This is a genomic window from Chondromyces crocatus (assembly GCF_001189295.1).
Taxonomy (GTDB): Bacteria; Myxococcota_A; Polyangia; order Polyangiales; family Polyangiaceae; genus Chondromyces; species Chondromyces crocatus.
The window spans coordinates 57672-173014 of the sequence record NZ_CP012159.1; the positions used below are offsets into that span (position 1 = coordinate 57672).

Here is a 115343-nt window from a genome sequence, read left to right on the forward strand (position 1 = left end):
GAGTTCGCCGATGACGCCGAGCTTGCCCTCGAAGGGGCCCCGAAGCACGCGGACATTCGCGCCTTTGTCGAGCGGGCCGCCGGTCGAGCCGCCGCTCGCCGCACTCGTCTGCGGCTGAGGGCGTGTCTCCTGCGGCTCCTTCGGTCTGTCCGGTTGCAGCGGTGCGCGTTCCGGGCGCGGCCCTGCGGGAGGGGTCGCCTTGCCCCCCTGGGGGGAGCTGGCTCCCTGGCGCGAAGCGGGGCGGTTGAGCTGAGGGCCGTCCTGGGGACGACGCGCAGGCTGCGGTCGCGGCGCGCCCGGTTTGTCGGCCGAGGCGGAAGGACGCGGTCCGATCGAGCGGAACAGGTTCTCCAGCGTGGGGCGTCGCGCAGGGAGCGACTCGTCGAGACGCGTCTTGGCTTGCTCCATCGAGCGCTCGCGGGCAGCCGTCTGCTCGGCACGCCAGCGCTCGTTCTCGGCCTCGAGCTCGGCGTGGGCGCGGGCGCGCTCCTGCTCGACGCCCTCGATCCGGCGGTCGAGGGCGAGGTGGTCGTTCTCGCGCGACCAGGCGATCAGGCGGTAGATCGGCGCGAGCGCGGTGAGGGCGTCTTCCAGCTGGCCGTCGAGGATGTCGGTGTGCTCGACCGCCGCCTCACGAGGCACGGTCCAGCCGAGCCAGAGCGGCTCTTGGCCGTCCGTCGCGCGCCGCAAGAGGGGCACGAGCGCCTCTTCGGTGAGGGCGCTGCAGGCCACGCGCTCGTCCCTGGCGCTGCCTGCGCCGACACGAAACTGATCCGGCAGCGCGCGCAGAGCGGTCGCCAGATCGGCGGGCAGGGTCGAGTCCGCCTCGTCGAGGCGCGCGCGGAGGTTCTCCAGGTCGACCTTGGCCTCGGGGTGCACGGAGAGGCCGATCTCGATGTCGTGGGCCGTGATGCGCAGCGCGAGAAAGACGTGCTGCCGTACAGCGCCGAACTCGTCGAACTCCGCGGCGATGGTTCTCCCTCGGGAGAGGAGCCGGTCCAGATCTTCTCTGGCCTTCTCGTCACGCCAGAAGAAGACCCACTGGCCGTCGACGCGGTAGCGGTTCCGGATCGAGGGGTGCTCGTCGGAGCCCTGGACGTCGACGGAGAAGCCCTGCTCGGCGAGCCGCGCCACGACACCACGCGCCCAGGTGAGGGCGCGCTGTTTGATGTCCATGCGAGGACGTGAGTAGGCCTTCGAGGTGGCTTTCGTCGGCGAGTAGGCGTCGAAGTCGCCGTCAGTGAGTCGCAGATTGGAAGAGCTCATGGCAGGGGCCCGCGTGACAGGGACGCGCGGCGCCAAGGTCTCCCACGGTTGGCCGAAGCATGGAAGCGCCCCGAATCGCCGGGGTGCCCCCTTGTCCCGTGAGGCTGTGGAGCCCCGTCACACCGACCGCGGGAAGGGCGCGGATGGTAGCTCGTGCCCTCGCGAAATCAAAGCCCGGTGGCTGCCTGTCCGACTCTTGACCCCCGGAGTGAGCATGTCACCGTAGCCGCCGTTCGATGTCCGGCTTCGCTGATCGTCAGCAGCGAGCATCCCACGGGGCGACGTGATGGAGGCCCCGTTCCCCTTGTCCACACGCCGAGAAGTCATGGCAGAGCACGAAGCGGCAGAGCACGAAGCGGCAGAGCACGTAGACGCGCCCGATCCGACGGCGCCTCTGGCACGCGAAGAGCAGGCAGCGCAGACAGAGCACGCAGGAGAAGCGATCGCGAGCGATCATGAGCCGCCGAGAGCCAGCCTGGGGGAAGGAGAGGTCGGCGAGGTCGAGGAAAACGAGGAAGAAGAGAACCGGGGCAATGTGCGCCGCTCTCCCGGCAAGGCAGATCAAGGGTTGCCCGACGGCGCCGAGCCCCACCAGTTCCGTGCGCCACGCACCACGGGGAATCCCAACGAGTACCGGAGCCCGATGGTGGCGGAGCGCTCCTCCGAGTCGGACGAGTACAGGAGCCCGATGGCGGTGGGACGGGGGGGTGCCCCTGACGGACGCCGGGGCCCGACGAGCAATTCCGCTGGCCATCGGGGCCCGATGGCGACGGGTCGAGGCGGTGCTCGGGGCGGTGCTCGCGGTGAGTACAGGAGCCCCATGGGCACCGGCCGCGGTGCGGGTCGAGGTGAATACCGGAGCCCGATGGTCGCAGGGCGACGCGGCGGGAGCGAGTACCGGAGCCCGATGATGACGGGCCGCTCGGGTGGAGACGCGGAGTACAGGAGCCCCATGGTGGGAGGTGAGCCTGCCCCGACGCCGCAAGTGCAACGCGGCGGGCGCGGTGGGCCTCCGGATCAAGGAGGGGCGCCGCGCGGACCGCAGCCCGTCAAGGGGAAGGGAAAGCGCGGCGGCGGTCAGGGCGCGGCGCGAGAGCGGGCGATGTTCCCGATCACCTGCGCGGGCTGTCAGAAGGCGGCAGAGGTGCCGTTCAAGCCGACGGAGGGACGCGAGGTGCTCTGTCAGGAGTGCTTCCGGGCACGCAAGCAGGAAGGTCAGGGGAGCTGACGGGCGCGCGAACTCGAGACCTGGGCCGATGACCTGAGGCGCGGCAGGCCTCGAAGGCCCAGGGTCAGAGGACGATCTCGCAGGCGAGGTCCGAGGTGAAGCCGATCTCGCCCGCCGTGATCGTGACCCGCACGCCACCGCCAGCGGCCTTGCGCGTCGTCTCCTCGACCATCCCCACGAGCCACAGCCTGAGGGCGAGCGAGGCGGGATCGAAATCACCAATGTGCAAAGACACCCTGCCCGTGGGTCCCGTGGCCACACGCCAGGAGCCGAAGGTGAAGAGGCGGGACCAGGTGTTGATGCCTCGCCGGATGATTCCCGTCACGTCGTTGGAGGGACGTGAGATGAGGGGGCGGACCAGGCTGTGGAGCTCGCCCATCACCGCGGTCCTGCCGAGATCGCGCCATCGCTCGAGGTCGCGCAGGACGAGCGAGGTCGCGAGCTCCATGTACACGTCGAGGGCTTCGAGGTCGTAGGGGACCATCGCGTTGATGGAGTCCTGCCGGAAGTCCTCGGCGTACTGACCCGGCATCTGGGTGACCACCTCGTCGCGGGCGCCCTTGCCGTACTCCTCGACGATGGACCGATCGACGCTGCGCAGCACCGGGCCGCGGACCTGATACTGGTTGCGGAACCTCGCCGGGAACGGCCGCACCGGCGTGGTGTTCGGGCGGCGCGTCGCGGCCTTGATGCGTGGGCTGATGTCGGCGCTGCGCATGGTCGGCTCTGCGACGCGAAGCCCGAGGTCGGCGCTGCGCATGGTGGGGAGCGGATCGACGCGCGGGATCTGTACCGCCGCCGCTTCGTTGCGCGCACGCAAGGCGTCCGAGAGGGAGGCCCCCGGGGCGGCACGCACGGGCTCGGGGGCGCGCGGTGGCACGGAGTCGCTCTGGCGGGGGCTGGTGGAGAGCACGGCCGCCGGTGGCACCCGCACCATCTGCGGGATGTCCAGGGGGAAGCCATGCCGCAGGCGATCACGGGAAGAGGAGAGCCGGTCCGGCTCGGGCGCGTTGACGGCGCCCGGGCTCGCGTTCGTGCCCTGGCTCAGCGCCATGCGCCGCTGAACGTTGATGATGCGCCCGAGCGCAGCGGCGCGTCGGCCCGCCTCCGGAATGGCACGCTCCAGCTCACGGACGACGTCGGAGGCGAGCTGGAAGCGCTTCCCTGGTTCCTTGTTGAGGAGCTTGTGGATGATTGCTTCGAGCTTGGCGTCGACGGTCACGCCCGCCGCCGCCAGCCTGGGGACCTCCGCGTTCACCACGCGGTAGGCGGTGGCCACGGCTGTCGGGGCACGGAAAGGACGGTTGCCCGTGAGCACCTCGTACATGAGGACGCCGAGCGAGAAGAGATCGCTGCGCCCGTCGATGGGCTGGTCGCCCATGGCCTGCTCGGGCGACAGGTAGTCCGGTGTCCCGAAGACGACGCCCGTGCGCGTGAGCGAGGGGCCCTCGGCGTCGAGCATCTTGGCGATGCCGAAGTCGAGCAGGCGCACCACGGCTTGATTTCGACCAGGGTCGAAGGCGATGAAGATGTTCTCGGGCTTGAGATCGCGGTGCACGATCCCGGCGCGGTGGGCCGCGTCGAGCGCTTCGAGCACCGGGATGGCCACACCGACGGCGGCGTCGACCTCGAGCCGCCCGAAGCGCGCGAGCGCCATGCCGAGCGACTCGCCGTCGAGGTGCTCCATGACGATGTAAGGCCCCTGGTCACCCACGCCCGCATCGATCACATCGACGATGTTCGGGTGGCGGATCCGGTTGACCGCCTGGGCCTCCTGAAAGAAGCGGGTCGAGAGCTCGCGGTTGTCGGCGAGTTCGGGGTGCAGGAACTTGATGGCGACGCTCCGACCTGCGAGCACATGCTCGGCGCGGAAGACGTCGCCCATGCCGCCACCGCCGATGCGCTCCGCCAGGCGATACTTGCCGTCCACGAGCAGACCGGGGGTCGGGGGTCGGTACGCCATCTGCTAACAGCGGGGACGAGAGCCGCATTCATGGTCCCGGGTACCCGTGCCAATGTAAAGTCCCGCCATCACCAGGGTCCTCGGTCCACCGCGGGAGAGGTTACCTCTCCGGAGAGCCGGCCACGAGGAAAGACGGCGGTGGCGCGCAGAAGCCGCTACCGCCCGGCGCGCATCGCGCTGGGGAAGAGGGCTCAACGGCACCGTCCGTGGGCAGGATCACGGTCCAGAAGGCTGTGGGGTGGCTCCGAACGCTGATCACCGTGGGCCAGCGCTCAGGCGGCGCGGAGGGCGACCAGCTGGAGGGCGATCTCCACGAACCCTCGCCCCATGGGAGAAGATGCAACGAACCGGGGGGGGACCGACATCCGCCCCAGATGCTCTCTCACGTTCGCGACCCCGAAGGTCGTCGTGAACGCTGCGAACGCCACGCCATCGTTTCCGCTGTCACCGACGAAGGCGTACCGCCGCAGGGCGCCGGTGGGGTCTTCCGCGAAGTGGCGAGAGAGAAGGCGGAGCACGCCCGTCGCTTTGTCCTCGACCTCGCGCGTGAGGTGGAGGTGGACGCTCGACACGAGGGTCCGGACGCCCTGCTCGTGCGCGATGGCACGCATGCGCTCCACGTCGGCTGACGGGACCTGGCGGTGTTCGCCGATGTCCAAGGTGACGTCCGTCACGCGGGCGCCATTGTCGTCGGCGAGGGCTGTTGCGGGAAAATCACGCACGAGGGCCTCCGCAAGGTCGAGCAGGGCAGCTCGCCGATCGCGTCGCGCGGCTGGATCGAGCGGATCGGCCATGCCGATCCGGGTGCCGGTGCCCTTCGTCGAAGTCGACGAAGAAGGAGAAGGAGCGGTCCGAGGAGGGGGTGGGAGCGGCTCCGGGATCAGCGCCAGGGCCCCGTTCTCGACCACGGTGGCGTCGAGGGGCCACTGACGCTGGATGACCTGTCCCCAGCCTGCAGGTCTGCCCGTGCACGCGATGAGCCGGAGCCCGGACGCACGGAGTCGGAAGAGTGCGCTGTAGGTGGCCTCCGCCAGGGCGCCGTGATCGAGGACCGTGTCATCCAGGTCGAAGACGATGCCGGCGAGGGCTCGCGCCGTCTCGACCGGGATGTCGGCGAGAGGTCTCACAAGGTCTCGATCCGCGCGATGAGGCTCTTCAGGTAGAGGCCCTCGGGGAAGGCGGCTGGGACGGGGTGATCGGCTCCCTGGTAGTGGCGATCGAACACGGTGGCCTGCATGCGGGCGTCCCGAGCGCCCAGGGCGAGCGCGCGGGTCAGATCGTCGAGGCCGACGGCCCCCGAGCAGGAGCACATGATGAGCACGCCCCCAGGCCGGGTGGCGCGGCAGGCGGCCGCCGCAAGCGCTCGGTACGCGGGGAGGGCGCCCTCCTTCATGGCGCGGGTGGCCGCCAGCTTCGGCGGATCGCAGATGACGAGGTCGAAGGGCTCCTTGGAAGCGCGCGCCACAGCCTTGCGCGCGTCGTCGCGCGTGAACGAGATGCGCTCGAACAGGCCGTTTTCTCGCGCGCACTCGGCAGCGATCTCCAGGGCGACCGCGCTCTCGTCGATGGCGACGACCTCGCGCGCCCCGCCCCGCGCCGCCGCCATCGCGAAGGTCCCGACGAAGGAGTAGAGGTCGAGGACGCGGGCGCCATGGGCCAGCTGCTCGACACGCGCCCGGAGGGGGCGCTGGTCGAGATAGAATCCGGTCTTCTGACCGAGGGAGAAGGGGATGGTGTACCGAAGGCCGCGCTCGGTGAAGCGGAGCCGATCCACGGTCGGGTCGCCACGCACCACGCCGCTCCCGGGGGTGAAGCCTTCCATCCGCGCCGCCGCGGACGGGGTGCGATCGAGGATCGCCTTGGGAGCGAGGGTGGCCTGAAGCGCGTCGAAGATGACGCCCTCCCGCCGTTTGGCGCCGATGGTGCCGAGCTGCACCGCTGCCACATCCCCGAAGATGTCCACGATGACGCCCGGCAGATGATCTCCTTCGGCGTGAACCAGGCGATATGCGTCGGTCTCATGGCCCTGAGCTCGGCTCGGGAGGCCCAGATCACGTCGATGAGCGACCGCCTGCTCGATGCGGCGTCGGAAGAGTGCAGCATCCACGGGCGCGTCCGACCGGGTGTACAGGCGGACCGGAATGGCCGAGCCCGGGGTGTAGAGCCCGCGCCCCAGCACATTTCCCTGGGGGTCCACGACGGTTACCTCGTCGCCCGCAATCGCGCCTCCTTCGATGCGAGCGATGGCTTGCGCGAAAATCCAGGGGTGGCCTGACCAGACGGGTCGCACATGGCCGGGTTTCAGGGTGACGGTGGGCATGATGGTCTCTCGTTCGTTCCGCGCTCCGGGAGCTGCGGGGTGGTCTTCGGAGGGGGTCCAAGGGGGTCGCCCGACAGGAGCACGTGATTCAGTCCCCTCTGAAGTCCACTGTCGGGGGTTCTCCGGACAGTCCGGGGCCGCTCCATGTCGCCTGCCCCATCGTGACTTTGGCAGCAGACCTAGTACTCTTGGGTTCGCTCTGCGTGTGAACCTTCCGCCACAGCGCCCCGTGGCGCGCGATGCACGCCCTCGGACAAGACAGCCAGAGACTCACGATTCCGGCTCCGAGGCGCGTGGCATCACGGTTGCTAGCCATTCGGCACCGAACAGGAGTCGCCCGATGCGCCGATGCTTGATCCATGCACTTCCCGCGGTGGCGCTGCTCACCTCCGTGCCCGCGCTCGCACAGGACCAGGACTGCCCTCAAGGGGCGTGGTTCTGCGAACAGGTCCCCGAGGAGGATCTTCCGGAGGCCGACGCTGTGCCCCCGGAAGAGGAGCCGGAAGCAGCTCCACCCCCCCAGCGGCGTGAACACCACGAGCGGCGCGAGCGGCGGGGGCCCAGGCCGCGAGCGGCACGACCCGCCGCACCTCCCCCCGTGGTCGTCTACCAACCTCCGAGCGATGGCCAAACGCCCCAGGTGGTCATTGTCACCCCGGGTGGACAGCCGCCTCCTCAGGTGGTGGTGCGCACGGTGCCAGGGGTCCCCCCCGCACCTCCACCCCCTCCCCCGCGTCGGAAGTGGCGCTCGGAGTGGGGTTTCAACTTGCGCCTTCAAGGGGCGAGCTTCGGCAGCACCCGGGGAGCCGCGGAAGATGCAGCGATGGGTGGCGCCGGCCTCAGCTTGCGGTACCGACCCGTCCCGGCGTTCGCGATCGACCTCGGCGTCGATGTGCTCGGCGGCATCGACTACCACGGCTTCAAGCGTGCCGAGATCCCCATCTCGCTGAGCGGCATGGTGTTCGTGAACCCGCGCAGCCGGGTACAGTTTTACTTCATGGGCGGGATGCACGCTTCGTACGCCCAGGTGGAACGAACCGCCATCATCACGTCGGACACGCCCGGCGTCCCCTCGACGGTCTCCACGTTCACGCAGGAGTACGATTACTTCGGTGGCCATGGAGGCATCGGCCTCGAGTTCCGTGTCTCCCGGCACGTCGCCTTGAACATCGATGGGCTCGGGTTCATCCGCAGCCGCACCGACGATCAAGCGGCCTCCAACCCGGAATTTTACGATCCTGCGACGGGTCGCACCACGAACACCTCCGGCGGTGGTCTCTTCCGCGGTGGTATCTCGTTCTACTGGTAGAGCCGGGCGTCGGGTCAGGCGCCCTCATTCCGGGCCCTGACCTTCGAACGCAGCGAAGGTCTCTCGTCTGCTCGTCATGACGGAACGCCGTCCGCAAGCGCACCGACGCGCTTCTCGCCTGGCGAGCTGAGAGACCTGGAGCGCGTCTGTCACGGGAGACTCCGGAGCCGACGCGGTGTGTTCCTTCCAGCCGTCACACCCACGAACCATCCGCCCAGGCCTCCGAACCTTCGGGTACCTGGCGGACGGCGCGTTGATCACGGAGCGTCGAAGGGGGCGCTCCGTCAGCCTCGATTACTCTTTGAGGGCCTTCACGGGCGTGACGCGAACCTTGCGGCTCGCCGGCTTGCCCTTGATGGTCATCGGCTGCTTGGTGAAGGGGTTCACGCCCTCCCGATCCTGCGTCGCAGGGACTTCCTTTGCCTTGAACTTGGCGATCCCCGGAACGGTGATCTCACCAGGCCCCTCGGCGCCTAGCTGCTTCTTTACCAGCTCAGCGAGGGCATCGATGACACCGCTCACGGACTTCTTGTCGAGGCCGGTGGACTCGGCGAGAGTGACGATCAGCTGCGCCTTGGTCAACTTGTTCCCGGGCATGTCTTCTCCTGGTTGGAGGGGCGGTTTGGGGGAAGCGGGCCGCGCTCGGTTCATGCTCGCGCCGGCCCAGAGCTTGAAAGGGCGGACCGTTTAACAAGCAGGGTTTCTCATCGCAAGGGAAACCGCCCCGCCTTCCATCAGCGACCCCAGCGAAATCGTGCCTATCCGCCGCGTCGTCCGCGACGCACTGTGAGAGGCCCGGCTCGGGTCGCCTTTCGGCGCTGAGCGGCAGCAACCTCCAGCTCGACGGTAAGGGCAGTCATCTCGCGCTCTTGCTCGTCGGTCTGGTGGTCGTAGCCGAGGAGGTGGAGGAGGCCGTGCCCAAGGAGCATGGTCATCTCGTCGAGCAGCGGTCGTCGCCGCTGCCCCGCCTGCCGGCGTGCGGTGTCCACGGACACGATGACGTCGCCGAGAAGCCGGCGACCTCCCGTGGCCGCGCTGACTTTCTCGTCGAGCGGGAACGCCAGGACGTCGGTCGGCTTGTCCTTGTGGCGGTAATCTCTGTTCAGCGTGTGAATGGTGGCATCATCCACGAGCGCGATCGACAGCTCCACTCCCTGCAGCGCGAGATGAGAGATCATCTTCTCCGCACGACGACGCAGGGTGGCCGCGGAAGGCCCCTCGAACGGACCTCCTTGCGTCGTCACGCTGACCACAGACGGAGTCGGGCGTCTGGCCACGATCCTAGGAGCGCGCGGAGCCGGTGGGGATCTTCTTCGCGTCAGCCAGGAACTGCTCGAGCCCACTCTCCGTCAGAGGGTGCTTGAGCAGCTGCTTGATGACCTTGAGCGGCAGCGTCGACACATGAGCCCCGAGCATCGCCGCCTGAACGAAGTGCAAGGGGTGCCGGATGCTCGCGGCCAGCACCTGCGTCTCGAAGCCGTAGGTCCGATAGATCTGTACGATCTGGCCGACCAGCTCGATGCCGTCCCCCGAGATGTCGTCGACCCGCCCCACGAACGGCGAGATGTACGACGCTCCTGCCTTCGCCGCGAGCAGGGCTTGGGAGGGGGAGAAGCAGAGGGTCACGTTGGTACGGATCCCCTCGTTCGTGAAGACGCGCACGGCCTTGAGGCCTTCTTCGATGAGGGGGACCTTGACCACCACGTTCTTGTGAATCGCAGCGAGTTCGCGCCCCTCTCGGAGGATCTCGTCGGCCTTCACCCCGATCACCTCCGCCGAGATCGGTCCGTCGACGACCTCAGCGATCTCCGTGATCGCATCGCGGGTCGACTTGCCCGCTTTCGCGAGCAGCGAGGGGTTGGTGGTGACGCCATCGATGAGGCCCATCGACTGCGCTTCCTTGATCTCCGCCAGGTCTCCCGAATCGATGAAAATCTTCATGTTCGCCTCTCGCTGCGTTACGCCGTCGCCTCGTCCTCTGCGCCGTGGCAGCGAGAGAACGGCTTTCCACTGCCGCAGGGGCAGTCCATCTCTGCCGTCACGGCAGGCAGCTCAGGCTCGGGAGGCGGTTGCTGCTGCGCACCGATGGGCATGTGCTCTTCGTGCTTCGCCACGGCGCCCCGCATCTCCTCCTCGTGCCACGCCGCCTCTTCGGCTTCGATGCGGCGCTCCTCTTCCTCGGCTCGCCGTACGCTCACCGCAAAGAGCTTGGTGATGACGTTCGAGGACACACGGGCCACCATGTTGACGAAGAGGTTGTAGCCCTCCTTCTTGTACTCCTGCTTCGGATCCTTCTGTCCGTAGCCCCGGAGGCCGATCCCGTCACGCAGGTGGTCCATGTCGGTGAGGTGATCGACCCACGACTTGTCGAGCTCCTCCAGGTACAGGTGGCGGAAGATCCGGAGCGATAGCTCCACCCCGATCTCCTTCTCGCGCTTCTCGTAGAGCTGCTCCGCGCGCTCGTAGAGGGTCCGCGCCAGCGCCTCGGGGTCGCCGGTGTCTGCGATCTCGTCCGGCAGCTCGACGCCGAAATGCTCACGGAATCCCTGAAAGATCCCACCCCAGTCCCAATCCTCCGGCGGCTTGCGTGGCGGACAGGAGTCCTCCACCATCGCACCAAGGATCCGATCGATGAGATCGAGCAACCGCTCCCGCTGCTCGGTGAGCGACAAGGGGACGCGCTCCGCGCACTCGTCGTAGATGCCGAGCACGTCGTCCTCGCGATCCTCGATGTCGAGCTTCACGCCCCAGCGGGTGTACAGCTCGCGCTGGAGGTTCTCGAGCTCGACGAAGCGCTCCACCTTCGCGAAGTCCTCGCGCGTGATCTCGCGACGATTTCCCTCCTTGTCCACCGGCATGACGGGATCGTTGGCGAACATCCCGAGGAGGTAACCGACGTCGGGACGGATCAGCTCGACGACGGACGCCATCGACTTGATCTTCCGCTTCTCGCCCGTCGGCTTGCCTTCCTCGTCGACGATCTCGGGCTCGTAGCGCCCCTGGAGCAGCGACTGACGCATCTCGTAGATGGTCTTGCGCTGCGCATTCATGACGTTGTCGTACTCGAGGAGATTTTTGCGGATGTCGAAGTTCCGCTCCTCGACCTTCTTCTGCGCGTTCTCGACGCTCTTCGTCACCCAGGGATGCTCGATGGGCTCGTCATCCGGCATCCCCATGCGCTCCATCAGGTTCTTCACCCGGTCGCCGGCGAAGATGCGCATGAGGTCGTCCTCGAGCGAGAGGTAGAAGCGGGACATGCCGGGGTCGCCCTGACGTCCAGCGCGACCGCGAAGCTGGTTGTCGATGCGGCGAGACTCGTGCCGCTCGGTCCCCAGGATGAAGAGGCCTCCGATCTCACGGACCTCGTCGCCCTCCTTCTTGCACGACGCGGTGAGCTCCTCGATCAGCTTCTCGAACTCCTCGGGCTCGGCCTCGGGCAGGCGGTTCTGCTCCTTGAACTTGAGCTTGGCGAGCATCTCCGGGTTGCCACCGAGCACGATGTCCGTGCCGCGACCAGCCATGTTGGTCGAGACGGTGATCGCCCCTTTCCGCCCCGCCTGGGCGACCACGTAAGCCTCATTTTCGTGGTGCTTGGCGTTCAGCACGTGGTGCTTCACGCCCTTCTTGGTGAGGATTCGGCTGATGGCGCCGCTCTTCTCGACGCTGGTCGTCCCCACCAGGATGGGCTGCCCCGCCTCGTGCCGCTCCAGGATCTCCTTGATGACCGCGGTGAATTTCTCGCGCTCGGTCTTGTAGACCACGTCCTCGTGATCGACCCGGAGGATGGGTTTGTTGGTGGGGATGATCGTGACGTCGAGTTTGTACGTGCTGTGGAACTCGGAGGCCTCCGTATCGGCCGTACCCGTCATACCGGACAGCTTCTTGTAGATCCTGAAGAGGTTCTGGAAGGTGATCGTCGCCAGCGTCCGGCTCTCCTCCTGGATGCGGACGTTCTCCTTCGCTTCCACGGCTTGATGCAGGCCGTCCGACCATCGACGCCCGGCCAGCACGCGGCCGGTGAACTCGTCGATGATCATCACCTTTCCTTCCCGCACCATGTACTGGACGTCGCGCTTGTACAGGGTGTGGGCGCGCAGGCACTGGTTCAGGATGTGCAAGGTCTCGAGGTTCACGGGGTCGTAGAGGTTCGACCCCTTCAGCACGCTCATCGCCGTCAACAGCCGCTCGGCCGTCTCCACGCCTTCGTCGGTCAAGGTGACCGAGTGGGCCTTCTCATCGAGGTTGAAGTGCTCCTCGTTTCGAAGCTGGGGGAGAATCTCGTTGATCAGCTTGTACTTGTCGCTGGAGCGCTCCCCCTGCCCGCTGATGATCAGCGGGGTCCGCGCCTCGTCGATGAGGATCGAGTCCACCTCGTCCACGATGGCGTAATGAAGAGGCCTCTGCGCATACTCGAGCGCTGAGAACTTCATGTTGTCGCGCAGGTAGTCGAAGCCGAACTCGTTGTTCTGACCGTAGGTGATGTCGGCCTGGTAGGCGCTGCGCTTCTCCGCCTCGCCCTGCTGGTTGACCACCACGCCCACTTCCAGGCCGAGGAAGTTGTAGATCTTGCCCATCCACTCCGCGTCGCGGCGTGCCAGGTAGTCGTTCACCGTGACGATGTGGACGCCCTTGCCCTCCAGCGCGTTGAGGTAGGCCGGCAAGGTCGCGACGAGGGTCTTGCCCTCTCCCGTCCGCATCTCGGCGATGGACCCGCTGTGGAGCACCATGCCGCCGATGAGCTGCACGTCGTAGTGGCGCATCTTCAGCACGCGCCTCGACGCCTCACGACATACCGCGAAAGCAGGGATCAGGAGGTCGTCGAGCGCGGCCCCATTGCCCAGCTTCTCCTTGAACTCCGCCGTCTTCGCGCGCAGTCGATCATCCGAGAGCTGCTTCAGCTCGGATTCCAGCCGGTTGACGGCCTCGACCTTCGGTCGCATCCGGCGGATGGTCCGCTCGTGAGAGGTGCCGAAGATGCGCTTCATCGCCCAGGTCAACATGTCCGTCGTGCCTTGCGCCCATCGCGGGGACCGCGGGGCTCTTTGGATAGAGAGGGGTCTAGGGAGAGCGCGAAGCTACCCGCGGACAGAGCATCGGGCAATGGCCCGCCCTGCTTCGCCCTGAAACCAGCAAGGCCGCCAGGGTGTTCCTCCGCCAGGGAGCGTCCGTCGAGATGAGGGGTGCACGAGGGGGGAGTTGAACCCCCATGCCTTGCGGCGCCGGAACCTAAACCCGGTGCGTATGCCAGTTCCGCCACTCGTGCGCGCGGGACGCTTGTGGCATCCCCGCACGACGCCAGCAAGAGAAAGTCGCTCGTGACGTCTGTCTCGAGCGCGACCGCCAGGTCCGGTCCCTCTGGAGCATTCTGCCCTCATTCACCTCGTGCCATCGCCGAGATTCGCCGGCGCCGGGCTCGCCCTGGGCACGTCGCGCCCTGCATCCCCTGCCCACCCCGTCATCGAACGCCAAACCACAGCGCGCGAGCCATTGCGATCCTGCCAACAGCCATGACTGGCTTCCCTTCGCTTCCTGCGCACGATCAGCGCACCAGCAGGTGGCCGCCGCGCTCAGCAGGGCCTCGAGAGGGCGGCATGCTCGTTGCCGAATGCTGCTGCACAGACGGGGGGACGCGCGGACGAGCCGCGCAGAACTCCGGAGCCCCAGCATCGCGGGGCGAGAACCCGAGAGCCCAGGCTGGGGAGGGACGGCACCGAACGCCGAGGCGGAAACCACCGCAAGCCCCTCCGAGGAGCACCGATCATGACGACCCAGACGCCCACCATCCTTCTCGTCGATCAGGATGAGATCCTTCGCAAGACCATGGAACTCATGCTCTCCAACCGAGGAGCAGGCGTGAGCGGCGCAGCGACGCTCGACGAAGCAATCGCCCTCACCCACCACGTCTCCTACGACATCATTCTGATCGACAGGTCCGCCACCATGCCGGAAGCCCCTGAACTCCTGGAGCGCCTCCGCCAAAGCGGCCTCGCGTCAGCGCGGGTGGTGCTCTGTACTGACGCTCCCTTCGACGCTGAAGAGGCAGGCGAGCAGCTGGAGGTGCTGGTCAAGCCCTACCCGTTCGATCGTCTCATCGAGATCGTTTTTGGTCGCCCCACACGTCGAGGCGAGGCTCGTCTGGCTGGACACGCCGTGCTCCATGGGCCGCGGCGCCCTTCCAGGGCGTCCAGCGCTGGCACCACACGGCTCCGACTCACCGGCTCCGCTCCCTCGCGACACGACCGCCGCGTCGCCCTGCCGCCCTGTCCGCGTGCATCGACCCGCAACGCCGGACGGCAGACCACCGCTCGGGTTCTCAGGTCACCGACCCCGACCCCGGTCGGGCGCGGGCGTCGGCGCCCTGGGTGAGGAACTGCCAACCTCTCGAGGCAACGCGGTCCCGATCACCCGCGTCTCGGCGCTCAGGCGCCCAGAGAAGCAATGCCACGCTTCCAGAACAGCACCAGCGCTCCCGTCACCCTGGAGCGAGTGCTGACGGGAGCGAGCGGCGCCATCTCCGAGACCAGGGACTGGCGCCGCCGACAGCGGGTGACACTTCGGCTCGGCCTGCCCAACGCCCTCCTCACTCGGCCCGCCGTTCGGCTCACCTCGCCCTGAACGTCCCGACCCGCCCCCTCTGGGCGCTGCCCCAGATGGGCAGGTGCCTATTTTTTACTTACGACGGACCAAGGAGCACCGCGGCCGTCATCCAGGTCACCCCGGGCCTGGATCATTGGTTTTCGCCCGCTCCATTCCTCTTCGTCCGGCATCTAGTGACTTGCAGGCCGACATGGACTCCCAGGTCGAGTCCATGAGGCGGCCGAGTTTCCAGGATGCCAGCGAACAAGCAAACAAGTTCCGTTCCAGGACTTTTCAGTAATCTCTTTCACAGAATTGATCGGTTTGAACCGTATCTGGCCCCGTTTTGTGCCCTGGCACGAAGCAAGACTCGGGCCGGATACGAGTTCAGTGCTACGTTGGGGAGTGGAAGTGATGAAGCAACCGATGGCACGAACTTCGCTCATAGCCTCGCCCCCTAGGCCCAGACGGGTCGGGCTGCGCTGCGCGAACTGAAGGGGAGGAGCTCGTCATGGGCATGGAGATGAAGCTCCAGTTCAAGCTGTCCCAGCAGCTGGTGATGACACCACAGCTGGTGCAAGCGATTCGGCTGCTGCAGCTCTCGCGGCTTGAGCTGGTGGATGAGATAAGGAAAGAACTCGACGGCAACCCGGTCCTGGCCGATGACGGCACCGATCCGAAGCCGAAAGAAAAGGCCGCCGTCACCGATTCTGCGACCACGGTGTCCGAGTTCACGCCGGATGCCCGCCTCGATGTCGATGGAGAGCGCTTCGAGCGCTCCGACACCGCCCTTCGAGATGCCGAGCGTCGCGCCAAGGAGACGGACTGGGAGCAGTTCCTCGAGAACAGACAGCTTCAGCAGGCGCTCCCGTCGTTCCGGGGAGGCTTCGAAGAGATGCCTCCCATCGAGCAGAACCTCACCAAAGCGAGCTCACTCCAAGACCACTTGATGTGGCAGCTCCAGCTCAGCGACTTCGTCGACAACGAGCGCCTGTTCGCGTTGCTGGTGATCGGCAACCTGGACGAACGAGGCTACCTCGATCTCAAGGGTGGCGAAGTAGCCGATGGAACCAAGTCGCCCGATCTGACGATCTCGGACCTGGCCCGCGAGGCCGGACTCAACCCTGAGGACGCCGAGGAGGTCCTCGCCATGATCCAGCGCTTCGACCCCATCGGGGTTGCCGCGCGCGATCTCGCGGAGTGCCTGCGGGTGCAGGCTGAGGTGCTCGGCTTCGACGATGTCGAGATGGCCATCATCAAGGACCACCTCCACAACGTGGAGCGACGAAACTTCGGCGCGATCGCCAAGGCGCTGAAGATCGCTCTGGAGGAGGTCTACGAGTCCGTCCAGGAGATCCAGAAGCTCGAGAGCGTACCTGCTCGGAACTTCGCCGAGATCGACGAGAAGACGATCGCCATCACCCCGGACGTCTACGTCATCAAGGATGGTGACCAGTTCGTGGTCACCGACAACGACAAGGGGCTCCAGCGGCTCTACATCAACGAGGGCCTTGCGCAGAAGATGCTGAAGGACCCCAAAGCCAAGGAGTTCATCAGCGAGAAGCTTCGCAGCGCTCAGTGGTTGATCCGCGCCATCGAGCAGCGACGGCGCACGATCATCAAGGTCACCGAGTGCATCGTGGAGAAGCAGCGAGAGTTCCTCGAGCGAGGCGTCGCCTACCTGAAGCCGATGATCCTCCGGGATGTCGCCGAGTCGGTGGGGATGCACGAGTCGACGATCTCGCGTGTGACCTCGAACAAGTACGTGCACACACCGCAGGGACTGTTCGAGCTGAAGTACTTCTTCAATTCATCCATCCACCGCGTGGCCGACGAGGACATCGCTTCGGAAAGCGTGAAGCAGGCGATCAAGAAGATCATTGCTTCCGAGGACAAGAGCAATCCCCACAGCGATCAGGCCATCGTCAAAATCCTCGAGGATCAGGACGGCATCAAGATCGCGCGACGCACGGTCGCCAAGTACCGCGAGATGCTCGGCATCCTCAGCTCCTCGAAGCGCAAGAAGATGTTCTGAGCCCGCTTTCGAGCGCCTGCATGGAAAGCTCTACGTTCACCTCCACGGCGCTCTTCGAGCGCTTTTTTGCTCCCCTCTACCCCCAGGATGCGCTCGCGGATCTCGGGCTAGCCCGCGCCACCGACGCAAACCCCGCCGGGAATCCCTCGATCTTGAAGCAGCTCGAGGAGGCGGCCACGATCTTTGCCAAGCTCGCCCCGGCGGCGCTGGGGCTACCGGAGCTCGCGCTCGACTTCTCCGATGATTCGGTTCATCGACTCGCCGCAGCGCTGAGTCGCGAGCGCCGTGACCAGTGGCTCGCGCCACCTGCACCCGACCAGCCCCCGCTCCTCGTCACCTTGGTCATCCACGGTGCTCTCTACGTCGGCGCGTGCATCGTGAAGAACCACGGGGGTCAGTGGCAGGTGCGACGACCCCTCTGGGAGTCGCAGGTCCGTCTGGACTCTTCTGCCGGGTCGGCCGATCTTGCCATCTTCCACTGGTGGCTGAAGGCCCTCTCGGACGAAGAGGTCGACAAAGGCAGGCTGGCCGACCGTTACCGCACCCACGTGGAGGTCCCCACCTTCGATCCGGAGCGGCTCCCCGTCATCGCCTCAGCCGACCGCCGGCTACCCAGGCTGGCCAAGGTCCGCTACGACCTGCTCTACAAGCATCTTCGAGCGCACCTCCCTGAGCTCCGGAGTGTGGGAGACGACTTCCCCTCCCCCGAACGCTTCGATGAGATGGGCTTCCGGTGGCTCGACTTTCTGCTGCTCGGAGGCGGACGAATGCTCCTCCTGCACGGTCCTGGCGCGCAGGGCGTTCACCTGTTCTGGATGGACCTGGGCGGGTTCGTCCAGTCTGCGTTCTACCAGGCGGATGCCTTTCCAGAGCACGTCGTTCAGGTCGAAGACGATCGCCTGCAAGTCATCGTGTCCATCTCTGGCCAGCCCCGGATGCACGAGATGCTCTGGTGGGGGACCTAGCCTCGCTGGAAGCGCTGGCGCCCGCCACAGCCCCGACGCTAGGCTCCGCGCGTGCTCGCGCCTGACGTCCGACTCGAGGGGTACACCGCGACCGACTGGCTCCGCGTTCTCTCCCTCTTCCAGCCGAAGCACGCCGTCGACGAGACGGGCTCGTTCAAGCGCTTGCCGGGCGGGGTCGTGGCGATCCACACCGCGGGGCGCCTGCGGAAGCTCGTGCACACCCAGGTCGGCAGGCTGCAGATCGAGACGGCCGCCCTCTCCTCGCAGACGGCGTCCGAGCTCGAGCAGGCTCCAGGGACGTCGCTCGTCTCGGCAGAGCTGCTGGCCGAAAAGCACCACGCCCGCTGGGCCCTCTCCCTCGAGAGCGGCACCCTCGAGACCATCATGGAGCAGTTCGGATCGCAGGTGCGGCGGGGAGACGATCTCTCCACACAGACCCTGCTCCTCGCCCAGCTGTTCCACAGACAGTACCAGGACAACCGGATCGACCTCTGGCCGCGCCTGCGGGGTGTGCCCCTGCCGACGGCCGGCATGGTGCGAGGAACGATCGACTCCGTGTGCCCGATCGGCAAGACCATGTTGATCGGCCTCTTCGAGAAGGGAGAGCTGTGGACCTGCATCGCCCTCCGGAGAGGCTCGCGTGGCTTCAACCTCATCCTCGGTCCCGATGAGGTTCGGGAGGACATGGGGCTGCTCTCAGGGGACTGGCGTCGTGATTACCGGCACCTCGGCCGCGCCATCGAGCACCGAGCAGGCCCGCTCTCCTTCGGTTGCTTCGCCGAAGCATCCACCTTCAAGAGCCTCGAAGTCGATCCCAGCCCTGGCGCCTGGGCGCGCGCCGTCGCCGTACGAGAAGTCATCCTCTCTCCGGTCACTCCTGCCCTCGGCATCCCCCTGGGGATCGATGCGGGGCGTGCTGCGCTCGCCGCCTTGAGGAACGTGGTGGAGCGGGTCGATCCGGCCGGCGTGGTCACCAGCAGCTGGGAGCGAAGCTGGGTTCATCAGCACGCTCCTCAGATGTCCGACACGATGCGCTCCGTACTGGAATGGACGCGTCGTGAGGACCTGACTGCGGTTCTCGGCTTCCACCCCCTCGAACTGCTGCGTCGGCTGCTCAGCCGCGAACGATGAGCCGGTCAGGGCTCATTGCGGCAATGAGACCCTCGACCTGACCCGCAGCGGAGGTCGCCTCTCCAGCAGCTCGGCGGCAGCTGCCCGCACCTGGCGCGGGACGTCGGACGCAGCCGCAACCTGCATCAATTCTGGCCGGATCAGCAGCCGCACCAGCGGCACCGCGATCTCGGCCGGGGAGCCCGGGTTCTGCACCACGGTCATCCTGACACGCGGCCGTTGAGACCACCTGGGGTGCCGGGCAATCTCGCAGATCGCCTCGATGTACGCCGGGCGGCGCGCCGCCATCCGGATCACATCGTCCTCGGTGAGCCGGGGATTGCCCAGCAGGTTCCTCACCACGAGCGGATGTGGATCACGCAACAGTGAGTCCAGCGCAGCGCGGCTGGGTCGACGCGCGAGGGCCCGTCGCTCACCCAGCGTCAGCACCCGACCCGTCGCCGACGTCGCGAGCAACCGCTCATCGCTCGTGTTTCGCTCACGAGCATCCTGACCGCGGCGCGGGCGCCGCAAGAGCCGACCCAGGGGGAGCAAGGCCGCCGTCGCCGCGACCTCCCTCAACGACTCGACACGCTCGCCAATCCCGGGGTCGCTGAGCGTCGGCATGATGGCGCCCAGAATCTCTCGCGCGACAGCATCGGCTTGCTCCGCTGCGCCGCAGATCTCGTCGAGTGCAGCGGCCAGCTCCACCAGCGGGGCATCGAGAACATCGCGTCTCAGCACGGCCACCCGGAGCTCCACCTCCTTGACTGCGGAGGCAGCCGTACGCCAACGCCGGACCAGATTTCTCGAAACGCTCCCCATGCTTCAACGATAACGCAAGCGTACAGGTGCATGGCGTGGATCGGCGTGGACGAGCTGGCTCGAGGGAGTATTCTGCCCTCCCACAGCGGAACCTTGTCCGCGAATAGACGCAGAGCGCGTCTGCCATCGTCACCCTGCGGTAGGTGCCCACGCCACACCGCCGATGCCAACGGAAGGCGCAATGACCGAAAAGATAACCTTCACGTCGAAGACAGGTGAGCTCCTGACGGGCGAGCTCGTTCTACCGCAGGGGGCAGACAAGGCGCCTGCCGTGGTGCTGATCCAGGAGTGGTGGGGCGTGAACGATCACATCCGCTCATTGCTCGAGCGGCTCGCTGCAGCAGGGTTCATCGCCCTCGCGCCCGACCTCTACCATGGTCAGGTCACGCGCGACGCAGAGGAAGCTGGCCGGCTCATGACGGCGCTCGACAAGCCCCGTGCGCTCGGCGAGATCGCAGCCGCTGTCCAGCATGTCACCACACTCCCGCGCAGCAACGGCCGCGTCGGCGTCATGGGTTTCTGCATGGGAGGTGCGTTCGCGTTTGCAGCCGCGGCAACCGTCCCCGAGCTCGGCGCCGTCGTTCCATTTTACGGCATCCCCACGCCCGCCCCCGACTACACCACGGTGCGCGCTCCCGTCCTCGCTCATTTCGCGGCACGCGATGAATGGGCCAAGGCCTCCGATGCCGACCAGCTGAAGAGACAGCTCGAGTCCCTCGGCAAGTCCATGGAGCTTCATGTCTACGATGCCAATCACGCGTTCATGAACGATACTCGCCCCGAGGTGTACCACCCTGAAGCGGCAAAGCTTGCGTGGGACCGCAGCCTGGAGTTCCTCCGCACGCACCTCGGATGAATGGCGCTTCGCCGCACACGCTCGGACCGCTGCGCGCTCCGGGCTCCCCTTCCAGCATCGCTGGGTCCTGGTTCGTCCTGCAAACGAAGGCGAAAACACTGCCCCGGACAGAGCGCGAGGCCTGTCGACTGACGAAGACTGGCGGGCAGCGGAATGATGGATTTATGCTCTCTCAGCAGCGGCTGCCATGAAGATCAAGGGCTCAGCCCTCATCCATACCCGTAACTTTTTGAACAAGAGCTGGGGCTCCGAGCTGACCACTGCCTTGATGGCCAAGCTCCCTCCGGCCTCGCGCGAGATCTTCGGTTCGGATCGGCTCACCAGTTACGGCTGGTACCCCGTCTCGGTGTGGAACGCCGTGGTCGACGAAGCCGCACGCTGGCCCGGTAAGAGCGGGCCATCCATCGTGCGAGACATCGCTCAGTACGTGTCCCAGCAAGACCTCACGCTCGCCCACAAAGTCCTGCTCAAGCTCGGCACCCCGGCACTCGTCATGCGCCAGGGCAGCGTCTTCTGGAGCACGTACTTCAACGGCGGCGATCTGATCGCCCACCAGATCAGCGACCGACGCTTCAGGATGATCCTGCACCTGGGCACGGACTCGTCCAACGACCCCGGTCGCCTCACCTGCCGGGAAGCCGTCACCGGCTGGCAGGAGAACGCCATCCGGCTGTCGGGAGGCTACGGGGGCCAGAGCATCCACGTGAAATGCAGGTTCGAGCGTCACCCAGTCTGCGAGTACGACGTGAGCTGGTCCCGCTGAGCGCCCGACAGCGCTCAGCGCATCCCTCTCACGGCTTCTGAGCGATCGCGAACAGGTTGACCCCTGCATCCTCAGTGCGCACCGTGAGACGCGCACCCTGGAATTTCGAGCGCGAGAACATCGTGTGCATGTCCTCCGCCGTCCGGTGGATGAGCTCCCACTCCACGACGTGATCCATGAACGCCTTGTTCGGGTTCGAGGCCTCGAAGTTCCCGATGACGGCCATGCCACCTGGCAACAGGCGATCGTAGATCCAGTCGATCATCTTGATCACCAGCTCGTCTCGCAAATAGTCCGTCAGCCCGATGCTGTAGATCAGGTGCTGAGGTTGCAGCATGGTGTTCCCACGACCGTGAGCCAGCCGCACCACGTTGTCCTGCGTGAAGCTGAAGTGCTCCTTGACTCCGAGCACATCAGCGATCCCGGCGGCATAGGTCAGCGCCTGGTTGTCGATGTCGATGCACGTCGCCTTCAGGTCCGGTAGTGGTGGACCTGAGAACAGATCGAACAGTTCCCTGGCTGGCCCGCTCGCGAGGCTCGTCACCGACATGGTGCCCCCAGCATTGGCGCGCAGCGCGTCCTGGATCACCGCGCTCAAGACGCCGCGTCGGTTCTTCACCGCGCGGCAAGCCGCAATGTCCAGCGCCCAGCGATCGATGTAACGGCCGAGTCGGCCATCACCAGCCGGCTCGTCGTTGTAGATCATCTCGATGGTGAAGAAGTCCCCGGCATACCCACGCGGCTTCATGTAGGCCCGCTCGAGGAGACGGCTCAGCATGAAGAACGAGAACGTCTCCCGGAAGACGTAGGCACCGAGCCCCTTCTCCAGGTGCCGATCGGACACGATCTGATCGCGCAGGCGGTTCATCATCATGGAGCAGGCGCTGCTCACCTTCGCCTGGATCTCGGGCTCACCCGCTTTGCCAGCCTTCACGAGCCGGTCGGCGCCCATCATCTCGGTCTTGAACTCTTCGACCGCCTCCACGAGCTTCGGGGGAAGATCGGTCGTCCCCACCTGGCCGGTCCGGACACCATGGAACCGCCTGACCTGCGGGACGTCTTCCACGAGCAATGGCGGCAGCATCGCCGTGTTCTCACGCAGCCGCTTGGCGAGCATCACCGCGAGCGACTGGTAGAACCGCGCTGCCAGGCCTGGCACCGAGCCCAGCAAGGAGTGGACGTAGGTCCCCTCGATGACGTCGACCTCCGTCTCCTCTCTGGCCACCACCGAGGCACTCGCGGCCGCGCTCTCCAGAAAAGACACTTCGCCGAACACCGCGCCGGGCCCGAGCTGTCGGATGCCCACGCCCCGCCCGAGGTGAGCCACCTCGACGCCGGCGATCCCGCTCTTGATGACGAAGACCGCCTGACGACGGGATCCCTCTTCGAGAATCAGCTCGCCGGGCTTGTAGCGGACACGAACTGCGCGCTCGAGGAGCAGCCGCTCGTCATCCTGCGTCAGAAACTCGAACCCTACGCTCATCGTATCTCCGACAACCAGTCCCGTGTCCGCGGGAGCCTGAGCCGGAGGCCCTGCGCACCGGACGGTTGCTTTCTGGTTCGCATTCCGTCGGTCGAGGGCCTCGGCTCGTACGAGAGGACGAACTGCTAGGGCACGTTGGGCGCGCCAGGGGTGATGGTAGTCGAGAACGCCCAATCCGAGGCGGCATTGTTGGTGTCCACGCCATCCGGAATCCGGCATAGCGACCCGGCCACCGTGTTGCTGTCGGCAACGGATGTCGGAAGCGGTGTCCCCTCGACCAGGCTGACCGTGCCCACGTTGGGGATGTTCACGGAGGTGATGGATCCCTCGTAGGAGAGCGCATCCACGAGCGTCCCCGTGATGGTGTTGACCAGCGCGATGCCATCGGGCGCACCATTCTGGATCCTGTCGGACTGGCTACCCGTGAAGTTGATCTTCAGCGCTGTCGCCGGCACCTGCACGGCCGTGCTTCCAACCACCAGGTACTGACCCGCCGCGAGCGTTCCCGCGGACGCGAGGCTGATCGTGCCGTAGACCGAGTTGTTCGACCCGTTCACGAGCACCACGGCATACCCCGCGAGATCCACGGGCGCACCGGTCCCGTTGTAGATCTCCACGAACTCGGCACCGTCTGCGCCCACCTGGTCGTAGTCCACCTCGTTGATGACGAGGCCACCCATCGGCGCCACCACCTCGAGCGTCGACGTCAAGGTGACGGCGCCCAGCGTCGCGCTCACCGTCACCATGCTCTCCACGTCGGCGTCGACATAGTCGAAGCTCGCGCTGACCTGACCCGCTCCCACGGTCACCGTGCCAGGGACGGTCCCCGCCCCGGGCGGCGTCACGGCCAGCGTCACGACCGTACCCCCCGCCGGAGCCGGCAGATCCAGGGTGACGGTCAGCGCGATGGAACCACCTGGCGCCACCGTCCCCGAGGGCGGGGTGAGCGACGCCAGCGTCGGAAGCTCCGCAGGCCCGAGGACCCTGACGTCAGCCGTGAGCGACACCGCATCGAGCGACGCCATCAACGTCACCGATGGCGCTGCCGTCACACCATCCACCAGCACCACAGCGCTCGTCGCGCCAGCCGGCACCACGACGCCACCGCCCACCACATTGATCGCAGGATCGGCGGACACCACCGAGACGGGCGTATCCACCAGCGCCGCGTGGGACAGCGTCACCGTGAGGGGCGTCGGGGTGGTCGGCACACCCGTCTCGCCCTCGTACACATAGGAGAGGGGAGGCCCGAAGCTGGACAGCGTGGGGGGACCGAGCACGATGTCGCTCGCTCCCCGCACCTCGAGCTTGAAGGTGTTGTTGCGGTAGTTGAGGACCCCGCGCACGGCCGTGAACGTCGTCCCCACCTGCGGGAACGGGCTCACCAGGTACATCAGGTCGTTCACCCTCAGGTTCCCGTTGAGGATGAACTCGTTGTACATCAGGTCCAGGCCGATCACCGACACGTCGTGCACCTCGACGAGCACCCCTTCGAGTGGCCGAGCTGTCGCACTCGCCACCAAGCTCGCCGTCGACGCGACCACCGGAGGCGGCAGCGCTTCGTTCTGAGACTGTTCGACGACCGCCACCGGGGAGGTGAGCTGAATCTGCCCGTAATAGTCGGACACCAGCGCGCTGGTCAGCGAGACCCGGTCTCCGACGGCGATCCCCGTCGACGACCCGAACACGTAGACACCCGAGTTCGCCGAGCCCTGGTAGCCCGCATCCCCCGGCTTGACCTGGAGGAAGTACCCCCCGGTGTGGCGCCCGGTGACCAGCGCATTGCTGACCGAGACCGTCGATCCCACCGTGACCGTGCCACTCTTGATGGCGTAGATCGTCGCGGGGCAGCCCGCCGACCCGGGGTTGTAGTCGTTCGGGCACGGATCGCAGACGTCGCCCTTGCCGTCGTTGTCTGCATCCTCCTGACCGGGATTCGCGACCGTCGGACAGTTGTCGATCGCGTTCGGGATGCCGTCACCGTCGGTGTCGTTGGGATCGGGCACGTTGCAGAGCGTCGTCCCGGCATCCATCGGGCAGACGTCGCAGGCATCGCCCAGTCCATCGTTGTCCTGATCGGCCTGCCTCCCGCCGTCCAGTGGCCGGACCGGGTTGAAGACCGACGGGCAGTTGTCCTCCGCGTTCGGCACCCCGTCCCCGTCGAGATCGTCGGCCGAGGGCTCTCCGGAGTAGAGGCTCGATCCCTGCACCGAAGCATTCGTCGCGGAGCGCTTCGGGGCACAGAGGGGCTCACGCTCGGGCTCCCCGCAGAAGAACGCGGGATAGATCGACGCGCCTGCGCTCGTCGCGAGCTGCTCCAGCGACATCCCGATGTCACCGCTCAAGCAGAGCTGCTTGTCAGACCCGCAGACATCCATGTTGTCGCAGGAGCCGGTCGCCGGGATGGCCGCAATCACGGCCGCATCGCCGTAGAGCGCCTTCCCACCACGCAGCACGAGCGTCACGTCCTGAGGGTCGGCGTCGATGATGGCACGGTGGTTCACGCGGACACGACCGTCGAAGATCGCGATGTCGCCCACCTTGCCTGGTGCGAGCACGCCGATGACGTCGTCCGTACCCGTGACCGCGGCGGCGGCGGAGGTCGTCATCCGCCACAGATCCTCGTCCGTGAAGAAGTTCCCGTAGTAGTTTTTGTTCAGGTTGTCGGCGCAGCGCAGCTCGCGCAGCACGTTCATCGAACCCGTCGCCACCCAGTCCGTGCCCAGCGCGATCTGCACCCCGAGTCGCGCTGCGGCCGTCACCACCGCCGTGTCGCCGTAGAGCGTGATGTTCGAGCGTGGCGACCAGATGAGCGACGTCCCGTTCGCCGCCATCGCGGCATAGTCGGCGGCGACCAGACCCACGCCATGAATGAAGGCGCTCTGGGGCTGGACGATGTTGTTCGGATCGGTGTTCAGGCAGATGAACTCGTTGCGGGCCGACGTCTCGATCCCCTCGGCCACGTGCGGCAGGTACGCAGACTCCCCGGCGATGTCCGCCTGGGTGACCATGCCCGGGTAGTTACAGCCCGAGGTCCGCTCGATGCCGTTCGAGTCACCGAGCGGGAACGTCTCGTACTCGACCTGCGCGTGGTTCAGCCCTTCCTGAGCCGCCCGATCCAGATTGCGCAGTAGACCCGTCGCGCTACCCGAGCCGACGAGCGAGGTCGCCCCACCCAGCAAGTGCCTCAGCTCACCCCAGCGGATCTGGTTGGCGCTCGCGTTCCCTGGCGTGTTGATCCGCGTGTGCCCACCATTCCCACGGCGCCAGTCGTGCCGGTGCTCGTAGCGCTCGTCGGTCGGCGTATAGGGCCAGTTCTGCGTGTAGGTGATGTGATCGTGCGTGTTGATCAGCCCCGGTGAGATCACGCCGCTCGGGCAGGTGATCCGGGTCGCCCCCGCCGGCTCTTCGCAGTCGCACCCGACGCAGGTGATCAACCCCTGCGCATCGACGACCACCGAACCGCCGACGTAGACCACCCCAGGCGTCAGCACCCGCCCCTGGATCAACCGCTGCGCGTCTCCTGCGCCGACCTCGCACACCGCCCCATCCGGCAGCGGCACGAGATCCTCGCAGACCACCTCGGTCACCGCCGACTTCGTGCAGTCCGGCTCGCAACCATCGCCCGGCTCATCGTTCCCGTCGTCGCACTGCTCCCCCGGGTCGAGCACGCCATCGCCGCACGTTCCTTCGTCCCGACAGGACGCCGAACATCCATCCCCTGGCTCGGTGTTCCCGTCGTCGCACTGCTCGCCAGGCTCCAGCGTCCCGTTCCCACAGACCGCCGTCTCCTCCTCGACCTGGCAGGTCGGAGAGCACCCATCGCCGCTGTCACGGTTGCCGTCGTCGCATGCCTCTCCCGGATCGACGACGCCATCACCGCAGCGCGTGTTCTCGAGCTGGCACGTCGCGGAACACCCGTCCCCGGAGTTGGTGTTCCTGTCGTCGCACTGCTCGCCTGGATCGACCCGCCCATCACCACAGGTGCCGCTCGGACTGCAACTGCAGCCGCTGAACAGCACCATGCCGAGCACCGCGACACAGAGCCCGAGAAAGCCGAGCGGAGATGAGGATGAAGGAGCCGCTGAGCGCGCGACGTGGCTCCGAGAGGGGCGAGGACGCATGCCTCCACTCTAGGCGAACTCCCTGATCCCGGGATCGCCGAATTCGCGCGTACGGCCGTTCCAGCCGCAATGTCGTCAGGGAGTCGTCGTGCTGTCACGCAGGCGCGGGGTGCGTCGCCACCTTCGCGCACCGAAGGCGATCCCCAGCACGAAGGGAACCGACACTGCCCACCAGCGGCGCTCGCCCGCACCTGCCGCAGTGCATCCACAGCTGTCTTGCCCGCCTCCACCTCGGGGATCCGCCTGAGCGCCTCCCGTGGTGGAGAGCCCGCCGCCTGCAGGCCCGCTCCCCCCGACGCTCACGCTCGTCCCCCCGCCTTCTCCCGCGTCTGCCGTGCAATCCTGCGCGGCAGCCTGCATGGCTCCCAGCGCTTCCTTCGCCGCACCATTCGGATCGACCAGTCCGTAATACAGGTCGGCAGCCGGGACATCGCGGAACATGGCCCAGCTCACGCCAGCGACATCGTTTCGTGATGCCAGCAGGCCGTAGGTCACCGAGAGGTTCTCGGCCTGGAGAGATTCACCCAGCAGCAAAGACGACCACCCCACCTCGGTGATCATGAAGCGAGAAGCATCGCCTCGCTCTCCCGCCAGATTCCGCAACGAGTCGAGGTAGGCATTCGCCACTGCACCGTCCGTCGGGAGGTTCTCGTTGACGTAGAGCTGCACCCCGAGCCGATCCCAAGGATAGCGACGGCCCGTGCTGGCTTCGAGGTCGTCCCAGAGCGGCTGCGCATACAGCTCGTCGAGGTAATCCTCACCCGAGAAAAAAGGGCCGCCCTCGTCCGTCAGCAGTCCGCCCGAAACGAGCGAGACCGCGCCCGCGTCCACGAGGACACGAACCCGGCGGTAGACTTCGGACATCATCGTACCGAAGACCCGCGGCAGAAGGTAAGTACAGCCCGCAGCTTGAGGCTGGGACGCGTAGCCGGGGTTCGTGTAGCAGTTCGGTGCCAGCCAGACTTCCCAGCGCGACACGCGCGTCGCGAAGCGCTCCACCAGCGAGGCCGACGTCGACGCGAACGCCTCGACGAAGGCGTTGTTCCCGTCACCGTCACCGTCATCGTTCCACGCCGCCTGGGAGGAAGGCACCACCCCGGTACCGAGCACGGCGACCGGCTCGAGCCCTGCGGACCGAGCTGCATCGAAGACGGCTGCATACGCGGCGAGCCTTTCTTCGCTCCACTCGTCTCCCCCGCCGAGCTGCATGTCGATCCGGACGGACCCGACCCCGGAGGAGGCCACCGCCGCGGCCACCGACTCGTTGAAGGACGCAGGCGCGGCGACACCGTAGAACGAGCACGGGACACCGGGCGCCGCGAGCGACGGCACCGCGCCACACAGCAGCGCGAGGAGGCTCGCCATCCCCACGGCGCGACGCGAACGCCGCTCATCCTGCCCGAATCCCCTTCGTCCCCTGCCGGCGCCTCTCATGCGTCGACGTTACCTCACGATCCCGAAGGGGGCGAATCCCGGGCCACGTTCCAGACCTCGTCGTGCTCGGGACGCCGCAACCCGAGCTGTGGTAGGAGCGCAGAGGTGTCCGCTCAGCGCGAACCGGCCTCGGACGCCGGCGTCATGAAGACCGAGGCGCCCGCTCACACCTTCGGCGCTTGGCTCCGTGGCGCGCCGCTTCCAGCGCGCTTGCACCTGGTGCTGGGCCTCGTCCTGCCCGTGCTCGCCCTTCTCGTGAACATGGTGCGCCTCGCGCCATTCACGATCGACGACGCGTACATCTCGTATCGCTACGCGCGCAACCTCGCCGGCGGCCTGGGGCTGGTCTACAACGCCGGCGAGCACATCGAGGGCTACACCAACTTCCTCTGGACCGTGCTGCTCGCAGCCGGCATCCCGCTCGGCCTCGACCCCGACCTCGTGGCCAAGGTCCTCGGTGGCGCTGCGGCTTGCGGGAGCCTGGGGGCCGCCTACCTGCTCGAGCAGCGCCTTCTCCCTGCACGCAGCACGCCGTGTTTGTCTCCCTGGCTCCTCGCCAGCTCCATCGCCACGGCCGGCTACGCCGTCTTCGGCCTGGAGACGTCCCTGTTCGTGTTCCTCGTCCTCGCCGGCACCGAGCAGATGTTTCGCGAGGAGGATCGGCTCGAGCGCCGCACCGAGGCTTCAGCCGGCGCGGCCACCGCGCCCCGCGCCTCCTGGTCCACCCTCGGCGTCTTCCCCTTCTCCGGCTTGCTCTTCGGGCTCGCCGGGCTCACGCGGCCCGAAGCGCCGATGTTCCTGGGGATTCCCATGCTGTTCCTCGGCCTGCGGTTCTTCGGGCTCAGGAACCTCGTGCGCGGCCTCCTGTTCATCGCCCCCGTGGGCCTGCACATGCTGTGGCGCCACGCCTACTATGGCACCTGGCTCCCCAACACCCTCAGCGCCAAGACGGGCGACCTCACGGCCCAGCTCCATGGTGGCGCCCGGTATCTCTCCGCCTACGCGCAGCACGCCTGGCCTGCGCTGCTGCTCTCCCTCTACGGCTTCTGCCTCGCCCTCACCCTCAGGCACCGCCGCGCGCTCTGCCTCGGCACCGTCGCACTCGCCGTGCTCGCCTATGTGCTCCTCGTGGGTGGCGACTGGATGCCGGCCCATCGGTTCGTCGCGCCGTTCGAACCCTACGCCTTCGCACTCGCCGGCATGGGTGGACGTGCGTTGCTCGACACCGCCCTCGCCTGGGGCGCCTCGTCCACCCCCACGCGCGGAGTCTCAGCGAAGCGGGGAGCCACCTGGTTCCCGAGGGCCGCACTCATCGCGATGACGTGCGCCCTCCTCGCGACGGGAACCCACCGCAGCATCATGCTCGGCCGCGCTCACCGTCGCATCCTCCTCGATGACAAAGTCTTCTGGGACAGCGCCGCGGGAGGCGTCGCCACCTGGTTCGAAAAGCATGGGCAGCCAGGCGCAATCGGCATCGGCGACATCGGCTACATCGGCTATGTCACCGACTACCCCATCCTCGACCTCCTGGGGCTCGTGGATCCGGTGATCTCCCGCCTTCCTGGCGGCTACACCCAGAAGACGGGGGCGGGCTACGTACAGCACGTCTTCGAGCAGATGCCCCGTTACTTCGTCTTCGTGGGCAGCAAAGACGGCTGCGATCGTCTCCCCTTTCCGGCCCAGGAAAAGCTGCGGCGAGACCGTCGCTTCCAGCGCGCCTACCAGGTCGCGGGGCGTATCCGACACAGCAAGAATGGCTACTGGTGCATCTTCGAGCAGCACGCCGAGCGGAGCCCGGACACCATGCCGCCCTCCACGCCTGCACCGACGCCGGCCCTCCCCGACGACGACGCCCTCCTCCCCTGACAGGGACGCCCGCTCCACGGAGATGGAGAGCGCTTCACGCGCTCGCCACTTCACGCTCGTCGCTCAGCTGTGCCACACCTTGCGGAAGGCGTCGGCGAAGCGGGTGGCGGTGCCCTGATCGACGGGATCGCCCGCGCGACCACTCGCCCGGAGGCACGACCCCACGATCACCCCGTGCGCGCCGCACAGCGACGAAAGCGAGTCCACCGTCACGCCGCTCGCGATCAGCACCGGCACATGCACGGCTGCGCGCACGGCCTCCAGCTGCGCTCGATCCGCCGCACGCCCGGTCCCGGAGCCAGTCACCAGGAGCGCGTCGGCGAGCCCCCGTCCAGCCGTCTCCTCGGCCTCCTCTGCGATCGGACGCGGGGTGAGGGGCGCAGAGTGCTTCACGTCCACGTCGCAGAGCAGGCGCACGGCCGACGCCCCCAGCTCACGCCGCAGCCGCAGCGTCTCGTGAGCGCGCCCTTGCACCAGACCCTGATCGGTGATCCGCGCCCCCACGTGGACGTTCACCCGGATCATGCTCGCGCCAGCCGCCACCGCGATCGCCAGCGCCGCTTCCGCGTCGTTGCGGAGCACGTTCACCCCCAGCGAGACGGCTGGCGCCGCCCCCCGCGCCGCGAGCGCGGCCGCCGTCATCGCCGCCACCGTGATCGCCGGGACGCGCTCCGGATGGAACGGCGCGTCCCCGAAGTTCTCCAGGATCACCCCCTCGAAACCCGCGGCCGCAAGCGCCCGCGCGTCGGCCGCCGTCTGCTCGAGAATCGGCCCCAGCTCGCCTGCAAACCGAGGGCTGCCAGGCAGCGGGGGGAGATGGATGACGCCGATGAGGGAAGGGAGCGAGTCGCGCATGAAGGTGTCCGTGAGGAGCGCAGCCTAGCCCGTCACCTGGACCAGGTGTACCCCTGCTGCTTCACTCAGCGGTCCCTCCCCCGGCGCCGACTTCTGCTAGCCTCGCGGCCCCATGCCCTGGCTCTGGTACGTCGGCCCCATCCTGGTGGTCGCCATCTATCTGATCACGCTTCTTCCAGGCCGCTTCGAGCGTCGGAGGGAGCGCGAACTCACCCGCTGGCGCGAACTCATGCGCCCCACCACCCCGGGCGAGGTCGATGGTCCCATCCCTCGACAGCACATCCCGGCCGAGTTCGTACGCCCCCTCGAAGAGCTCGGAGGCGGCATCCAGCTCGCTCGCTTCGAACTCCACGAGAAGCTCGCCTACGTCGCCGTCATGGGCCCCGACCTGCACAACAGCAGCGAGTACCAGGCCGTGATCACCCGGCTGGCCGAGCCTGCGCCCAGCATGCGCGTGGCGCCGCTCGCCATCATCGACGGGCACCGCGTCGCGAACATCGGCATCAAGCTCAAGAAGGATCCTGGCTTCAACGAGCTGTTCCAGATCGACGGCAAGGAAACCAAACGCATCACCAGGTGGCTGAACCGACGTGTACGCGACGCCCTCCGCGAACTCCCTTACGCCTGGCTCGTGACCACCGATCGGACGATGGCGCTCGCCATCCACGGACCGGTCGACGCCGATCGTCTCTACGCCCTGCTCACGGCCGCTGACGCCATCTTCGCCGAGCATGGTGACGAAGACGGCCCCTCTCTCTTTTACGACGAAGAGGACGAAGCTGGCGACGAGCGCGAAGACGCGCCGGACGACGACGAGGACGGCACGAAAAGCGCGAAGCCCCCGACCAAGAGCACCTCGAAGGAAGCCCCCCGCTCCGCAGGCCGCGCGGGGTGAGGTCCCTCTCGGTGCGGTGCAACGAGGCCGCGCCGCTGTCGCTCCCCGAACGGTGCACCGACGGCTGCGCCTCGCGGCACGAGCGCTGACCGGAACGAAGCCTCGGCGCCCGGTCGAGGCGCGCCCGAGGCCTTCCCACCTGCGCGCAGACAAAAAAAAGCACGCTGCAAGCCTCGGGGGGGGATCGAGGGCTTTGCAGCGTGCGAGTAAACGCGCCTCACGGGCCTCGGGGGGGGGATCAAGGTCTCCGCGGCGGCGCTGGCCGAACAGATTGCAGCCCTTGTGCCAGCCTTTTTTGAAGAGCTTTCAGGTACTTACCGGGCCAGTCCGCAAGTCCGAGTTCACATCTGAACGACACGTCGGAAGACCTGCAACCCTCCCCCCTGGAGGCGGCTCACTCCACCAGACCCACCACCCGTTGCTGCCTCGAAAGCTCGGCAGCCTCCTTCAGGGACTCGAAGATCTCCCTGGACGCAGGCAATCCACGCAGCACCAGCTCCGGATCGCTCGTGTCTTTCGTGAACACCCGGATCTCGGCCACGCCCAGGATCCGCTCCATCAGCGACTGCCGCAGATCCAGGTCCTGAACCCGCCAGAGCTGGAGCGTCTCCACACGACGTGACAGGAGCCCCGCCTCGTAGTCGATGGTCCGCTCGGTGATCTTGTAGCGAATGCTCTTCCGCTTCCAGTGAAGCACGGCGAGCCAGATCAACCCCACGACCACCAGCGACAGGATGGAGGCTGCGACGTAGGACCAGAACCAGGCTTTCCAGCTCGGCGTCCCCTCGTACACCACGCGTGGCGCGCCCGGTGTGGCCAGCGCACTCGACCCCCCCACCACCGCCAGGGCGTTTGCCGTCGGCAAGGGCTGGGAGCCATCCAGCATGCTCCCGCAGAAGCGGCACTTGATCGCTGCGTCCTGGATCGACTCGGCACAGAAAGGACACGGCTTCACGCGCGGAAGCCTAGCACCGGCAGGACGACGGCACCTCAGCCGACCCGGCCATCGCCCGCCCTGCTCGCTGTGGCGAGCAGCACGCGGAGCCGTGGCATCATCGCCGCGATCTCCTCCAGCGACACGGCTCCGACCGAAAGCCTGAACCACCCCGTGTCCTCCGTCGACCCGAAGGCCTGGAAGGGCACCACCGCCAGCCCTGCCCCTTCCAGCAAGAGCTGCCGGATCTCCTCGTTGCTCCGCGGCCTCCGCTCGCCCACCGTCGCCCCCACGAGGTCGAACCGAACGGACAGATAGATGGCGCCTTGAGGCGCGATCGCATCGACGGGCGCGCCGTCTCGCTTCATCGCCATGAACCCGTCGAACAGCGCATCGAGCCGCTCCCGCACGCGCGCCTTCATCGGCACCTGAAACGCACGAACCGCGTCAGGGCGACCCAGGAGCGCCGCCGTGGCCATCTGCTCCGCCTTGGGTGCCCACGCCCCGACGTGCCCGAGGATGTCGGCCATGCGCCGCCGCAACGCGGGCGGCATGAACCCCCAGCCGACCCGCATCCCCGTCGCGCACAGCGACTTGGAGATCGCGTCGAGCAAGATCGTGTACGGAGCGACCTCGGGCACGAGCGAGACCGGCGTCGCATGCGCGGCATCACCGAACGTGAGCGACCAGTACACCTGGTCGAAGATCAGAAAGACGGGGCGCGCCCCGACCTGCGCTCGGCGCCGGTTCTCCTCGACGATCAGCGCCGCGATGCGGCCCAGCTCCCCTGGATCGATGACCGTACCCGTGGGATTGAGCGGCGAGTTCAGGAGCACCGTCCTCGCCGTCGCCAGATGAGGCTGGAGCGACGCTGCCGTCGGAAAGAAGTTGGTGCTCGCTTGCACGGGGAGCGGCAGCGGCGTTGCCCCGGCCAGGTAGGCGTAGTGGTTGTTGTTCCAGGACGGCACCGGATAGACGGCCACATCGCCCGGGTCGAGCAGCGCCCTGTACGTCGCGTAGAGCAGCGGCCGCGCTCCACCCGCCACGAGCACGGCATCGAGCGGATAACGAAGCCCCAGCTCCTGCTCGTAATGGCGAACCAGCGCCTCGCGCAGCGGCAGCACGCCATCCGAGGGGGGATAGTTCGTGTGCCCGTCGGCGAGCGCGCGCTTCGTCCCCTCCAGAAGCTCGGTGGGGATCGGGAAGTGGGCTGGATCGAAATCACCGACCGTCAGGTTGCACACCTCCACCCCACGGGCCTTCAGCGCGCGGATCTCCGCCGCGATGCGCAGGATCTCCGAGCCAATCACGCCCCGCGCGAGCCCCGAGAGGCCCACGTCGGTGGCGTCGAGCGTTCCGAACTCCGGCGTCACGACCCTGGTGCTCATGCTGCCCGATCTATGGACCAGCGCGCTGCCACGAGCCCGTCGAAAGACCATGCCAGGTTCACGGGTCCCGCTCCTCCGAGTCCACGGAAGGATTCCCTCGACACCAGATCACTTCCCGGGGTGGCGGGGGCGGTACATCCGCGCGCTCATCACAGAAGTGATGGCACTCGAAGTGGATCTCGACACGGCGAAACGGCTGCGCGCGACAGGCCTGCCGCGCCATCCACTGCCTCAAGGAGGCGCGGCGCGCCATCGCGCCCATGTAGCCGTGCCATCGCAGGTTGCGATGGCGCCGCACGCCGCCGCCCTGCGGAGCACCTTCCAGAAGGAGCGGCGTCACCTCTCCGCTCGCGTGGAGACCGTCCACCCGGAACCAGCCGCTCGGCTCCCGGAGGTCCACGTACATCGACCACTCCTGCGCCAGCACAGCCCATGCCAGCGGCGTGGCGACGGACGCCGGAGGCCGCGCCGCTGGCCACACGCTGCTCACGTTGGACCCGAGCGACAGCGCCGCGAGCGCAGCGCCGAGCCCCTCTCGCCATCGCACCGGCGGAGACACCTCGACGCCCGGTGACGGCAGCGACACTCGCAGCCGATCCCAGCCCCACGACGGAACGAGCGCGAGCAGCGCCACGATCGAGACGAAAGGAAAGATGCCGACCTGGAGACACAGCGCGATGCCCACGTGCAGGGCGAGCAGGGCGAGGACGACGCCGGTGCGTGCCCTCGCTGCCCCGGCCGGCAACGCCAGAAGCGCCAGCGGAGCCCCGATCTCCAGCGCCAGCACCCCCCAGGTCACCCCCGCAAGGAGCAACTCGTGGCCCAGCCAGGACGCCACCCAGGGCGACACCGAGACATCCTGGAGCGCGAGCCCGACGGCGTGACCGCCCCGCCACGCCGGGCTCTCCCGCAGCTTGATGAGCCCCGCGAACAGGTGCACCGCGCACACCTGGGCCACGATCGCTGCGGTCCCAACCGACACGAGGAGCGGGGCGCGCACACCGCGCACATGGACCTGCGATGCACCTCGTCCATCAAGTGGCGCGAACGCGCACCAGAGCAGCAGCAGCGCCAGCAGCTGGTCTCCTCCCGAGAGCAGCGCCGGGTTCCGGTGCTGGATCGAGACCGCGAAGATCCACGAGAGGAGCGCCGACACCCGCGGAAACACGCCCCACGCGAGCGCCAGGGCGGCCAGGGCGGCGAGGACGAACAGCACCACGACGACGCCCACCGAGCCTGCGACGAGGTGGAGCGACATCGGCGGCAGCGTGGCGTCCGGCTCGATCAGCGCCGCGCGCGGGAGCAACCCCTGATCGGTGTAAAAGCTCGCCAGATCCGCGGCCCGGCTCATCAGATCGGCGAGCACGAGCCCCCCGAGCCCCACCCGCAGCGCCCTCAGCGCGCGCGGGTCGAGCGCGAAGCGCGCACACAGCGCCTCGCGGAGCCTCGCCCCCTCAGCCACGACGACGGCTCACATCGCGCTGACGATCACGGGTGTCGATGGACCGTTTCCGCCGCCGGGCCGCATGGCACCCCAGCCCTCCGGCAAGGCCGGGTCCGTCCATCCGAACAGCCAGTGACCATCGAGGGCCGAGACGTTCACGCACTCGGCGCTCTTCGGGTTGCCGAAGTCCTCGTGCCAGTAGGCCACATGCAAAGCGAGCGGCGCCTTGAGGTACTGGATGGCCGGCACGTCGGTGAACCAGAGGACCTTCGGCTCCCCGTACTTCTCGTTCGACATGGTCGCCGCCCGCTCCTTCCACTCCACGGGGAAGAAGCCGGTCGCCGTCGTCGCGTAGCGCGTGTGGTCGTGCCCCGGGACGGGCACGCCCCCTTTGCCAGGCGAGAACAGCGTCGCGTACACCGGCCGGTTTCCCTCGTAGGCCGTGAGCGTGCCGGGCAGGATCTTCACCTCGATCCACTTGCTCCCTGGGCTCACCCCGCGGGGCAGCTCCGGGCGCGTGCGGCTCACCGTCACGTCGGCCTCGTCCACCAGCACCCCGGGCTCGTCGCGCAGCTCGAAGAACGCGCGCTTCCCGATCGTCACCCGCGGCTCGAGGATCGCCACCGGCGACTTTGCCGAGACCCCCCCCGCCTCGCGCACCACGCCCTCCTCGGACCTCCGGTACTTCGGCTTCGGGTCGTGGGTGCGGTTCCAGGCAAGCGGCAGCTCCAGTCCCTGCCCCAGCGTCACCCCCTTGAACTGCGAGCGCTTCACGGCCCGCACCCGGTCCGCTGGCACGACCATCAGATCCGGCGTCAGCAGCCACACCCGCCCCAGCGCCTCGAAGGCTTCCGCGTAGGCCAGCATCGAGCCGTTCGGGATCACCCGCCATACCAGCGTCTTCGGGTTGCGGAGCCCGCTGCCCACCTTGCGCCGGTGCCCATCGAACACGTCCTCGGGCGCCGGGTGGGACGCCGCGATGGGCGCGGTGGTGAGCAGCTCCTCGTGCCCCCGCGACCACTCTGCGAGCTGGACGAACGACCCGGGAGGACCGAAGCGCTGCTCTGCCTTCTCCTGCTCCTCCAAGGTGGGGAGCCTGCTGTACATCGGCGCGCCATTCGAGAAAGCATACTGGTAGGGCCACACCGCGTCGGGATCCGGGGCCCTCCGGCTCAGCGCCACATACGTCGGATCCTGAAGGTCCAGGGTGGTCCTGTAATCCAGGCACGCATACCCCCTCGGCGCCACACGGTAGAACCCGCGCGGACAGCCTGCCCCTTGCACGGGCTGATCGGACAGCAGCGGGACGCTCGTCCCCAGGCGGATGTAGCCGAGCGCCAGGCCCTCCCGCGCTGGCTTCCGGTAGATGTAAGCGAAGTGATCGATCGCGGCCAAGCGCGGTCGTCCATCGTCCGCGACCGCCTTCTCCGAAAGTGGGGCTTCTGGCGAGACCTGCAGCGCCACCTCGGCAGCGCTCGTCCCATCGGAGTTCGCCGGCGCCACGGGGGTCGACCCTTGCGGGAGCACCTGGGCCTCCCGCGCGGCCTCCATGCCGGTGGCGCCTGGCCCCGGAGAGACCGGGCCCGCGCCAGCGGAGCGATCTGGAGAAGCCCCTGCGCAGCCCACGAAGGCGACGATCATCACGGCACTCGAGGCTGAGCGCCGGCGAGCAAACGCTCGGAGGCCGCGACCACGACCAGCAGGCATCTGCGCCGCGTAACGCGGACCCTGCACGCCGGCCAAGAAAGCGACGGCGCCAGCAGAGCAGGACCGGGCGGGCACGGTTCGCCCGCAGTGTCCGGCATCGAGGTTGCCTTGCGGATCGGCTCGTGCGCCTCCGTGTCACACCAAGGCAGCAGGAGGTCGTCCAGGGAACCCTGTCTCGGAGAGGCGTGAGGAGAGTGACATGAGCTGGGATTCTGTCGTCATCGGCTCTGGACCGGAGGGACTGACCGCGGGCGCCGCCCTCGCACGCGCCGGCCATCGCGTCCTCGTCCTCGAAGAGCGCGATGTCCCCTGGTGCACGGCGAGAGCCTTCACCATGAACGACCGAAGCGCAGACCCGGCAGCCCACATCGTCGGCGATCTGCACGAGGGCGGAGGCCTCCGGCGCATCTTCGAGGGCCTCGGGGTCGGCCCCGAGCTGAGCTTCTGTGAGCTCAACCCCGACGGCTTCGATCGCCTCCTCATCGGCGAGGAGCGCTTCGACCACCCCAGGGGGCTCACCCGCTGGCAGGAGCGCCTCGCCGCACGCTTCCCGGGCGAGCGCGCCGGCCTCACCCGCTACTTCGAACTTCTCGGCCGCATCCACGAGGAGCGTGAACGCTGCGCCTCGCTGCGCGGGCCCGAGCTGCTCAAGGCGCCGTGGATGGCCCCGACCCTGCTCCGCTGGGGCCTCCTCCCCCTCGGCGCGCTCCTCGAGCGCTGCGTCCGCGATCCCTTGCTCCGCGCCGCCCTCAGCGCGCGGGCCCCTGCGGGCGCGCCGCTCGCGCTCCACGCCGCGATGGCGGCCCACCACGCGCAGGGCAGGTATTACCCACGTGGCGGCGCTGCCCGCATCGCGCAGGCCCTCATCCGCATCATCCGCCGGCGTGGCGGAGAGGTGCGCGCGCAGACCCGCGTCACGCGCCTCCTCCTCGACAGGAACCGCGCGGTGGGTGTCGAGACCAACCTCGGAGAGCGCATTCATGCGCGACGCGTGGTCTGTGACGCCGCGCTGGTGCGCCAGCTCGGTCGCACCCCACCCGCCGCCCCCGCTCGAGACCCCGCGCCCCGTCGGCATGCCCTGCGCCCGGTGCGCGTCACGTGCACGGTCGATCTCGACCTGCGCTCGATGGGCTTCGATTCCGGCAATGTCTGGTGGTACCGCGACCGGGACGCTGCCCTCTCCGGCGGGACGACGCACGACCTCGATCGCGCCGACATCCAGCACCTTTTCGTCTCGGTCACGACCCTGAAGGATCCAGCCCACCGACGTGACGGGCTCCACGCCGTGGAGCTGGTCACCCGCCTCCCGGCGACGCTCGTGACCCGCTGGGGCCACGACCTCGGCGCGCGCATGCTCGCCACGGCCGAGCGGCTCCTCCCTGGCGTTCACCGAGCGGCCCGCCTGCCGCAGGTGGAGATCGGCGCCCCTCTCTCCCTTCCAGACGCGCGCGTCACCGTCCGCTCGGCGCTCCAGAGCGCCACCGAAGCCCTCCTCGAAGGCGTCCCCTTCCCGGGACCCCCGCCTGTCGAACGCCTCTCCACGTACCGCACGGGCGCCTTCAGTCATGGCCTCGCAGGTGCGATCCGGGCTGGCCTCGTGGCAGCGCAGCGCGCGCTCGGCCTCGAACGACCCGAGGATTGCCTCGGCGCCCCCACGGGCACTTTGCGTGTGTATCCAGCCGACCGCCCGGAAGAGTGGCTCCCGAGCACGGACGAAACCCGCGACCCGACGCCTCCTCGGCGGCTCCGTCAGGCGGCGTGACCTCGGGCCCCCTCGCTCTGGCCACGGTCCCTGCGAGGTCCCGTGGCCAGCGCGCCGCTCGAAGCGCCCGACGTCCCCTCACTCGTAGACGTCGAGCACCTCCGCGTCGCGGTGCGCATGCACCACGCGCGTGATGGCCGCGAGCGCCTTCCGCCCCATCCGCTCGTAGGCGTCGGTCAGGAGCTGCAGCGTCGCCGAGCGGGTCGCGTCGTCGCCGAGGAACAAGAGCTCCCTCCCCAGCACCAGCGCGAATGCCGACTTCCCGGAGACCAGCCCCCGCCGCGCCTCGCTGATGTACGCCTCCGTCTTGCCTGCCTGCAGCGCCGCCCAGCGCGACTCACACTCCTTCGGGTGCGTCGCCCCGTCCCCTGCCGTGCGCGGCAACAGTGGCCCCAGGCCCCCGTTGATGTCTGGCCGCTTCACGAACGACGGCAGCTTGTCTTCCGCGACCGCGGCCTCCTCGTGCGGCAGGAACCAGTCGATGGCCTCCGTCAGCGGCAGGTATTTCCGCGCGCGATCGAGGAACTCGGCAGGACCGATCTCCCACCCCGCCCGCAGCCCCTCCTGCACATCGAGGCGAAGCGCGGGCAGCAGCGTCTGGAACTCCCCCCCGATCACCTCGCCCGACCCGAACGCGTACGTCCTGGCGATGGTCGTGGGCAGAGAAGAGGGCTCGTCGAACCAGAGCCCGTAATGGAGTCCGTCGATGTTCCCGATCATCAAGGTCACGAACTCGGCCGGATCGCGCCGATAACGATCCTGCAACCGCTCGTCGAGCCCGGACCGGATGGGTCGCGCCAGCCCCCCTTCCTCGAACCATCGCAGCACGAGCCCCGGCCGGCGCCCGAGCCGCACGAGGCCCTTCTGCTCGTGCTCGTCGCATGCCTGGAAGAACGCCGCCGCGACCGCCACGTGACGAGGGAGTGAGAGCCCGAAGCTCTCCTTCAGGTGCGCCTCCACCACATAGAAGCGCTCCCGAGCCCGATCCAGGACCTGCTGCCGCCACGCCGAGGCCCGCGGCAAGTCGGCCTTCGGCAACGCGAGCTGCGCGACCGCGATCGCCTCCTCGATGGACCTGGCGTTTTCGAGCGCCGTCAGCGTCTCCGCCACCGGCCGCGCGGGCCGGTTCGAGCGCCACGCGAGCGGCCCTTCGAAGTCCTGCCGACCTCCCCGGGCGCTGGGTGCCACCTTCTGGGCGGGCGCCTTTGCCGGAGCAGCCTTCCTGGCGGCCGGCGCGCGGACCGGTGTCGCTCGAACCGGGGTCGTCGGAGCCTTCTCCGGCGCCCGCTCGACGGACGGCTTGGCCCCCGCCCGACTGCGCGTCGCCCGGCTCGCCACGGGGCTGGTCGCCACCGGGCTGCTCGCCGCGACCCGGCTGCTCGCCGCGCGACGGCTGGTCGCCGCTCCCCGCTGGCTCGGCGTTTCCTTGCGACTCCCGGCTTTGCGGCCGCTCGAGGTCTCGGTGACCGCCGGCGCCACGCTTTCGCCCTGGGCCTGGACGTTGGCCTTCGATCCTCGACGGCTCGGCGCCGCCTTGCCGCTCACCGGGCCAGGAGCGCTCACGTTCGGTCGGGCTCGTACGGTCTCCTTCGCAGCAGCGGCCCCTTTGCGGCCTGCCCCTGCTTTCTCGGCCGGAGTCCCCTTGCCCTTCGGAGCGACCGCGTCGTTCGGGCCAGTCGCGCCCGTTTTGCCCTTCGGTGCCGTCTTACCCGTCGGCGCAGCCTTGCTCGCCGATGCGGCCTTGCTGCTCGAAGGCGTCCGGGCATTCTGTGTTGTTTTGCCTGCCCCCGCAGCTTTACCTGCCGGTGCGGCTTTACCTGCCGGTGCGGCTTTGCCTGCCGGTGCGGCTTTGCCTGCCGGTGCGGCTTTACCTGCCGGTGCGGCTTTGCCTGCCGGTGCGGCTTTGCTGCTCGGAGGCGTCTGGGCATTCGGCGTTGCTTTGCCTGCCCCCTCGGTCTTGCCTTCCGCCCTCGCCTTGCCAGCCGAAGCGGCCTTGCCTGCCGCCGCGGCCTTCACCGGCGCGGCTTTGCTTGCCGGAGCTGTCTTGTCCGCCGAAGCTGCCTTGCTTGCCGGTGTTGCTTTCCTTGCCGGCGCTACTTTCGTCGCGGGCACCGCCTTGCCAGCCGAAGCGCCCTTACCTGCCGGCGCTGCTTTACCTGCCGCCGCTGCTTTACCTGCCGGCGTTGCTTTACCTGCCGCCGCTGCTTTACCTGCTGCCGCTGCTTTACCTGCCGGCGTTGCTTTACCTGCCGGCGTTGCTTTACCTGCCGGCGTTGCTTTACTTGCCGGCGCGGCCTTCGTTGCAGGTACCGCCTTGCTTGCGGGCGATGCCTTGCCTACCGGAGTCGCCTTGCCCGCCGACGCCACCTTTACCGCCACTTTACCTGCCGCAGCGGCCTTGCCTGCCGGAGCCGCCTTGCCTGCCGGCGTGGCTTTGCTTGCCGGAGCCGCCTTGCCTGCCGGCGTGGCTTTGCTTGCCGGAGCCGCCTTGCCTGCCGGCGTGGCTTTGCTTGCCGGAGTCGCCTTGCCTGCCGGCGTGGCTTTGCTTGCCGGAGTCGCCTTACCTGCTGACGCGGCTTTGCCTGCCGGCGCCGCTTTACCTGCTGACGCGGCTTTGTCTGTCGCAGCCGCCCCGCTCACAGGTGCTGCTTTACCTGCCGCTGCTTTACCTGCCGGCGCCGCTTTACCTACCGCAGCGCTACCTCCCGGCGCCGCCTTCCCTGCCGGCGCGACTTTATCTGCCGCCTTGCCTGCGGGCGCCGCCTTGCCCGACGCTTTGCTGGCCGACGCGGCCTTGCGGCTCGACGCGGCTTTATCGTTCGACGCCGCCGACTTGCTCGGAGCGGATCTGGCAGCGGCGGCCGCCTTACGGCTCGACGCCCCCGCATTGCTCCCAGCAGCCTCGCCCCCCGGTGCTTCTTTGCTGTTCACGATCACCTTGCCATTCACCACTGCTTTGCCGCTCACGCCAGACCCCTGGCCCGACGCTGCCTTACCTTTTGCTGCACGGCCCCCCTTCTCGGATGGCGCCACCGCTCGCGAGGGTGCGGCTCGTTTGCGCCCAGCCGCACTCTCCGCAGCCGGTGCGTGAGGAGCGGCTCCGTGGCCTGCGGCCTTGCTCGCGGAACCGCCGCGGGTCTTTGCCTCGGCCCCCGACGCCTTGGCTGCGGGTGACCTGCTCGCCTTCCCGCCTCGAGGCCCCCCTGCCTCGGGGCTGGCGGCCTTCTTCGACACAGGATTCGTGCTGGCGGGCGGTTTCGTCTCGGTCTTGACGGCTGCCTGGCTCCTGCCGCCCGCGCCCGTCGCTCTGGTCTTTTTGTTCGTCGTGCTCACAGGCGTCTCCGTGCCTGCATCCTTCGCGGTTGACCTCATGCCTGCGTCCTTCGCGGTTGCCTTCGTTCCTGTCTTCATCCCCACCGCCTTGTCGACCATCCGATACCCCTCACGGCCGCGAGCGTACCTACTACACGCACCTGACTCTTCCCATGCACCGCTCGCGCTTCACTCGCTCGCTCACGCACCCAGAGGGCTGACTTCTCCCTGGATGACGTGATGCCGCGAGGTATCCGCCTGGGTCGATCCCTGTGCAGCGCGCCCACGATAGCCCGTTCCGAGGGACCTTTCGAGGATGCTGCGACGATCGATAGCAGAGATATTCGAGGTTGCGACCATGTCGCACCACGCCGCGTCATCGCTTGTGAATCTCGCCACGGTGCCTCGACCCGCCTCGGCGCCGAACCAGCTCGCGATCGACCGCGCCTCGCCCCCGCTCGCCCTCGATCGACACGGCGTTTTGAAACGGGCCGCGCCGAGCAGCCAGGATCGAACGCCCCAACGTCGCGGCGGGGCTGCGAAAAGTATCCGACAAGGTAATGATGTGCCCCCGAGGACCGACCCCAGCGCCCGGCGCCCGGGCCGCGCCGACCGCCCTCTGGAGGCGCCATCCCGGCCCGATGCCCACCGTTGCCCCCCCGCTCTGCCTCGCCTCGGGCCGCCGTCCGCACGCATTCCGATCCACCGTTCCTCCCTCGCAGGATCCTCGTCGAAGCAACGAACGCCATTGCGACAGCGCCTTCGCCCCTGGTGGCATCGACGCCCCGCAGCGCCTGCGCTCCCTCACCGTGATCCCACGGGACGGTGCCGCAGCCACCCACACTGCAGTGCAACACTCCTGCCCGGTGCGGCCGCTCCCACTTCTCATCGGGAAGGCCCGGCCCTACATCGCACGAATGCGAACTCTCCCCTTTGGCTGGACTGGAAGGCCCGTCGCGATCATCGGCCAGGGCACCTGGCAGATGGAAAAAGACGATCGCGCCGCGACCATCCGCTCCATCCAGCGCGGGCTCGACCTCGGCATGACCCACATCGACACCGCGGAAATGTACGGCTCCGGTGCCGCCGAGCGCCTGGTCGGAGAGGCCATTGCCGGCAGGCGTGACGAAGTCTTCCTCGCCTCCAAGGTGCTCCCGCACAACGCGTCGCTCCAGGGCACCCTCCGGGCCTGCGAGCAGAGTCTCAAGCGACTCGGCACCGATCGGCTCGACCTCTACCTGCTCCACTGGCCGGGGGCGATCCCGCTCGAGGAGACCCTCGACGCCTTCGAGCGCCTCGTTCAGGACGGCAAGATCCGCTACTGGGGCCTCAGCAACTTCGACGTCGACGACCTCGAGCGCGCGCTGCGCATTGCCGGGGAAGAGCGCATCGCGTGCAATCAGGTGCTTTATCACCTCGAGGAGCGGGCCATCGAGCACGCCCTGCTCCCCTGGTGCAGCGCCCACCAGATCCCGGTCGTCGCCTACAGCCCCTTCGGCTCCGGCGGGTTCCCGAGCCCCGACAGCCGCGCCGGCAAGCAGCTCGGCACCATCGCTGCGGCCCACGGCGCCACCCCACGCCAGGTCGCACTGGCGTTCCTCGGCCGCCACCCCGATGTATTCACCATCCCCAAAGCCAGCCAGCCAGCGCACGTCGAGGACAACGCGCGCGCGGCCGCGGTGATGCTCTCGGACGACGACATCCGGCACCTCGAGGTCGCCTTCCCTCTGGGCATGCGCCCCGCATCACTCCCCATGATCTGAAGGCTCCGACGCGCCACGGCCTTCCCGCTCGAGCGCCTCCCGCTCGATTGAGCCACGCAGAGGCTTCGGGTACACCGACACCATGGACCGACGCTGGGGGGTGGGAGGGGTGGCCGCGCTCGCCCTGGGAATCGCGGTGCTGCTCGGCAAACCATGGCAGACCGCCTCGGCGCCGCCGCAGCCTGGCGCCTCCTCCTCCGGCGACCCCCGCCCGGCGCCCTCGGGAGGCGGCTCGCCCGCGCGCTCGGCGCCCCATGCGGTCCAGGGCAGCAGCCGCGCGACGAGCCCCCCCTCCTCCGCAGGCCCCGAGCTCGTCGTCACCGCCTCCTGGGGCGCAGCCCTCGGTCAGCTCGGACGTGAGCGACCCGACGAGGGCAACCCCGAGGCGCCCATGAGCCTCGCTGCCGACGGCAAGGGGCGGCTCCTCGTCCTCGACCAGATCAACCACCGCCTCGTGCGCTACGGCGTCGACGGCAAGCCCGAGACATCTCTCCCGATCGACCTCCGCACGGCCCAGGACGTCACCGTGGCCCCCGACGGCTCGGTCGCCGTGCTCGAGCGCATTCACGAGAAGGCCGTGGTCCTCTTCGACGAGGCGGGCAAGCCGCGCGGCGCGCTGCCCCTCCTCGGTGAGGGCATCGACGAGGCGGGCCACGTCACCGGCGTCTTCGTCGATGGCGACGACGTGTACGCCGAGCGCGAACACGGCCCCCTCGTGAAGCTCGGCGACACCCGGGGAACGCCCGCGAGCCCCCGGACCGAGATCCCCGGGCGCCCGAGCCGTGACGGCGCCCTGTACCTCAATGCCGGCATCATCCAGGCCGACGCGGGCAGGGCGTACGTCGCTGCCATCGATCGCGCCCGCATGGCAAATCGCTTCACACGCGAGCTGCGCTTCGACGCCGTGCTCGGCTCCATCCGGCTCCTCGACAGCGATCGCGCCGGCGTCATCTACTTCGCGGTGCAAACCCGCCCTTCCGGAAGCGGGGACGAGACGCTGCTCCTCACCTGCCTCGACCCCGCGAATGGACAGACCCTCGGCGGCGCGGTGATGCCCGTCAACACCTTGCCCGAAGAGACGTTCCGCGACCTCGCCGTGCTCGACGAGGGCGGCGTGCTCCACGCCCTCCGGACCGAGGCCGGCACGAGCTACCAGCGGTACGACTGTCCGTGAGCAGTCACCAACCCGTGCGCCGGATCGCCTTGTACGACGAGTCCGCGGTACGGGACCCGTACACGCAGCCGGCCGCGCAGCCCTTGCACTCGTACGTGTACATGGTGCCCCAGGCATCGCCGGAGCTGTAGATGAAGATGTGGCCAGCGCCGCCGCTCCGGTAGACCATCGCGTCGCCCCGCTTCACCGCGCCGCGCGTGATGTCGCCCCACTGGCTGTTGCTCCCGTGGAAATCCGCCGTGCTGTACGGGTGCGAATCGGTGGCGAGGTTCGTGTTCGAGCTGGGCACCGTCCACACCTTCGCCACGAAGCCGGAGCAATCTCCTCCGTAGCTGCCGACGTACGTGCAGCTCGGGCACGAGCCGGAGCATTGCCCCTTGTTCGACGCGTTCGGCCCCTCGGGGAGGAACCTGCCGTGTCCCCACCAGTACCCGAAGCCCATCGCCGACTGCGCCTTGCTCATGCCGGCCTCGATCACCGGGCTCGAGGGGACCGTGACGAGATCGTAGTAGGCCCCGGAGGTCCAGCCCACGAGACCGTCGTGGTTCACCTGGTAGAACCCGTTCGAGGGCGCGCCCTGCACGACCGTCACCGTCGCCCCCGTGGGCACCACGCGCAGCACCGACGCGCTGGTCGTGGCCCCCGAGCGCAGGTTCACGTTCGTCGTCGACCGGAGCGTCGACCCCACGACCAAGGTGCCGCTGACGGCGTGGCTGCTGCTCTCGACCGGCTCGTCGGCGCCACGCAGCGCCTCGGAGTCGGGGAACTCGTCCGACGCGACGCAGGCGACCATCGAGGCGAAGGCCCCGAACACGGCGACGCTTGCAACGCGGACGACGACGGCACGGATCGAACTCGCAACCATGAGCGGGCCTCCAGGGCGGCAGACGCGGTCACCAGCGGCAACCAGGCGAGCCGGAAGCAGGCACCACGCCATGCAACAGAGACCGCTGGGGCGGTCAGCGACGCCTCCTGGTCACAAAAAAACGCCCGCTACGGCGACGGAGACGCACCTCGGGCTCGACGTGATGGAGGGATGGACCACCCATGGATCCCGCACTTCCCACGGGAAAACACGTGCGGCGCAGACACCGACGCGCGGCTCAGGCTTCGGCGGGCACGCCCTCGGGTGAGCTTTGCAAGAGCGGCGTCGACTTGCCCATCCGCCCGAACGCCATGTCGATGTCGCGGCGGATGTTGTCGCGCAGCTCCGGGAGATCGGCCATCGACATGCCCTTCACGTCGACCGGCGGCAGGACCTCGATCCGCACCTGGCACTTGGTGCTGAAGATCCAGCTGCTCTTCGGAATCGCGTGGCGGGACCCGGCGACGGCGATGGGCAGGATGGGAAAGCCCGTCTCCAGCGCCAGCCGGAACGCCCCGTCCTTGAACGGCTTCAGCTCGCCGTCGCTGCTCCGCGTCCCCTCCGGGAAGATCATCACGGACATGCCTCGCTCGAGGTACGAGCGGCACTGCGCCATCGCCGACTGCGCGCTCTCGCGCTCACCACGCCGCAGCGGGATGTCGCCTGCCATGCGCATCATCCACCCGAGCCCCGGCACCTTGAAGTTCGCCTCCTTGGAGAGCCACTTCATCTCCCAGGGCAAGAAGCTCAATGCCGGGATGTCGGCGATCGACTGGTGGTTGGCGACCACGATGTAGGGCCCGCTCTTCGGCGGCCTGCGGTAGCCGTGGATCCGCACGCTCCACATCGGGTTGAAGTGGACCAGCGTCGTCCCGCAGATCCGGAAGAACCGGCCCACGATCCGCCGCTCGCGATCGAACGGCACGGTGAGCACGTACACCAGGAAGACCAGCACCGTCGAGAGCACCACGAGGACGATGATCTCGGTCCAGTTCCACAGCGAGATGAGCCGGGCTTTCATGGGGAGACCATCACCTAACCGAGGCAGCCAGCGCAGGCCAAGGAGTGTTTCCATGACACGTCGCGCCGCCGCGGCGCGTTGCTGCGAGATCCAGCGCGTAATCCGCGAAGTCGTACGGCGTGCTGACGGACTTATGACAGGTCCCTGGCCTGCTGCGGAGCCGCTCACGACCCGATCAGGAGGTGCAGTGCGCGTGCGTTGCTCGGCTCCGCGCGAGGGTGGCGCACCCGTTCTGCACCGCAGCGTGCGCGGCGGGAGGCCTCGATGTCGGGCACTTCAGCGCGTCGACGCAACGCCGAACGCGTTTCGAATCGTCCCAGCGCGGCGCTGAACGCGCTTCAGCTCAACGGCGCCGGACGCGCTTCAGCTCAACGGCGCTGAACGCGCTTCAGCTCAACGGCGCTGAACGCGCTTCAGCTCGTCGCGGCGCTGCCCCAGCCAGGTCCGGGCCTCGGCTTCGGTCATGAAGAACCGGATCGGGCTCTCGTCACGGCGGCTGCTCAGCAAGCTCATCGCGTTCGCCATCAGCGTGGACTGAGAGCGGCTGTTCCGGCTGCCTCCGTAGAAGGCGATGCCACGGATGGGCACGGCGCGGAAACCATCGACCGCGGTACGCCTCGCCTCGGAGGTGAGCGTCCCGATACGGCTGATGTCGCACAGCAAGAGCGCCCAGGATCGAGCCGCGGCGATACGGCGCGCTTCGGCGGCGATTCGAGCCGTGTCGGCGGCGTCGAGATCGCCGATCAAGGCCGTCACCAGGATGTCCGGAGCCTCGAACTTCAGGGTGGCGTTGAGCCCCCCCTGCCGCTGAGACCCGCTGGAAGGGTTTGTCCTGCTCATGGGCACGGCCGGGGTCGGAGTATCCCGGGCCGCGCCTGGGGTGTCAACCCAGGAGTCCTTCATCGCGTCCGCCGACCCGACCAGGGCGCGATGCATCCGGGTGCGAGCGTGCGCTCCCTGCACCGCTTTCCACAGGTTCCGCCGAGCCGAAAAAAGCGTCTAAGCTCTTCATCGTGAACGAGCGCAGCCTCCGTCACCGGCTCTCCACGAACATCGTCGAAGCCTTGCGGGCGCGAGGTCACATCGCCGTCGTCCGCGGCGGCACGGCCGCGCTGGCGCGCGAGCTCGAGGACCGCCTGGTCGACGACCTCGACGCCTTGACCGCCAAGCTCGACCCATTCCAGGGCGCAGAGATCGAGGCCACCACCTGGGTCGACGACACCGCCGTGGACGAGCACGTCAGCGCCCTCCTGGCCTCGCTCGCGCGCACGATCTTTTCGTCCGAGCACGTGGAAGACACGTTCGCGGAAGAGCCCCTGCTCGAAAGCGAGATCCTGCGCTCGCTCCGCGAAGCCCTCCACGGCACCGGCGCCGGCCACGAGCCCGATCGACGTGACGAGGGACCAGCGCGCCTACGGCTCGACAACCTCGGCTATCTCGCCGCCATGGTCGCCACGCGCGCCCCTCTCCCTGCACTGCGCGCAGCGCTCGAGCGCGCCGCCCAGAGCGTCGGCTGCAAGCTGAACGCCTACGAGCCCGACGCCCACGAAGCAACGTTCTCGCTCTCCGAGTCCACCTTCTCGATCACCGTCGCCGATCCCGAGTCACGACTCGACCTCGAACAAGCGGTCGCCGACGAGCTGGCCGACCTGGTGAGCGCCGATGTGGTCTCCCTGCCCACGCTGAAGCGTGAAATCCAGCTCTCCCCAGCCCTCCCCGCTGCGCGGCTCGCCGCACTTCGACCGAGAATCGACGCCGCCGCCGCCCGCATCCTCCGCCAGGGCGGCTGCAGCGCCACATGGAGCCTCGAAGACGACCAGCGCCTCCTGGTCGCGATCACACCGCTCTCCGACAAGGACGCCTCCGACGTGGGCCAGCGCGCCGCGCTCTTCGCTGCGGAGATCCAGGCGATGCTGCACGAAGACACATCCGTCTTGCGCAACGCCACCGACCTGCCCGAGGCGCAGGAACTCACGCCGGAAGCGCAGCACGACGCATTCGGCCCGCGCGCCGCCCATCGCCCTTCCTCCGCTGCCCCCGCAGCCGCCGCGCCGACAAAGAAGACCACGACGAAGCCGGCCTCCAAGAAGTCGGCCTCCAAGAAGCCGGCCTCCAAGAAGCCGGCCTCCAAGACGCCGACCTCCAAGAAGTCGGCCTCCAAGGCGCCGACCTCCAAGAAGTCAGCCCCCAAGAAGTCAGCCCCCAAGAAGTCAGCCCCCAAGAAGTCAGCCTCCAAGAAGTCAGCCTCCAAGAAGTCAGCCTCCAAGAAGTCACCTCCCAGGAAGACCGCCGCCCGCAAGTCGACTCACGGGAAAGGCCCTTCCACCAAGGCCGCCACCCGAAAGACCACCACGGCGAAGAAGCCCACCTCGAAGAAACCCGCCTCGGCCCGCCCGACCCGCAGCAAGGCCACCCGCTAGGCGCGCCCGGTGTCCCGAGCGTCGAGCAGACGCACGCGATCGCCGACCCGGATCACCCCGCGCCGACGGTGCACGAGGTTCTGCCCGAACATCACCTCGCCATCGTGCTTGCGGTACGTGGCGAGCGTGGCCAGCGGCTCTCTGCCGGTCACCCCGCGCGCCGGATCCACCGTCACCATCACACACCGCGCACACGGCTTCGTCACCTCGAACAGCACCCCGCCGATCTCCAGCTCGCGCCAGCGATCCTCGGCATACGGCGCGCATCCCTCCACCACCAGGTTGGGCCGGAAGCGGTCCATCGACACCGGCGTCGCGCCTCCCTGCGCCAGCCGCGCGTTCAGATCCTCCAGCGACGCCCGTGACGCGAGGAGAAACGGAAACCCATCCGCGAAGCTCACCTGGTCTCCCGGTGCCGAGTGGTCCGGATCCACGGCGCGGAACGACGCATCCGGCATGTAGACCAGCGCACAGGAGACCCCCAGATGACGCTGTAGCCATGCGTCGGCCTCGGGGCTCACCGCGATCGCATCGCAGTCGTCCGCCCAGACCTGCACCCGACGCGGCACCCCCTCGCGCGGTCGGAGCGACACCTCCACCCCCCCGACCCCTGGTGCCGAAAGAACCAGCCCCTCTCCCCGGATCGTCACCTCGATCAGCGCCATGCGGGGCTGCTCTCGCTGAGACATCAGCCGCCCGCGCTCGTCCACCACCATGAAGCGCCGATCGTCGACGAAGCCGCGATCCCCGACCTCCGCCTCCGCCACTGCAAGGCCCCTCCCCGATTTCAACGGATAGATGTGAAGGCCGCTGATCCGCACCTCATCCATTCGAGGAAGCCTACCACCCCACCCCACCCATCGCAGCGCGCCCTCCCTGACCCCGCTCACCTCACCCGCATCACGACGTCGCTCGCCCCCGGGGACCCCGCTCCGGCTCACCGCGTCACGTGAGCCCCCGCGCCTCGGCGCCCACCTGGACCGCAGGGCACGACGCCGCCCTCGCTCGCCCAGGGCGCGCCTCGACGCGCCGACCGACGCGAGGCCAATCGACCAGGGTAACCGCCCATTCAACCCATACGCAATCGTTATCGCTTCGACGTCGCGTCACGTCTGGACGACCCATTTCTGGGGTGTCCCCGCCATCCCGTGATGACCCCCCGTCGAATGCTCGAAAAAAACGGCGTGAAACCGCGCCGGAAACGCCGGACAGACCCGGCGTTTCGTCGTCACCGTCACGTGCCCTCGGGCGGCTCGACCATTGGCATCGCTTTGGCAAAGCCGAGCCTCATCGTCACGGCAGCGCTCGCTTCGCCAGACCGACGACGCGAGACGGACTGCCCCGACCCCCACGGATCACCGCAATGCCGAACAGAACCCCGCCGCCCCGTGAGGGCCGGAATGACTCCGCCCTCCCGACGACCAGGGCACAGCCACCCACGCTGGCGCGTAGCCCGCCGAACGGACGGCGGCAAAACCGTTCAGCGTACCCCGATCGAAGGGAGCCGAGCAATCGAGATCGAGAATCGATGCGGACAATCGTCGCAGGGCCTATTGCCCATTACCATTCACGAAACTCCCGAGCTTTCTCGTTGACAGAGGAGAGACCACAAGCGATGTTCCCCTCGCACCATTACCCATCGCATACGCTCCAGCGCGAATGGGATGCATGCCCCCAATGATGGGTTGCCGGATGCCCTGGCTGCCCGAAGCGGAGAGGCTGGGGCTTCAATTTACTTTTTGAGAGGACGGACCATTATGAACAGGACGACCAAGATCATCTGCGCGCTGCTCTCCACCCTCACCATTCCGGCGTGTGCCGCCGGTGATCTGTCGACCGAGAATTTCAATGGTGAGGATGGCGTCGTCCTCTCCCATGGCCCGCTGGCCCAGGCCGAGCAGGCACTTTCCACGTGCGTGGACGTGCAGCGCGGGCTCTTCGGCACGGTCCAGGATGCCTACATCGCCGAACTTGCGCCGACCTACAACACCGGCAGCTACTACGTTCTCTACACCGGCCTCTCCAGCGGCGAGGACAAGCGGTCCGTCCTCCAGTTCGATCTCGGCTTCATCCCTGCCGACTCGGTCATCGACTCGGCCACGCTGAACATCTCGCAGATCTACAAGGCCTCGAACAGCACGGTGGACGTCCACCGGATCACCGCCGCGTGGTCCGAGAACACGGTGACCTGGAACAACATCAGCAGCTCCTTCGATCCGGCGCTCGCCGGCACGATCAACGCGACGAGCGGCAGCGGCGTTCGCTCCGTCGATCTGACCGCGCTCGCGCAGGGCTGGGTGGATGGTGACTATGGCAACCACGGCGTCCTCCTCAAGGAGCCCCTCACGAACAAGACCGAGTTCCGGAGCAGCGAGAACACCACCCTCGCCAACCGCCCCAGCCTGCGGGTGTGTTACACGGCGCCCACCTGCTCCGACGGCATCCAGAACCAGGGCGAGACCGGCGTCGACTGCGGCGGCCCCTGCTCCCCCTGCGCCAGCGCGGGTGTCTCCATCACCGCGCCCGGCGAGGCCTACGGCCACCACGGGGCCTGCTCGGGCTTCAACGGCTGCGGCGACGCCGCCACCTGCGCGCTCTGGGCCTGCAACATCAACGGCTACTCGAACCTGGTCTCCTACGGCGCCCAGGGTCCCTGCACCGGGTTCAACAACTGCCACCTGTTCAACTCGCAGGGCAGCGTCCAGTACAACTGGGGCAACTGGTGCGCGGTCTCCGGCGTGAGCGAGATCGTCTGCTCGAACTGACGCGCCGACCCACGGACCGCGCGCGCTCCAGGGTTCGCGCGGCCGCCCGCGCGCACGCCTGACGCCCCCGCCTCTTCCTCCCCCCTGTCGCCCCACGCGGCATCGACAGCGCGCCACGCAGCATCGACAGCGGCCCGACCGGCGCCCTCCCACGGTCGGGCCCTGCTCTGCTAACGTCCGACACCGCTGTGCGGAGCCTCTCCTCCACCGCCTGCCTCGCTTCCCTGCTCGCCCTCGTCGCCCTGGGCTGCGCAGCCTCGCCCGATCCGCCAGTCTGCGCCGGCGCGGGGACGTGCACGCCAGGCTACTGCATGGCGGGGCGATGCCGCCCGACCACCGCGCCCCTGGCGCCGCCGGACACCCAGCGGCTGATGCTCCAGCCCGAAGAGATCGCGGTGGTGAGCGCCCGAGGGCTCGTCCGCCCCGAACCACCGCTCGACCTCTCCCCGCGTCCGTCCACCCCAGCGGCCAGCGGCTCCTCGCACCAGCGCGGATCGACCGGCGCCCGCCCCGCGGGCAGCGGCGCAACGGAGGGTGCCTCGACGGGCAAGGACGCCACAGACCTCCCCTCGACGCGGATCGCCGGTGCCGACGGCGACCCGACCGCCACCAGCGCGACCGCCACCAGCGCGACCGCCACCAGCACGACCGCCACCGGCGCGACCGCCACCGGCGCGACCGCCACCGGCGCGCTCGGCGCCACGGCCACCCGCGTCGACCCGAACCGCAACGCGCCCACCGGCGCCACCCGCCTGCCCGAGGCCATTGCCCTGGGCGCAGCCTCGACGGGCCGCACCGTGCTGCTCTTCCGGTTCGCGGCAACCTGGCCCGACAACGCCGACATCACCTCGGCGTTCCTGCTCCTCGACCCGGTCGAAGGCGCGCCCCCCGCAGCACAGGACATCCCGCTCGAGGTGGCGCGCATCCTCGACCCCTGGAGCGCCGACACCGTGAGCTGGGGCCGCCAGCCGCGCCTGTCCATTCCGGGCCTCGCCGCCGTGGCGCGCCGCCTCCCCCTCTCCCCCGTTCGCATCGACGTCACCGACCTCGTGCGCGCCTGGGCAGCGCGCGCACGCGACGACCACGGCATCGCCCTGCTCGCCTCGGGCGACGACCCCGTGGGCGTCGCCTGCTCCCTGGGCATCACGGACGGGCTCGGACCGAGGCTCGAGGTGTACCTCCGGTGAGCGACGACGGTGAGCGCAACAGCGACCCGGACCGAGCAACCTCGCTGCCCATCCCGCTGGTTCAAAAGACCTCCCCGCCGGCCGCGGATCCAGCGGCCCCCGCGCCCAGCGTGATCATTCCCAGCGCGCCCAGCCTGCCCACGCCCAGCGCACCTGCACCCAGCGCGCCCATCTCCAGTGACGTCGCGCCCAGCGATCCCCAGCGCATCACCGCGCTGCCCATCCCGCTCACCCGCCCCGCGCAGACCGTCCGCCCTCCCGCGACGCCACCGACGGCGGGACCGACCGACGCCATCGCGCAGGCAGAAGAGAGCGCGACCGCCGCGACCGCCGCAACCGCCGCGACCGCCACCGAGCCGCTCCTCCGCATCCGCGATCTCACCCTCGCCTTCACCGAGCAGGGCGTGCGCCGTGGCGTCCTCGACCGCGTCGGCTTCGACGTCCCCCGCAGCGCCACCGTCGCGCTCGTGGGCGCGTCGGGCAGCGGCAAGAGCCTCACCGCGCTGAGCATCCTCGGCCTCCTGCCTCGCCTCGCCACCCTCGAACGCGGCACCGTGCAGCTCGGCGACCAGGACCTCCGCGCCCTCTCCGAACGCGAACTCTGCAAAGTGCGCGGCGGCAAGATCGGCATGGTCTTCCAGGAGCCAGCCACCTCCCTCAACCCCGTCTACACCGTGGGCACGCAGATCGGCGAAGCCATCCAGCTCCACGCCCCCGTCTCGCGCGGCGCCGCGCGGCGGCAGGCCATCGACTGGCTGCGCCGGGTCGGCTTCTCCGAGCCCGAGCGTCAGGTCGACAGCTACCCGCACGAGCTCTCCGGCGGCATGCGCCAGCGGGTCATGATCGCCATCGCCCTGGCGCCGGGTCCCTCCCTGCTCATCGCCGACGAGCCCACCAGCGCACTGGACATGGCCACCCAGGCGCAGATCCTCACCCTGCTCGGCGCGCTCCGCGCCGATCTCGGGCTGAGCCTCTTGCTCATCGCCCACGACCTCGCCCTCGTCGCCACCCTCGCCGACGACCTCGTGGTCCTGTACGCCGGCCGCGTCGTCGAGCGCGGCCCCGCGGCCCGCGTGCTCCACGCGCCCGCGCACCCCTACACCCAGGCCTTGCTCCGCAGCGTCCCCCCCATCGGCCGCAGCGCCTACCGCGTCCGCGGCGAGCGCCGCCCCCCGCTCCCCACCCTCGGCGGCGCCCTGCCCGATCCCCGCACCGTGCTCACGGGCTGCAACTTCCAGGACCGCTGCCCCCAGGTCTTCGACCGCTGCCGCAGCGAGCCCCCTGCCCTCTCACCGACCCGCCACAGCGCGCACCGCGCCCACGAGGCCCACGAAGCCCGCTGCTTCCTCGTCGAAGGCGCCCGCGCCGAAGAAAGCGCCCGCGTCCAGGAGGCCCCGTGAGCCCTTCGCCTCCCGGTTCCTCGCCGCCGACCAACGCGCCGGCGCCGTCCGACGCGCCGCCGCCCGACGCGCCCCTGCCCAGCGACGTGCCGCCGCCCGACGCCTCGGCCCAGGACGAGCCCGTGATGTCGGTCCGGCGCGCTCGCCCCCAGCGCCCCCTCGTCCACGCGGAGAAGCTCTCCAAGCTCTACCCGATCTACCGCGGCTTGCTCGGACGGCCCGTCTTCCTGCACGCCGTCGACCGCGTCACCTTCTACATCCGCAAGGGCGAGACCCTCGGCCTCGTCGGCGAGTCGGGCTGCGGCAAGAGCACCCTCGGACGCACCGTCCTCCGCCTCGTCGAGCCCACCATGGGCCGCGTCCTGTTCGACGGCCGCGACCTCTCCACCATGTCCGAGGGCGAGCTGCGCCTCACCCGGCGCCGCATGCAGCTCGTCTTCCAGGACCCGTACGGCTCCCTCAACCCGCGCATGACCGTTGGCGAGATCGTCGGCGAGGGCCTCACCATCCACCGCCTGGCCAAGACCCGACGCGAGGTCGACGCGCAGGTCGCCCAGGCCCTCCAGGACGTCGGCCTCCGCCCCGACCTCGCCGACCGCTTCCCCCACGAACTGTCCGGCGGCATGCGCCAGCGCGTCGGCATCGCCCGCGCCCTCGTCGTGAAGCCCGACTTCGTGGTCTGCGACGAGCCGGTCAGCGCCCTGGACCTCTCGGTGCAGGCCCAGATCCTGAACCTGCTCGAAGAGCGGCAGGACACCCTGGGCACGAGCTACCTGTTCATCACCCACGACCTGCGCGTCGCGCAGTACGTCAGCCACCGCCTCGCCGTGATGTACCTCGGCCGCATCGTCGAGATGGGCCCCACCCAGGACGTGGCAGAGCGGCGCCACCACCCCTACACCCGCGCGCTCTTCCAGGCCATGCCCGCCCTGGACCCGAGCGGGGCGGCCCGCCGGAGGCCCTTGCCGCTCTCCGGAGAGCCCCCGAACGCGATCCAGCCTCCCACGGGCTGCGTCTTCCGCCTACGCTGCCCCAGCGCAGAGCCCGGAAAGTGCGACGTCGAGACGCCGCCCCTCGAGGAGATCGTACCCGGCAGCCACCATCGCGTGGCATGCTGGCATCCCAACATCGATGGATCGTCGGTATGAACCGCTTGCATAGCGTCCACTGGGGCATGATCGGGGCGGGCAGCGTCACCGAGATCAAGAGCGGCCCTGCGTTCCAGAAGGCCGAGGGCAGCTTGCTCACGGCCGTCATGCGCAGGACCCAGGGAGCCGCGCAGGAGTGGGCCCGTCGCCACGACGTGCCGCGCTACCACGAGACGGCCGAGGACCTGATCTTCGACCCTCACGTCGACGCCATCTACATCGCGACCCCGCCGGGCACGCACCTCGACATCGCACTGATGGCCTGCGAGGCGCGCAAGCCCGTCTACGTCGAGAAGCCGATGGCCCGCAACTACGAGGAGTGCAAGCGCATGAACGAGGCCTTCGAGGCCATCGACGTGCCCCTCTTCGTCGCCTACTACCGGCGCAAGCTCCCGCGCTTCGTCACCGCCAAGGAGCAGATCGACGGCGGCCGCCTCGGCCTGATCACCGGCGTCAGCTACCGCTACACGCACCCCCGCTGGGACGGCACCCCGGCCGAGCGCCCCTGGCGCCTGCGCCCGGAGTACTCCGGCGGCGGCCTCTTCCTCGACCTCGGCTGCCACACGCTCGACCTCCTGGAGTTCTTGCTCGGCCCGCTGCGCAACGTCTCCGGCATGGCCACGAACGTCGTCACGCCGTGCGCGGTGGAGGACAACATCGCGCTGCACTTCCGCACCGAGCAGGGCGCGCTCGGCATCGCGCACTGGAACTTCGGCGGCCACGCGAAGGAAGACGTCATCGAGATCACCGGCACCGACGCGCGCCTGCGCATGTCGACGTTCGGCGACGAGCCGCTGGAGTTCATCACGAAGAGCGGCATCGAGACGATGAACCGCCCGAACCCACTCCACGTCCAGCAGCCGCTCATCCAGTCGATCGTCGACCACCTCCGCGGCCAGGGCGAGTGCCCCAGCACCGGCTACTCCGCCGCGCGCACCTCACGGGTGATGGACGTCGTGCTCGACGCCTACTACGGCGGCCGCGCCGACGACTTCTGGCTCCGCCCCGAGACCTGGCCCGGCGCCCCGCGCCGCTGAGCCATCTCGCCCCGCGCCGCGACGTCTTCGTGCCGGAGCCTGCGCACCGCGGCGCCTCCACGCGGTGTCCGTCCGTCTCGCCTCTTCGTCCTTCGTCCCGTCGCGCGATCGTCGCCCCATCGCGCGATCGACGCCCTCTGCGCCAGGTGGCTGCTATACCGTCGCTCGGACGCCGCAGCATCGCTGCGCCACACCCATCCACGAGGGCACCATGTTCGTCGTCACCAACCGCATCCCGGTCGCCGAGGGCCACGAGGCCGATTTCGAGGACCGCTTCCGCAAGCGCGCGCACCTCATCGACCAGTCCCCTGGCTTCATCCGCAACGAGGTCCACCGCCCGAAGCCGATGAAGCTCGATCACAGTACCGGCACCTGGGCGCCCGACACCGAGACGCAGGGCTACTACGAGGTGAAGACCTGGTGGCGCTCGTTCGAGGACTTCGTCGCCTGGACCAAGAGCCCCGCCTTCGCCGAGGCCCACAAGAACCGCGCCCCGAAGGAGATGTTCGCCGGCCCGAACAAGCTCGAGATCCACGAGGTCTTCCTCAGCACCGACGAGAAGACCGGCCCCGCCGACAAAGGCTGATGCCAGCGCGAGCGACCTCTCGGCGCACCCGATGAAGGGCGCGGGGAGGCGAGCCACCTCCCTCCTCCCTTCTCCCCGAAGCGCACCAAGAATCCGTCCCGACGAGCGTCCTTCAAGGCGCGCCGCGCTCATGGACGAGTCCGCTACCCCGTCACGAAGCCAGCCGCCCGGAGTGGAAGCTTCGCGCAGTCCCGTGATGTTCCCTACGTGCTGCCTGCATCGTCGCAGCGTCCCCAGGAGAATTTCGAGCGTCCAAGGCGGGAAGAAAGGCTCCGAGGAGGGTCGCGTCGATCTGGCCAGGGGAGAGCAATTGCGCGTTTTCTCGATGGAATCGCGTGACCGCAGGGTGTTTGACCGGTCAAAGGGGGTGCTGCACGTGTGACCTGAGGGTGTTTGACCGGTCAAAGGGGGTGCTGCACGTGTGACCTGAGGGTGTTTGACCGGTCAAAGAGGGTCCTGCACGTGTGACCGCAGGGTGTTCGACCGGTCGAAGAGGGTCCTGCACGTGTGACCTGAGGGTGTTCGACCGGTCGAAGAGGGTCCTGCACGTGTGACCGCAGGGTGTCTGACCAGTCGAAGGGGGTCCGGCACGCGCGGCAGGTCGGGGGACGACCTTTCGGCGCGGGTGGGATACGCTCGGCGCGCCCAGGGCTGCCGCTGGAGGGGGGCCAGGTTACGTGCAGCGGGAGGGAAGGAGCCCCTCGGTCCACGAGGGACGGAGGGCGGTGGGTGGAAGCGCCATGACCGCGCTCAGGAGGGCGTGGTGGCGAACAGGTCCGCCGCAGCGCCGACGACCATCGCCCGACGAATCCACCCCTCCAGCTCGGCCACGTCGACGCTGGCGAGCACGCGCTCCTGGACGCTGACGGGAATGGCCAGCCCTCGCGCCTCCAGCACGGCGAGCACGCTCTGCGCTTTACCCTGCAGGACCCCTTCCCGCAGGCCTTCGTCCCGCCCTTCCCGCAGGCCTTCGTCTCGCCCTTGCGCCGTGTAGTTGCGCGCGAATTCGCTCTGGTATTCGTGTCCGCTCTTCATCATTTCCTCCAGACTCCGCTTCGCGGCCTCATTCACCGAGGAGAGCACCAGGTCCACATAAAGCCGCTGTTGCTCCGGAGCGAGACCGGCTGCCGCGGCCAGCGCTGCAATGCCAATGGCCAGCCCGTCCGAGCCTCGACCATGCGCCATCGCGGAGAGGACTGCAACCTCTGGCCTCGCTTTGGCTTCTGCGGAATCCGTGATCAATGGCATGGATTTCGGGCCGAGCACGTAAGGCTCCAGCACCCAGCGGGGTGGCCCGAGGTCGATGGGCGCGGCGCTCCATCGCGCAATGGCCAGGTCGGTCGTCACCACCAGCAGGCAGGTGCGGCACCGATAGCGAGAGCGCACCGCGATCGCGTAGGAAGGCCAGGCGTATTCCTTGTCGGAATCTCGACCGAGCTGTGCCTCGACGACGATGGCGAGGACCGGGCAGTCTTCCAGCAGCAACACCACCAGGTCGGCGTGGCGCTCGACGGGGATGACCTCGGTCAGCTCGGCGGATGCGATGCGCGCCTCGGTGAAGGCCGGCACGGGAGCGCCGAGGGTGTCGCGCAGCATCTCGGCGGCCAGCGCCGGCCGGCTCCGGAAGAGATGGAGCAAGGCTTCGTGGGTCAATGACGGCATGCAATCCCTCCTGAGGGCAGGGAGAGACCCGCCTGCCTCTCGTCGCGGGCGAGCCGCAGCGAGGAGTTCAGCGAGGTCGGGCTGGGATTCCTGCGCCTCGGAGATTCATTACGGAGAGGGAAGGAGGGTTGGCGTGAATGCGGAGCACAATGGATGACGCGCGAATGCCAATCAGCACGCAATTGCCAGATGGGATTCATTGCGATGTGCCAATCGTCGAGCAGGGGCTGTCCAGGGACGCGCCGTCCGTGGCAGGCTTCCGGCCCCGGCCTGCAGGGTCGGCGAAGGGTTTCGCCATGCTCGACGACCACGCCTCGGCCCCACCGCGCCCCGTCCCCCCGCGCTCCACCGCGGGACGTGAGCTCACCCTCGCGGCACGCGAGCGCTCGGCGGCACCGGCACCGAGCAGGAAGGACGCCGTGCCGAGGGCAGCCTGGGCGCTCCTCGCCTTCGCGGGCGGCGTGAGCGGCTGTGGCACCACCTCGGGGACCTCGACGGTCACCACGACGCCCGTGCCCCACGTCGAGATCACCACGCCCGACCCGGCGACGCAGGCGGTGAAGGGGCGGGACGAGGAAGTCGAGGGTCCCCTGCCGCTGCTCGACGCGACCACCGAGCGGCGCGGGCGCCGGACGGTCACGCCGCTGGCACGCCCCTCCCGGAGCACACCGAAGGCGCGGACGGTCACACTCCGGTCGTCGCTCAAGCTGCCACTCAAGACGCGATGGACGGCGCGCGTCGGCAAGACCACCTTCCGCACCACGATGGCGCTCGTCGAGGACGCGGTGGTCATCGGCACCCACGGCGACACGCTCGACGGCACGTTCGAGACCACCGACGGGGTGTACGTGCTCGACGCGAAGACCGGCCGTCAGCGCAAGCTCCTCTTCACACCAGGGCGCGGGGATCACGATGTCGGAGGCATCGCGGTGGACGGCAACCGGCTCTTCTTCACCACCGACAACGGTCAGGTGATCGCCACGACGCTCGAGGGGAAATCGCTGTGGCAAGCGCATCTCCGCGGCAAGGTCCGGCCGGCGCCGGCGCTCGCGCACCTCAACGGGGACAAGCAGCTCGATGTCGTCGTGGGGGACGAGGAGGGGCAGCTCTCTGCGCTCAACGGGGCAACGGGCGAGCCGCTCTGGAGGGCACAGACGGGCAAGAACGAGTACGGGGCGCGCGGGTTCGTGGGCGCGGCGGCGATCGTGGACGTGGACGGTGACGGGCGGGACGACGTCATCGCCGGGGCGCGGGACGGGGTGCTGACGGCGTACCGCGGGCGGGACGGGGAGGTACTCTGGCAGACGGTGAGCGCGTCGGGGATGCACGCGTCGCCGCAGATCGTCGACATCGACGGCGATGGCGCGCCCGAGGTGCTCGCGGCCTGGTCCTATGGCGTCGTCGCGCTGCTCGACGTGCGCACGGGGCACCAGCGCTGGGCCGAGGTGCTGGAGCAGGACGGCGGGGGCATCGAGGGGCTGTTCGCGAGCCCGGTGCCGCTTCCGGCTGCCGAGGGGCCCGGGGTGCTGATCGCGCCCACGGCCTGGTGGGGCGACGACGACGGGATCCTCGGGGTGGGGTCGGTCGCGCCGGAGTTCCGCGCGGCGGAGCGGCGGGTGAGCGGGAGCCCGGTGGTCATCGATCTGGATGGCGACGGGGAGCTGGAGGCCATCGTGGGCACGGAGGCGGGCAAGGTGGTGGCGCTGCACGCGGACGGGGGGCGTGCCGAGCTGGCCAGCTTGCCCGGGGGCGTCGAGGCGTCGCCGATGCTCGCAGACGTGGACGGCGACGGGACGTACGAGGTGCTCGTGGCCGCGAACGACGGGGTGCTCCGCTGCTTCGAGACGGGCGCGACGGCGAAGCCCGTGATCGCTCGCTTCCGGGGCGAGAGCCCCCACAACCGCGGCGATCTCGGCGCGGTGCCGCTCCGCTGGGCGCGCTCTTCCACTTTCCAGCCTCGTTAGCGAGGTCTGACGCGCTATCTTCCGCTCCGGTGCCCTCCGCGCCGCGCAGCGTCATGCCGAAGCCCCATCTCACCCACCTCGAGCAGCTCGAAGCCGAGAGCATCCACATCCTCCGCGAGGTCGTCGCCGAGTTCGAGAACCCGGTGATGCTCTACTCCATCGGCAAGGACTCGGCCGTCATGCTCCGGCTCGCCCAGAAGGCGTTCTACCCGGGCAAGCTGCCGTTCCCGCTCCTGCACGTCGACACGACGTGGAAGTTCCGGGAGATGATCACCTTCCGCGACGCGATGTGCCGCGAGCACGGCTTCGAGCTGCTCGTGCACACGAACCACGAGCCGGAGGCCGAAGGGATGAACCCCTTCGACCACGGGAGCCAGAAGTACACGACGGTGATGAAGACCCACGCGCTCCTGCAAGCGCTGAAGAAGTGGGGCTTCGACGCGGCGTTCGGGGGCGCGCGCCGCGACGAGGAGAAGAGCCGCGCGAAGGAGCGGGTGTACTCGTTCCGCGATCGGCAGAGCCAGTGGGACCCGAAGAACCAGCGGCCCGAGCTCTGGAACCTCTACAACGGCAAGATCAACCGCGGCGAGAGCATCCGGGTCTTCCCGCTCTCGAACTGGACCGAGCTCGACGTGTGGCAGTACATCCACCTGGAGAACATCCCGATCGTGCCGCTCTACTTCGCGGCGCCGAGGCCGGTGGTGGAGCGCGACGGGGCGCTGATCATGGTGGACGACGCGCGCATGCGGCTCCACCCCGGTGAGCAGCCGGAAGAGAAGCTCGTGCGGTTCCGGACCCTGGGGTGCTACCCGCTCACCGGCGCCATCGAATCGACGGCGACGACCTTGCCGGAGATCATCCGCGAGATGCTGCTCACCAAGCACTCGGAGCGGCAGGGGCGCATGATCGATCACGACGAGAAGGGGTCGATGGAGACGAAGAAGCGCGAGGGGTACTTCTGATGGGCGAGCGGGACCTCATCGCGAGCGACATCGACGCCTACCTCGCACGGCACCAGCGCAAGGAGATCCTGCGCTTTCTGACGGCGGGGAGCGTGGACGACGGCAAGAGCACGCTCATCGGGCGGCTCCTGCACGACGCGAACATGGTCTACGAAGACCAGCTCGACGCACTCCGCCGCGACTCGGCGAAGAAGAGCGCTGCCGGCGGCGAGATCGACTACAGCCTGCTCGTCGATGGGCTGCTCTCGGAGCGAGAGCAAGGGATCACCATCGACGTCGCGTACCGGTACTTCACCACCGAGAAGCGCAAGTTCATCATCGCCGACACCCCCGGCCACGAGCAGTACACCCGCAACATGGCGACGGGCGCGTCCACGGCCGACCTCGCGGTGATCCTGGTGGACGCGCGCTACGGGGTGCTGCCGCAGACGCGGCGCCACAGCTTCATCGCCTCGCTGCTCGGCATCCAGCAGATCGTGGTCGCGGTGAACAAGATGGACCTCATGAGCTACGACGAGGCCGTCTTCGCGACCATCCGCGAGGTGTACGAGGCGCTCGCCAGCAAGCTCGAGTTCAAGGGGATCCACTACCTGCCGCTGTCGGCGCTGAAGGGGGACAACGTGGTCACCCGGAGCGAGGCGATGCCCTGGTACGAGGGGCCGCCGCTGCTCGACTACCTGGAGACGGTGCCGATCGGCGATGCGCGCGGGGAGCAGCCGCTGCGCTTCCCGGTGCAGCACGTGCTCCGGCCCGACCTCGACTTCCGGGGCTTCAGCGGGACGATCGCGTCGGGCACGGTGCGGCGCGGGGACCGGGTGGTGGCGCTGCCGTCGCGGAAGAGCAGCACGGTGGAGCGCATCGTGACGTTCGACGGCGACCTCCCGGAGGCGTCCGCGCCGCGGGCGGTGACCTTGACGCTCGCCGACGAGATCGACGTGAGCCGGGGCGACACGCTGGTCCACGAGGAGGCGCTGCCGCACGTGGCGCGCTCGGTCGAGGCGATGGTGGTGTGGATGAACGAGCGGCCGCTCGCGCTGCGCGGGGCCTACCTGCTCAAGCACGGGACGCGCACGGTGCCGGCGGAGGTGCGCGAGATCCACGAGCGGGTGGACGTGAACTCGCTCGACCGGGCCCCCGCCAACCACCTCGGCCTGAACGACATCGGGCGGGTGACGCTGAGCGCGAGCCGGCCGCTTCTGTTCGATGCGTACCGCGATCAGCGCGCGACCGGCGCGTTCATCCTGATCGATCGGCTCAGCAACGCGACGGTGGGCGCCGGGATGATCCTCGGGCCCGGCGCGGACGAGCCGCCCGCCCCGGGCGAGCCAGGGCACGCGCAAGGGCGGGTGACGGCCGCCGAGCGCGCGGCGCGTCTCGGGCAGTCGCCGGCGGCGGTCTTCTTCACGGGCGGGAGCGCCGAGCGCCGGAGCGAGCTGGCCATCGCGCTGGAGCGGCGGCTGTGGGACGACGGGTACACGGCGCACGTGGTGGAGCCGCGTTCCGTCGCGGCCGTGAAGCTGTCACTGAGCCTCGGGCTGATCAGCCTCGTCCTGACCGATGGCGCCGTGGAGCTGTCGGGCGCCCACGCCTCGCTGGGGGATGCGCAGATCCTCGAGGTCCGCTGCGACGAGGGGGATCCGATGGCCTCGGTCGAGGCCGTGCTGCACGCCCTCCGGGTCCGCGACGTGATCCGCTGACCGGGGGCTCCGCGGTCCGCGGAGGGGCCGCCGCGCCGCCGGCCCGACGGGATCCGCCGACCCTGGCGACGGATCCCGCGGCGGGAAGAGGCCGCGCGGCATCACAGGAGGGGCGACCATGGACACTCCGCCCCGAGACGTGCCCGAGACGCCGACCGCCGAGCAGCTCGTCGAGCGCTGGTCCGAGCTGGAGGAGCCCGAGGCGCGCGCCGCGGCGTTCCACGAGCTTCCGCGCGAGGAGAGCGACGAGTTCTTCCTGATGCTGCCGGCACACGAGCAGGCCGCGCTCTTGCTGGCCTTGCCTTCGGGGGAGCGGCGGCTGTGGATGCGGCTGCTCGCGCCCGACGACGCGGCCGACGTGCTGCAAGAGGTCGAGGACGAGGGGGCCCGGGCCGAGCTGCTGGGGCTTCTTGGGGTGGCGGCGCGCTACGAGGTGCGGGCGCTGCTCGCGTACGAGGAGGACGCGGCCGGTGGGCTGATGAGCCCGATGTTCGCGCGGGTGCGGCCCGACTCGACGGCCGAGGAGGCGGTGCGCTACCTGCGGCGTCAGGCCGAGACGGACCTGGAGACGGTGAGCTACGGGTACGTGCTCGACTCGGAGCAGCGGCTGCTCGGGGTGATCTCGCTGCGGCAGCTCATCGCGACGCGCGGCACCCAGAAGGTGCACGAGCTGATGAGCACCGATCTGGTGACGGTGCGCGAGGAGATGGACCAGGAGGAGGTGGCGCGGGTGTTCTCGCAGCACCACCTGATGGCCATCCCGGTCGTCGATGCCGAGGGGCGGATGAAGGGCATCATCACCGCCGACGACATCGTCGACGTGGTGGAAGAGGAGGCGACGGAGGACATCCAGAAGCTCGGCGGCATGGAGGCGCTCGACGCGCCCTACCTGCGGACGCCGCTGCTCCAGATGGTGCGCAAGCGCGCGGGCTGGCTCGCGGCGCTGTTCCTCGGCGAGATGCTGACGGCGACGGCGATGGCACGCTACGAGGACGAGATCGCGCGCGCGGTGGTGCTGGCGCTGTTCGTGCCGCTGATCATCTCGAGCGGCGGCAACTCGGGGTCGCAGGCGACGACGCTGGTGATCCGGGCGATGGCGCTCGGGGAGGTGCGGCCCGTCGATGCGTGGCGGGTGCTGCGGCGCGAGCTGACGTCGGGCTTCTTGCTCGGGCTGGTGCTGGGCACGATCGGGTTCGCGCGGATCAGCGTGTGGCAGGCGCTGTTCCACACGTACGGCGAGCACTGGCTGCGGGTGGCGGCCACGGTGTCGATCAGCCTGGTGGGGGTGGTGATCTTCGGGACGCTGGCAGGGTCGCTGCTGCCGTTCTTGCTCCGCGCGCTGAAGTTCGATCCGGCGAGCGCGTCGGCGCCGTTCGTGGCGACGCTGGTGGATGTGTCGGGGCTGGTCATCTACTTCACCGTCGCGGATCTGGTGCTGCGCGGCACGATGCTGTAGCGGGCGAGGTGGCGCAGGGCACGCGGCGGGGGGCCCGAAGTCGTGGCGAGGCGCCACGAGGCGCAGGAAAATCACGCGGTCAGCGGGCGGAGCAGGCAAGCGCCACGACCGAGCCGAGCCAGCGCGTCGTGGGGGGGATCACGGTGTGGATCTCTGGATCCGACGGTCGGAACGCGAATCGCATGGAAATCAAGCACTCACAGCGCTGGAGAGGCGGGGTTTCCTGCTTGCGACCGGCCCTTGCGGCGGGTAACTACCGCGCCCCGTGCCGCCGGACCGCACTGCCATCGGGCCTCTTCGCGGAGAGCTGGCCCTGCACCTGGGAGGGTCCCTCGCGCACACCGCGTCCGCGCTGACGACGGTGCCGGTCGCGCCCGCGCCCGCGCCGACGCGAGGGCGGGGACAAGCGCCCCCTGCGCCGCCTGCGGAGGATCCGGCAGAGCACCTGGCGCGGTTGATGGACCTGCACGGGAGCGTGGCGCTGGCCCGGGAGCTGGAGAACCAGGCGGCCACGCCGCCGGCGTTGCCCCTGCGCGGGCAGCGGAACGGGCTGGGGGCCGCGTCGGCGATGCGCGCGGTGGTGGAGGACCGACTGCTGGAGCTGGCGGGCACCGTGCAGAAGACGTTCGAGGAGCCGTTCCACCGGCGCAACCGGGTGCCGGGTCCGCGGGAGATGTTCGCGCTGCTGGAGCAGACGGGGATGCTGGGACCGTCGCGGCGGATCTCGGCCGGGGCGGTGACGGCGATCTGGGAGCCGTTCGGCGAGCTGGTGGGGCGGATGTTCACGCGGATCCGCTTCGAGGTGCAGTCGCTGCGGCAGGAGATCGCGCCCGGGCTGCGGGCGTTCGGGCCCGAGTCGGCGCGGCTGGAGCAGCTCGACACGATGATCGGCCGCGCGACCGAGAAGGGTCGGGAGCGGGTGCTGGGCGAGCTGGCGCCCGCGCTGGGGCGCTGCTTCGGGCAGAGCTTGCACGTGGCGGTGGGGGCGCTGCCGGACGAGGTGAAGCCGCCGGAGCTGCAAGGCTGGTTCGGCGATCGGGGCTGGGTGAGGGGGGAGATGGAACGGATGCGGCGGGTGGTGGAGGCGGTGTTCACGCACCAGACCCGGCGGCTCGTGGCGCTGGTCGACGCGGCCGGCATGCCCCTCGCGCCGTACGCTGGATGAGGGAGCGGCTGGGATGACGCGGATCGGAGTGCTCGTCGCCGGCGCCGTGGGGCTCGCCATCGTGGCGCGGGCCGCGGCGGTCTACCAGGGGTCGGACCCGCTCGCGCACGGGCTGGTGCTGCTCATCGCGCTGGGGCTCGGCCTCGGGGTGGTGGAGCTGTTCGTGCGGGCGACGCGCGCGGCACGGCTGCGGGTGGAGCTTGCGAAACTGCCATCGCCCGCGACGCGCGAGGCGATCGAGAAAAGCAGCCCGGGGCTGCGAGGGCTCCTGGAGGCGCGGATCGCCGGGAGCGCGACGGGCGGGGCGGGCGGGGCGGCGGTCCCCTTCACGTCGTACCTGGTCGGGCTGCTGGTGATGATCGGCCTGCTGGGGACCTTCCTCGGGCTGTTCGAGACGCTGCGCGGGGCGCGGGAGGCGCTCGGCGGCAGCGGCGATGTGGAGGCGCTGCGCACGGGGCTGGCGGCGCCGATGCAGGGTCTGTCGCGGGCCTTCGGGACGTCGGCGGCAGGCGTGTCGGCGTCGGCGATGCTGGGGCTCGGTGGGGTGCTGGTGCGGCGGGCCGAGGGGCAGTTCGCAGCGGCGTTCCAGCGCTGGGCGGTGGTGGCGCTCGCGCCGCTCTCGATGGCCGGGCGGCAGCTGGCGGCGCTGGAGGCGCTGGCCGCACAGGGGCTCGCGCAGACCGCGGCGGCCGAGGCGCTCGGGACGCGGCTCGCGGCGCTGGAGGCGCGGCTCGACGCCGGGCAGCGCGAGGCGGCGGAGGCGACGAAGCAGAGCGCCGAGGTGTGGCGCGAGGCGGCGTCACAGATCCGCGCCGAGATTGCAGGCGGGGTGGGGCGCGCGGCCGAGGCGGTGGCGTCGGTGGCGGAGCCGGTGGTGACGCAAGCGATGGACCGGGCGGGCACGATCGCGGGGGACGCGGTCGCGCGGATCACGCGGCGGCTCGACGAGGACGCGGACGCGCGGCGCGCGGCCGAGGCGCGGCGGGTCGAGGACGCGGAGGCCGCAGAGGCGCGGCGGGTGGCGAAGGCGGAAGCGGCGGAGGTGGCGCGGCTCGCCGCAGTCGAGGCCGCCGAGGTGAAGCGGCGCGAGGAGGCCGCGGCGGTCGAGGGGCGGCTGCAAGCGTCCCTCGCGGCGGCCGAGGAGCGGCGGCGCGTCGAGGCGGCGGAGGCCGAGGAGAAGCGTCGGGCGGACATCGCGGCGGCGGACGAGCGGCGGCTCCACGCGCTGCGGGAGGCGGAGGCGAAGCGCCTCGATGTGCTGCAAGGCGCGCAGGAGCAGCAGCTCACGGCGCTCCGCGAGAGCGCAGCCCAGCAAGCCGAGGCCGAGGCACAGCGGCTCGCGTCGCTGCAGGCGTCGCAAGAGAAGCAGCTCGCAGCACTGCAGGCGCTGGAAGCGCGGCAAGCGGAGGCCGAAGCGCAGCGGCTCGGGACCTTGAAGGCACTCGAAGCGCAGCAGCACGCGGCGATCGAAGAGCTGAAGGCCCGGCTCGCGGAGGCCGAGGCACAGCGGCTCGAGGCGCTGCAAGGGTTGCAGGCGCAGCACCTCGCCGCGCTCCGTGAGGCCGAGGCGCGCCAGGCGGACGCAGAGACGAAGCGGCTCGATGCGCTGCAGGGCTTGCAGGCGCAGCATCTCGCCGCGCTCCGTGAGGCCGAGGCGCGCCAGGTGGATGCGGAGACGCTGCGCTTGTCGGTGCTGGAAGAGACCGAGGGGCGACGGGTGGCCGCGCTCCAGCAGGCGGATGCGCAGCATCTCGCGGCGTTGCAAGTGACCGAGGAGCAACGGCTCGCGGCGCTGCGTGCGGTGGAGACGCGGCAGGCCGAGGCGGAGGAGCGGCGGCTGAGCATGCTCCGCGAGGAACACGAGCGGCTGGTCGCTGCGCTGAAGAGCGCCGAGGCGTGGCAAGCGGAGGTCGAGGCGCAGCGGCGCGCGGCGCTGCAGGAGAGCCAGGCGCAGCATCTCGCGGCGCTGCAAGCGACCGAGGCGCAGCGGCTCGCAGCGCTGCGTGAGGCCGAGGCGCGGCAGAGCGCGTCGGAGGCGCAGCGGCTCGCCGCGCTGGGCGAGGCCCACGAGAAGCTGCTCTCGGCGCTGCAGCGCGCCGAGGCGTGGCAGACGGAGGCGGAGGCGCGCAGGTTCGCAGCACTGCGCGAGAGCCAGGAGCAGCACCTCGCCGCCCTGCGCGAGGTGGAGCAGCAGCACCTCGCGGTGGTGCAGCGCGCCGAGGCCCGTCAGACGGAGGCCGAGGAGCAGCGGCTGCAAGCGTTGCGCGCCATCTACGAGCAGCATCTCGCCGCGCTGCGTGAGGTGGAGCAGCAACACGTGGCGGCGCTGCAGGGTGCCGAGGCGCGGCTGAGCGAGGCCGAGGAGCAGCGGTTCACGGTGCTGCGGGAGAGCCAGGAGCAGCACCTCGCCGCCCTGCGCGAGGTGGAGCTGGAGCGGCTCGCGGTGCTGCAAGGCCAGGCCGCCGACGCGCAACGCGCCCTCGCGACAGCGACGGAGGGGGCGGAGGCGCACGCAGGGCGGGTGCTGGAGGCGGCGCACGATCACCTGGAGCGGCTGGCGCAGGCGGAGGCGACGCGCGCCGAGCGGCTGGAGGCAGCCCTCGCGGCACACCTGACGGCAGTGGGCTCGTCGCTCTCCGGACCGCTGGGCGAGGTGGCGCGGGTCGCTGGCGAGGCAGCCGAAGGCGCGGCACGGGTGGTCGCCGAGGCGGCCGCGCGCGAGGCGACACGACAGGCGGCAGCGGACGCGCGCGAAGCGACGCGGGCGAGCGCGGAGGCCGAGCGGGACACGCGGCTGGACGCACTGATCGCGCGGCTGGATCAGGCATCACGCGACGTGGCGGAGAACGCACGCGCGCAGGCGGCCGAGGTGGCGGCGCTGGCGGAGGCGGCGGCGGAGCGGAGCGCGGCGTTCGATGCGCAGGCCGAGGCACGGCTGGCAGCCCTCGCCGAAGGGGCGCAGGCAGCGCTCGCGGCGCAGGCGGCGAGGATCGCCGGGTTCGAGGAGCGGCTGGAGCGCGATCGGACGGCGCAGGCCGGCGTGCTCGCGGAGCGGCTGGCCACGCACGCGCGGGAGCTGGGCGAGGGGCTGCGTGGGACGGGCGCGCTCGTCCACGAGGCGGCCGATCTGCTGCGCGCCGGTGGAGCCGAGATGGCGGCGGTGTCGGAGATGTTCACGTCGGCCGTGGACCGCTACCGCGAGGCCAGCGATCGGTGGCTGGACAGCCTGGGCGCGGTCGAGGAAGCGCTGGAGCACAAGGGGCGCGGAGAGACGGCGGACCTGCTGGGCACGTACCTGGATCAGACGCGCGAGGTGTTCGACCACTCGCTGCGCTTCCAGCGCGAGCTGTTCTCGGAGCTGCGGGCGCTGCGGGGAAGGTCGAGCTGACGGGTCATGATCGATCCCGCCGCCGAGGAGGAGACGCCGGAGCTCGCCGCGATCTGGCCGGTGTTCGGCGACCTGATGGCCTGCCTGTTCGGGCTGTTCGTGCTGTTCTTCGTGTGGGCGGTGGCGTTCCAGGTGGACCTGGCCGGGGATCTGGAGGCGGAGCGGGCCGCACGCGCGGAGGAGCGCGCGCGGCTGGAGACGCTGGAGCAAGCGCTGGCCGGTCCGCTGGCCGAGGGACGGATCACGCTGAGCGGCGGAAGGATCGGGCTGCGCGGGAGCATCCTGTTCGGGGTGGGGTCGGCCGATCTCTTGCCCGAGGGCAAGGCGCTGCTCGGGTCGATCGCGCCGGCGCTCCAGGCATACCTCGCGAACCACGACGAGCTGATCATGGTCAGTGGGTTCACCGATGATCAGGCGGTGGCGGCGTCGGCCCGGAGCTTTCAGGACAACTGGGAGCTGTCCGTGCAGCGTGCGCTCACGGTGACGAGGACGCTGGCGGCGGCAGGGGTGCCGGCGGACGGCTTGTTCGCCGCGGGGTTCGGCGAGACGCACCCGGTGGCGCCGAACGACACGGCAGAGAACCGCGCGAAGAACCGACGGGTGGAGATCACGCCCATCCCGCGACGACAGGCGGCGGGCGATGGCACGGAGACACTGCCGTCCCTCGGCGCAGAGACGCTGGGCGGGGCCGACGGGACGCTGAGCGGAGCCGGCGGGACGCCGCGCCAGGGGGCGACGGAGGGCGTCGTCGAGACGAACGGCGCACCGGGGAAGACGAACGACACGCAGCGCGGGTCCGGCGGCGCCTCGAAGAAGACGCCGGCCGGAGGGGTGGGCGAAGGAGACGCGCGTTGATGGATCCCGGCGAGGCGCGGCCGGCGCTGGAGCATCGGCTCGCGCAGCTCGGCGCCGACGGGGCGCGCGGCATGGATCCGCCAGGGTTTCGCTTCGCGGAGGCGCTGCTGGAGCGCGCGCAGGCGCTCGGCGGGGGGGCGGCGGCACGGCTCCTGTCGCGGGCGTCAGCGCGACTGGATCAGCTCGAGGCGGCGCTGGTCCGCAAGCGGGGCGATGCCGCGGCGGCGCTGAAAGCGCTCGACGATGCCGGGGTGGAGGCGCCGGCCGAGGTGCAGGCGGCGCTCGAACGCGGGGATCTCGCGGAGGTGACGCGCGCCGCTCATCGACGGCTGCGCCCCCGGGTGAACTTGACCCCTCGGGAAACACCGAAGCGTCCCTGGCTGGCGCGCTTGCGGGACGAAGCGGCCGTCTCCTTCAAAGAGTCGCTCGGCAGCGCGCGGGCGACGCTGGCGGTGGCGCGCGCGGCCGACCGGGTGCCACCGAACGCGGGCCCCTACAACCCCCACGCCATCGCCGCCCGGACCCTGCTCACCGCCGAGGGGCTGTCACCGGCATATGTGCGCGCCCTGATGGACGAGCTGGAGGATCTCGCCGCGCTCGAAGCAGCGTTTGCTCCGGCGAAAATCCGCTCCGATCGAAAGGGTCAGGAAACCGGGCGGCCGCGTCGGCGAACGCGTAAATAAAGAACATGTCTCGCTCGACAGGCGCTCTTCTCATCGCCGTCCTCGGCTCGCTGATGTTCACCACGGGTTGCTCTTCGGGACCTCGCTCCCTGCGGCGCACGCCGCCCAAGGTCGAGCTGAGGCCCTGCGGCAACGAGAAGGTGGAGCACGGCGAGGGGTACGACGCCAAGGCACGCGACTGCATCTGGAAGGCGTACGTGGATCGTGAGCTGGCCGAGTTCAAGACCACGCACTTCACCATCGAAGGAGATCCCATCTCGTACAAGATCCAGATCAATCCGAACGTGACCGTCACCGTCGACAACCAGGATCGCTACGGCCAGAAGGGAGTCTCCAACCACACGTGTCAGGCCATGGAGCGCATCCGTCAGGAGAAGCAGCCCGAACGCTTCGGCTTTGCCCTGAGCGGCTGCACGGGCGGGGGCATGGCGCGTCTGGCCGTCCCGTGACGTTCGAGCGCGGCGTGGTTCATGACGCACCGAAAGCCACCATGTCGTCCTCTGGGTTTCGTAGACGCGAGGCCTGCCAGGGCCTACTCTTCGGGGATGCTGCCCTCAGCTGGGCCGCCCGAGGAATTCACCCGCTCCCTGTCGGTCCCAGATCCATGCCCGCTGGCGTGGCATCGGGCCAAAGGGAGTCCATGAGACCCCCTGGATCATTGCCCGCCAGAGGATCCCACCATGCTTGAAGCCGCCACAGAAGCCGTCGACCTGCAGCTCTACCTGGAGGCCGCCGGATGCACCCATGTGGGCATGATCCGCGACACGAACCAGGACAGCTTCGCCCTCGTGGAGTCGCTGGGTCTGTTCCTCCTCGCCGACGGCATGGGGGGTCGCGCCGCGGGGGAGATCGCCTCGCGCATGGCGGTCGATACGGTGCGCGGCTTCTTCGACGATCCCGATGCCACCTGGCCCATCGCGCTCGGGCCGCCCAGCACGCGCACGGGGACCGCGCGCTACGTGGACCAGGCGCTGCCCTTGCTCGTGGCGGGCATCCAGCTCGCGAACGGGCGGATCTTCGCCGCAGCGCGTCGCGATCGGGACAAGCGCGGCATGGGCACCACGTTCGTCGCCGCGCTCGCGCGCGATGGCTTCGTGGCGCTCGCGCACGTGGGCGACAGCCGGGTGTACCGCTACCGCAACGGCGAGCTCGATCTGCTCACGCGTGACCACTCCCTCTTGAACGAGTGCATCCGGCTCGGCCACATCCTGCCCGAGGACGCGGCGTCGTTCCCGCTGCAGCACGTGATCACCCGAGCGCTCGGTACCGAGGAGCTGGTGGAGGTCGAGACGCGCATCGAGGAGGTGCAGTGCGACGACGTGCTGCTCCTCTGCTCCGACGGGCTGTCCGGTCCCGTCTCCTCCGAGGAGATGGCGGAGATCATCAGCTCTCAGGGCGACCTGCAGATGGCGGCGCGGCGGCTGGTGCAGCGCGCCAACGAGCGCGGGGGGCCGGACAACGTGACGTGCATCCTCGTGCGCTGGAGCGACGCGATCACCACCGCCAACCGAGGTCGGCAGACGACCACGCCGACGACGCCCGCCCCCGCTCCCTGAAACGCCAGCCGCGCCGCGCGGACGGGGCAACAAATCCCCCGACCCCGCAATGGCTGTGGAGCTGAACACAAGTTCCGTATTCTGCCTGCCAGGCCGACGGGGTTCGTGCTAAGCGCGACGGCCGTCATGCAGGCCGCTCACTCCACCCCCCGGCTCCACGAGGCCGCCCGCGAGCCCGATTTCATCGAGGTCATCGGCTCGCGGGAGCACAACCTCCACATCGACAAGCTCGAGGTGCCGAAGCGGCAGCTCGTCGTCTTCACCGGCGTGAGCGGCTCGGGCAAATCGAGCCTGGCCTTCGACACGCTCTACGCGGAGGGGCAGCGCCGCTACGTGGAGACGCTCAGCTCCTACGCGCGGCAGTTCCTCGGGCAGCTCCAGCGCCCCGACGTCGAGCACCTGCGCGGGCTGTCACCGACCATCGCCATCGAGCAGAAGAGCGCGTCGAACAACCCGCGGTCGACGGTCGGAACGATCACCGAGATCTACGACTACCTGCGCGTGCTCTACGCGCGTGCGGGCGAGCAGCACTGCCACCAGTGCGGCAAGCCCGTGCAAGCCCAGACCGCCGAGCAGATCGCCGCCGAGATCCTGGCGCTGCCTGCGGGCGCGCGCGCGACGCTGATCGCGCCGCTGGTCAAGCACCGCAAGGGGGAGTTCCGGGAGCTGTTCGACGACCTGCGGGCGCGCGGGTTTCTGCGCATCGAGGTGGACGGGAAGGCGATCCGCCTGGACGAGGTGGCCGAGGGGAGCTTGAAGCTCGAGAAGCATCAGAAACACACCATCGCGGTGATCATCGATCGCGTTCCGGTGTCGGCCGACAACCGGCAGCGGCTCGTCGAGGGGGTGGAGCTCGGGCTGCGCGAGAGCAAGGGCGAGCTCGAGGTGTCGGTGGAGTCGGCTGGCAAAGGTGCGAAGAAGCAGGCCGAGGCGGCGCTGACGTTCAGCGTGAACCGCGCCTGCTGCGGGCAGAGCTTCCCGGAGCTGAGCCCGCAGAGCTTCTCGTTCAACAGCCCGCTCGGGATGTGCAACGCCTGCAACGGGCTGGGGACGCGGCTGGAGGTGGACCCCGCGCTGGTGATCCCCGACGCGTCGCTGTCGATCCGCGACGGGGCGATCGCGCCGTGGGCGTCGGCGATGGCGCGCGGCGAGGGCTGGACGTTCCGCATCGCGGAGTCGGTGGCGAAGGCGTGCAAGGTGAACCTGGACACGCCCTGGAAGAAGCTGGGCGCGAAGAAGCAGCAGGTGGTGCTGTTCGGGATGGCGGGGCAGAAGATCGCCGTCGCGTGGGGGAAGGAGGGCTCCGAGAGCCACGGGACGTTCGGGATGACCTGGGAGGGGGTGATCCCGGGGCTGATGCGGCGCTTCCGCGACTCGACGTCGGACACGGCGCGCGAGCAGTACCGGCGGTTCATGCGAGAGATCGCCTGCGATGCGTGCGGGGGGCGACGGCTGCGGCCGGAGACGCTCTCGGTGCGGCTCGCCGGGCGGAGCATCGCCGACGTGACGACGATGACGGTGCGGGAGGCGGCGGCCCACTTCGATGCGCTGACGCTGACGGGCGCGCGGGGACAGATCACGGAAGGGGTGCGGCGGGAGATCACGAGCCGGCTCGGGTTCCTGCTGAACGTGGGGCTCGAGTACCTGACGCTGAACCGCGGCGGGCCGACGCTGAGCGGCGGCGAGGCGCAGCGCATCCGGCTCGCGAGCCAGCTCGGGAGCGAGCTGAGCGGGGTGATGTACGTGCTCGACGAGCCGAGCATCGGGTTGCACCAGCGCGACAATGGGCGGCTCATCGCGACGCTCAGGAGGCTGCGCGATCTGGGCAATACCGTGCTCGTGGTGGAGCACGATGAGGAGACGGTGCTCGCGGCCGATCACGTGATCGATTTCGGGCCGGGCGCCGGGCATCTCGGGGGGAAGGTGATCGCAGCGGGAACGCCGGAGGAGATCGCGCGGCACCCGGAGAGCTTGACGGGGGCGTACCTGTCGGGGCGCATCCGGATCGAGACGCCGAAGGCGCGACGCACGCCCAAGGGGTGGATCTCGGTGCTGGGGGCGACGGAGCACAACCTGAAGAACATCGACGTGCGGCTCCCGCTCGGGGTGCTGACGGCGGTGACCGGGGTGAGCGGCGCGGGGAAGAGTTCGCTGGTGAACGGGATTCTGCTGCCGGCGCTGGGACGGTTGCTGCACGGGTCGCTGGAGCCGGTGGGCGCGCACCGGGCGATCGAGGGGCTGGACGTGCTCGACAAGGTGATCGCGATCGATCAGAAGCCGATCGGACGTACGCCGCGCTCGAACCCGGGGACGTACACGAAGGCGTTCGACATGATCCGCGAGCTGTTCGCGCAGCTGCCGGACGCGCGCGCGCGCGGCTGGGAGTCGGGGCGGTTCAGCTTCAACGTGAAGGGGGGTCGCTGCGAGGCGTGCCACGGCGACGGGGTGGTGAAGGTGGAGATGCACTTCCTCGCGGACGTGTACGTGACGTGCGAGGTGTGCAAGGGGAAGCGGTACAACGAGCAGACGCTGTCGGTGCGCTACAAGGGCAAGAGCATCGCCGACGTGCTCGACACGAGCATCGACGAGTGCCTGAAGCTGTTCGAGGCGGTGCCGGAGCTGAAGCGGATCCTGACGACGCTGGTCGACGTGGGTCTCGGCTACGTGAAGATCGGGCAGAGCGCGCCGACGATGAGCGGCGGCGAGGCGCAGCGGGTGAAGCTGTCCCGGGAGCTGAGCAAGCGGCAGACGGGGCGGACGCTCTACGTGCTCGACGAGCCGACGACGGGGCTGCACTTCGAGGACATCCGCAAGCTGCTCGGGGTGCTGCAGCGGTTGGTGGACGCGGGGAACTCGGTGGTGGTCATCGAGCACAACCTCGACGTGATCCGGTGCGCGGACTGGCTCGTGGACATCGGGCCGGAAGGCGGCGAAGGGGGCGGGCGCGTGGTCGCCGAGGGGACGCCGGAGCAGGTGGCGCGGGTGGAGGCGTCCTACACGGGTCAGTTCCTGGCGAAGCTGCTGCGGTAGGCAGTCGTGGGGGACCACGCGGGGACGGATCCGCGGGTTCCTGGACCTTCGACGCGCGGTTGCGTCATTCTGAACCGCGAGCATGAAGTCGCACGCCGCTCGTCGTCTCTCCACCCCGCTTGGCTCTCTCTGGTTCAGCTCGTTTTCGGAGCGCATGAGGCAAAGGCTCGCACCGTGGTCCTTCGTGGGCGCGGCGGTGGTCGCACTCACGGGCTGCGTGGCCGGCGAGGTCGAGGGGGGAGGTGGAGAGGTCGAGTCCCTCGGCGAGGACGCGGCGGCCCAGGTGGTCTGCGCCGCCGGTCCGACCGTGGAGGGGATCGATGTGTCGTACTGGCAGCAGCACGTCGACTGGCAGGCGGTCGCCGACGCGGGGATCCAGTTCGCGATCGCCCGGGTGAGCCACGGCACCCGCGACACGTTCTTCGACGCGAACTGGGCAGGGATCAAGGCGGCGGGGCTCGTGCGGGGGGCGTACCAGTACTACCTGGCCGACCATGATCCGCTGGAGCAAGCCGAGCTGATGATCGAGGCGATCGGAACGCTGCAGGACGGGGACTTGCCGCCCGTGATCGACATCGAGTCGCACGAGGGGCAGGACCGAGAGACGATCCTCGCGGGGCTGCGGCTGTGGCTCGATCGGGTGGAAGGGGCGCTGGGTCGGAAGCCGATCATCTACACGGGGAAGTACTTCTGGCAGGACTTCGTGGCGAGCGACGAGTTCGTCGACCATCCGCTGTGGATCCCGAACTACAGCAACGACTGCCCGAACCTGCCGAACGGCACCTGGAGCGACTGGACCTTCTTCCAGTACTCGTCGACGGGCTCGGTGCCCGGGATCAGCGGGAACGTGGACCGGAACCACTTCAACGGTTCGCTCGAGATGCTGCATGCGTTCGCGCAGAACCGGCCTGCGCTCGCGGCGGAGTTCGTGAGCCAGTCGTTCCCGTACGCGAGCCAGGGAGCGCTGAAGCTGCGCGCCGGTGAGGTGGTGGAAGCGTCGATCGAGCTGAGGAACGTGGGGTCGCGGGCGTGGGACACCGGGACGTACCTTGCAGCGACGGAGCCTCGTGGTCGCGAGAGCGTGTTCACCGGGCCGGAGTGGCCTTCCGCCAGCCGCTTCGCTGCGGTGGAGGGCAAGGTGATGCCAGGGGAGAGCTACCGCTTCACCTTCGCGCTGCACGCGCCCTCGATGCCAGGCGTGTACGACGAATTCTTCGGGCTGGTGCAGGTCGACGGTGCGGGAGAGCGGTGGTTCAGCGATGCCGGACAGGGGGGGCCGCCGGATGATCAGCTGGAGGGGATCTTCGAGGTGCTGCCGGCGCTACCAGGAGATCCGGTGGAGCCCGGAGAGCCTGTGACGCCCGAGGAGAGGCCTCGCGACGACGGCGAGTACCTGGGGACGAGCGGGTTGTGCGCCGCACGTCCGGGGACATCGCCAGGGACGGCGGGGGCGTGGCTGCTCGTGGCGATGGGGACGCTCGTGGCGGGAAGACGCCGACGGCGCTGAGGAGCCGCTTTCGGCGCGCAGAGGCGGGCGCGGTCACAGCAGATCGAGGAGGGCGTCGGACAGGTCGTCGCACAGGTCTGCGAGCCGGTCGTCCTGGGCCGCCAGGGAGGCGTGCAAGGCGTCGGCCGCACTCCGTACGCGAGCGCGCGCGTCCTCGTCGTCCGCGCTCTCCGCGCTCAGGGCGCGCCAGGCCCGCGACAGCATGGCCCAGGCGAGCGCGGGGTCGATCTGCGCGCCGCTCGGTATGCGGGCGGAAGGGGACGAGGTGGTCGCAGGGTCGCTCGCCCCGCTGCGAAAGGCCTCGACGGCGGCGCGGGAAGCCTGTCGGCGCTGCTCCGTCATGCGGTAGGGGCTCTCGGTGATCTGCACGTCCGCGCTCTTGCCCGAGGGAAGGTGCTGCGCTCGGACGTGCAGCACGCCCGAGAGGTCGAGACGGAAGGTGACCTCGACGGGGGCGTTCGCCGGGCCTGGCGGGAGGGGATCGACGCGCACCCTCCCGAGGCGCGTGTTGCCCGAGACGCGGGGGTGCTCGCCTTGCACGATGGGGAGGTCCGCGGCGGTCTGGTCCTCCATCATCGTGTAGACGGTCTTCGAGCGCTCCACGGGCACGACCGTGTCGCGCGGGATGACGGCCTCGGCCATCAGGTCATCGTTTCCGCGGTCCATGGCGATGAGGGCGATGTCGTCGATCACGCCCACGGCGAGGGTGTGGGGGGTGATGTCGATGAGGACCTCGTCGACGTCGGCGCCGCCGATGCGGCCAGCCAGCAAGGAGGCGCCGAGGGCGACCGCGCGATCGGCGTCGAGGCTGGTCTGCACGGGCCTGCCCAGGTGCTCGGCCACCATGTGCCGGACGAGAGGCATCTTGCTCATCCCGCCCACGAGGAGCACGCGGCTCGCGTCGGCGGCGCTGACGCCGGCGTCGCGCAGGGCCGCGTCGACACAGGCGAGGGTGCGTGCCACGAGAGGTCGCGCCACCTCTTCGAGATCGCGCCGCATGAGCAGGAGGTCGAGGTGGAGGGCCCTGGCACCCTCACCGGCGAGGAAGGGATCGAAGAGCCGGACCTCGGTGCGATCCGAGAGGGCAATCTTGGCGCGCTCGACGGCCTCGGTCAGGCGCGTCATCGCCCTGGGGTCGCGCTCGACCTCGGCGCGGTGCTTGCCGAGCTGAGCGAGCACGCGCTCGCTGAAGGCGCGATCGATGTCATCACCGCCGAGGTGGGTGTCGCCCCGGCTGGAGCGCACTTCGAGGAGCCCCGCTTCCCGTTCGAGGACCGAGACGTCGAACGTGCCACCGCCGAGGTCGTACACGACGACCAGCTCTTCGGCGCCGGTGGTGTAGGTCAGCGCTGCCGCCGTGGGCTCGTTGAGGAGGCGCTCCACGACGAGGCCGGCAAGCTCTCCGGCGTCGCGGGTGGCCTGGCGCTGGGCGTCGTTGAAGTAGGCGGGCACGGTGATGACGGCCCGCCTCGGTCGATGACCGAGCGCAGCGGTGGCGCGATCGAGCAGCGCACTCAGGAGCAGCGCGGACACCTCCGGCGGCGAGAGCATGCGGGTGCCGACGCGCAGGCGGACGTCACTGCCCATGCGGCGCTTCACCGAGACGACCGTCCCCGCCGGGTCCATCAGGCGTCGGTTTCTCGCGGCCCGCCCGACGAGGAGAGCACCGTGGGCATCGACACCGACGGCGGAAGGCAACAACTCGACGCCAGAAACGTCCGGGAAGATGCGCAAGCTGCCCTCGACCGCCGCGCCGATCAGGGAGTTCGTCGTTCCGAGATCGATCCCGACCGGTAGGTCCGTTGCCCTCATGATCCATTCCCTCCAGCGCAGGGACTCTCGGGAGACGGACCACTGCTGGCGATCACCTCGGCTTCGCGGACGACCGCCCCGCCGAGCGCGTAGCCGACGCGCACCACCTCGACGACGCGCCCCGCAGGGAAGCCAGGGCGAGGAGGGCTCACGCCGACGACGCGGTGGCGCTCTGCGTCGACGGCTTCACCGAGGGGCCTCTCGACGTTCACGCCCAGCTCGGTGAGCGACGCGTTGAGCTGCTGGTCCAGCACGCGCAACCCTTCGACGAGCGCCGCGAGCTCGGAGGCACCTTCCTCGGGTGCGCCGAGGAGGCGCTGCCACCACCTGCGGGAGATCCGTTGTCGTACAGCGCCCTCGCTGGCGTGCTGCACGACGCGCTCCATGGCGTCGGCAATCGGGATGAGCGCGCGGAGCCAGTGACCGCCGATCTCCCGCATGGCCCCCTCCCGGAGGGTGGGCGCTCCCTCCTCATCGCGATCGCGGGACGCCGCGGGGGCCGCTTCCTGTGCCAGGCCGCGCACGGCCATCAGGCACGACTCGGCGGCAGCTTGAGCGGCGACGGCGGCTCGCCCTTGCCGCCGCACCTCTTTGAGCAGGTCGTCGAGCCGGGACGAGAGTGATTCCAGGGTAGCCGGCGCCTGCGCGGGCAGATCGCTCACTGGCTCTTCTCCTTGACGTTCCGCGGTTCCAGCTTCGGCACTGGCGCGTCCAGCGCTGGCGCGTCCAGCGCTGGCGCGTCCAGTGCCGGAACATCGGATGCTGGGGCGTCCATTCCGTCGTCGTCTCCGAGGAGCTGTGCGAGGTCGTCTGCGTCGAGGCGGGCGGCAATGACCCGCAACAGCGCCATTGCTGTCGTGCCAGGTGGCGCAGGGGGAGGTGCATCCGGAGGTGGAGGCGGTGGGACCAGCGGCTCCGGGTGCAGCAACAGCTCCCGCACTTTCGGCTCCGGGTGGAGCAGAAGCTCGTACGCCTCGCGGATCACCCGGAAGCGATCGGGGTCTCGGTCGGGCGGGTGTGCAGTCACCGCGCGTCGGTACGCCCGCTTGAGCGTGCTGGCGTCGTCAGGGATTCCTTCCAGACCGAGGGTCTCGCGCGCCGCTGCCAGTGAAGACGACAAACTCATCGCGCCTTCCTCCTCTGCCCCGCTTTCTTCGGTTTTCCAGATGCCCTTGCCGGCCGCGGGTCGCTCGAGGAAGGCTCCGACAGCGGGTCGTGGCGTCCCCTCCCGGCGAGGGTCGACAGATCCACCCCCGTCAGATCGCACAGCGTCGTCAGCAGATCCTGTACGAGCTCGTGACGTCGCTCTTCATCCAGGCCCTGAACCGCTTCCGCAGGCACGCCCAGCGCATCGAGCATCTCTTCGTCCACGTCTCCCCCGTGCGGTCCCTCCGGCAGAAGCGCATTCCGGAGACCTGGAGAAAAGAAGGCTTCGAGCGCGTCGTCGAATCGTCGTGCTCTCGCGAGTTCGTCGGCCACGGCGGCGAGGTTCGCGCTCCCGGTCACCTCGGCCGCCTCCCGCGCGATGGCAAGCGCAGCCTCTTCGTCTTCCGTCAGCGCGAGCTTCAGATGCCACGCATCGATGGATGCCGGATCGTTCGCGATCAGCGCGTCGACGCGCGCAAGCGCGGCCCGGGGATCGCGGAAGGCCAGCAGTTCGATGGCGGTCATCTCGACGGTCTCGTCGGCTGCCCCCAGCGCGCGCGCCTGCGTGAACGCGCGTTCCGCGGCCACGACGTCGTCGGCCCTGAGCCACGACCTTGCAGCGAGGAGGGCCAGCTGTGCCGCGAAGACGCGGCCGTCGGGTTCACCTTGGAGCAGGTCGACGAGTCGCTCGGCCGTGGCCGCGGCCACGGACGCCGAGCGATGCTGGACCGGCGACGAGGGTTCCGCATCTCGCTCCACGGCCAGCGCGGCCATCAGCCGGCCTCGCAGCGCTTCGACGCGATCTCCGCCCGAGGCGAGGGCTCGCTCGAACCATGGCTCTGCAAACCCTGGCTCGCTTCGAAGCAAGCCGAAGCCTCGAAACAGCGCTACCGTTCCGCGCACGTCCTCCGGGAACAGGGCGGGATCTACGGTCCGCAGCGCGTCGGCAGCCGCCGCGTTCGTGGAGGCCGTCGTCAGTTTCCGCTGAAGACCCGGTGCCTCGAGGGTGCGCAACTCTTCCACGCTGAGGGCGGGCAGGCTGCGACGCACGGCGGAGACAACGGCCTCGTCGCCCCACGCGGAGACCTCGGCCAGGAAGGCGGCGCGGACGGCATCGATGCGCAGAACGGCGGAGCGCAGGAGACGCTTCACGCCGTCGACGACGTGCTCTGCTTCGGAGAGCGCCACGGCCGCTTGCAATTCACCGTGGAGCCTGCTCCGGCGTGCTGTGGCCAGTGCATTGAGCGGATGCAGCGCTGCCCGCGCTGCCTCGGTCTGACCTCGAGCGAGATAGGCCACCCCGCGCGCTGCACTCGACAGCGTCCGCAGGAGCGGGCTCGCGGTCGGGCCAACCTCGGGAGGGACAACCCCGCGCGTGGCCTGCAAGAGGGGTTCGAGCACCCCCCGGAGGTGGTCATCCAGCAGCGCCAGCGACGTCACCCGCTCGTCATCCCCCAGCGCGAAGGCGGCCAGCGCCTCTTCCATGCGCAACGCCCGTGTGGCGCGCGCTCCGGCAGCAGCAAGCTCCAGCGCCAGCGTGAGCTTTCCCGAGAGGCGAAGGCGACGCGCCGTGACGGCAACCGCCGCGCGCCACGCGTGAATCGAGGCAGCATCCCCAGGAGGCTGTCTGCCCATTCGAAGGAGCAGCTGCCCAGCCGACTCCGCGCTCCGCGGGAGCGTGATCACCCGAGGGCGCTCATCCGCCGCCCTTCGGGCGGTCGTATCCGCTCCTCGGCGGTGTTTACCGCGCGGTCCAGCCATAGCGATGATCTCCGTAATGGAGGCAGCGCGTTCACGGCAAGTGGTGAAACCGAGCGGTGCGACGAATCCCGTCAGCGCCTCACCATGAACATCGACATGAACATCGAGCGGTAAATTCGACGATGTCCACGCAATGGGCGTGATGCATCGATTCGAATCGCGATGATTGCGGTCGAATCGTAGTGATTGAGGCAATCTCTCCCTTTGCATGGTTTTCCAGGAAGGAATGCATCGATTCTGGCAATGTCCGTACGACCGCCCGTGTCACCCAGGGATGAACCCCGGAAGGTTCCTCGAGGTTCACTGCCAGCGGGGGCCGCCACCAGCGAGGGTCGCTAGGCGCGAGACGCGCCGCAGACCGCGCTGACCGAGCGGCGGTCGCAAAAGCGGAGCGCAGAACGATGGGAAAGAGGGTGTCGTTCGGAGCGCTGCTTCAGCGAGGTCGCCCCTTCGACGACGACGACTGCTGCCGCGAGGGCACGGGTTCAGGGAGGTTCTCGTCGGGTCGAGCGCGTGGAGGGGGCCTCCTCTTGCGCGCCGCCGCCACCCTCTCGCTCTCGAGCAGCGCCTCGAGGGACTCACGCACCTCGTCCCGCACGTGCTCGCCGAGTCTCGCTTCGGCGTAGGTGAGCAGCTTGCCCGCAAAGGCGGCCATCACGCAGCTCGCGTGCCGATCGTCCTTGGCCGGGTTGCCATGCCGCTCTCGGTAGGCCACGTAATCCCGCGCAATGGCGCCGAGCGCCCCTGGCTCCTTGGCTGCCTGGCGGATGTGGAGCCTGGCGCCCTCTGCGTTCACCACGGGCCGGAGCATCGGCGCGACGGCGAGTGCCGTGTCGGCGTGGCCGATGAGCATCAACAAGCGGGCCATGTACCGGCGGGACAGCTCGAACAGCTTGGGCGCCAGGTCTTCTTCGTGCAGCACCACCGCGTCGATCGAGATCAGGCGCTCGCTGCCGAGCTGGTGGACGAAGGCGTTGAGCACCAACGATCGGGTGGGCCCTTCGTGCTCGTGGGGCTTCGCGTCGGCCGTGCGCACCGCCCTGGCCGACGGTGAGGGAGACTTCTCCCCTCGCGTCCCCTTCTCGACCAGCGCCGCGACGCGGGCGGACGGGCGCGCCGGCTTGTTCCGCGTTCGCTCGAAGTGCTTGCGCGCGTGCTCTTCCCGAAGCTCCACGGACGCCGGGTCGCTGGCGGCGAGCAGGTCGGCCACACGGGCGGCCGGCTTGGGGTTCGGAGGGGTCTTGGGACGCGACATCCGAGCAGGTTTCCGGAAATGGACCTGGCCGGGTGTCTACCAGATGGACGCGCAGATGTGGAAGAACTGTGGGCTGGGTCCCAGGGGACTCCATGCCTCACGGCGCTCGATCTCGACTCAGCTCACGGACTCGAGGACGAGCGAGATGCCCTGGCCACCGCCGATGCACATGGTGACGAGGCCGTAGCGCTGCTTCGTTCGACGGAGGGCGTAGGCACAGCTCAGCGTGAGGATCGCGCCGGTCGCGCCGAGCGGGTGGCCGAGCGCGATCGCGCCGCCATTCGGGTTCACCTTCTCCGGGTCGATGCCGAACTCGGCGAAGTCCCGCATGCACGCCAGGGCCTGAGGGGCGAACGCTTCGTTGATCTCGACGAGGTCGATGTCACTGCCACGGATCCCGGCACGCTCCAGGGCGATGCGGGTGGAGGGCACCGGCCCCCAGCCCATGATCTGGGGATCGCACGCAGCGACGCCCATGCCGATGACCCGCGCGAGCGCTCTCGCGCCGTGCTTGCTCGCGTCTTCCTCTCGAGCGAGCACCATGGCGGCCGCGCCGTCGACCACGGCGCTCGCGTTGCCGGCGGTGATGATCCCGCCGTCGGGCTCGAAGGCGGCCGGCAGGCGGGCCATCTTCGCGAGGTCGGGCTCCTCGAGGATGTGCGTGTCGTGTTTCACGTCGACGGGTCGGCTCGTCCCTTCGGGGGTCACCTGCACCGGGGCGATCTCTTCGTCGAAGTGTCCCGCGTCGCGCGCGCGCTTCGCATTGAGGTGCGAGCGGTGAGCGAAGGCGTCGGCTTCGGCGCGCGTGATGCGGTAGCGGCGCCCGAGTTCCTCGGCGGTGTTGGCCATCGCCATCCGCGCACCGGGGTCATAGAGGCTCATGAGGAGCATGTCCTGCAGGTGCACGCCGGGGGGCAGGCTGCGTCCCTCGATGGGGCCGTACTTCTGCACGGCGGCGCCCACCTTCTGCCCGCGGAAGCCGTAGAGGGTGAAGGGGTACTGCATGCTCTCGGCGCCACCGACGACGGTGAAGGGGCGCGCTTCATCGAAGCGCAGGCCAGCGAGCATGATCTCCGCGCCCACCGCGAGCGCCTCGGCGCCGCTGCCGCAGATGCGCGCCACCGTCAGCGCGGGAACGTCATTGGCGAGGCCGCCACGCCACCGCATGCCCTGCGCACCATAGATGGAGTCGCGGTGGCTGTGCTGTGCCATGCCCATGACGACGTGGCCGATGAGGGCGCGGTCCACGCGGGTGTGCTCGAGGGTGGCGCTGATCGCGTGGCCGCCGAGCTGGGTGGTGCTCAGGTTCGAGAACAGGCCAGGGGCCTTGTTGTCGATGAGGATGTCGGCGCGCGGGGTGCGGCGACCGCCGTCCAGAATCAGGATGCTTGCGTGCTTGGCCATGGGTCCTCCGCTCACTCGTGCAGGAAGGCCGCCGGCACGCGGGGCCCGTTCTGGATGAAGTTCTTCATGCCGATGTCGAGATCCACGGTCCGCTTGCAACGGCCGAACCCTTCGGCTTCGATGGCCAGTCCTTCGGACAGAGGCAGGACGAGGCCGCGGCGAACGACGTCGACGAGGATGGCGTCGATGGCGCGCGAGCGATGGCCGAGCTCGACCCGAGGAAGGTCGGCAGGCACGGCAATGGGGGCGGGATCGACGGGAGCGAGGCGGAGCTCGCCCGTGAGGTGCTGCCGGAGGAGTGCCTTGGCAGCGCCCACCGGGTCGCTCGCGGGTGCCACGGTGGCCCAGCCGGTGGCGTGAGCCTCGGCCGCGCCAATCGAGCGTCCGGTGCGGAGGAGATCCAGCGCACGGTCCAGGCCGATCAAGCGAGGAAGGCGCTGGGTTCCGCCATAACCCGGGATGATGCCGAGGTTCACTTCAGGCTGGCCCAGGACGAGCGCCGTGCCGACGACGCGCGCGTGACACGCCATGCTCAGCTCGGCGCCTCCGCCGAGTACGGGCCCGTCGACCGCCGCCACGACCGGCTTCTTCGACGAGGCGAGCACGTCGAGCACGGCGTGGCCACGACGGCAGATGGTCTCGCAGTCGGCAGGCGTCTTCAGGGAGGCGAGTTCGTGGATGTCGGCGCCAGCAAGAGCGCCGTCGAAGCTCGTGAGCACGATGCCACGCACGCTGGCGTCGTCTCCGAGCTCTCTCACGATGGCCGCGATCTCGTCGAGGGTCTCGCGGTTGAGGGCGTTGCGGGCCTCGGGTCGGCGCACGACGACCTGGGCGAGGTCACCGTCGCGGTCGACCAGCACGTGACGTCGGAAGGAAGGCAAGGCTTCCCGAGAGATGCTCCGGGGGACGTGGAAGCCGGGGTGCTTTGCGGCGTGGGCTTCGCACAGGGCGCGCACCCGCGCAGCGCCGTACTCTTCTGCGATGTCCAGCAAGCCTCTCCGGAAGCCGAGCGACATGCGCGTGAGCCAGTTCAAGTCCGACGCTTCACAGATGCCCTGATCCACGACGAAGTAGGTCCTGGCAAAAAGGACGGCGAGGATGCGGTCGAGAACTGCCGTGCGGAGGGTGTCGTCATGGCGCGGGTCGCCGGGAGCCTTCCGATCGTGCCACGCGGCGTTGCCTCGCTCGCGCAGGATCGCGGGGGGCTCGAACCAGGGGCCGCCCGTCGACGCATCACGCATCAGCTCCTGGCAATGGACCGTGAGGAGGTTGCCACGGGTCAGGTCCATCACGTTGAGGGGACCACCTCCGCCGATGGCGTCATTGACGATTGCGTCCACCTGCGCTGGCGTCGCAAGGCCCTCGGCGACGATGCGAGCCGCCTCCGAGACGTAGTTGCAGAAGATGTCGTCGGCGGCGAAGCAGGGAGCATCCGCGGTCACGATCGGTACTTTGCCCAGGTGCTTCAGCGTGGCGACCATCCGATCACCCAGCTCCACGTGCCCGGAGAGCACCACCTCGACGGGCAAGGCGCGCCAGGCCGGGTAGAAGGGATGGTTGACGAAGCAGCGCTCCGGGTGCCTCGCGCCTTCCGCGATCTGCGCCCGCGGGATCCCGGACGTCGCGAAGCCGATCAGGCACGCGGGACCCACGACTGCCTCGAGCTTGCTCAGGATGACGCGCTTCGTCGCGAGATCTTCGGTCGCGGCTTCGAGCACATAGTCACACGCCGCAAGGTCTTCGAGCCTCAGGGTGGGGACGAGGGCCTCCTCGACGGCGCGCGCGGCGGCCTCGCTGATCTTGCCCCGCGCGAGTCCCTTCGCGACGTAGCCGCGGATGCGTGCGACCCCAGCGTCGAGCGCGTCCTGCCGGATATCATGCAGGTAGACCTTTCCGCCTTCCCTCGCGAGCGCCGACACGAAGCCATACGCCAGGTCGGGTCCGATGGACCCGGATCCGATCACTCCGACGATCATCTCCCATCTCCCTGGCCTTGCGCTGCGCTGCGCTGCGCGGTGCGTGCGGCCGAGGCCCGATTACCATCTGAGCGCAGGCGAGCCAAGGAACGCAGACCGCAACGCGGTACATGCAAAGGCGAGCGGCGCGACGAGACCAGGGCTGCCTGACAGGTTCCGACGGAGCAAGGCTGCGCAGGATCCTGCGCGCTGCGCATCTCGATGCGCACTCCGAGACCGTGCGTGGACCTTGCCCACGCGCGGTGGGTTGGTCTAGGGAGGAGGGCATCGTCATGGGCGCGGACCAAGCCGCGCCAGGGAATCCGATGATGGAAGGCACCGAGCTCCTTGCAGCATCACGGCGCTTCGCCTCCGAGAGCCGCGCGCGCAGCACCTGGTACGTTCTCTCAACCTTCGCCCTGCTGACGGGCGCGTGCCTGATCGCCGCGACCGCACCGTGGTGGCCCGTACGCGTCGTCGCGAGCGTGACGCAAGGGCTGCTCATCGTGCGCGCGTTCATCCTCGCGCACGACTTTCAGCACGGGGCGATCCTGAGGCGGTCTCGCTGGGGCAAGGCGCTGTTCACGGTCTTCGGCCTGCTCGTGCTCACACCCGCCCGAGCCTGGCGCCAGACGCACAACTATCACCACGCCAATACCGCCAAGATCGTTGGAGCCCAGATCGGGTCCTACCCGGTGATGACGGTCGAGATGTGGCGCCGCGCCTCGAAGGGACGTCGCTTCGCCTACGCGGCGGTGCGCCACCCGCTGAACATCCTCTTCGGGTATCTGACGATCTTCCTGTTCGGGATGTGTCTGTCCTCGTTCGTGCGCAAGCCGAAGGAGAACTACGACTCGCTCCTCGCGCTGGTGCTCCATGTCGGGCTGGTGGTCGGGTTGAGTTGGTTCTTCGGGTTCGACGTCGCGCTGCTCGCGCTGGTGCTCCCCCTGTTCGTCGCATGCGCGCTGGGAGGCTACCTCTTCTATGCGCAGCACAACTTCCCGGACATCCACATCCAGCCGCGCCAGACCTGGAACTTCCAGCGGGCGGCGGTCGAGTCCTCCAGCTACATGCGGTGCGGCCCGGTGATGTCGTTCTTCACGGGCGACATCGGCCTGCACCACGTGCATCACCTGAACGCAGCCATCCCCTTCTATCGACTCCGTGAGGCGATGGCCGCCATCCCGGCGCTGCAGGTGCCTCCGGCGACCAGCCTGCACCCGCGCGACATTGCGGCCTGCCTGCGTCTCAAGCTCTGGGATCCGGTCGCCGAGCAGATGGTGCCGTTTCCCGCAGAGGCCACCCCGTCAGGTTGACGCGCCCCGACGGCGAAGGGACAACGTTCTCCTCCACGTGAAGTGAGATCTCGTGATCTCCACCTGGGAGGGGAACGACGATGGCCCGTTCGGTGCTGCTGGTCGACGATGACAACTCGAGCCGCGTGGTGCTCTCGCTGTTGCTCGAGGAGGAGGGGTTCGAGGTGGAGCCAGCATCTTCCTTCGCGGAGGCGAAGAAGCGGCTTTCACGCGGACACGCTTACGATCTCGTCTTACTCGACCAGCAGCTCGGAGATGGTCGTGGCTCCGACCTGGTCCCCCTCGTGAGACAGCAATCCCCCAACGCACGTGTGGTCCTGGTGAGTGGCAACGTGACACATGTCGCCGGCGTCGAATCCTTCGATGGAGTGATCGCCAAGGCATCCGGATTTCCCGACATGCTCGCACAGATTGTACGTCTACTCGGCTGATGAACGGTGCGTTCGATGGCAGCAAGCCCTGGCGTCGCTTGACCTGACCTGCGCGCAACCATAGCCTTGCTCGCCATGTCGAGTCCGGGTTCCACCCCAGGCGGTGCGAGGGGCTCGCGTCCAGATACCTCGAGCGGTCCAGCTTCGGTGCGCCGCTGTCGAGTGCTCGTGGTGGGTAGCGATCTGCGCTTCCTCGAGACCATCAGCACCTCGCTTGCCGAGGAGATGGACGTGGTCACCTGCACGTCCACCGAGCAAGCGCTGAAGCTTCTGCCATCCGCACGCTTTCAGCTGATGTGCGTGCACCTCGACGCGCCCGGCGTGAACGGCGTGGAGTTGCTCGATCGCGCGACGCAGCTCCATCAGACGATGAGCGGTCTGCTCATCACCAGCAACAGCGAGTACAGCCGCGCACACGGGCAGAACCGCTACCACGTGCTCGTCGAGCCCTTCGAGCCACTCCGTCTGCGGTCACTGGCGCTGCGTCTCGCGCAGATCACCGAGATGAAGCGCTCGGTGCAGTCGTTGACGGACTCGGTGATGGCGCCCGAATCGTCACGGCTCCCCCCTCCCTCGTCACGGCGGCTCGACACGCCACCCCCGAGCGAGACCACGCGCCCCTCGCAGCGATTAGCAGCGCGAATCACTGGGGATTCATCACCCACGAGCAGCGCTGTCGAGCGCAAGCCAGATCCACCGAACCCCAGCTCCTCCCGAGAGGAGCGACGCTGACCGAGAGAGCGACGCGGACCGAAAGAGTGACGCGGACCGAGCGCTCAGCCCTCTTCGAGTGGGTTACCGAGATCGTCGAGCAGCCCCGTTCCTCCTTCGATCGGGATCGCACGCGCGAGCGCGACGCGCTCGAGCACCACCGCCAGCGCCATCAGGTCGCCCACTTCCGGTAGCCAGGCGCGGCTCCCGTCCCAGAGGTCGAGCCGGATCCCCTTGCTCTTGCCCTCTTTCAAGGCGGCCTGCCGCGCCTCCGGGGAGGGGACGGCCACCCGGTCGATCTGCGACCACGCCAGCCGTCGCACCCGCGGGAACCCGAAGCCGAAGAGCTCACGCAGCTCGAGGCCATCGGGGTGGACGATGACCCCGCGCATCTGCTCCCTCAGCACAGCGGCAAAGGCGCTGGTGCAGAGGATGATGGCGCACACGCTCGAAGGGATCATCCGCTGTCGGTCTCCCTCGACGACGTACCTGAACAACCAGGAGCCCGAGGTGGCCATGTGCTGACCGTAGAGGATGACGCCGGTGAGAAGCAGCGCGAAGCCCAGGTAGGCGAGCGAGGGGTAACGCTCCTTCAAGGGGGGCCCGAAGCTGATGCGGCGCTCGGGCCGATACGTCATGTCGAAGCCGGGAGGTCGAGATGGACGCGCCATGTCCTGAGTCTACACGGCTCGTGCCTTCACCTTGGGAAGGTGAGCGCACCCCATCGGCCGACGATCGAGCGATCCCAGGTGAATTCGCTGGTGATTACTGGCACTTGGAGGCCATCAGCGGGTTCGCTCGGAAGTGCTCGAGGCACCAGGGAGAGAGGGTGTCGGTGTAATCGGCGCAGGGGATGGTGTCCGGGGGAGCACCGGTCCTGTCCTTCGCCAGGCCGGCCTTGCACTCTTCGCAGCACTTCGTGCGCATCTCCTCGGGATCGCTCGGCGCCGTCGCCGAGGGGTCCGCGGCGCCCGCGTGCTCGTCGGGCGCCATGTCGACACCGCTTTCGGCTTGCACATCCGGGACTTCCGCCTGCTTGGGGGGAGGAGAACATGCTCCGATGGCGAGCAGGGAGGCCGCAGTGAGCGCGAGAGCGAGAGCCTTGGGGGTCATGGGTGGATGGGTTATCGCTGACGGGTCAGGAAAGCAAAGCTGATGAATTCGCCGCCGACCGCTCCCACCTCCGAAGCATCGAGGCTCCCCGCGCGCCTCCACCCTGCGTCGCTCGCCGTTTCACCTGCACCACGGCCTGGTTTCACGGCCGGGCTCCGCGCGCTCTTGCACGGCTTCGGGTTCATCCTGGGCAACCCCGCGGTCTGGCCCCTCGCGCTGGTCCCGATGGTCGTCGTTCTGGTCAGCGCCAGCCTCCTCGGCTGGACCGCCATCTCCTTCGTCCCCGAGCAGGTGCGCACGCTCCTGGGCGCTCACGCGGAGGGCATCCTCGCGAAGGTGGTCGAGGTGATCGCCACGGGCGTCGCGCTCCTCGTCGCCGTACTTCTCGGGCTCGCCCTCGCGCAGCCGCTCTCTGGGCCTGCGCTCGAACGCATCGTGCGCCGCGTCGAGCAGCAGATGGGGGCCCCCGTGTGGCCTGCAACCAGCGTGCTCGAGGATGTCCTTCGCTCGCTCCAGTCGATGCTGGTGCCCTACATGGTGGGGCTGCCCATTCTCGTGGCCCTGTTCCTGCTCAACCTGGTCTTTCCTCCGGCCGTCGTCGTCACGTTCCCGCTGAAGTTGATTCTCACCGCGTTCATGGTCGCCTGGGACCTCGGCGACTACCCGCAGTCGATCCGGGGCGTCTCCATCTCCCAGCGCCTGACGTTCATGGCCCGCCATCCCGCGGCGATGCTGGGTTTCGGTGCTGGCCTCGTCCTCCTCGGTCTCGTTCCCTGCCTGCTCTTGCTGGTGTTGCCGGCCGGGGTCGCTGGCGCAGCTCGATTGACGGTGCAGCTGGAGCGCTGGGAGGCATCACGGAGCGAAGGACCGAAGCTGCCGGGGTAATAACCGTTGCCGTCCGACCACGGCACGGACAAGACAGGGCCATGCACGACCGCTTCCTGCGCGCCTGCCGGCGCGAGCCCACCGACGTCACGCCGGTCTGGTTCATGCGCCAGGCAGGCCGCTACATGGCCGAGTACAGGGCGCTCCGACAGAAGCACACGCTCCTCGACATCTGCAGGACGCCGGAACTCGCGCTCGAGGTGACGCTCCAGCCGCTTCGCCTCGGCATGGACGCGGCGATCCTCTTTGCGGACATCCTGCTGCCGCTCGAGCCGATGGGGGCACCGTTCGAGTTCGCCAAGGGAGAGGGGCCGGTGATTCACGAGCCCGTACGCGATCGGGCCGCCATCGAGCGACTGCGCGTCTTCGAACCCGAGGAGGGACTTGGCCACGTCCTGGAGGCCGTGCGGCTGATCCGCCGGGAGCTGGACGGGAAGACCCCGCTCATCGGCTTCGCCGGCGCACCCTTCACCATCGCCAGCTATCTCATCGAGGGGGGCAAATCGAGCGATTACCGTCTCACCAAGCAGCTGATGTGGAGCGATCCCGCGTCGTGGTCGCTGCTCATGAGCAAGATCTCCGAGGTGGTGCGCCTCTTCCTCCACGCCCAGGTGAAGGCAGGCGCCCAGGCGGTCCAGCTCTTCGACTCCTGGGTCGGCTCGCTCTCGATCCAGGACTACCGCGAGCACGTCGCGCCGCACGTGCAGTACATCCTGCGCGATCTCGAGACGACCGGCGTCCCCGTGATCCATTTCGGCACCAACACGGCGAGCCTTCTCGAAGAGCAGCGCGCCGCGGGAGGGACCGTGATCGGAGTCGACTGGCGCACGCCGCTCGGCAAGGCATGGGAGCGCATCGGTCACGACCGCGCCGTGCAAGGGAATCTCGACCCGCTCTTGCTCTGCGCGCCGAGGGAGGTCGCCGAGCAGCGCGCGCGTGCCGTGCTCGCCGAAGCCGCGGGTCGACCTGGCCACATCTTCAACCTCGGCCACGGGATCATCCCGGAGACGCCGGTCGACAACGTGAAGGCGATCATCGATCTCGTTCATTCACTGCCCGTCGCCGAGCTCCGGGCGGCAGCCGCAGGGTCGGCCCCGTGAGCGGACGCCGCGTCGTCATCCTCGGCGGCGGCATCACCGGGTTGACGGTCGCTCACCGCCTCCTCGCCAGCGCGCGGGGGAACGCTTCACCCGTCGAGGTCACCTTGCTCGAAGCAAGGTCGACCCTGGGTGGGAACATCCGCACCGAGCGCGCAGGGGGCTTCGTCCTCGACGGGGGACCCGATGCCTGGGTGCTCACCAAGCCGCACGCTTCGGAACTCTGCCGTGAACTCGGGCTCGGCGACCGGCTCGTGGAAACGGTGGTGCGCAACCGGCGCGTGTACATCCAGCGACAAGGCAAGCTGTTCGTCATGCCGGAGGGGCTGGTCCTCACCGTCCCCACGCAGGTGCTCCCCTTCGCGCGGACACCGCTGCTCTCCTGGTCGGCCAAGGCGAGGATGGGACTCGACCTGGTGTTGCCTCGTCGAGACGACGAGGAGGATGAGTCGATCGCAGGGTTCATCAGGAGGCGGCTGGGACGAGGAGCGCTGGAGCAACTCGCCGAGCCGCTGCTCGGAGGCATCTATGCAGGGGACGTCGAGTCGCTCAGCATCCGCTCGACGTTTCCTCAGCTCGTCGAGATGGAGCGGAAGCACGGGAGCATGATCCGCGGTGCCCTTGCGCAACGGCGCGCGCGGAAGGCCAGCGCCCCCGGTCAGAAGCAAGGGCCACCAAGCGCCTTTCACTCCTTGCTCGGTGGCGTCGGTGAACTCGTCGACACGCTCGCCAGGAAGGTGGAGCGCGCCGGGGGCCAGATTCGTCATGGTGCTCGCGTCGACGCGATCCTCCCCGGCCCGGAGCGCTCCGTCCCAGCCAGCTCTGACGAGCCTCGGGCTCCGCGCTACCTCGTCCGCATTGCCGGTCAGGCGGAGCTGCTGCCCGCCGACGAGGTGGTGATCGCGCTCCCCGCCCACGCGGCGGCCGATGCGCTCAGCAGCCTGGATCTGGACATCGCAGCGGCGCTTCGCCTCGTCCCTTACGAATCCACAGCCACTGTGCTCCTTGGCTATCGCCGTGTCGATGTCCCTCATCCCCTGGACGCGGTGGGCGCCATCTTCCCTCGTCCCGAAGGACGTCGCGCACTGGCCCTCACCTTCGCCTCCAGCAAGTGGCCAGGTAGAGCGCCCGCCGATGCTGCGCTCCTGCGGGTCTTCTTCGGTGGCCACCGCGACCCGCGGATCCTCGCCCAGCCCGACGAGGCGTTGATCGCGCTGGCCTGCGAGGAGCTGCGAGCGCTGGTGGGTGTCACCGCGCGCCCGCTGCTCTCTCGTCTGTTCCGGTTCGATCGCGCCAGCGCGCAACCCGTGGTGGGTCATGCGGCGCGGCTCGCGGCCCTCCGACACCAGGCCGAACGCCATCCGGGTCTGCATTTTGCCGGCGCCGCATTCGATGGAATCGGAATCCCGGACTGCGTCCGTCAAGGCACCGAGGTGGCTCGCGCCATCCTGTCCGCTCGGCTCCCCAGATAGCTTCCTGCGAGGATGTCGCCTCGTCTCGAGGACGAACCGCCCAGCGTGCGCCCGTGGGGTGGTGGCGACCTGGCGAGGCCGATGCATGCCCGACCATTGCGAGACCGCCAGCGCGCTTCTCCACGAGTGCGCTTCTCCGGGGTGGCGGTGATGTCGTGTGCTGACATCCCGTCCCCAGGAACGAGGGTGCACTCGAGCGGAAACGTCAGTAAATGTCGGAGAAGGTGCTCCTGGCCTGCCACCGCTGGTCCTCCGTTCTAGGCCGAGGGACGGAGCTGACAGGACGAGAAAGCACCTTGTCGCGGACGGCCATAGAAGGCAACGTATGGCCTTGTCGGTATGGGGAGGCGGAGGAAGCACCGAACACAGTAACTGTGGAGGAGGGCTCCTTGACGTGGGTCAGGGCGTATCGGTACGCTGGGGCATTAGGCGATTTGGTTCATTTCGAGCCCTTCCGGTTCCGGCTTCTCGGATCTCGTCCTGGCCGGTCACATGAAACGAGCCTCGAAATGAGGAAGAATCGATCGCATCAGGGTTCAGGCTCGGGCTGAGAGCGCGTGAGCGACTTCGACGAAAAGACTCGTGTTACGCAGGTGGTCCAGCCCCCACCCCCAGGCGGCGGCAAGACGCAATCGACGGATTGTCTCGTCGTCATCTACACCAAGGAACCGACGCTGCTGGGGAAGCGGTTCGTGCTGGAGCACAACCCCACGCGTGTCGGCCGAGGGGCGGACAACCAGATCGTGCTCGATGGCGACTCGGTCTCCAGGAGGCACGCTCATTTCGAGCATCGTCCGAACCAGCAGGCCTGGCTCATCGTCGACGACGGGAGCACCAACGGGACCTACTGCAACGACGAGCAGATCTCCCGAGAGGTCGTCCTCAAGAATGGTGACCGGGTGAAGATCGGCCCCACGATCTTCAAGTTCCTCTCCGGTGCCGACGTGGAGGCCCAGTATCACGAGGAGATCTACCGGATGACCATCATCGATGGTCTCACGCAGATCTACAACAAGCGCTACCTCCTGGAAGCGCTGGAGCGCGAGATCATCCGAGGCCGCCGCCACACGCGCGAGCTCGCCGCGCTGCTGTTCGACATCGATCACTTCAAGCGGATCAACGATGTGCATGGGCACCTTGCCGGTGACTTCGTATTGAAGGAAGTCGCTCGGGTAGTGCAGTCGCGCATCCGTCGTGATGAGGTCTTCGCGCGGTACGGTGGGGAAGAGTTCGCCATCATTCTTCCTGAGACCACACAGGAAGGGGCCGTCGCCCTGGCCGAGACGCTGCGACAGAAGGTCGCCGAGCATCTGTTCGTGTTCCAGGCCGACAGCATCCGGGTGACGATCAGCATCGGGGTCGCCACGCTCCAGGAGACCGACCGTGGCGCCAGCGATCTCATCAAGCGCTCGGACGAGAAGCTCTATCAGGCGAAGAACAGCGGACGGAACCGGGTCTGCTCTTAGCGTCGTCGCCCAGGAGAACCATGTCGCTCAGCGAGACCTCGCTGTCCTCTGCGAGGGCTGAGGGAGATCAGCTCCCCAGCATCGTCGCACCACCGCCCGGTCCACGGTCACGAGCTGCTGCCCTTCGGCTGGAGCAGGTGGAGTGTCCAGCGTTCGGGCGGCGCCGCGATGTTCGCGCCAGCGTGACGGGTGCGGACATGCTGCCCATCGTGCTCGACGCGGGACGCGGCTCCAACGTCGTGGATGCCGACGGCAATCGTTACGTCGATCTCTGTGCTGGGTTCGGCGCGCTGCTGCTGGGGCACAGCGCAGAGCCCGTACGGCAAGCCGTCGAGCAGCAGCTCGGTCAACTGACGCTCGCGCTCGGCGACGTCTATTCGGCCGCCACGAAGGTCGCGCTTCTGGAGCGGCTCGCCACGCTGCACCCGGGTCATGCCCCGCGGGTGCTGCTCGGGCAGAGCGGCAGCGATGGTGTGACCGCAGCCATCAAGACGGCTGCGCTGGCGACCAACCGCCCTGGGCTCGTCGCCTTCGAGGGTGCCTACCACGGTCTCGGCTACGCTCCCCTCCCCGCCTGTGGTCTGCGGCAGAGCTACCGTGCACCGTTCCGCGCGCAGCTCAATCCGTCTGTCTCCTTCGCGCCTTATCCCTGCGATGAGGCGAGTGCCGAGCGCAGTCTGGAGGCACTCGAGGCGGCTCTCCGAGGAGGTGAGGTCGGTGCCGTGCTCCTCGAGCCGGTGCTCGGCCGAGGTGGTTGCATCGTTCCACCCGACTCCTTTCTACGCTCGGTAGGTGAGGTCACGCGTCGACACGGTGCGCTGCTCATCGCCGATGAGATCTGGACGGGTCTCGGTCGCGCCGGCGCAATGACTCGGACTGGGGCCGTGGGGGCAGAGGCGGATCTCCTGTGCTTCGGGAAGGGCCTCGGAGGAGGGCTCCCCATCTCCGCATGCGTCGCTCCCGAGGCGATCATGGCCGCCTGGGCGGCCGAGTCCGAGGTGATCCATACATCCACTCATTCCGGGGCTCCGCTGGCCTGCGCCGCGGCCCTGGCGACGCTCGACGAGCTGCAGGCGAAGCAGCTCCCTCAACGAGCCGATGCGGTTGGCTCCTGGTGGATGGACCAGCTGCGCGCCTCGCTGGCTGGCTGCACCGGCGTGGTGGACGTGCGTGGGGTCGGGCTGATGATCGGCATCGAGCTGGAGAGCGGCGCGTTCGGCCTGAAGGTCATGCGGGAGATGCTCTCCCATGGCTACGTGGTGCTCACGGGCGGCCGGCAGGGTGAAGTCCTCACCCTGACGCCAGCGCTCACCACACCGGAGCCTCTGCTCGCTGCAGCCACGGCAACGCTCGAGCACATCCTCCGAGGGTAGGCACACCACATCGCGCCAGCGATGCATCCTCATCCCACCCAGAGGAGCCGTCAGCACGAGCATCCTCCTTCGACGACGAGCAAGGAACCACGACCGCTCGTTGCTCGCGGGCCCGCCCGAACGTGACTCCGAGCATGTTGCTCGGCGTGCTATCAAGCGCCCGTGGCCTGGTTGGACGAGAGCAACGCGCTGCACGCCCGGGTGCAAGCCTTCATTGCTGCGACATCGCGCGGCGAAGCCTCTGATCTTTTCGACCCCCTGGCGGTGGACCTCGCTCACTACCAGGCGACCCACTGTCCGCCTGTGCGCCGCCTCTTCGAGGCGCGTGGAATCGCGGCCGGCTCCCTCAGGTGTGCGGCGGACATCCCCGCCGTTCCGACCGACGCGTTTCGTTTCGCGCGAGTCGCTGTGCACCCAGCCGAGGTCGATACATGCGTCTTCCGCACGAGCGGAACTTCCCTCGGTGCGCATGCGCGGGGCGAGCATCCACTCCGCACGACCGCCACGTACGAACTCGCCGCCCTCACCTGGGGAGCGCGGCTGCTCTGGCCTGACCGCGAGTCGATGCGGGTCTTGATCCTTGCACCAACGCTCGAGGATGCCCCCGATTCGTCGCTCGGTTTCATGCTCGACCGCTTCGCCACGCATCTCGGGGGTCGCGCAAGCTGGCACGTACATCAGCGAGGCGCGCAGGCCGAGCTCGACGTCGCTGGTGTCACACGTGCGTGCGCCGATGCCTGGACGGAAGGAGAGCCGGTGCTGGTGCTCGGTACGGCCTTCGCGTACGTCCATCTCCTCGACGCGCTCTCGCGTCAGGGAGCCCCGCTCCCCGAGGGCAGCCGCGTGATGCAAACGGGAGGCTTCAAGGGGCGAACCCGTGAGGTCTCCGCCACCACCCTGCGCAACCAGATCGCGGAGATCTTCGGCCTCTCGGAGGCGTATGTGATCGGGGAATACGGGATGACCGAGCTGTCCAGTCAGCTCTACGAAGGCACGGTGGCGGCCGCACTTCGCGGCGAGCAGGTCCCGGCCGGCAGCTATCTTCCTCCCCCATGGGTGCGCGTCGTCGCCGTCGATCCCGTTACCCTCGCGCCCGTACCGATGGGAGACGTGGGGCTCGCTCGCATCGTCGACTTGGCAAACATCGACTCGGCGGTAGCGATCCAGACAGCAGATCAGGTCCGCGTGACCCACGAGGGCGTCGAGCTGCTGGGCCGCGCCCCGGGCGCCGTGCCCCGCGGCTGCTCCCTGGCGCTGGATGAGATGCTGGGGAGCAACCGTTGAGCGACACGGAATCCAGCCGCAGGGCCCGGGTGAAACGGGTGGTCGCAGCTGGGCGCCGGATCGCAAGCCCGCTGGACCGTCTGGGCCAGGAGGCGCGACAGCGACTGCCCCTGATCTCCGGGCTCTCGTCGGCCGGGATCGAGCTGGCGCTGACGGAGCATCTGGAGACGTCGGTGAGCGAAGACGACCTGCGCGCCTTGCTCGCCAGCACGTCGAGTGCTTCTCGATGCCAGCTGGTGCTGTCGGCCAATGTCTGCACCGCGGCGCTGAGAGCCATCGCTGTAGCGACCGCGACGTCACCGGACGTGCTCGCGCGCCCCTCGCGCCGAGATCCGGTGGTCGCAGAGCTGATCGTGCGCGCGCTCCAGGACGACCCGGAGTTCCGAGGCACCGTGAAACTGGTAGAGAGCGCTGATTTGCCCGGGCGATCCGGCGATGAGCTGCACATCTACGGGGCCGACGCCACGATCGCGCAGCTCCGATCGCAGGTGGGACCAGGAGTCGTCGTGCGTGGCCATGGAACGGGGATGGGGGTCGTCGTGGTCGGCGCCTCCGAAGATCGCGTCGGCGCGGCCCGAGCCATCGCGACCGACGTGGTGCCCTTCGATCAGCGAGGCTGCCTCTCTCCACGGGTCGTCCTGGTCGAGGGCGCGGTCGAAGAGGCCAGAGAACTCGCGGTGGCCCTCCACGAAGCGCTGGTGTGCGCTGGACGAAGCGTCCCGCGGGGCGCCCTCGATGACGCGGTGCGCGCCGAGCTTGCACGGCATCGAGCCATCCTCCAGACCCTCGGCTCATGGTGGGAGGGCGCGGAGCACGCCGTCGGTCTGGATCCGAGCCCACGGGCGCTGCTCTTGCCACCAGCTGCACGCATCGTGCACGTCGTCCCGGTGACACGAGACATCCTCGATCCGCTGCTCGACCCCTGGTGTAACGTCATCACCGCCCTCGGCGAGCAGGGCCGAAGCCAGCTCGTCGAGGCTGTTCGACGGCGGCTGCCGCATGCCCGGCGTTCCGCGCTGGGCCGCATGCAGCGACCTCCTCTGGATGGGCCGGTCGATCTGCGTCCGCGCTGATCCAGGCGTCGCTGCGCGCCCTCGCCGACCTATGCTAGCCATGGAGCGATGGCCTCGCGAGCAGACTCCAGCCCGCCCCCGCGCCCTCTGGACGAAATGACCTCTCGCCAGAGTGAACCTCGTGCCGTGGCAGCCGCCCACCAGGCGACCAGTTCCGACCGAGAACCGAGGCAGCCCCTGCCGGCTGGAGAGCAGGAACATGGGCCCGAACGTCTCGACCAGGTCCTCGACTTCGTGAGCTTCGTCGCGAAGCCGATGCCTCTCTCGCTCCTCCTCGATGAGGCACCGCGGCGCATCGCCGCCATCCTCGGCGCCGAGGTGGCTTCGCTCTACCTGCTCGAGGGCGACAAAGATCAGCTCGTGATGCGAGGAAACGTCGGCTTTCCGCGGCAAGCACGAGGGACGGTTCGACTCGGCATCGGACAGGGCATCACCTGGACTGCCGTCGAGCGGATGCGACCGATCTCCGTGGTTCACGCCGCCGAGCACGAGCGCTACCGCGAATTCCCTGAACTCGATGAAGAGCGGTTTCCGGTATTCCTCGCCGCACCGATCATCGGCAATGGTCGCCCCCTCGGTGCAATCGTCGTCCAGCGAGCGGGCAGCACCGCCTTCGAACGACGTGACATCGAGCTGCTCCTGGCATTGACCGCTCCGATCGCCGTCGCGATCCGTCACGCCCACTTGCTCGACGAGCTGCGGGACCGACGTCAACGCAGCGGTGGAGGTACCCGCAAGGTGACGCTCCCAGGCGTCCCAGTCGTCGCGGGGAGAGCGCTGGGAGCGATCGCCGCACTCCGTCGCCCTGCGACCTCGACGCTCGGGACACGTCACGAGCACAGCGACAAAAAGCTTCTGCGATCTGCGTTCGAGATGGCAGACCGAGCGCTCACCGAGCTTCAGTCGCGCGCCGATCAGCAGGGACTCGGGAAGGAGGCCGCGTTCCTGTCGACGTACGTCTTGATGATCAAGGATCAACGCCTCAAAGAGCGTGCCTTCGAGTTCATCACCGAGGGTCGAACGGTGGCTCAAGCCCTGGGAACCGTCGCTCGAGAGGCAGCCCGCGCGGCCAACGGCGTCGTGGGCGACCCATTCCTCCAGGAGCGTGCCCACGACATCGAAGATCTCTGCGACGCGCTCGTGATGCTGGCATCCCCTGACGCGCGGGCCGAGCTTCCATCGAAAGCCGTGCTCATCGGGGATCAGCTCACGGTCTTCGATCTCCTCATTTCGTCTCGTGCACAGCCCGTCGGGGTGGCGCTCACGGAGCGAGCAGGCGTGCGCTCTCGCGTGCTGCTCAAGCTCCTCGGCATGCCCTCCATCGTCGACGTGGTGGGTGGGTTTCGATGGGCCTCACCTGGAGACGTGGCGCTACTCGACGCAGACCACGGCTTTCTGGTCATCAATCCCTCACGCGCCGAGGTGGCGAGTGTACGGGCGCTGCGTCGGAAGGAGCGAACAGCAACCTCTCCTCTCGAAGAGGGTGTTCTCGGCGGACAAAACGATGACGGGGAAGGCTATGTCGTCACAGCCGAGGATCTCGCAGGAAGCTAGCTCTACTGCTTCGCAGCGCCTGCCTGTACCTGCTCCGCCTGGGCGGACTGCTGCTGGTCTTTCGTCGCACGCCACTTCGCAAGGCGTCGCGTCGCACGTCGCTTCTGCTTGGCTCGAACGGCCGGTTTCTGAGGCATGCCGCGCTATATAGCGACTATCGCGGCGTCAGCCAAGACCGAGCACGCCCCTTGCGTCCTGATCATGGCTCTGCTTGACCTGACCCTTCCCCCGGACGCCAGGAGACTTTCAGATGAACATCCGGCTTGTGCATGAATTTCGCTTCGAGGCAGCCCACCGCCTTCCCAGGGTGCCTCCGGGACACAAGTGCGAGCGCCTGCACGGTCACAGCTTCCGCGCCGAAATCGCCATCCGTGGCCCCGTCCGAGAGGAGACGGGCTGGGTGGTCGATTTCGCGGACCTCGAAGCCGCGTGGGCTCCCCTCCACGCTCAGCTCGACCACAATTACCTCAATGAGATTCCCGGGCTCGAGAACCCCACCAGTGAGATCCTCTCACGATGGATCTGGGACCGTCTGAGCCCAGCACTGCCTGGACTTTGTCGGGTCACCGTCTACGAGACCTGCGAAGCCCGCTGCGAGTACGAGGGGGACTGAGTCCATGAAGACGCTGGTCTGTCGCTGTGAAGACGTGACGCTCCACGAACTCGATGCCGCCATGGCCCGGGGTTACTCCGACATCGAGTCGATCAAGCGCTACACAGGCTTCGGGACGGGCTGGTGTCAGGGGAAGTGGTGCCTTGCCCTGTGCGCGCGGCTGATCACCGAACGTGGAGGCCAAGCGGAGCACCCCATCACCCCCCGGCCTCCGTATCACCCGCTCTCGCTGGCGACCCTCGCCGGTCTCGATGACCTGGTCTCGAGCAGCGGCAGTCCTGGAACGTCTCACGAGCCCTGATCCCTGACGGGCGCTACAGCGCGGGGACCGTCAAGGGCAGCGGCCGGAGGCGCAACCGACGTTCACCGTCAGCTCGAACGCTCCTTCGGACCAATACTTCGACACAGCCTCGTGGATGTAACGCAGGAGCTTCTCCGAGACCGCTGCATCCACGTCGATCTGCGCACTGAGCTCCGGCAGGACAGCCAGTCGAGCGACAGGATCATCCAGAAACTCACGCCCGCTGCCGAACGACACCGCGATCAGTCGGACGTCGACCTCGACATCGATGAGCCCCAGGGCTTCAAACTCCTGGGTCATGGACTCTGGCGTCGGACGAGCAGCCGACGCCGCGTCGATCGCAGTGCTCAGGCTCGACAGATCCTGCTTGAGCGCACACTCACGCCCCATATCGCTCAACTCCGGAAAGGAGCCACGCAGCGGCAGCGCGAGCAGCACCTGTCCACCCGGGACGAGGAGGCGACGAAGCTCGGAGAGGAGGGCTTGCCGCTCGCCGGCAGGGCACAGGGGATGGACCGACAACGCGTGGGTGAACCCGCCGGGTGACAGAGGGAGAGGCAACCCGCCATCGTGGAGCATGTAGCTCGGTGGCGCGCCAGCGCTTGCGGGTCCCCGGGCCCGGGCAGCTTCGATCGCGGCAGGGGAGGCGTCGATCCCGACGACGGTCGCGTTCTGGAGTTTCTCCAGAACCTGGCTGTCGATGTGGCCCGTGCGACAGCCGAGGTTGGCCACCTTGGCCGCCTCATAGGGCAGCATCATCTCGAGCAGCAGAGAGGAGAAATGCGACAGATAGCGCGGGATCACCGCGCTATCGAGAGCCACCGCGTCCGCCGCTGAGAGCAGCGGTCCGAACATCAGGAGTGCCTCCCGTCGCCTTCCTCGTCGTCTTCGTAGGGGGAAAGCAGCCCGAGTGCCTCCTCGGCGAGTTCGCCCAGGGTCACCTCGGAGCTGGCGTCCGCCCCATCGTCCTCCAGCTCCACGGTGCGCTTGTCGCCCACGAGTGGCTGAAGGAGTGAAGCGCTCCCCGGGTCGCCGATCTCCACCAGCGACTCGATCGCGGCTGCGACGGCATCAGCGTCCTGGTGCTTCAGGAACAGGCCGAGCAGCTTCATGACCCCCGGCTCGGGGACCTCCGCGACGATGTACGGAAGCTCGGGGAGCGCCGGCGAGCCGGCGGGGAGACGCTTGAGGGCACGCTCGATGCCTTGCGCCACTTCCTTGAAGCGATCGTAGGCAAGCTCCTCCAGCTCTTCGCCAGCAGCACGTCGTGCTTCCGGATGCTCCGCCGCCAGCACATCCACGAGCGCATCGACGGCTCGCGGTCCCTCGTGCTCGCCAAGCAACGCGGCGATGCGCACCAGGCGAAGGATGGCCTCGTCCTCGTCTTGCTCGGCTTTCGCGACCGGGATCGCGGCCACCAGCACATCGAGGGTCTGGTCGGCCGGCAACATCGTCAGCTCTTCGTGAAGCTTGCGAACGTTCCGCTCGGCGTCGAACAGCTTGCCCAGGGAGATCTCGATATCTTGGCGATTCGGCACGAATAGGAGCTACCAAGGGGCCGGCCCTTCCGCAAGCCAGCAGCTCTTCGAGGCCAGGATTCCCCACATTTCCGATGACTTCGCGCAGCCTCCACGCACGCCCGGGCAGCGCGACGGGCAGAGAGACGATACGCTGCCGCCCGAGGCATGCATCCCCTGGTACGAGGCGCTGCAGGCGCGGCCGCACTCTTTGCTCTGAGCAGTCTGGACTGGCCTCGGCCGATGCCCGCACCAGTGGTCGTCCCCCCATCGGGAGCGGCGCAAGCCGCGCGCGCGCGGCTTCTTCAGAGCGGCCAGGCCCCGGACCTCCTCGCCCTGTGCCCTCCCCGGACATTGCCCGAAGGCGACGTCTGCATCCCCTTGCCTGCTCCCCTCTCCTCGCCTTCCGCCTCATCGAGGGAGGCTGCCGGGACCATCGACCACATCCCGCGTCGCCCGGATCGCCCCGCAATGGCCGACGCCTATCGGTTTCCTCTGGGCTCGGCGGACTCCCCCACACCGGCATTGCTCGGGAACGTCGAAGTCTCGCAGCACGGAGAGAAGACACCTGGTGTCGTCGAACTGGTCGCGCAGCGTGGTGACCGCGTCACACTCCTCTCCCTCGAAGAGCAGGAGGGCGATGCCGAGATCGTCTTCGTCGGCGAGATGTATGGCACGACGGTGGGCACCCTTCACCAGATCCGCGCGGCAGATCGGCTCCAGCGCTTCCTCGTGCTCTACGGCCATCTCGACCGAGCAGGACCGGGGGTGATCGCTGGCGCGCGACTCCAAGCTGGCGTCGAGCTCGGCGCTGTGGGCGATACAGGCAGCCCGGGTGAGGTTCGCCTGCGTTTGGAAGTCCGTCAGCTTCGAGACGGAGCGCGCCTCGAACCGGCAGAGGCGCAACGTCTTCTGGACGCCTCGCTCACCTACCCTTGCGACCCACGCAACGTCTTGCCGCTACGAGCCCGGTGACTCACTCAGGGCGCCAGCTTGTAGCCGAAGCCGTAGACGGTCAGGATGTGCTCGGGCTTGTCGGGGGAGCGCTCGATCTTCTTCCGAAGCTTGACGATGAAGTTGTCGACCGTGCGGTTCGACGGTCCCGCCTCGATTCCCCAGATCTTCTGGAGGATCTCCTCGCGCGATACGGGCTGTCCGAGTCGCTCGTGCAGAAGCCGGAGAAGCTCTACTTCGTAGAACGAGAGCTGCTCACAGCGTGAGCCCTGGGTGACGGTGTGTGCCGTCATGTTCACCGTCACCAGCCCGACCTCGAAGACCTCTGGGTTCGCCTCTGTGGGTCGCGAAGCCCTGCGCAAGATGGCCCTCATCCTGGCGATGAGTTCTCCGACGCTGAAGGGCTTCGTCACGTAGTCGTCTGCCCCCGCGTCGAGCCCACGGATCTTGTCGACCTCCTGCCCCCGGGCCGTGAGCATGACGATCGGCACGAAGCGATCCCAGCGCCTCAGGTCCTCGCACACCTTGAACCCGTTGGTGTCGGGGAGCATCAGGTCGAGCAAGATGGCGTCCGGCTTCTCTTGCCGAGCGAGCAGGATGCCGTCCTTCCCCTTGGCCGCCGACACCACGGCGAACCCTTCGAACTCCAGGGCGTCGCTCAAGCCGAGCACGATGTGCGGCTCATCTTCGATGATGAGGATCTTCTTCCGCGCCAACGGGTCTCTCTTACCACAACCCAGGTCGAGCGACGCGCCTCGATGGGCTTCGCCTTTGAGGAGGACAAAACAGCAGGGCCCGACCGCACCGGCCGGGCCCTACCTGCCTGTCACATGACGACCGCGCTCAGTTCTGGCCGGGCTCCCCCGCGCAGGTGATGAACGTCGTCGCACCGGAGGCCGACTCGGCCTCTCCGACGAAGCGGATGAGGCGCTTCTGCGTCACGTCGCAGCCCGCGACGAGGTTGACGTTGCCGAGCGGCGGCGTCGTGGTTGCGTCCACGTAGCACCAGCCGTTGATCAGCTGGCCGTCAGGCCCTCGCGGATCCTCTCGTTCATCGTTCTGGCAGACGCCGAGAGCATCGCCCCGAAGCTGGGTGATCTCGCAGAAGCAGTCCCAACCCGACTCCTTCGCGAAAGGATCCTCCGCGATGGCGCGCTCTGCGGCCTTGTTCTCATCCAGCGTCACGTTGCGTCCCGTCGCCGGATCACAGGAGCAGGCCCCCTGAGAGTTGCGGGCTTCGATGATCAAGCACGACACCTGCCCATCCTTGTCGGGCACGAGCGAACGGGGCAGGCACTGGCCTCCGAGGGCCTGCTTCAGACGCTCGATGATGGCGCCGATGGCCGGGCGGTAGCCGAAGTCAGTCTCGAGGGGTTCCGTCAGCTGCGCCGGGCACACCGAGCCCACGATGCCTTGCGACCCGATGCTCTTGATCAGCTGCAGGGGACGAAGACCCGGGTATGCCTTGGCGTACTCCTGCGTCTTCCCGCCACCGGGACCCGTGCACAGAGGAATGTTCGGACTCTTGTTGCAGTCGCATCCCTGCGCTCCCGGCGGGCAAGGCGTGGACGCCTTGAGCGGGAAGATGCACGCAAACTGCAAGTCGTCATTGTTGGTGGACCACTCCGTCCCGTTGATCTGATTGTAGGTGTTCGGATCCTGCGGGTCGCTGCCCTGAACGATTGCGTCTCCCGTGATCGGGTTCGAGCCGCTGCGAGGCACGATGGACTCACGCATGAACGGATCTGCGGGGGGCACATAGTTCGCGGGGTCGCCCAGGATCGCCTCCCAGGTGTTCCCCAGCGAGCCCACCTTCTCGTTCAGCTCGTCGGAGCTCTTGAAGCCCTTCTTCAGATCAGCCGGATCGCGCGCGATGTCCTGCCAGGGAACCCCCACGATGCCAGCGAAGAAGACCAGGCCGGGATCACGGATGTTTCCAGGTTTCCCGCTCAGGTTGCTGAAGATCGGGTTGGGGACCATCTCCCCCTTCCGATTCTGGACCTGCACCCGCGTCAGCGCATCGGTGTAACGGCTCACGGGATAGAGGAAGTCGATCCCGAAGCGTCGCTTCTGATCAAAGCAACGCAGGTTGGGCCGATCGTCGTCCACGCTGTGCGGCAGGGGATCCTTCGTGTCGTCACCACCGGGGAAGCACGCGGGATCGGCCGGGCACTCCGCCTTCTTCTGACCACACGAGAAGCAGCAGGGATCGTTCGGGTTCGTGGCGCACTCCGTGCGCGCCTTGGGCAACCGGTAGTTGTTGCTGTAAGTCGCGGCCAGGTAGTACTGGCTCCCCTCACGGATGGAGCAGTCGTTCTCGTCGGTCAGCATGATGATCGCGAGCAACGAATCAGGTCGCAAGAAGTCGGCGCGCTGCCGGAGCAGCTCGTCGTCCAACCCTTGCGGCGTCGCGACACGGTCGACGACCGTCAGCGTCGCGTAGGGCTCGGGATCCACGAGGAAGCGGTACCAGCTCTCCAGCGACGCCTCGAAGCCGCAGCCCTCCTGCCCGACGCCGATCACCATGTCGGTCAGCATCGGAATGAGGGCCGTGTCGTTCAGGTCCTTGTCCGAGGGGACCTCGAGATCGGCCTCACCATCACCAGGGTTGGAGACCTGGGCCGGCGGCACCTTCTTCTGCTCGGGGTCCCACGCGAGGAACAGTTTGCCCTCATAGGTCTTGGGCGCCAGATCGTTCTCGGCGGTACCACCGGCTGACGAGCGGGCCAGCAGCCTTCCGTGATCGTTGTTCGATGCGGACAGGCTCTTGGAGCAACCATCACCACCATATCCGCCGATGCTGGAGCTGATGATCCCGATGTGGACATCGAGAACCGGGTCGAACTCTCGCTCGAAGCCGTCCGGGCAGGTCCCGAGAGGCCCGACATCCAGCGGATCGGCGTCCGAGGTGCTGATGCAGAGCGGGTTCAGCAGACCCTTCACGAGGTCGGGCACCGCCTCCGCGAGGATCGCCTGCTTGTCGGCCATCGAGGCCGAGTTGTCGATCGCGAGAACCAGATCGATCTTGTCGACGGAGCTCTGGTTGATGCGCTCGACGATCGTGCTCGTGGTCCGAGGCTCGACGGGCTCCACCGGGCGCTGGAGGCACCCGAATGCTCCTGTCGCTCCGAGGACCGTCACCGCCCCCATCATGAGCCGAGCTGCGCCCAGCCGGGATCGACTCCGCTGAGGTCTCTTCCGCGTCATTTCCGAAATCTCCTCTCAGTCAGCCCGCTCGCGAACACCGTGGGCCGGAGCCCATGAATCGCTGACATCGTTGTGAGTGGCCCCGATGCTAAGGATCCAGAGCCGTCGGCCGCAAGCATCGTCCATCCGAAGCAAGGAAGATGCCGCCAGTCGCGCTGGGATTTCCCTTGGCCCATGGCGCCAAGGACGTCAATTCGATTGCGTACCTGTCAACCTGGTAGGCACCCCTTCCCCATCTCCGGGTCTCCCTGCGTCCCGCGTCACACGGTCTGGGCCCAGACAGCAAGAAGGGACGGATCGCGCTTCCCCGCTGGACTGAGATGTGGTGATAGGCGCCGCGATGATGCGTGTAGCGGTGGCCATGGTCCCCGAGGTCCGCCAGCTCCTCCAGGAGGATCCGAGCCAGCTGGCGGCGCTCCTCGAGGAGATCCACGAGGAGGACCTCGCCGATCTCCTGACCCTCCTCGACGATGCCGAGGCGGTCCAGGTCCTCAAATCCCTCAAGGCCGAGGACGCGGCCCCTGTCTTCGAGCGCCTCGACGAGGAGACCCAGGAGGCCCTCGTCGAGGAGATGGGTGTCGAGCAGATCGCTCCCATCGTTTCGGAGATGGCCGCCGACGATCGGACGGATCTGATCGAGGCGTTGCCCGAGCCCGTCGGAGACACGCTCCTCGAGACGCTGGAGAAGGTCGATCCCGAAGCCGCCGCCGAGGTCGAAGAGCTGGCGCGCTGGCCCGAAGACAGCGCCGGTGGCCTGATGACCACCGACTACATCTCGGTGCGCCTCGACCTCCAGGTCGCGGACGTCATCGAGCGCATTCGCGCGGTCGGAGAGGATGCCGAGACCGTCTACTACGTGTACGTGGTCGATTCATCCCACCGCCTGCTCGGCGTGGTCTCTCTTCGAGATCTGCTGCTCGCATCTCCCGCGGAGCAGCTCTCCGAGGTCCTCACCGAGAACGTGTTCTCGGTCGGTCCGGAGACCGATCAGGAAGAAGTGGCGCGGGCGATGGCGAAATACGACTTCCTCGCCATGCCGGTGCTCAGTGAAGAGCGCCGTCTGCTCGGGGTCATCACCGTCGATGACGTGATGGACGTGCTCACCCAGGAACAGACCGAAGACGTCCAGCGCCTCGGCGCCGTCGAGCCCATCGAAGAGAGCTACTTCCGCACCGGGTTCTGGACCTTCATCCAGAAGCGCGCCATCTGGCTCGCCGTCCTCTTCGTCGGTGAGTTCTTCACCGGTTCTGCCCTTCGCCGTTACGACGAGGTGATCGCCGCAGTATCTTCGCTCTCGTATTATGTCCCGTTGCTCATCTCGACCGGCGGCAACTCGGGCTCCCAGTCCTCGACGCTGATCATTCGAGGCCTCGCCATGGGCGACATCCGCCCGGGCGACTGGTGGCGTGTTCTGCCTCGAGAGCTTGCCCAGGGGCTGGTTCTCGGGCTCATTCTTGCCACGATCGGGATGGCTCGGGTGTGGGCCTGGGGAGATTCTCCGGCCTTCATCGTCACCATCGGCGCGACCCTCGTGGCCATCGTGCTCATGGGCTGCGTCGTCGGCGCCATGCTCCCGCTGCTCCTCCGTCGGGTCGGCCTCGACCCGGCGACGAGTTCTGCTCCCTTCATCGCCAGCCTGGTCGATGTTCTGGGCATCATCGTTTACTTCTCACTCGCCCAGGCGCTGCTGGCCGATGTCATCAAGGCCGCCGTGCAGCATCAAGGCGGATGATGCGGGCGAGATTCCATGGCAAAAGCGCTCTGCTCGACGGAACGGTTGCTCATGAATCCAGGCTGGCCAGCGGGTGCTTGCCGGGAACAGGTCTCTCCGTCGACAGACGGACCAACTCGCCTGGAGGGTGAGCGTCAACCTTGACGCGACGGTCCACCCGGGGGAGGGAATGGTCCACGTGCGTTCAGCGCACGCCGGATAGAACGCCAACACTCTCGGAACTAGTGCAATGGCCGAAGGCTTGAATCGCGTGATGCTGCTCGGCAACCTGGGAGCGGATCCAGAACTCCGTTTCACCCAAGGTGGTCAGGCTGTTCTCAACGTCCGGCTCGCCACCACCGAAACCTATCTGGACAAGGACAGGGTGCGGAAGGAGCGTACGGATTGGCATAACGTCGTCGTGTGGGGCAAGCGCGCGGAGGCTCTCGGAAAGATCCTCGCCAAAGGCTCCTCCATCTTCGTCGAAGGCTCCCTGCGAACGTCGAGCTACGACGATCGCGACGGCAACAAGCGCTACAAGACGGAAGTCGTCGCTTCCAACATCCTGTTGACCGGAGGCCGCACGCGGGGCGGTGGCAGCATGGATGACGCCGGAGGTTTCGGTGGCGAACCCGACAGTTCCGGCGGCGGTTACGGCGGTGGCCAGCGAAGCGGCGGTGGCCAGCGAGGTGGCGGCTACGGCGGCGGTGGCGGCGGCGGCGGCTACGGTGGTGGAAGTGGCGGTGGCAGCGGCGGCGGCTACGGTGGCGGCCGAGGAGGAGGTCGACCTGCTCCTCAGCAGGATCCCAGCCCTCCGCAAGACGACTACAGCGGTGATTACGGCGGCAACGACGACGACATCCCGTTCTGAGTTCCGCTCGCCCCCTCTCCAGCGCGCGGCGCCGCCCAGTGCGCGGCGCTTTCGTAGCCCACGCCCGAACGTTTCAAGACAGCATGAGCATCGTCCACCGCGCGGGACCGCCCCTCAGGGGCACCGCGGTCGATGCCGGAGCACCGCCGCCACCACCAGCGCACCTGCCATCATGAGCATGGCGGCGGCAGGACGCGGGTTCTCCGCGGCAAACATGAACCCCCGCATCAACAACCCTGGAGAGGGTGGCGCAACGAGCGGGCCCACGAGCCGCGCGTTCTCGATGAGCGCGCTGCAACCAGAAGCGGCTTCGGGCTCTCTGGCAGGCGCCGAGCAGATCAGGGTGCACAGCAACGCTTGACGCTCGTCTTCGGTGAAGCCGAGCAGATGACGCCCTCGCACATCCATGTCGCGCCCTCCCTCGCGCGCGGCGCCCTCGAAGCACTGCTCGAACCAGCTACCCGATTGACTCGGATCCGAGCGGATCACGCCAGACGCCCACCGAAGGAGCTCGCCCGGGACTTCCCCTCGCGCCATCGACGTCGCGCGGTCGAGCACCAGCTCCTCGATCCCCGTCACCCATCGCTCCGAAGGCGCGGCGACGCAGACCTGCCCTAGCGTCGTGCCCTCCTCCGTCTGAAGGAAACGCTGCAGGACGATGCGCACGCCAGGCAGTGACGCCAGCTCCACCTTTCGAAGAGCGTGCTCTGGCGCCCCGCGCGCAGGTCGAATCGTCCCGATCTGGAGGGTCACCCCGGGGACGACGTCGAGTCGCTCGAATTCAGGGTCGCCCGAGCTCATCCAGCAGTGCGATCACCTCGCCCCGGATCTCGAGCAGCGCGTCACGCATCCGCTGCACCTCTTCCTGGGTCGCGACCTGCTCGGCGGGCGGTGGCTCGATGCCACCTTCGCGCAGTTTTCGCTTCGCACCTGCGATCGTGAAGCGGTGGGCGTAGAGCAGCTCCTTGACCTTGAGGAGCGTCTCCACATCACGCCGGCTGTAGATCCGCTGACCCTTGGCTGATTTCTGCGGACGGACGGAGCGGAACTCCGTCTCCCAGTACCGGAGGACGTGAGGCTCCACCCCCACGATGCTCGCCACCTCGCCGATCCGGTAGTAGAGCTTCGCCGGAAGCTGCGGGCGCAACGCCAAGCCTGCTCCTACTCAGTCACGGCGGTCGCGACGACGACATTGTCGCGCGGGTTGAGCGCCTGTTTCAGGATCTGGCTCGCCTTGAAGTTCAGGACGCGCCGCTCGGTGATCAAGATGGGCTCTCCCGTCTGTGGGTTGCGCCCCTGACGCTCGCGCTTGTCGCGCAACACGAAATTACCGAACCCGGAGATCTTGATCTTCTCTCCCCGCCCGAGCGTCTCCTTGAGGGTCTCGAAGACCAGATCCACCAGCTCCGCAGACTCTTTCTTCGAGAAGCCACCCAGCCGCGAGTAGACAGCCTGAACGATTTCGGACTTCGTCATGACACCCCCAAGCTTCGACGCTCGCGAGCCCTGCTCGGGCCTCTAGCTCAATGCTTCCGGGAGGATGCCAGCGTGCGTCAGGAAGATCTAGGGGGTCGGCAAGGGACCGCCTGCCCGATCAGGCGGCGGCGTCCGTATAGGGCCGCTCTTCGGCCGGGCCGGTCCAGGTCGGGCCGGTGGTCTCGCTGACCCGCGTCCCGTCCCACACCTCGCCAGAGGTCGCGACCTCACGCCGACGTGCCGTCTGCTCCTGGGCGACCAGCACCGCCACGTAGCCGTAACCGAAGGTGAACAGAACGGCGAAGGGCGTCGCCACGTAGTGCCCCGTCTCGATGGAGGCCACCACGGCCGTGAACGAGATCAGCGCCAGCAGCGTCTCCACGAGGGGGAGGTCCGTCCGGACCTTGTAGCGCCCCTTGTTGTCGCCGTGCTTCGGCGTCCGCACGAACTCGCCGGCCATCTGCCTGCAGCCCTCGAGCACCGCCTTGCAGAGGTGGGGCGCGAGGCCCGTCCCCAGGGCGATCAGCATGGGCAGGCGCACCAGGGCGCCCAGACGGGGGCGCCCCTGGGCCGCCTCCGCGAGCATGTAGAACGCCGCCAGCGAGCCGGTGGTGGCGATGCACAGCGGGAGGTCGATGGCCAGCATCGTCATCGTATCCGCCGCCGGGAACAGCACGAGCGCGGGCATCAACAGGACGCTGAGCAGCACCAGAAGCGGGTAAGCAAAGTGCGGGGTGAGGTGGAAGAACGCCTCGATCCGCTGGCTCAAGCTCAGGTCGGCGCGGAGGATGGTGCCCATCAGCTTGCGCGCCGTCTGCACCGTCCCCTTGGCCCAGCGGTACTGTTGCGCCCGGAGCGCAGAGATGTCCTCCGGCAGCTCGGACGGGGACACCACGTCCTCGCGGTAGACGAAGCGATAGCCAGCGAGCTGGGCTCGATACGACAGATCGAGGTCCTCGGTGAGCGTGTCGTGCTGCCAGCCACCCGCCTTCCGGATTGCCTCGGAGCGCCAGATGCCACCGGTCCCGGAGAAATTGAAGAGGAAGCCTGCGCCGAAGCGCGCTCGGTTCTCCACCAGGTGGTGACCGTCGAGCATCTGGGCCTGCACCTTGGTCAGGATCGAAGTGTCCCGGTTCAGGTGACCCCAGCGCGTCTGGACCATCGCGACCCGCGGGTCCTCGAAGTGGCCGACGATCGACCGCAGGAAGCTGGGCTGAGGGATGAAGTCGGCGTCGAAGACCGCCACGAGATCGCCCTTCGCCACCTTCAAGCCGGCGTCGAGCGCCCCGGCCTTGTACCCCACGCGATCGACACGGTGCAGGTACACGGCGTCCACACCACGCCCTCGAAGCTCGACGACCTTGGCGCGCGCCAGCGCTTGCGTCTCGTCGGTCGAGTCGTCCAGGACCTGGATCTCCAGCTTGTCGGCCGGATAGTCCATCGTCGCGACCGCATCGAGCAGGCGCGCGGTGACCGTCGACTCGTTGAAGAGGGGCAGCTGGATGGTGACCGGAGGCAGATCGTGATCCGTCAGCGCCGTGACCTCCTGCGCGGAGGCGATGCGCGACCGGTTGTGCCAGCACAGAAAGACGAGGTGCAGGCGATGCAACCCGTAGGCACTGAGACCCGCGAGGACACTGAAGTAGAGCAAACCGAGTGCGAGAGAGAGCATCAAGGCACCTGACACCGGCACAGCACTGCCGCCGGCGAGCGCCTCATCGCTACCACCTGACGCCGCGGAAGTTGTCACGCACTTGTAATTCGTTGCAACCGTGTGTAACGAGCTGCGGAGAAGTTGACAGCGCGCGAGGTTGCAGTTTCTTCGCGCGAGGCCTGGATGGGAGCTGGTGGATGCCCCCACCCGTGGCCATTCGGAGGAAGGATGAGCCGAGCCCTCTGGGATCAGTTGAAGGCGAAGCAGTCGGCGTTCCTCCGCACGCGGCTCGTATCAGAACAGGCGGCGCGAGACTTTCGTACGAGCCTCCCGGCGGGTTGGGCCGCGTTGCTCGCGACCCCTCTCGGTGATCTGACCGATCCTGCCGCCCTGAACCGCGCCCTCGATGCGGCGCTCCAGGGCCCCTCGGCTTCGCGGGCCATCCGGCCCGCTGCCACGGCGATCCTCTCGCCCCTGATCGAGGCAGCCCGCAAGGAGCCCTCTCGCGCCGGAGAGTTCTTGCCGACCGAAGCCCACGCCAAGCTACGGCGGCTGGCAGCGAGGCCGAAGATCTTGTCCGAGAAGCTCGTGCGTCAGGTCCTCGAGAGCGAGGCGATGGACGAGGTCATGACGGACATCCTCTCCAGCATGCTCCGGGATTTCTCGCACCGCGTGAACCCGCTCGTGGCGGAGTGGGGCCTCCCCTCGCTCCTCAAGCGGATCTCCCTGTTCGGTCTGGGGAAGGGGCTCGAGGCCGTGCGCGCCGAGTTCGAGCGCCGCCTCGATCCCGAGATCTTCTCCTTTCTCCGCAGCTCGTCCCGCAAGGCCCTGCGGGAGACCTCGGACGCGCTGGTCCAGCGGGCGGCTCAGCCGAAGCACGTCGCGCTCCGCCAGCACCTCGCCACCTGGCTTCTGGAGCAGCGGATCGCCGAGCTCCTCGATGCCCTCGACGACGAAGGCGCCGCGCTCGCCCAGGAGCTCCTCGTCGACGCCCTGAACCACGGGCTCTCCCGCAAGGACCTGGCCGAGCGCCGCCGCGCAGCCATCCTCGCCTTTTACATCGAGCACCGCACCCACCCGGTGGGCGACGTGCTGGCACGCCACGGGATCACCTTCGAGCCCGACTTCGACGCGCTCGCGGGCGCATTGTGGCCCCTGGTCCGCGCCGCCTGTGAGAGCGCTCCCGTGCAGGCATGGCTCGAAACGATCGTGGCAGAGTTTTTCGACGGCCTCCCGGACGACCTCACCTGAATCGGGTGGCCACGTCGTTCGAGCACCTCCCGGACGACCTCACCTGGACACCGACAGCACGAGTTGGCTTGGGTTCCCCTGCCGACTGGAGCGATGATCGCGGCCACCCGCGTGGCTCTCCATGGGACGCATCCCGGTGAAAGCGCAGAACCGAGACGCGCGTTGTCCGTCTGAGCGAGGACCCCGGTCCACGGTCAGCGCGGCAGCAGGAGCTTGGGGGCAGACCCGCAACCGCGGGAGGGAGCGAAACGATGAGAGGGCTCGAACGACGGTGGTCCAACGTGTGGCGAAGCGGAAGCTGGGCGCTGCTGGTCGGTCTCGTGGCCACCAGCGCGGCTTGCCAGCACCGCGAAGAGCCCTCTCTCCAGGCGGCCCCGGCAGCGGAGGAGCGGGCGAACGCCGAGAAAGGCCCAGCCCAGCAAGGAGGTCTGGCAGCGGCACCCCCACCCGCCCCGCCAGCCGCTGAGTCCGACACCCCCGTCGATACGGCGGTGGGCGACTACGACCCCGTGCTCAGCGCCCCAGGGGGAGTCCGTGCCGGCTCCGGCTCCCCGCGCAAGCCTTCGAGCTCACCCCAGCCCCTCCGCATCGAAGGCAAAGCGAAGGGCGGTGCCGTGTTCGATCAGGCGCTCGGCAGCCCCGCCCAGCGCGCCGCTGGCCCCCTCGCCACGGCAGCACCACCGCCCGCCCAGGCGGAGCTCGCCATCGATCCGAACGGTCGCTTCGCCACCACCTACCGCCCCGGGGGTGGTCACCTCGCCGCCTTCGAGTCCGCGGTCGCGCGCGGCATCGTCCCGCTGGCCGAGCGCGAGCTCGTGAGTGATGTCGGCGCCCGCTACAGCCCGTCGATCGAGCCTCCCCAGAAGGCCGCCCTCACGTTCCGCACCGAGTTCGAGCGTGCCAAGGCCCCTCCAAGCGGCGGGGAGACGCATCTCCGGATCTCGCTCCGCTCGGCGACGACGGCGGCCG

The 115343-nt window shown here is 68.6% G+C and carries 91 protein-coding genes, 1 tRNA gene and 1 pseudogene (2 of these 93 cut by a window edge); 49 read left to right on the forward strand and 44 right to left on the reverse strand.

All coding sequences use genetic code 11. The annotated features are described in order from the left end of the window. Positions 1-1266, reverse strand: the 5' portion of a protein-coding gene (locus CMC5_RS00150) for a KOW motif-containing protein (RefSeq protein WP_050428512.1). The gene continues 153 nt to the left of window position 1, outside the view; 1266 of the gene's 1419 nt are visible here — the first part of the coding sequence; the start codon lies at positions 1264-1266; its stop codon lies off the left edge, out of view. Between the two features lie 325 nt (positions 1267-1591). On the opposite strand from CMC5_RS00150, the gene CMC5_RS00155 reads away from it, so the two are divergent. Continuing rightward, positions 1592-2494 carry a CxxC-x17-CxxC domain-containing protein gene (locus CMC5_RS00155; RefSeq protein ID WP_050428513.1) on the forward strand — a complete coding sequence of 301 codons (903 nt, stop codon included), beginning with the start codon at positions 1592-1594 and terminating at the stop codon, positions 2492-2494. A 64-nt stretch (positions 2495-2558) separates the two neighbouring features. Here CMC5_RS00155 and CMC5_RS00160 read toward each other — a convergent pair whose 3' ends face one another. From CMC5_RS00160 to CMC5_RS00170, 3 genes are all read right to left on the reverse strand, one after another. Then, positions 2559-4457 (reverse strand): serine/threonine-protein kinase, encoded by a 1899-nt coding sequence (locus tag CMC5_RS00160; RefSeq protein WP_050428514.1) that lies wholly within the window; start codon positions 4455-4457, stop codon positions 2559-2561. A gap of 272 nt (positions 4458-4729) precedes the next feature. Further along, positions 4730-5584, reverse strand: coding sequence for an HAD family hydrolase (locus tag CMC5_RS00165; RefSeq protein WP_050428515.1), 855 nt, complete (start codon positions 5582-5584; stop codon positions 4730-4732). After that, positions 5581-6777 (reverse strand): class I SAM-dependent rRNA methyltransferase, encoded by a 1197-nt coding sequence (locus tag CMC5_RS00170; RefSeq protein WP_050428516.1) that lies wholly within the window; start codon positions 6775-6777, stop codon positions 5581-5583. The genes CMC5_RS00165 and CMC5_RS00170 overlap by 4 nt, the downstream gene beginning before the upstream one ends. Positions 6778-7117: 340 nt before the next feature. Between CMC5_RS00170 and CMC5_RS00175 the strand changes: the two genes are divergently transcribed. Continuing rightward, positions 7118-8086, forward strand: a complete 969-nt coding sequence (locus CMC5_RS00175; RefSeq protein ID WP_156337977.1) for a hypothetical protein — start codon at positions 7118-7120, stop codon at positions 8084-8086. A 294-nt stretch (positions 8087-8380) separates the two neighbouring features. Here CMC5_RS00175 and CMC5_RS00180 read toward each other — a convergent pair whose 3' ends face one another. From CMC5_RS00180 to CMC5_RS00200, 6 genes and pseudogenes are all read right to left on the reverse strand, one after another. After that, entirely contained in the window at positions 8381-8683 is a 303-nt protein-coding gene (locus CMC5_RS00180) for an HU family DNA-binding protein (protein WP_050428518.1), read from the reverse strand. A gap of 161 nt (positions 8684-8844) precedes the next feature. Continuing rightward, the gene (gene ybeY / locus CMC5_RS00185; RefSeq protein ID WP_245678190.1) at positions 8845-9330 is read right to left on the reverse strand and encodes an rRNA maturation RNase YbeY; all 486 of its coding nucleotides are present in this window, start codon (positions 9328-9330) and stop codon (positions 8845-8847) included. 37 nt (positions 9331-9367) lie between these two features. After that, the gene (gene fsa, locus CMC5_RS00190) at positions 9368-10027 is read right to left on the reverse strand and encodes a fructose-6-phosphate aldolase (protein ID WP_050428519.1); all 660 of its coding nucleotides are present in this window, start codon (positions 10025-10027) and stop codon (positions 9368-9370) included. 17 nt (positions 10028-10044) lie between these two features. Then, entirely contained in the window at positions 10045-11016 is a 972-nt protein-coding gene (locus CMC5_RS48870) for an SEC-C metal-binding domain-containing protein (protein ID WP_342673976.1), read from the reverse strand. 39 nt (positions 11017-11055) lie between these two features. Then, positions 11056-13086: pseudogene (gene secA / locus CMC5_RS00195) on the reverse strand (preprotein translocase subunit SecA); the annotation flags it as partial. Between the two features lie 181 nt (positions 13087-13267). Further along, a tRNA-Leu gene (locus CMC5_RS00200) sits at positions 13268-13349 on the reverse strand. 497 nt (positions 13350-13846) lie between these two features. On the opposite strand from CMC5_RS00200, the gene CMC5_RS00205 reads away from it, so the two are divergent. From CMC5_RS00205 to CMC5_RS00220, 4 genes are all read left to right on the forward strand, one after another. Next, a complete protein-coding gene (locus CMC5_RS00205) occupies positions 13847-14452 on the forward strand; it encodes a response regulator (RefSeq protein WP_050428521.1) in 606 nt (201 codons plus the stop codon). A gap of 721 nt (positions 14453-15173) precedes the next feature. Beyond that, positions 15174-16697, forward strand: coding sequence for an RNA polymerase factor sigma-54 (gene rpoN, locus CMC5_RS00210; RefSeq protein WP_050428522.1), 1524 nt, complete (start codon positions 15174-15176; stop codon positions 16695-16697). Positions 16698-16717: 20 nt separating this feature from the next. Beyond that, on the forward strand, positions 16718-17662 hold the full coding sequence (locus tag CMC5_RS00215; protein WP_050428523.1) for a hypothetical protein: 945 nt from the start codon (positions 16718-16720) through the stop codon (positions 17660-17662). A 51-nt stretch (positions 17663-17713) separates the two neighbouring features. Continuing rightward, entirely contained in the window at positions 17714-18793 is a 1080-nt protein-coding gene (locus tag CMC5_RS00220) for a hypothetical protein (RefSeq protein ID WP_050428524.1), read from the forward strand. Positions 18794-18805: 12 nt separating this feature from the next. Here CMC5_RS00220 and CMC5_RS00225 read toward each other — a convergent pair whose 3' ends face one another. After that, entirely contained in the window at positions 18806-19522 is a 717-nt protein-coding gene (locus CMC5_RS00225; RefSeq protein WP_050428525.1) for a hypothetical protein, read from the reverse strand. A 238-nt stretch (positions 19523-19760) separates the two neighbouring features. On the opposite strand from CMC5_RS00225, the gene CMC5_RS00230 reads away from it, so the two are divergent. Then, positions 19761-20453, forward strand: coding sequence for a dienelactone hydrolase family protein (locus tag CMC5_RS00230; RefSeq protein ID WP_082362115.1), 693 nt, complete (start codon positions 19761-19763; stop codon positions 20451-20453). A 187-nt stretch (positions 20454-20640) separates the two neighbouring features. Next, positions 20641-21216, forward strand: coding sequence for a hypothetical protein (locus CMC5_RS00235; RefSeq protein ID WP_245678192.1), 576 nt, complete (start codon positions 20641-20643; stop codon positions 21214-21216). A gap of 28 nt (positions 21217-21244) precedes the next feature. Here the strand turns inward: CMC5_RS00235 and CMC5_RS00240 are convergent, their stop codons facing one another. The 3 genes from CMC5_RS00240 to CMC5_RS00250 form a co-directional block, all read right to left on the reverse strand. Then, positions 21245-22699 (reverse strand): cyclic nucleotide-binding domain-containing protein, encoded by a 1455-nt coding sequence (locus tag CMC5_RS00240; protein ID WP_050428527.1) that lies wholly within the window; start codon positions 22697-22699, stop codon positions 21245-21247. Between the two features lie 125 nt (positions 22700-22824). Next, positions 22825-26724, reverse strand: a complete 3900-nt coding sequence (locus CMC5_RS00245) for a DUF4215 domain-containing protein (protein ID WP_082363340.1) — start codon at positions 26722-26724, stop codon at positions 22825-22827. Positions 26725-26898: 174 nt separating this feature from the next. After that, positions 26899-28188, reverse strand: coding sequence for a hypothetical protein (locus CMC5_RS00250; protein WP_050428528.1), 1290 nt, complete (start codon positions 28186-28188; stop codon positions 26899-26901). A gap of 174 nt (positions 28189-28362) precedes the next feature. Here CMC5_RS00250 and CMC5_RS00255 point away from each other — a divergent pair, with 174 nt between their 5' ends. Next, the gene (locus CMC5_RS00255; RefSeq protein ID WP_179955506.1) at positions 28363-30123 is read left to right on the forward strand and encodes a hypothetical protein; all 1761 of its coding nucleotides are present in this window, start codon (positions 28363-28365) and stop codon (positions 30121-30123) included. Between the two features lie 63 nt (positions 30124-30186). Here the strand turns inward: CMC5_RS00255 and CMC5_RS00260 are convergent, their stop codons facing one another. Continuing rightward, positions 30187-30978 carry a BtpA/SgcQ family protein gene (locus CMC5_RS00260; RefSeq protein WP_050428529.1) on the reverse strand — a complete coding sequence of 264 codons (792 nt, stop codon included), beginning with the start codon at positions 30976-30978 and terminating at the stop codon, positions 30187-30189. Positions 30979-31090: 112 nt separating this feature from the next. Between CMC5_RS00260 and CMC5_RS00265 the strand changes: the two genes are divergently transcribed. Next, positions 31091-31873: a hypothetical protein gene (locus CMC5_RS00265; protein ID WP_050428530.1), complete on the forward strand. Its 783-nt coding sequence runs from the start codon at positions 31091-31093 to the stop codon at positions 31871-31873. A gap of 394 nt (positions 31874-32267) precedes the next feature. On the opposite strand, the gene CMC5_RS00270 is transcribed toward CMC5_RS00265, so the two are convergent. From CMC5_RS00270 to CMC5_RS00285, 4 genes are read right to left on the reverse strand one after another with little or no spacing between them, the layout of a single operon-like run. Further along, the gene (locus tag CMC5_RS00270) at positions 32268-32828 is read right to left on the reverse strand and encodes a PH domain-containing protein (protein WP_050428531.1); all 561 of its coding nucleotides are present in this window, start codon (positions 32826-32828) and stop codon (positions 32268-32270) included. A gap of 35 nt (positions 32829-32863) precedes the next feature. Continuing rightward, entirely contained in the window at positions 32864-34195 is a 1332-nt protein-coding gene (locus tag CMC5_RS00275; RefSeq protein WP_050428532.1) for a pyridoxal phosphate-dependent aminotransferase, read from the reverse strand. Positions 34196-34253: 58 nt separating this feature from the next. Beyond that, entirely contained in the window at positions 34254-35657 is a 1404-nt protein-coding gene (locus CMC5_RS00280; protein ID WP_050428533.1) for an HTTM domain-containing protein, read from the reverse strand. A 9-nt stretch (positions 35658-35666) separates the two neighbouring features. Continuing rightward, a complete protein-coding gene (locus CMC5_RS00285; RefSeq protein ID WP_050428534.1) occupies positions 35667-37280 on the reverse strand; it encodes a L,D-transpeptidase family protein in 1614 nt (537 codons plus the stop codon). Between the two features lie 265 nt (positions 37281-37545). Between CMC5_RS00285 and CMC5_RS00290 the strand changes: the two genes are divergently transcribed. After that, positions 37546-39108 carry a phytoene desaturase family protein gene (locus tag CMC5_RS00290; protein ID WP_050428535.1) on the forward strand — a complete coding sequence of 521 codons (1563 nt, stop codon included), beginning with the start codon at positions 37546-37548 and terminating at the stop codon, positions 39106-39108. A gap of 78 nt (positions 39109-39186) precedes the next feature. Here the strand turns inward: CMC5_RS00290 and CMC5_RS43820 are convergent, their stop codons facing one another. Beyond that, positions 39187-42075, reverse strand: coding sequence for a DUF2228 domain-containing protein (locus tag CMC5_RS43820; protein ID WP_156337981.1), 2889 nt, complete (start codon positions 42073-42075; stop codon positions 39187-39189). 1262 nt (positions 42076-43337) lie between these two features. Here CMC5_RS43820 and CMC5_RS00305 point away from each other — a divergent pair. Next, complete coding sequence (locus tag CMC5_RS00305) at positions 43338-44183, forward strand: aldo/keto reductase (protein ID WP_050435609.1); 846 nt, start codon at positions 43338-43340, stop codon at positions 44181-44183. A gap of 82 nt (positions 44184-44265) precedes the next feature. Further along, on the forward strand, positions 44266-45357 hold the full coding sequence (locus tag CMC5_RS00310; RefSeq protein ID WP_050428538.1) for an NHL repeat-containing protein: 1092 nt from the start codon (positions 44266-44268) through the stop codon (positions 45355-45357). A 4-nt stretch (positions 45358-45361) separates the two neighbouring features. Here CMC5_RS00310 and CMC5_RS00315 read toward each other — a convergent pair whose 3' ends face one another. The 6 genes from CMC5_RS00315 to CMC5_RS00335 form a co-directional block, all read right to left on the reverse strand. Then, positions 45362-46222 (reverse strand): SH3 domain-containing protein, encoded by an 861-nt coding sequence (locus CMC5_RS00315; RefSeq protein ID WP_050428539.1) that lies wholly within the window; start codon positions 46220-46222, stop codon positions 45362-45364. 238 nt (positions 46223-46460) lie between these two features. Further along, positions 46461-47243, reverse strand: a complete 783-nt coding sequence (locus tag CMC5_RS00320; RefSeq protein ID WP_050428540.1) for a lysophospholipid acyltransferase family protein — start codon at positions 47241-47243, stop codon at positions 46461-46463. Between the two features lie 393 nt (positions 47244-47636). Then, positions 47637-48083 carry a hypothetical protein gene (locus CMC5_RS00325; RefSeq protein WP_156337983.1) on the reverse strand — a complete coding sequence of 149 codons (447 nt, stop codon included), beginning with the start codon at positions 48081-48083 and terminating at the stop codon, positions 47637-47639. A 59-nt stretch (positions 48084-48142) separates the two neighbouring features. Continuing rightward, the gene (locus tag CMC5_RS49065; protein WP_082362118.1) at positions 48143-48622 is read right to left on the reverse strand and encodes a hypothetical protein; all 480 of its coding nucleotides are present in this window, start codon (positions 48620-48622) and stop codon (positions 48143-48145) included. A 149-nt stretch (positions 48623-48771) separates the two neighbouring features. Next, entirely contained in the window at positions 48772-49542 is a 771-nt protein-coding gene (locus tag CMC5_RS49070; protein ID WP_082362119.1) for a pentapeptide repeat-containing protein, read from the reverse strand. A 117-nt stretch (positions 49543-49659) separates the two neighbouring features. Continuing rightward, a complete protein-coding gene (locus tag CMC5_RS00335) occupies positions 49660-50493 on the reverse strand; it encodes an MOSC domain-containing protein (protein WP_063796189.1) in 834 nt (277 codons plus the stop codon). Positions 50494-51420: 927 nt separating this feature from the next. On the opposite strand from CMC5_RS00335, the gene CMC5_RS00340 reads away from it, so the two are divergent. The 6 genes from CMC5_RS00340 (at position 51421) to CMC5_RS00365 (ending at position 57786) form a co-directional block, all read left to right on the forward strand. Then, positions 51421-52428, forward strand: a complete 1008-nt coding sequence (locus CMC5_RS00340; RefSeq protein WP_050428542.1) for a DNRLRE domain-containing protein — start codon at positions 51421-51423, stop codon at positions 52426-52428. A 188-nt stretch (positions 52429-52616) separates the two neighbouring features. Beyond that, a complete protein-coding gene (locus CMC5_RS47145; protein ID WP_050428543.1) occupies positions 52617-53615 on the forward strand; it encodes a DNRLRE domain-containing protein in 999 nt (332 codons plus the stop codon). Next, a complete protein-coding gene (locus CMC5_RS00350) occupies positions 53612-55015 on the forward strand; it encodes an ABC transporter ATP-binding protein (RefSeq protein ID WP_218920213.1) in 1404 nt (467 codons plus the stop codon). The genes CMC5_RS47145 and CMC5_RS00350 overlap by 4 nt, the downstream gene beginning before the upstream one ends. After that, positions 55012-56163, forward strand: a complete 1152-nt coding sequence (locus CMC5_RS00355) for an ABC transporter ATP-binding protein (protein WP_245678193.1) — start codon at positions 55012-55014, stop codon at positions 56161-56163. Before CMC5_RS00350 ends, CMC5_RS00355 begins: the two co-directional genes overlap by 4 nt. Beyond that, the gene (locus tag CMC5_RS00360) at positions 56160-57200 is read left to right on the forward strand and encodes a Gfo/Idh/MocA family protein (protein WP_050428544.1); all 1041 of its coding nucleotides are present in this window, start codon (positions 56160-56162) and stop codon (positions 57198-57200) included. Before CMC5_RS00355 ends, CMC5_RS00360 begins: the two co-directional genes overlap by 4 nt. 211 nt (positions 57201-57411) lie before the next feature. Continuing rightward, positions 57412-57786 carry an antibiotic biosynthesis monooxygenase family protein gene (locus tag CMC5_RS00365; protein ID WP_050428545.1) on the forward strand — a complete coding sequence of 125 codons (375 nt, stop codon included), beginning with the start codon at positions 57412-57414 and terminating at the stop codon, positions 57784-57786. Positions 57787-58536: 750 nt separating this feature from the next. On the opposite strand, the gene CMC5_RS00370 is transcribed toward CMC5_RS00365, so the two are convergent. After that, positions 58537-59448 carry a hypothetical protein gene (locus CMC5_RS00370; RefSeq protein WP_050428546.1) on the reverse strand — a complete coding sequence of 304 codons (912 nt, stop codon included), beginning with the start codon at positions 59446-59448 and terminating at the stop codon, positions 58537-58539. 296 nt (positions 59449-59744) lie between these two features. Here CMC5_RS00370 and CMC5_RS00375 point away from each other — a divergent pair, with 296 nt between their 5' ends. The 12 genes from CMC5_RS00375 (at position 59745) to CMC5_RS00430 (ending at position 77711) form a co-directional block, all read left to right on the forward strand. Further along, a complete protein-coding gene (locus CMC5_RS00375; RefSeq protein ID WP_050428547.1) occupies positions 59745-61412 on the forward strand; it encodes an outer membrane protein assembly factor BamB family protein in 1668 nt (555 codons plus the stop codon). A 53-nt stretch (positions 61413-61465) separates the two neighbouring features. Beyond that, the gene (cysD, locus tag CMC5_RS00380) at positions 61466-62374 is read left to right on the forward strand and encodes a sulfate adenylyltransferase subunit CysD (protein WP_050435613.1); all 909 of its coding nucleotides are present in this window, start codon (positions 61466-61468) and stop codon (positions 62372-62374) included. Continuing rightward, positions 62371-64071 carry a sulfate adenylyltransferase subunit CysN gene (gene cysN / locus CMC5_RS00385; protein WP_425394849.1) on the forward strand — a complete coding sequence of 567 codons (1701 nt, stop codon included), beginning with the start codon at positions 62371-62373 and terminating at the stop codon, positions 64069-64071. The genes cysD and cysN overlap by 4 nt, the downstream gene beginning before the upstream one ends. 118 nt (positions 64072-64189) lie before the next feature. Beyond that, on the forward strand, positions 64190-65527 hold the full coding sequence (gene mgtE, locus CMC5_RS00390) for a magnesium transporter (protein ID WP_050428549.1): 1338 nt from the start codon (positions 64190-64192) through the stop codon (positions 65525-65527). A gap of 265 nt (positions 65528-65792) precedes the next feature. Continuing rightward, positions 65793-66692: a DUF3348 family protein gene (locus CMC5_RS00395; RefSeq protein ID WP_050428550.1), complete on the forward strand. Its 900-nt coding sequence runs from the start codon at positions 65793-65795 to the stop codon at positions 66690-66692. Positions 66693-66705: 13 nt separating this feature from the next. Continuing rightward, positions 66706-70080, forward strand: coding sequence for a hypothetical protein (locus CMC5_RS00400; protein ID WP_050428551.1), 3375 nt, complete (start codon positions 66706-66708; stop codon positions 70078-70080). A 6-nt stretch (positions 70081-70086) separates the two neighbouring features. Next, on the forward strand, positions 70087-70935 hold the full coding sequence (locus CMC5_RS00405) for an OmpA family protein (RefSeq protein WP_082362121.1): 849 nt from the start codon (positions 70087-70089) through the stop codon (positions 70933-70935). Further along, positions 70935-71618 carry a DUF2894 domain-containing protein gene (locus tag CMC5_RS00410; protein ID WP_050428552.1) on the forward strand — a complete coding sequence of 228 codons (684 nt, stop codon included), beginning with the start codon at positions 70935-70937 and terminating at the stop codon, positions 71616-71618. Before CMC5_RS00405 ends, CMC5_RS00410 begins: the two co-directional genes overlap by 1 nt. Positions 71619-71623: 5 nt before the next feature. Next, positions 71624-72067 (forward strand): hypothetical protein, encoded by a 444-nt coding sequence (locus tag CMC5_RS00415; protein ID WP_050428554.1) that lies wholly within the window; start codon positions 71624-71626, stop codon positions 72065-72067. Between the two features lie 231 nt (positions 72068-72298). Next, a complete protein-coding gene (locus CMC5_RS00420) occupies positions 72299-73174 on the forward strand; it encodes a Stp1/IreP family PP2C-type Ser/Thr phosphatase (protein WP_082362122.1) in 876 nt (291 codons plus the stop codon). A 126-nt stretch (positions 73175-73300) separates the two neighbouring features. Continuing rightward, positions 73301-76204 carry an excinuclease ABC subunit UvrA gene (uvrA, locus tag CMC5_RS00425; protein ID WP_050428555.1) on the forward strand — a complete coding sequence of 968 codons (2904 nt, stop codon included), beginning with the start codon at positions 73301-73303 and terminating at the stop codon, positions 76202-76204. Positions 76205-76358: 154 nt separating this feature from the next. After that, a complete protein-coding gene (locus CMC5_RS00430; protein WP_169796413.1) occupies positions 76359-77711 on the forward strand; it encodes a GH25 family lysozyme in 1353 nt (450 codons plus the stop codon). Between the two features lie 33 nt (positions 77712-77744). Here the strand turns inward: CMC5_RS00430 and CMC5_RS00435 are convergent, their stop codons facing one another. The 7 genes from CMC5_RS00435 to CMC5_RS00465 all read right to left on the reverse strand — a co-directional run bounded on the left by CMC5_RS00435 (position 77745) and on the right by CMC5_RS00465 (position 87053). Continuing rightward, the gene (locus tag CMC5_RS00435; RefSeq protein WP_050428557.1) at positions 77745-79523 is read right to left on the reverse strand and encodes an Hsp70 family protein; all 1779 of its coding nucleotides are present in this window, start codon (positions 79521-79523) and stop codon (positions 77745-77747) included. Next, positions 79520-80185, reverse strand: coding sequence for a nucleotide exchange factor GrpE (gene grpE, locus CMC5_RS00440; protein WP_050428558.1), 666 nt, complete (start codon positions 80183-80185; stop codon positions 79520-79522). Before grpE ends, CMC5_RS00435 begins: the two co-directional genes overlap by 4 nt. Next, positions 80182-80649, reverse strand: a complete 468-nt coding sequence (locus tag CMC5_RS00445; protein WP_156337987.1) for a hypothetical protein — start codon at positions 80647-80649, stop codon at positions 80182-80184. The genes grpE and CMC5_RS00445 overlap by 4 nt, the downstream gene beginning before the upstream one ends. Then, positions 80646-82640 carry a hypothetical protein gene (locus CMC5_RS00450; RefSeq protein ID WP_156337989.1) on the reverse strand — a complete coding sequence of 665 codons (1995 nt, stop codon included), beginning with the start codon at positions 82638-82640 and terminating at the stop codon, positions 80646-80648. Before CMC5_RS00450 ends, CMC5_RS00445 begins: the two co-directional genes overlap by 4 nt. A 223-nt stretch (positions 82641-82863) precedes the next feature. Next, the gene (locus CMC5_RS00455; protein WP_050428561.1) at positions 82864-83685 is read right to left on the reverse strand and encodes a hypothetical protein; all 822 of its coding nucleotides are present in this window, start codon (positions 83683-83685) and stop codon (positions 82864-82866) included. 117 nt (positions 83686-83802) lie between these two features. Next, positions 83803-85089 carry a thiolase family protein gene (locus CMC5_RS00460; RefSeq protein WP_050428562.1) on the reverse strand — a complete coding sequence of 429 codons (1287 nt, stop codon included), beginning with the start codon at positions 85087-85089 and terminating at the stop codon, positions 83803-83805. Between the two features lie 11 nt (positions 85090-85100). After that, positions 85101-87053 (reverse strand): 3-hydroxyacyl-CoA dehydrogenase/enoyl-CoA hydratase family protein, encoded by a 1953-nt coding sequence (locus tag CMC5_RS00465; protein ID WP_218920214.1) that lies wholly within the window; start codon positions 87051-87053, stop codon positions 85101-85103. Between the two features lie 122 nt (positions 87054-87175). Here CMC5_RS00465 and CMC5_RS00470 point away from each other — a divergent pair, with 122 nt between their 5' ends. The 3 genes from CMC5_RS00470 to CMC5_RS00480 all read left to right on the forward strand — a co-directional run bounded on the left by CMC5_RS00470 (position 87176) and on the right by CMC5_RS00480 (position 89523). Continuing rightward, the gene (locus tag CMC5_RS00470) at positions 87176-88360 is read left to right on the forward strand and encodes a fatty acid desaturase (RefSeq protein WP_245678194.1); all 1185 of its coding nucleotides are present in this window, start codon (positions 87176-87178) and stop codon (positions 88358-88360) included. Between the two features lie 80 nt (positions 88361-88440). Beyond that, on the forward strand, positions 88441-88791 hold the full coding sequence (locus CMC5_RS00475; protein ID WP_050428564.1) for a response regulator: 351 nt from the start codon (positions 88441-88443) through the stop codon (positions 88789-88791). Between the two features lie 171 nt (positions 88792-88962). After that, positions 88963-89523, forward strand: coding sequence for a DNA-binding transcriptional response regulator (locus CMC5_RS00480; RefSeq protein ID WP_169796414.1), 561 nt, complete (start codon positions 88963-88965; stop codon positions 89521-89523). A gap of 44 nt (positions 89524-89567) precedes the next feature. Here the strand turns inward: CMC5_RS00480 and CMC5_RS00485 are convergent, their stop codons facing one another. Together CMC5_RS00485 and CMC5_RS00490 are read right to left on the reverse strand one after the other, a co-directional pair. After that, positions 89568-90173, reverse strand: a complete 606-nt coding sequence (locus CMC5_RS00485; RefSeq protein WP_050428566.1) for a PH domain-containing protein — start codon at positions 90171-90173, stop codon at positions 89568-89570. Between the two features lie 94 nt (positions 90174-90267). After that, positions 90268-90615: a hypothetical protein gene (locus CMC5_RS00490; protein WP_050428567.1), complete on the reverse strand. Its 348-nt coding sequence runs from the start codon at positions 90613-90615 to the stop codon at positions 90268-90270. 42 nt (positions 90616-90657) lie between these two features. Between CMC5_RS00490 and CMC5_RS00495 the strand changes: the two genes are divergently transcribed. The 10 genes from CMC5_RS00495 (at position 90658) to CMC5_RS00540 (ending at position 101733) form a co-directional block, all read left to right on the forward strand. Continuing rightward, positions 90658-91500 (forward strand): EI24 domain-containing protein, encoded by an 843-nt coding sequence (locus tag CMC5_RS00495; RefSeq protein WP_050428568.1) that lies wholly within the window; start codon positions 90658-90660, stop codon positions 91498-91500. A gap of 41 nt (positions 91501-91541) precedes the next feature. After that, positions 91542-92600, forward strand: a complete 1059-nt coding sequence (gene hemE, locus CMC5_RS00500) for a uroporphyrinogen decarboxylase (RefSeq protein WP_050428569.1) — start codon at positions 91542-91544, stop codon at positions 92598-92600. Continuing rightward, complete coding sequence (gene hemG, locus CMC5_RS00505) at positions 92597-94069, forward strand: protoporphyrinogen oxidase (RefSeq protein ID WP_050428570.1); 1473 nt, start codon at positions 92597-92599, stop codon at positions 94067-94069. Before hemE ends, hemG begins: the two co-directional genes overlap by 4 nt. Before the next feature lie 557 nt (positions 94070-94626). Further along, the gene (locus CMC5_RS00510; protein WP_050428571.1) at positions 94627-95535 is read left to right on the forward strand and encodes a GGDEF domain-containing protein; all 909 of its coding nucleotides are present in this window, start codon (positions 94627-94629) and stop codon (positions 95533-95535) included. 20 nt (positions 95536-95555) lie between these two features. Beyond that, positions 95556-96908: an aspartate aminotransferase family protein gene (locus CMC5_RS00515; RefSeq protein ID WP_050428572.1), complete on the forward strand. Its 1353-nt coding sequence runs from the start codon at positions 95556-95558 to the stop codon at positions 96906-96908. Positions 96909-97070: 162 nt separating this feature from the next. After that, the gene (locus tag CMC5_RS00520) at positions 97071-98192 is read left to right on the forward strand and encodes a LuxE/PaaK family acyltransferase (RefSeq protein WP_156337991.1); all 1122 of its coding nucleotides are present in this window, start codon (positions 97071-97073) and stop codon (positions 98190-98192) included. Next, on the forward strand, positions 98189-99265 hold the full coding sequence (locus tag CMC5_RS00525) for an acyl-CoA reductase (protein ID WP_050428573.1): 1077 nt from the start codon (positions 98189-98191) through the stop codon (positions 99263-99265). The genes CMC5_RS00520 and CMC5_RS00525 overlap by 4 nt, the downstream gene beginning before the upstream one ends. A gap of 234 nt (positions 99266-99499) precedes the next feature. Next, positions 99500-100819, forward strand: coding sequence for a GAF domain-containing protein (locus tag CMC5_RS00530; RefSeq protein WP_245678195.1), 1320 nt, complete (start codon positions 99500-99502; stop codon positions 100817-100819). A gap of 256 nt (positions 100820-101075) precedes the next feature. Next, a complete protein-coding gene (gene queD, locus CMC5_RS00535) occupies positions 101076-101432 on the forward strand; it encodes a 6-carboxytetrahydropterin synthase QueD (RefSeq protein WP_342673977.1) in 357 nt (118 codons plus the stop codon). A gap of 4 nt (positions 101433-101436) precedes the next feature. After that, a complete protein-coding gene (locus tag CMC5_RS00540) occupies positions 101437-101733 on the forward strand; it encodes a (2Fe-2S)-binding protein (protein WP_050428575.1) in 297 nt (98 codons plus the stop codon). A 30-nt stretch (positions 101734-101763) separates the two neighbouring features. Here the strand turns inward: CMC5_RS00540 and CMC5_RS00545 are convergent, their stop codons facing one another. Next, complete coding sequence (locus CMC5_RS00545) at positions 101764-102588, reverse strand: class I SAM-dependent methyltransferase (RefSeq protein WP_050428576.1); 825 nt, start codon at positions 102586-102588, stop codon at positions 101764-101766. Further along, positions 102588-103271 carry a HEAT repeat domain-containing protein gene (locus tag CMC5_RS00550; protein ID WP_050428577.1) on the reverse strand — a complete coding sequence of 228 codons (684 nt, stop codon included), beginning with the start codon at positions 103269-103271 and terminating at the stop codon, positions 102588-102590. The genes CMC5_RS00545 and CMC5_RS00550 overlap by 1 nt, the downstream gene beginning before the upstream one ends. Before the next feature lie 222 nt (positions 103272-103493). On the opposite strand from CMC5_RS00550, the gene CMC5_RS00555 reads away from it, so the two are divergent. Then, the gene (locus CMC5_RS00555; RefSeq protein WP_156337993.1) at positions 103494-104225 is read left to right on the forward strand and encodes a hypothetical protein; all 732 of its coding nucleotides are present in this window, start codon (positions 103494-103496) and stop codon (positions 104223-104225) included. A gap of 5 nt (positions 104226-104230) precedes the next feature. Here CMC5_RS00555 and CMC5_RS00560 read toward each other — a convergent pair whose 3' ends face one another. Continuing rightward, on the reverse strand, positions 104231-104920 hold the full coding sequence (locus tag CMC5_RS00560; RefSeq protein WP_050428579.1) for a response regulator transcription factor: 690 nt from the start codon (positions 104918-104920) through the stop codon (positions 104231-104233). Between the two features lie 127 nt (positions 104921-105047). After that, the gene (locus tag CMC5_RS00565; RefSeq protein ID WP_050428580.1) at positions 105048-107411 is read right to left on the reverse strand and encodes a hypothetical protein; all 2364 of its coding nucleotides are present in this window, start codon (positions 107409-107411) and stop codon (positions 105048-105050) included. A 340-nt stretch (positions 107412-107751) separates the two neighbouring features. Here CMC5_RS00565 and mgtE (CMC5_RS00570) point away from each other — a divergent pair, with 340 nt between their 5' ends. Together mgtE (CMC5_RS00570) and CMC5_RS48305 are read left to right on the forward strand one after the other, a co-directional pair. After that, on the forward strand, positions 107752-109143 hold the full coding sequence (gene mgtE, locus CMC5_RS00570; RefSeq protein WP_050428581.1) for a magnesium transporter: 1392 nt from the start codon (positions 107752-107754) through the stop codon (positions 109141-109143). A 229-nt stretch (positions 109144-109372) separates the two neighbouring features. Next, the gene (locus CMC5_RS48305; RefSeq protein ID WP_050428582.1) at positions 109373-109993 is read left to right on the forward strand and encodes a single-stranded DNA-binding protein; all 621 of its coding nucleotides are present in this window, start codon (positions 109373-109375) and stop codon (positions 109991-109993) included. Positions 109994-110107: 114 nt separating this feature from the next. Here the strand turns inward: CMC5_RS48305 and CMC5_RS00580 are convergent, their stop codons facing one another. The 4 genes from CMC5_RS00580 to CMC5_RS00595 all read right to left on the reverse strand — a co-directional run bounded on the left by CMC5_RS00580 (position 110108) and on the right by CMC5_RS00595 (position 113141). Beyond that, positions 110108-110794, reverse strand: coding sequence for a hypothetical protein (locus CMC5_RS00580; RefSeq protein WP_050428583.1), 687 nt, complete (start codon positions 110792-110794; stop codon positions 110108-110110). Next, positions 110775-111146 (reverse strand): MerR family transcriptional regulator, encoded by a 372-nt coding sequence (locus CMC5_RS00585; RefSeq protein ID WP_050428584.1) that lies wholly within the window; start codon positions 111144-111146, stop codon positions 110775-110777. The genes CMC5_RS00580 and CMC5_RS00585 overlap by 20 nt, the downstream gene beginning before the upstream one ends. A gap of 8 nt (positions 111147-111154) precedes the next feature. Continuing rightward, positions 111155-111469 carry an integration host factor subunit alpha gene (locus tag CMC5_RS00590; RefSeq protein WP_050428585.1) on the reverse strand — a complete coding sequence of 105 codons (315 nt, stop codon included), beginning with the start codon at positions 111467-111469 and terminating at the stop codon, positions 111155-111157. A 118-nt stretch (positions 111470-111587) separates the two neighbouring features. Beyond that, positions 111588-113141 carry a glycosyltransferase gene (locus tag CMC5_RS00595; protein ID WP_082363342.1) on the reverse strand — a complete coding sequence of 518 codons (1554 nt, stop codon included), beginning with the start codon at positions 113139-113141 and terminating at the stop codon, positions 111588-111590. Positions 113142-113351: 210 nt separating this feature from the next. Here CMC5_RS00595 and CMC5_RS00600 point away from each other — a divergent pair, with 210 nt between their 5' ends. Further along, entirely contained in the window at positions 113352-114374 is a 1023-nt protein-coding gene (locus CMC5_RS00600) for a hypothetical protein (RefSeq protein ID WP_050428586.1), read from the forward strand. 251 nt (positions 114375-114625) lie between these two features. After that, a protein-coding gene (locus CMC5_RS00605; RefSeq protein WP_082362125.1) for a VWA domain-containing protein crosses the window boundary here: on the forward strand, positions 114626-115343 show its beginning. Its footprint extends 1238 nt past the window's final position; 718 of the gene's 1956 nt are visible here — the first part of the coding sequence; it begins with the start codon at positions 114626-114628; its stop codon lies beyond the right edge, outside the window.

Bases quoted from the DNA above. Each gene is read 5' to 3' on its own strand.
- CMC5_RS00335 (WP_063796189.1), bottom strand. From the start codon at position 50,493: ATGGATGAGGTGCGGATCAGCGGCCTTCACATCTATCCGTTGAAATCG.
- CMC5_RS00175 (WP_156337977.1), top strand. From the start codon at position 7,118: ATGCGCCGATGCTTGATCCATGCACTTCCCGCGGTGGCGCTGCTCACC.
- CMC5_RS00555 (WP_156337993.1), top strand. From the start codon at position 103,494: ATGCCCGCACCAGTGGTCGTCCCCCCATCGGGAGCGGCGCAAGCCGCG.
- CMC5_RS00450 (WP_156337989.1), bottom strand. From the start codon at position 82,640: ATGCAAAGGGAGAGATTGCCTCAATCACTACGATTCGACCGCAATCAT.
- CMC5_RS00285 (WP_050428534.1), bottom strand. From the start codon at position 37,280: ATGATCGTCGCCTTCGTGGGCTGCGCAGGGGCTTCTCCAGATCGCTCC.
- CMC5_RS00475 (WP_050428564.1), top strand. From the start codon at position 88,441: ATGGCCCGTTCGGTGCTGCTGGTCGACGATGACAACTCGAGCCGCGTG.
- CMC5_RS00540 (WP_050428575.1), top strand. From the start codon at position 101,437: ATGAAGACGCTGGTCTGTCGCTGTGAAGACGTGACGCTCCACGAACTC.
- CMC5_RS00435 (WP_050428557.1), bottom strand. From the start codon at position 79,523: ATGAGGGCAACGGACCTACCGGTCGGGATCGATCTCGGAACGACGAAC.
- CMC5_RS00310 (WP_050428538.1), top strand. From the start codon at position 44,266: ATGGACCGACGCTGGGGGGTGGGAGGGGTGGCCGCGCTCGCCCTGGGA.
- CMC5_RS00315 (WP_050428539.1), bottom strand. From the start codon at position 46,222: ATGGTTGCGAGTTCGATCCGTGCCGTCGTCGTCCGCGTTGCAAGCGTC.
- CMC5_RS00470 (WP_245678194.1), top strand. From the start codon at position 87,176: ATGCAAAGGCGAGCGGCGCGACGAGACCAGGGCTGCCTGACAGGTTCC.
- CMC5_RS00290 (WP_050428535.1), top strand. From the start codon at position 37,546: ATGAGCTGGGATTCTGTCGTCATCGGCTCTGGACCGGAGGGACTGACC.
- CMC5_RS00260 (WP_050428529.1), bottom strand. From the start codon at position 30,978: ATGCGCGACTCGCTCCCTTCCCTCATCGGCGTCATCCATCTCCCCCCG.
- CMC5_RS00230 (WP_082362115.1), top strand. From the start codon at position 19,761: ATGCCAACGGAAGGCGCAATGACCGAAAAGATAACCTTCACGTCGAAG.
- CMC5_RS00420 (WP_082362122.1), top strand. From the start codon at position 72,299: ATGCTTGAAGCCGCCACAGAAGCCGTCGACCTGCAGCTCTACCTGGAG.
- CMC5_RS00580 (WP_050428583.1), bottom strand. From the start codon at position 110,794: ATGAGCTCGGGCGACCCTGAATTCGAGCGACTCGACGTCGTCCCCGGG.
- CMC5_RS00495 (WP_050428568.1), top strand. From the start codon at position 90,658: ATGAATTCGCCGCCGACCGCTCCCACCTCCGAAGCATCGAGGCTCCCC.
- CMC5_RS00415 (WP_050428554.1), top strand. From the start codon at position 71,624: ATGTCTCGCTCGACAGGCGCTCTTCTCATCGCCGTCCTCGGCTCGCTG.
- hemE (WP_050428569.1), top strand. From the start codon at position 91,542: ATGCACGACCGCTTCCTGCGCGCCTGCCGGCGCGAGCCCACCGACGTC.
- CMC5_RS00160 (WP_050428514.1), bottom strand. From the start codon at position 4,457: ATGGCGTACCGACCCCCGACCCCCGGTCTGCTCGTGGACGGCAAGTAT.
- CMC5_RS00365 (WP_050428545.1), top strand. From the start codon at position 57,412: ATGTTCGTCGTCACCAACCGCATCCCGGTCGCCGAGGGCCACGAGGCC.
- CMC5_RS00590 (WP_050428585.1), bottom strand. From the start codon at position 111,469: ATGACGAAGTCCGAAATCGTTCAGGCTGTCTACTCGCGGCTGGGTGGC.
- rpoN (WP_050428522.1), top strand. From the start codon at position 15,174: ATGGGCATGGAGATGAAGCTCCAGTTCAAGCTGTCCCAGCAGCTGGTG.
- CMC5_RS00405 (WP_082362121.1), top strand. From the start codon at position 70,087: ATGATCGATCCCGCCGCCGAGGAGGAGACGCCGGAGCTCGCCGCGATC.
- CMC5_RS00320 (WP_050428540.1), bottom strand. From the start codon at position 47,243: ATGAAAGCCCGGCTCATCTCGCTGTGGAACTGGACCGAGATCATCGTC.
- uvrA (WP_050428555.1), top strand. From the start codon at position 73,301: ATGCAGGCCGCTCACTCCACCCCCCGGCTCCACGAGGCCGCCCGCGAG.
- CMC5_RS00245 (WP_082363340.1), bottom strand. From the start codon at position 26,724: ATGGTGCTGTTCAGCGGCTGCAGTTGCAGTCCGAGCGGCACCTGTGGT.
- CMC5_RS00515 (WP_050428572.1), top strand. From the start codon at position 95,556: ATGTCGCTCAGCGAGACCTCGCTGTCCTCTGCGAGGGCTGAGGGAGAT.
- CMC5_RS00265 (WP_050428530.1), top strand. From the start codon at position 31,091: ATGCCCTGGCTCTGGTACGTCGGCCCCATCCTGGTGGTCGCCATCTAT.
- CMC5_RS00375 (WP_050428547.1), top strand. From the start codon at position 59,745: ATGCTCGACGACCACGCCTCGGCCCCACCGCGCCCCGTCCCCCCGCGC.
- CMC5_RS00565 (WP_050428580.1), bottom strand. From the start codon at position 107,411: ATGACGCGGAAGAGACCTCAGCGGAGTCGATCCCGGCTGGGCGCAGCT.
- CMC5_RS00370 (WP_050428546.1), bottom strand. From the start codon at position 59,448: ATGCCGTCATTGACCCACGAAGCCTTGCTCCATCTCTTCCGGAGCCGG.
- CMC5_RS00360 (WP_050428544.1), top strand. From the start codon at position 56,160: ATGAACCGCTTGCATAGCGTCCACTGGGGCATGATCGGGGCGGGCAGC.
- CMC5_RS00205 (WP_050428521.1), top strand. From the start codon at position 13,847: ATGACGACCCAGACGCCCACCATCCTTCTCGTCGATCAGGATGAGATC.
- cysD (WP_050435613.1), top strand. From the start codon at position 61,466: ATGCCGAAGCCCCATCTCACCCACCTCGAGCAGCTCGAAGCCGAGAGC.
- CMC5_RS00545 (WP_050428576.1), bottom strand. From the start codon at position 102,588: ATGTTCGGACCGCTGCTCTCAGCGGCGGACGCGGTGGCTCTCGATAGC.
- CMC5_RS00215 (WP_050428523.1), top strand. From the start codon at position 16,718: ATGGAAAGCTCTACGTTCACCTCCACGGCGCTCTTCGAGCGCTTTTTT.
- CMC5_RS00235 (WP_245678192.1), top strand. From the start codon at position 20,641: ATGAAGATCAAGGGCTCAGCCCTCATCCATACCCGTAACTTTTTGAAC.
- CMC5_RS00400 (WP_050428551.1), top strand. From the start codon at position 66,706: ATGACGCGGATCGGAGTGCTCGTCGCCGGCGCCGTGGGGCTCGCCATC.
- CMC5_RS00155 (WP_050428513.1), top strand. From the start codon at position 1,592: ATGGCAGAGCACGAAGCGGCAGAGCACGAAGCGGCAGAGCACGTAGAC.
- CMC5_RS00595 (WP_082363342.1), bottom strand. From the start codon at position 113,141: ATGCTCTCTCTCGCACTCGGTTTGCTCTACTTCAGTGTCCTCGCGGGT.
- CMC5_RS00240 (WP_050428527.1), bottom strand. From the start codon at position 22,699: ATGAGCGTAGGGTTCGAGTTTCTGACGCAGGATGACGAGCGGCTGCTC.
- CMC5_RS00430 (WP_169796413.1), top strand. From the start codon at position 76,359: ATGAGGCAAAGGCTCGCACCGTGGTCCTTCGTGGGCGCGGCGGTGGTC.
- CMC5_RS00410 (WP_050428552.1), top strand. From the start codon at position 70,935: ATGGATCCCGGCGAGGCGCGGCCGGCGCTGGAGCATCGGCTCGCGCAG.
- mgtE (WP_050428581.1), top strand. From the start codon at position 107,752: ATGATGCGTGTAGCGGTGGCCATGGTCCCCGAGGTCCGCCAGCTCCTC.
- mgtE (WP_050428549.1), top strand. From the start codon at position 64,190: ATGGACACTCCGCCCCGAGACGTGCCCGAGACGCCGACCGCCGAGCAG.
- CMC5_RS00455 (WP_050428561.1), bottom strand. From the start codon at position 83,685: ATGTCGCGTCCCAAGACCCCTCCGAACCCCAAGCCGGCCGCCCGTGTG.
- CMC5_RS00600 (WP_050428586.1), top strand. From the start codon at position 113,352: ATGAGCCGAGCCCTCTGGGATCAGTTGAAGGCGAAGCAGTCGGCGTTC.
- CMC5_RS48305 (WP_050428582.1), top strand. From the start codon at position 109,373: ATGGCCGAAGGCTTGAATCGCGTGATGCTGCTCGGCAACCTGGGAGCG.
- CMC5_RS00340 (WP_050428542.1), top strand. From the start codon at position 51,421: ATGAACAGGACGACCAAGATCATCTGCGCGCTGCTCTCCACCCTCACC.
- CMC5_RS00180 (WP_050428518.1), bottom strand. From the start codon at position 8,683: ATGCCCGGGAACAAGTTGACCAAGGCGCAGCTGATCGTCACTCTCGCC.
- CMC5_RS00325 (WP_156337983.1), bottom strand. From the start codon at position 48,083: ATGAGCAGGACAAACCCTTCCAGCGGGTCTCAGCGGCAGGGGGGGCTC.
- CMC5_RS48870 (WP_342673976.1), bottom strand. From the start codon at position 11,016: ATGGCGTCCGTCGTCGAGCTGATCCGTCCCGACGTCGGTTACCTCCTC.
- CMC5_RS00460 (WP_050428562.1), bottom strand. From the start codon at position 85,089: ATGGCCAAGCACGCAAGCATCCTGATTCTGGACGGCGGTCGCCGCACC.
- CMC5_RS00490 (WP_050428567.1), bottom strand. From the start codon at position 90,615: ATGACCCCCAAGGCTCTCGCTCTCGCGCTCACTGCGGCCTCCCTGCTC.
- CMC5_RS00305 (WP_050435609.1), top strand. From the start codon at position 43,338: ATGCGAACTCTCCCCTTTGGCTGGACTGGAAGGCCCGTCGCGATCATC.
- CMC5_RS00170 (WP_050428516.1), bottom strand. From the start codon at position 6,777: ATGCCCACCGTCACCCTGAAACCCGGCCATGTGCGACCCGTCTGGTCA.
- CMC5_RS00485 (WP_050428566.1), bottom strand. From the start codon at position 90,173: ATGGCGCGTCCATCTCGACCTCCCGGCTTCGACATGACGTATCGGCCC.
- fsa (WP_050428519.1), bottom strand. From the start codon at position 10,027: ATGAAGATTTTCATCGATTCGGGAGACCTGGCGGAGATCAAGGAAGCG.
- CMC5_RS00445 (WP_156337987.1), bottom strand. From the start codon at position 80,649: ATGAGTTTGTCGTCTTCACTGGCAGCGGCGCGCGAGACCCTCGGTCTG.
- CMC5_RS00250 (WP_050428528.1), bottom strand. From the start codon at position 28,188: ATGGCGAGCCTCCTCGCGCTGCTGTGTGGCGCGGTGCCGTCGCTCGCG.
- CMC5_RS00275 (WP_050428532.1), bottom strand. From the start codon at position 34,195: ATGAGCACCAGGGTCGTGACGCCGGAGTTCGGAACGCTCGACGCCACC.